This is a genomic window from Acinetobacter sp. SWBY1, from assembly GCF_002946595.1.
Taxonomy (GTDB): Bacteria; Pseudomonadota; Gammaproteobacteria; order Pseudomonadales; family Moraxellaceae; genus Acinetobacter; species Acinetobacter towneri.
Map to the genome: position 1 here is coordinate 57,672 of NZ_CP026616.1, position 115,343 is coordinate 173,014.

The 115,343-nt window shown below is 41.2% G+C and carries 104 protein-coding genes, 1 tRNA gene and 2 pseudogenes (2 of these 107 cut by a window edge); 70 read left to right on the top strand and 37 right to left on the bottom strand.

Going from position 1 to position 115,343, the window contains the following annotated elements:
• From uvrB to C3Y93_RS00325, 5 genes are all read left to right on the top strand, one after another.
• Nucleotides 1-390, top strand: the final stretch of a protein-coding gene (gene uvrB / locus C3Y93_RS00305) for an excinuclease ABC subunit UvrB (protein WP_104851763.1). 1,638 nt of this gene lie to the left of the window's left edge; the window shows 390 of its 2,028 coding nt (coding positions 1,639-2,028); its start codon lies off the left edge, out of view; its stop codon occupies nt 388-390.
• A 170-nt stretch (nt 391-560) separates the two neighbouring features.
• Complete coding sequence (locus C3Y93_RS00310; protein WP_004971700.1) at nt 561-1,160, top strand: lipocalin family protein; 600 nt, start codon at nt 561-563, stop codon at nt 1,158-1,160.
• 177 nt (nt 1,161-1,337) lie between these two features.
• Nucleotides 1,338-2,258, top strand: a complete 921-nt coding sequence (gene rarD, locus C3Y93_RS00315) for an EamA family transporter RarD (protein ID WP_104851764.1) — start codon at nt 1,338-1,340, stop codon at nt 2,256-2,258.
• A 268-nt stretch (nt 2,259-2,526) separates the two neighbouring features.
• Nucleotides 2,527-3,984, top strand: a complete 1,458-nt coding sequence (locus C3Y93_RS00320) for a glyceraldehyde-3-phosphate dehydrogenase (protein ID WP_004971695.1) — start codon at nt 2,527-2,529, stop codon at nt 3,982-3,984.
• Between the two features lie 217 nt (nt 3,985-4,201).
• Nucleotides 4,202-4,564, top strand: a complete 363-nt coding sequence (locus C3Y93_RS00325; RefSeq protein ID WP_004971692.1) for a winged helix-turn-helix transcriptional regulator — start codon at nt 4,202-4,204, stop codon at nt 4,562-4,564.
• Between the two features lie 64 nt (nt 4,565-4,628).
• On the opposite strand, the gene C3Y93_RS00330 is transcribed toward C3Y93_RS00325, so the two are convergent.
• The gene (locus tag C3Y93_RS00330; protein WP_004971691.1) at nt 4,629-5,825 is read right to left on the bottom strand and encodes an MFS transporter; all 1,197 of its coding nucleotides are present in this window, start codon (nt 5,823-5,825) and stop codon (nt 4,629-4,631) included.
• Between C3Y93_RS00330 and C3Y93_RS14240 the strand changes: the two genes are divergently transcribed.
• The 3 genes from C3Y93_RS14240 to proB are packed head-to-tail and all read left to right on the top strand — an operon-like array spanning nt 5,806 to nt 8,417.
• Nucleotides 5,806-5,994, top strand: a complete 189-nt coding sequence (locus C3Y93_RS14240; RefSeq protein ID WP_131261149.1) for a hypothetical protein — start codon at nt 5,806-5,808, stop codon at nt 5,992-5,994. The two genes, C3Y93_RS00330 and C3Y93_RS14240, sit on opposite strands and share 20 nt — an antisense overlap.
• A gap of 47 nt (nt 5,995-6,041) precedes the next feature.
• Complete coding sequence (gene cgtA, locus C3Y93_RS00335; RefSeq protein ID WP_104851765.1) at nt 6,042-7,256, top strand: Obg family GTPase CgtA; 1,215 nt, start codon at nt 6,042-6,044, stop codon at nt 7,254-7,256.
• 27 nt (nt 7,257-7,283) lie between these two features.
• The gene (gene proB / locus C3Y93_RS00340) at nt 7,284-8,417 is read left to right on the top strand and encodes a glutamate 5-kinase (protein WP_004971685.1); all 1,134 of its coding nucleotides are present in this window, start codon (nt 7,284-7,286) and stop codon (nt 8,415-8,417) included.
• Nucleotides 8,418-8,476: 59 nt separating this feature from the next.
• Here proB and C3Y93_RS00345 read toward each other — a convergent pair whose 3' ends face one another.
• The gene (locus C3Y93_RS00345; protein ID WP_096901090.1) at nt 8,477-9,181 is read right to left on the bottom strand and encodes an SIMPL domain-containing protein; all 705 of its coding nucleotides are present in this window, start codon (nt 9,179-9,181) and stop codon (nt 8,477-8,479) included.
• A 494-nt stretch (nt 9,182-9,675) separates the two neighbouring features.
• On the opposite strand from C3Y93_RS00345, the gene C3Y93_RS00355 reads away from it, so the two are divergent.
• The 9 genes from C3Y93_RS00355 (at nt 9,676) to C3Y93_RS00395 (ending at nt 20,465) form a co-directional block, all read left to right on the top strand.
• Nucleotides 9,676-11,049 (top strand): diaminobutyrate--2-oxoglutarate transaminase, encoded by a 1,374-nt coding sequence (locus tag C3Y93_RS00355; protein ID WP_004971681.1) that lies wholly within the window; start codon nt 9,676-9,678, stop codon nt 11,047-11,049.
• A 4-nt stretch (nt 11,050-11,053) separates the two neighbouring features.
• A complete protein-coding gene (locus C3Y93_RS00360; protein ID WP_104851766.1) occupies nt 11,054-12,586 on the top strand; it encodes a pyridoxal phosphate-dependent decarboxylase family protein in 1,533 nt (510 codons plus the stop codon).
• Nucleotides 12,587-13,060: 474 nt separating this feature from the next.
• Nucleotides 13,061-14,083, top strand: a complete 1,023-nt coding sequence (locus C3Y93_RS00365) for a substrate-binding domain-containing protein (protein WP_104851767.1) — start codon at nt 13,061-13,063, stop codon at nt 14,081-14,083.
• 100 nt (nt 14,084-14,183) lie between these two features.
• A complete protein-coding gene (gene pstC / locus C3Y93_RS00370; RefSeq protein WP_004971674.1) occupies nt 14,184-15,563 on the top strand; it encodes a phosphate ABC transporter permease subunit PstC in 1,380 nt (459 codons plus the stop codon).
• A complete protein-coding gene (pstA, locus tag C3Y93_RS00375) occupies nt 15,563-16,951 on the top strand; it encodes a phosphate ABC transporter permease PstA (RefSeq protein ID WP_104851768.1) in 1,389 nt (462 codons plus the stop codon). Before pstC ends, pstA begins: the two co-directional genes overlap by 1 nt.
• Nucleotides 16,952-16,966: 15 nt before the next feature.
• Complete coding sequence (gene pstB, locus C3Y93_RS00380) at nt 16,967-17,893, top strand: phosphate ABC transporter ATP-binding protein PstB (RefSeq protein ID WP_004971671.1); 927 nt, start codon at nt 16,967-16,969, stop codon at nt 17,891-17,893.
• Between the two features lie 95 nt (nt 17,894-17,988).
• Nucleotides 17,989-18,633 (top strand): hypothetical protein, encoded by a 645-nt coding sequence (locus tag C3Y93_RS00385; protein ID WP_104851769.1) that lies wholly within the window; start codon nt 17,989-17,991, stop codon nt 18,631-18,633.
• A gap of 73 nt (nt 18,634-18,706) precedes the next feature.
• Nucleotides 18,707-19,669: a protease SohB gene (gene sohB / locus C3Y93_RS00390; RefSeq protein ID WP_004971667.1), complete on the top strand. Its 963-nt coding sequence runs from the start codon at nt 18,707-18,709 to the stop codon at nt 19,667-19,669.
• Between the two features lie 169 nt (nt 19,670-19,838).
• Entirely contained in the window at nt 19,839-20,465 is a 627-nt protein-coding gene (locus C3Y93_RS00395; protein WP_104851770.1) for a cytochrome b/b6 domain-containing protein, read from the top strand.
• A gap of 30 nt (nt 20,466-20,495) precedes the next feature.
• Here the strand turns inward: C3Y93_RS00395 and C3Y93_RS00400 are convergent, their stop codons facing one another.
• From C3Y93_RS00400 to C3Y93_RS00420, 5 genes are all read right to left on the bottom strand, one after another.
• Nucleotides 20,496-21,116, bottom strand: coding sequence for a DUF2238 domain-containing protein (locus C3Y93_RS00400; protein WP_004971662.1), 621 nt, complete (start codon nt 21,114-21,116; stop codon nt 20,496-20,498).
• Between the two features lie 91 nt (nt 21,117-21,207).
• Nucleotides 21,208-22,596: an adenylosuccinate lyase gene (gene purB / locus C3Y93_RS00405; RefSeq protein WP_004971661.1), complete on the bottom strand. Its 1,389-nt coding sequence runs from the start codon at nt 22,594-22,596 to the stop codon at nt 21,208-21,210.
• A gap of 55 nt (nt 22,597-22,651) precedes the next feature.
• Entirely contained in the window at nt 22,652-23,383 is a 732-nt protein-coding gene (gene hflD, locus C3Y93_RS00410) for a high frequency lysogenization protein HflD (RefSeq protein WP_004971659.1), read from the bottom strand.
• A gap of 12 nt (nt 23,384-23,395) precedes the next feature.
• The gene (mnmA, locus tag C3Y93_RS00415; protein ID WP_104851771.1) at nt 23,396-24,529 is read right to left on the bottom strand and encodes a tRNA 2-thiouridine(34) synthase MnmA; all 1,134 of its coding nucleotides are present in this window, start codon (nt 24,527-24,529) and stop codon (nt 23,396-23,398) included.
• Between the two features lie 4 nt (nt 24,530-24,533).
• Nucleotides 24,534-25,019, bottom strand: coding sequence for an NUDIX hydrolase (locus C3Y93_RS00420; protein ID WP_104851772.1), 486 nt, complete (start codon nt 25,017-25,019; stop codon nt 24,534-24,536).
• Nucleotides 25,020-25,152: 133 nt separating this feature from the next.
• Here C3Y93_RS00420 and C3Y93_RS00425 point away from each other — a divergent pair, with 133 nt between their 5' ends.
• Nucleotides 25,153-25,359 carry a DNA-binding protein gene (locus C3Y93_RS00425; protein ID WP_104851773.1) on the top strand — a complete coding sequence of 69 codons (207 nt, stop codon included), beginning with the start codon at nt 25,153-25,155 and terminating at the stop codon, nt 25,357-25,359.
• A 42-nt stretch (nt 25,360-25,401) separates the two neighbouring features.
• Here the strand turns inward: C3Y93_RS00425 and C3Y93_RS00430 are convergent, their stop codons facing one another.
• From C3Y93_RS00430 to C3Y93_RS00445, 4 genes are all read right to left on the bottom strand, one after another.
• Nucleotides 25,402-25,932, bottom strand: a complete 531-nt coding sequence (locus C3Y93_RS00430) for a gamma carbonic anhydrase family protein (protein ID WP_004971648.1) — start codon at nt 25,930-25,932, stop codon at nt 25,402-25,404.
• Between the two features lie 106 nt (nt 25,933-26,038).
• Nucleotides 26,039-27,187 carry a D-alanyl-D-alanine carboxypeptidase PBP5/6 gene (dacC, locus tag C3Y93_RS00435; protein ID WP_004971646.1) on the bottom strand — a complete coding sequence of 383 codons (1,149 nt, stop codon included), beginning with the start codon at nt 27,185-27,187 and terminating at the stop codon, nt 26,039-26,041.
• Nucleotides 27,188-27,304: 117 nt separating this feature from the next.
• Nucleotides 27,305-27,697: an MCR_0457 family protein gene (locus C3Y93_RS00440; RefSeq protein WP_004971644.1), complete on the bottom strand. Its 393-nt coding sequence runs from the start codon at nt 27,695-27,697 to the stop codon at nt 27,305-27,307.
• A 317-nt stretch (nt 27,698-28,014) separates the two neighbouring features.
• The gene (locus C3Y93_RS00445; RefSeq protein ID WP_026438310.1) at nt 28,015-28,386 is read right to left on the bottom strand and encodes an MCR_0457 family protein; all 372 of its coding nucleotides are present in this window, start codon (nt 28,384-28,386) and stop codon (nt 28,015-28,017) included.
• 211 nt (nt 28,387-28,597) lie between these two features.
• Here C3Y93_RS00445 and surE point away from each other — a divergent pair, with 211 nt between their 5' ends.
• The 3 genes from surE to C3Y93_RS00460 all read left to right on the top strand — a co-directional run bounded on the left by surE (nt 28,598) and on the right by C3Y93_RS00460 (nt 31,323).
• Nucleotides 28,598-29,374, top strand: coding sequence for a 5'/3'-nucleotidase SurE (surE, locus tag C3Y93_RS00450; protein ID WP_096901077.1), 777 nt, complete (start codon nt 28,598-28,600; stop codon nt 29,372-29,374).
• 106 nt (nt 29,375-29,480) lie between these two features.
• Nucleotides 29,481-30,299, top strand: a complete 819-nt coding sequence (locus C3Y93_RS00455; RefSeq protein WP_104851774.1) for a peptidoglycan DD-metalloendopeptidase family protein — start codon at nt 29,481-29,483, stop codon at nt 30,297-30,299.
• Between the two features lie 94 nt (nt 30,300-30,393).
• Complete coding sequence (locus C3Y93_RS00460; RefSeq protein WP_104851775.1) at nt 30,394-31,323, top strand: LysR family transcriptional regulator; 930 nt, start codon at nt 30,394-30,396, stop codon at nt 31,321-31,323.
• 82 nt (nt 31,324-31,405) lie between these two features.
• Here C3Y93_RS00460 and C3Y93_RS00465 read toward each other — a convergent pair whose 3' ends face one another.
• The gene (locus C3Y93_RS00465; RefSeq protein ID WP_104851776.1) at nt 31,406-32,617 is read right to left on the bottom strand and encodes an aspartate aminotransferase family protein; all 1,212 of its coding nucleotides are present in this window, start codon (nt 32,615-32,617) and stop codon (nt 31,406-31,408) included.
• 161 nt (nt 32,618-32,778) lie between these two features.
• On the opposite strand from C3Y93_RS00465, the gene grxD reads away from it, so the two are divergent.
• Nucleotides 32,779-33,120, top strand: a complete 342-nt coding sequence (gene grxD / locus C3Y93_RS00470) for a Grx4 family monothiol glutaredoxin (protein ID WP_019837647.1) — start codon at nt 32,779-32,781, stop codon at nt 33,118-33,120.
• A 123-nt stretch (nt 33,121-33,243) separates the two neighbouring features.
• Here the strand turns inward: grxD and C3Y93_RS00475 are convergent, their stop codons facing one another.
• Nucleotides 33,244-35,937: a Lon protease family protein gene (locus C3Y93_RS00475; protein ID WP_004971630.1), complete on the bottom strand. Its 2,694-nt coding sequence runs from the start codon at nt 35,935-35,937 to the stop codon at nt 33,244-33,246.
• Nucleotides 35,938-36,131: 194 nt separating this feature from the next.
• Here C3Y93_RS00475 and C3Y93_RS00480 point away from each other — a divergent pair, with 194 nt between their 5' ends.
• From C3Y93_RS00480 to rpmE, 4 genes are all read left to right on the top strand, one after another.
• Nucleotides 36,132-38,330, top strand: coding sequence for an AmpG family muropeptide MFS transporter (locus tag C3Y93_RS00480; RefSeq protein ID WP_096901072.1), 2,199 nt, complete (start codon nt 36,132-36,134; stop codon nt 38,328-38,330).
• Between the two features lies 1 nt (nt 38,331).
• The gene (gene gloA, locus C3Y93_RS00485) at nt 38,332-38,733 is read left to right on the top strand and encodes a lactoylglutathione lyase (RefSeq protein ID WP_213064880.1); all 402 of its coding nucleotides are present in this window, start codon (nt 38,332-38,334) and stop codon (nt 38,731-38,733) included.
• Between the two features lie 190 nt (nt 38,734-38,923).
• Nucleotides 38,924-39,922, top strand: coding sequence for a bile acid:sodium symporter family protein (locus C3Y93_RS00490; RefSeq protein ID WP_171062555.1), 999 nt, complete (start codon nt 38,924-38,926; stop codon nt 39,920-39,922).
• A 203-nt stretch (nt 39,923-40,125) separates the two neighbouring features.
• Complete coding sequence (gene rpmE, locus C3Y93_RS00495; protein ID WP_004971624.1) at nt 40,126-40,350, top strand: 50S ribosomal protein L31; 225 nt, start codon at nt 40,126-40,128, stop codon at nt 40,348-40,350.
• 86 nt (nt 40,351-40,436) lie between these two features.
• Here rpmE and C3Y93_RS00500 read toward each other — a convergent pair whose 3' ends face one another.
• From C3Y93_RS00500 to epmB, 3 genes are read right to left on the bottom strand one after another with little or no spacing between them, the layout of a single operon-like run.
• Nucleotides 40,437-42,560 (bottom strand): EAL domain-containing protein, encoded by a 2,124-nt coding sequence (locus tag C3Y93_RS00500; RefSeq protein WP_104851778.1) that lies wholly within the window; start codon nt 42,558-42,560, stop codon nt 40,437-40,439.
• The gene (locus tag C3Y93_RS00505) at nt 42,542-44,287 is read right to left on the bottom strand and encodes a hypothetical protein (protein ID WP_004971620.1); all 1,746 of its coding nucleotides are present in this window, start codon (nt 44,285-44,287) and stop codon (nt 42,542-42,544) included. Before C3Y93_RS00505 ends, C3Y93_RS00500 begins: the two co-directional genes overlap by 19 nt.
• A 14-nt stretch (nt 44,288-44,301) precedes the next feature.
• Nucleotides 44,302-45,318, bottom strand: coding sequence for an EF-P beta-lysylation protein EpmB (gene epmB, locus C3Y93_RS00510; protein ID WP_104851779.1), 1,017 nt, complete (start codon nt 45,316-45,318; stop codon nt 44,302-44,304).
• 312 nt (nt 45,319-45,630) lie between these two features.
• Between epmB and efp the strand changes: the two genes are divergently transcribed.
• The 13 genes and pseudogenes from efp (at nt 45,631) to rnhB (ending at nt 58,867) form a co-directional block, all read left to right on the top strand.
• Nucleotides 45,631-46,200 (top strand): elongation factor P, encoded by a 570-nt coding sequence (gene efp, locus C3Y93_RS00515; RefSeq protein WP_004971615.1) that lies wholly within the window; start codon nt 45,631-45,633, stop codon nt 46,198-46,200.
• A 577-nt stretch (nt 46,201-46,777) separates the two neighbouring features.
• A complete protein-coding gene (locus C3Y93_RS00520) occupies nt 46,778-48,877 on the top strand; it encodes a carbon starvation CstA family protein (RefSeq protein ID WP_104851780.1) in 2,100 nt (699 codons plus the stop codon).
• 13 nt (nt 48,878-48,890) lie between these two features.
• Nucleotides 48,891-49,193, top strand: coding sequence for a YbdD/YjiX family protein (locus tag C3Y93_RS00525; RefSeq protein WP_104853218.1), 303 nt, complete (start codon nt 48,891-48,893; stop codon nt 49,191-49,193).
• Nucleotides 49,194-49,350: 157 nt separating this feature from the next.
• On the top strand, nt 49,351-50,310 hold the full coding sequence (locus C3Y93_RS00530; RefSeq protein ID WP_104853219.1) for an AAA family ATPase: 960 nt from the start codon (nt 49,351-49,353) through the stop codon (nt 50,308-50,310).
• Between the two features lie 7 nt (nt 50,311-50,317).
• Entirely contained in the window at nt 50,318-51,226 is a 909-nt protein-coding gene (locus C3Y93_RS00535; protein WP_104851781.1) for a DUF58 domain-containing protein, read from the top strand.
• A gap of 5 nt (nt 51,227-51,231) precedes the next feature.
• Entirely contained in the window at nt 51,232-53,256 is a 2,025-nt protein-coding gene (locus tag C3Y93_RS00540) for a transglutaminaseTgpA domain-containing protein (RefSeq protein WP_104853220.1), read from the top strand.
• Nucleotides 53,257-53,288: 32 nt separating this feature from the next.
• Nucleotides 53,289-53,365: transfer RNA gene (locus tag C3Y93_RS00545), tRNA-Val, on the top strand.
• 225 nt (nt 53,366-53,590) lie between these two features.
• Nucleotides 53,591-54,162: pseudogene (locus C3Y93_RS00550) on the top strand (ABC transporter permease); the annotation flags it as partial.
• Nucleotides 54,163-54,238: 76 nt separating this feature from the next.
• Complete coding sequence (locus tag C3Y93_RS00555) at nt 54,239-54,418, top strand: hypothetical protein (RefSeq protein WP_104851782.1); 180 nt, start codon at nt 54,239-54,241, stop codon at nt 54,416-54,418.
• Nucleotides 54,419-54,834: 416 nt separating this feature from the next.
• Entirely contained in the window at nt 54,835-56,157 is a 1,323-nt protein-coding gene (locus tag C3Y93_RS00560; protein WP_026438181.1) for an NCS2 family permease, read from the top strand.
• A 97-nt stretch (nt 56,158-56,254) separates the two neighbouring features.
• Entirely contained in the window at nt 56,255-57,268 is a 1,014-nt protein-coding gene (locus tag C3Y93_RS00565; protein WP_104851783.1) for an adenosine deaminase, read from the top strand.
• Between the two features lie 538 nt (nt 57,269-57,806).
• Nucleotides 57,807-58,193, top strand: a complete 387-nt coding sequence (locus C3Y93_RS00575) for a hypothetical protein (protein WP_104851785.1) — start codon at nt 57,807-57,809, stop codon at nt 58,191-58,193.
• A 92-nt stretch (nt 58,194-58,285) separates the two neighbouring features.
• Nucleotides 58,286-58,867 carry a ribonuclease HII gene (gene rnhB / locus C3Y93_RS00580; RefSeq protein WP_104851786.1) on the top strand — a complete coding sequence of 194 codons (582 nt, stop codon included), beginning with the start codon at nt 58,286-58,288 and terminating at the stop codon, nt 58,865-58,867.
• A gap of 138 nt (nt 58,868-59,005) precedes the next feature.
• Here rnhB and csrA read toward each other — a convergent pair whose 3' ends face one another.
• The 3 genes from csrA to alaS form a co-directional block, all read right to left on the bottom strand.
• On the bottom strand, nt 59,006-59,260 hold the full coding sequence (gene csrA / locus C3Y93_RS00585; RefSeq protein WP_004971589.1) for a carbon storage regulator CsrA: 255 nt from the start codon (nt 59,258-59,260) through the stop codon (nt 59,006-59,008).
• 252 nt (nt 59,261-59,512) lie between these two features.
• Nucleotides 59,513-60,793, bottom strand: a complete 1,281-nt coding sequence (locus tag C3Y93_RS00590; protein ID WP_104851787.1) for an aspartate kinase — start codon at nt 60,791-60,793, stop codon at nt 59,513-59,515.
• A 64-nt stretch (nt 60,794-60,857) separates the two neighbouring features.
• Nucleotides 60,858-63,551: an alanine--tRNA ligase gene (alaS, locus tag C3Y93_RS00595; RefSeq protein ID WP_171287371.1), complete on the bottom strand. Its 2,694-nt coding sequence runs from the start codon at nt 63,549-63,551 to the stop codon at nt 60,858-60,860.
• A 451-nt stretch (nt 63,552-64,002) separates the two neighbouring features.
• On the opposite strand from alaS, the gene C3Y93_RS00600 reads away from it, so the two are divergent.
• The 6 genes from C3Y93_RS00600 to C3Y93_RS00625 all read left to right on the top strand — a co-directional run bounded on the left by C3Y93_RS00600 (nt 64,003) and on the right by C3Y93_RS00625 (nt 69,694).
• Nucleotides 64,003-65,037: a type I glyceraldehyde-3-phosphate dehydrogenase gene (locus tag C3Y93_RS00600; RefSeq protein WP_096901062.1), complete on the top strand. Its 1,035-nt coding sequence runs from the start codon at nt 64,003-64,005 to the stop codon at nt 65,035-65,037.
• Between the two features lie 135 nt (nt 65,038-65,172).
• Nucleotides 65,173-65,487 carry a hypothetical protein gene (locus C3Y93_RS00605; protein ID WP_004971580.1) on the top strand — a complete coding sequence of 105 codons (315 nt, stop codon included), beginning with the start codon at nt 65,173-65,175 and terminating at the stop codon, nt 65,485-65,487.
• Between the two features lie 165 nt (nt 65,488-65,652).
• Entirely contained in the window at nt 65,653-66,819 is a 1,167-nt protein-coding gene (locus C3Y93_RS00610) for an ATP phosphoribosyltransferase regulatory subunit (protein WP_096901061.1), read from the top strand.
• A 69-nt stretch (nt 66,820-66,888) separates the two neighbouring features.
• The gene (locus tag C3Y93_RS00615; protein WP_004971574.1) at nt 66,889-68,208 is read left to right on the top strand and encodes an adenylosuccinate synthase; all 1,320 of its coding nucleotides are present in this window, start codon (nt 66,889-66,891) and stop codon (nt 68,206-68,208) included.
• 238 nt (nt 68,209-68,446) lie between these two features.
• A complete protein-coding gene (locus tag C3Y93_RS00620; protein ID WP_004971573.1) occupies nt 68,447-68,755 on the top strand; it encodes a hypothetical protein in 309 nt (102 codons plus the stop codon).
• Between the two features lie 156 nt (nt 68,756-68,911).
• Nucleotides 68,912-69,694, top strand: coding sequence for a M48 family metallopeptidase (locus tag C3Y93_RS00625; RefSeq protein ID WP_004971571.1), 783 nt, complete (start codon nt 68,912-68,914; stop codon nt 69,692-69,694).
• Nucleotides 69,695-69,862: 168 nt separating this feature from the next.
• Here C3Y93_RS00625 and C3Y93_RS00630 read toward each other — a convergent pair whose 3' ends face one another.
• On the bottom strand, nt 69,863-70,912 hold the full coding sequence (locus C3Y93_RS00630) for an NADP(H)-dependent aldo-keto reductase (RefSeq protein WP_104851789.1): 1,050 nt from the start codon (nt 70,910-70,912) through the stop codon (nt 69,863-69,865).
• A 206-nt stretch (nt 70,913-71,118) separates the two neighbouring features.
• Entirely contained in the window at nt 71,119-71,823 is a 705-nt protein-coding gene (crp, locus tag C3Y93_RS00635) for a cAMP-activated global transcriptional regulator CRP (RefSeq protein ID WP_004971566.1), read from the bottom strand.
• A gap of 148 nt (nt 71,824-71,971) precedes the next feature.
• On the opposite strand from crp, the gene C3Y93_RS00640 reads away from it, so the two are divergent.
• The 3 genes from C3Y93_RS00640 to C3Y93_RS00650 all read left to right on the top strand — a co-directional run bounded on the left by C3Y93_RS00640 (nt 71,972) and on the right by C3Y93_RS00650 (nt 76,797).
• Complete coding sequence (locus tag C3Y93_RS00640) at nt 71,972-72,394, top strand: OsmC family protein (protein WP_070156041.1); 423 nt, start codon at nt 71,972-71,974, stop codon at nt 72,392-72,394.
• Between the two features lie 311 nt (nt 72,395-72,705).
• On the top strand, nt 72,706-75,285 hold the full coding sequence (clpB, locus tag C3Y93_RS00645; protein WP_104851790.1) for an ATP-dependent chaperone ClpB: 2,580 nt from the start codon (nt 72,706-72,708) through the stop codon (nt 75,283-75,285).
• Between the two features lie 228 nt (nt 75,286-75,513).
• A complete protein-coding gene (locus C3Y93_RS00650) occupies nt 75,514-76,797 on the top strand; it encodes a DUF945 family protein (RefSeq protein WP_104851791.1) in 1,284 nt (427 codons plus the stop codon).
• 69 nt (nt 76,798-76,866) lie between these two features.
• Here C3Y93_RS00650 and rlmKL read toward each other — a convergent pair whose 3' ends face one another.
• Nucleotides 76,867-79,071, bottom strand: a complete 2,205-nt coding sequence (rlmKL, locus tag C3Y93_RS00655; RefSeq protein WP_104851792.1) for a bifunctional 23S rRNA (guanine(2069)-N(7))-methyltransferase RlmK/23S rRNA (guanine(2445)-N(2))-methyltransferase RlmL — start codon at nt 79,069-79,071, stop codon at nt 76,867-76,869.
• A gap of 326 nt (nt 79,072-79,397) precedes the next feature.
• Between rlmKL and C3Y93_RS00660 the strand changes: the two genes are divergently transcribed.
• From C3Y93_RS00660 to C3Y93_RS00685, 6 genes are all read left to right on the top strand, one after another.
• On the top strand, nt 79,398-79,787 hold the full coding sequence (locus tag C3Y93_RS00660; protein WP_104851793.1) for a hypothetical protein: 390 nt from the start codon (nt 79,398-79,400) through the stop codon (nt 79,785-79,787).
• A 305-nt stretch (nt 79,788-80,092) separates the two neighbouring features.
• Nucleotides 80,093-81,109, top strand: coding sequence for an aspartate carbamoyltransferase catalytic subunit (locus C3Y93_RS00665; RefSeq protein WP_004971550.1), 1,017 nt, complete (start codon nt 80,093-80,095; stop codon nt 81,107-81,109).
• Nucleotides 81,110-81,119: 10 nt separating this feature from the next.
• On the top strand, nt 81,120-82,355 hold the full coding sequence (locus C3Y93_RS00670; RefSeq protein ID WP_104851794.1) for a dihydroorotase: 1,236 nt from the start codon (nt 81,120-81,122) through the stop codon (nt 82,353-82,355).
• Nucleotides 82,356-82,481: 126 nt separating this feature from the next.
• Nucleotides 82,482-83,198 carry a hypothetical protein gene (locus tag C3Y93_RS00675; protein WP_104851795.1) on the top strand — a complete coding sequence of 239 codons (717 nt, stop codon included), beginning with the start codon at nt 82,482-82,484 and terminating at the stop codon, nt 83,196-83,198.
• A gap of 43 nt (nt 83,199-83,241) precedes the next feature.
• Nucleotides 83,242-84,144, top strand: coding sequence for a lysozyme inhibitor LprI family protein (locus C3Y93_RS00680; protein ID WP_228153771.1), 903 nt, complete (start codon nt 83,242-83,244; stop codon nt 84,142-84,144).
• A 214-nt stretch (nt 84,145-84,358) separates the two neighbouring features.
• Nucleotides 84,359-85,843 (top strand): OmpA family protein, encoded by a 1,485-nt coding sequence (locus C3Y93_RS00685; protein ID WP_104851796.1) that lies wholly within the window; start codon nt 84,359-84,361, stop codon nt 85,841-85,843.
• A 270-nt stretch (nt 85,844-86,113) separates the two neighbouring features.
• Here C3Y93_RS00685 and C3Y93_RS00690 read toward each other — a convergent pair whose 3' ends face one another.
• The 7 genes from C3Y93_RS00690 to C3Y93_RS00720 all read right to left on the bottom strand — a co-directional run bounded on the left by C3Y93_RS00690 (nt 86,114) and on the right by C3Y93_RS00720 (nt 94,087).
• Nucleotides 86,114-86,752 (bottom strand): CoA transferase subunit B, encoded by a 639-nt coding sequence (locus C3Y93_RS00690; RefSeq protein ID WP_104851797.1) that lies wholly within the window; start codon nt 86,750-86,752, stop codon nt 86,114-86,116.
• Between the two features lie 3 nt (nt 86,753-86,755).
• Nucleotides 86,756-87,460 (bottom strand): CoA transferase subunit A, encoded by a 705-nt coding sequence (locus C3Y93_RS00695; RefSeq protein WP_004971542.1) that lies wholly within the window; start codon nt 87,458-87,460, stop codon nt 86,756-86,758.
• 101 nt (nt 87,461-87,561) lie between these two features.
• Nucleotides 87,562-88,464, bottom strand: a complete 903-nt coding sequence (locus tag C3Y93_RS00700; protein ID WP_104851798.1) for a hydroxymethylglutaryl-CoA lyase — start codon at nt 88,462-88,464, stop codon at nt 87,562-87,564.
• Nucleotides 88,461-90,455, bottom strand: a complete 1,995-nt coding sequence (locus tag C3Y93_RS00705; RefSeq protein WP_104851799.1) for an acetyl/propionyl/methylcrotonyl-CoA carboxylase subunit alpha — start codon at nt 90,453-90,455, stop codon at nt 88,461-88,463. Before C3Y93_RS00705 ends, C3Y93_RS00700 begins: the two co-directional genes overlap by 4 nt.
• Before the next feature lie 15 nt (nt 90,456-90,470).
• Nucleotides 90,471-91,268 carry an enoyl-CoA hydratase/isomerase family protein gene (locus tag C3Y93_RS00710; protein WP_004971533.1) on the bottom strand — a complete coding sequence of 266 codons (798 nt, stop codon included), beginning with the start codon at nt 91,266-91,268 and terminating at the stop codon, nt 90,471-90,473.
• An 11-nt stretch (nt 91,269-91,279) separates the two neighbouring features.
• Nucleotides 91,280-92,881 carry a carboxyl transferase domain-containing protein gene (locus C3Y93_RS00715; RefSeq protein WP_104851800.1) on the bottom strand — a complete coding sequence of 534 codons (1,602 nt, stop codon included), beginning with the start codon at nt 92,879-92,881 and terminating at the stop codon, nt 91,280-91,282.
• A 33-nt stretch (nt 92,882-92,914) separates the two neighbouring features.
• Complete coding sequence (locus C3Y93_RS00720) at nt 92,915-94,087, bottom strand: isovaleryl-CoA dehydrogenase (protein WP_004971528.1); 1,173 nt, start codon at nt 94,085-94,087, stop codon at nt 92,915-92,917.
• 148 nt (nt 94,088-94,235) lie between these two features.
• On the opposite strand from C3Y93_RS00720, the gene C3Y93_RS00725 reads away from it, so the two are divergent.
• The 6 genes from C3Y93_RS00725 to C3Y93_RS00750 all read left to right on the top strand — a co-directional run bounded on the left by C3Y93_RS00725 (nt 94,236) and on the right by C3Y93_RS00750 (nt 100,326).
• Nucleotides 94,236-94,862: a TetR/AcrR family transcriptional regulator gene (locus C3Y93_RS00725; RefSeq protein WP_004971526.1), complete on the top strand. Its 627-nt coding sequence runs from the start codon at nt 94,236-94,238 to the stop codon at nt 94,860-94,862.
• An 83-nt stretch (nt 94,863-94,945) separates the two neighbouring features.
• Nucleotides 94,946-96,634, top strand: a complete 1,689-nt coding sequence (locus C3Y93_RS00730) for an AMP-binding protein (protein WP_104851801.1) — start codon at nt 94,946-94,948, stop codon at nt 96,632-96,634.
• A 191-nt stretch (nt 96,635-96,825) separates the two neighbouring features.
• Nucleotides 96,826-97,818: a biotin synthase BioB gene (gene bioB, locus C3Y93_RS00735; protein WP_026438316.1), complete on the top strand. Its 993-nt coding sequence runs from the start codon at nt 96,826-96,828 to the stop codon at nt 97,816-97,818.
• Between the two features lie 60 nt (nt 97,819-97,878).
• Nucleotides 97,879-98,565 (top strand): class I SAM-dependent methyltransferase, encoded by a 687-nt coding sequence (locus C3Y93_RS00740; protein ID WP_004971520.1) that lies wholly within the window; start codon nt 97,879-97,881, stop codon nt 98,563-98,565.
• Nucleotides 98,566-98,647: 82 nt separating this feature from the next.
• Entirely contained in the window at nt 98,648-99,445 is a 798-nt protein-coding gene (locus C3Y93_RS00745) for a thioesterase family protein (protein ID WP_104851802.1), read from the top strand.
• 104 nt (nt 99,446-99,549) lie between these two features.
• Nucleotides 99,550-100,326, top strand: a complete 777-nt coding sequence (locus tag C3Y93_RS00750; RefSeq protein WP_104851803.1) for a Rossmann-like and DUF2520 domain-containing protein — start codon at nt 99,550-99,552, stop codon at nt 100,324-100,326.
• Nucleotides 100,327-100,396: 70 nt separating this feature from the next.
• Here C3Y93_RS00750 and trmB read toward each other — a convergent pair whose 3' ends face one another.
• Together trmB and C3Y93_RS00760 are read right to left on the bottom strand one after the other, a co-directional pair.
• On the bottom strand, nt 100,397-101,113 hold the full coding sequence (gene trmB / locus C3Y93_RS00755) for a tRNA (guanosine(46)-N7)-methyltransferase TrmB (protein WP_004971514.1): 717 nt from the start codon (nt 101,111-101,113) through the stop codon (nt 100,397-100,399).
• A 185-nt stretch (nt 101,114-101,298) separates the two neighbouring features.
• Nucleotides 101,299-102,750: a SulP family inorganic anion transporter gene (locus C3Y93_RS00760; RefSeq protein ID WP_104851804.1), complete on the bottom strand. Its 1,452-nt coding sequence runs from the start codon at nt 102,748-102,750 to the stop codon at nt 101,299-101,301.
• Between the two features lie 217 nt (nt 102,751-102,967).
• Here C3Y93_RS00760 and C3Y93_RS00765 point away from each other — a divergent pair, with 217 nt between their 5' ends.
• Nucleotides 102,968-103,579 carry a glutathione binding-like protein gene (locus C3Y93_RS00765; RefSeq protein WP_096902535.1) on the top strand — a complete coding sequence of 204 codons (612 nt, stop codon included), beginning with the start codon at nt 102,968-102,970 and terminating at the stop codon, nt 103,577-103,579.
• A gap of 100 nt (nt 103,580-103,679) precedes the next feature.
• On the opposite strand, the gene C3Y93_RS00770 is transcribed toward C3Y93_RS00765, so the two are convergent.
• The 5 genes from C3Y93_RS00770 to C3Y93_RS00790 form a co-directional block, all read right to left on the bottom strand.
• Complete coding sequence (locus C3Y93_RS00770) at nt 103,680-104,462, bottom strand: thiazole synthase (protein WP_004971502.1); 783 nt, start codon at nt 104,460-104,462, stop codon at nt 103,680-103,682.
• Between the two features lie 13 nt (nt 104,463-104,475).
• Nucleotides 104,476-104,673: a sulfur carrier protein ThiS gene (gene thiS / locus C3Y93_RS00775; protein WP_104851805.1), complete on the bottom strand. Its 198-nt coding sequence runs from the start codon at nt 104,671-104,673 to the stop codon at nt 104,476-104,478.
• A gap of 42 nt (nt 104,674-104,715) precedes the next feature.
• Nucleotides 104,716-105,081: a DUF423 domain-containing protein gene (locus tag C3Y93_RS00780; RefSeq protein ID WP_104851806.1), complete on the bottom strand. Its 366-nt coding sequence runs from the start codon at nt 105,079-105,081 to the stop codon at nt 104,716-104,718.
• Between the two features lie 170 nt (nt 105,082-105,251).
• Entirely contained in the window at nt 105,252-106,121 is an 870-nt protein-coding gene (rpoH, locus tag C3Y93_RS00785) for an RNA polymerase sigma factor RpoH (RefSeq protein WP_004971496.1), read from the bottom strand.
• A gap of 162 nt (nt 106,122-106,283) precedes the next feature.
• On the bottom strand, nt 106,284-106,541 hold the full coding sequence (locus tag C3Y93_RS00790) for a sulfurtransferase TusA family protein (protein ID WP_004971495.1): 258 nt from the start codon (nt 106,539-106,541) through the stop codon (nt 106,284-106,286).
• 477 nt (nt 106,542-107,018) lie between these two features.
• On the opposite strand from C3Y93_RS00790, the gene C3Y93_RS00795 reads away from it, so the two are divergent.
• The 3 genes and pseudogenes from C3Y93_RS00795 to C3Y93_RS00805 all read left to right on the top strand — a co-directional run bounded on the left by C3Y93_RS00795 (nt 107,019) and on the right by C3Y93_RS00805 (nt 109,826).
• Nucleotides 107,019-107,231, top strand: coding sequence for a cold-shock protein (locus C3Y93_RS00795; protein WP_004648643.1), 213 nt, complete (start codon nt 107,019-107,021; stop codon nt 107,229-107,231).
• Between the two features lie 110 nt (nt 107,232-107,341).
• Nucleotides 107,342-108,493, top strand: a complete 1,152-nt coding sequence (rhlB, locus tag C3Y93_RS00800; protein WP_004971493.1) for an ATP-dependent RNA helicase RhlB — start codon at nt 107,342-107,344, stop codon at nt 108,491-108,493.
• A 113-nt stretch (nt 108,494-108,606) separates the two neighbouring features.
• Nucleotides 108,607-109,826, top strand: a pseudogene (locus tag C3Y93_RS00805) (IS256 family transposase).
• Between the two features lie 97 nt (nt 109,827-109,923).
• Here C3Y93_RS00805 and C3Y93_RS00810 read toward each other — a convergent pair.
• On the bottom strand, nt 109,924-110,301 hold the full coding sequence (locus C3Y93_RS00810; protein ID WP_104851807.1) for a hypothetical protein: 378 nt from the start codon (nt 110,299-110,301) through the stop codon (nt 109,924-109,926).
• A 380-nt stretch (nt 110,302-110,681) separates the two neighbouring features.
• Between C3Y93_RS00810 and C3Y93_RS00815 the strand changes: the two genes are divergently transcribed.
• The 6 genes from C3Y93_RS00815 to C3Y93_RS00840 form a co-directional block, all read left to right on the top strand.
• Complete coding sequence (locus C3Y93_RS00815) at nt 110,682-111,257, top strand: nitroreductase (RefSeq protein ID WP_104851808.1); 576 nt, start codon at nt 110,682-110,684, stop codon at nt 111,255-111,257.
• A 26-nt stretch (nt 111,258-111,283) separates the two neighbouring features.
• Nucleotides 111,284-112,357: an NAD(P)H-dependent glycerol-3-phosphate dehydrogenase gene (locus C3Y93_RS00820; protein ID WP_004971486.1), complete on the top strand. Its 1,074-nt coding sequence runs from the start codon at nt 111,284-111,286 to the stop codon at nt 112,355-112,357.
• Nucleotides 112,358-112,512: 155 nt separating this feature from the next.
• Nucleotides 112,513-112,968, top strand: a complete 456-nt coding sequence (locus tag C3Y93_RS00825; RefSeq protein ID WP_004971483.1) for a SixA phosphatase family protein — start codon at nt 112,513-112,515, stop codon at nt 112,966-112,968.
• A 46-nt stretch (nt 112,969-113,014) separates the two neighbouring features.
• Nucleotides 113,015-114,154 (top strand): type II secretion system protein GspL, encoded by a 1,140-nt coding sequence (gene gspL, locus C3Y93_RS00830; RefSeq protein ID WP_104851809.1) that lies wholly within the window; start codon nt 113,015-113,017, stop codon nt 114,152-114,154.
• Nucleotides 114,154-114,633 carry a type II secretion system protein GspM gene (gene gspM / locus C3Y93_RS00835; RefSeq protein ID WP_104851810.1) on the top strand — a complete coding sequence of 160 codons (480 nt, stop codon included), beginning with the start codon at nt 114,154-114,156 and terminating at the stop codon, nt 114,631-114,633. Before gspL ends, gspM begins: the two co-directional genes overlap by 1 nt.
• Nucleotides 114,634-114,744: 111 nt before the next feature.
• Nucleotides 114,745-115,343: the 5' portion of a quinone-dependent dihydroorotate dehydrogenase gene (locus C3Y93_RS00840; RefSeq protein WP_004971477.1), read on the top strand. Its footprint extends 403 nt past the window's final position; only the first 599 of its 1,002 coding nucleotides appear in the window; it begins with the start codon at nt 114,745-114,747; its stop codon lies beyond the right edge, outside the window.

Here is a 115,343-nt window from a genome sequence, read left to right on the forward strand (position 1 = left end):
TTGAAAGGTAAAGCAATTTTATATGCAGATCGCATTACCGATTCAATGCAAAAGGCGATAGATGAAACAGAGCGTCGTCGTGCCAAACAAATTGAATTTAATGAATTGCACGGCATTACTCCACGTAGTGCAGTGCGTCAGGTGATTAAAGAAATCGACACAGGTGAAGTGCTGAACGATGAGCAAATTGATGAAAAAATCAATGCACAAAGCCGTGCTTTAAGTGACGATGAACAGCACATTTTGGCTGATCCTAAACTGTATGCCAAACATATTGCCAAACTTGAAAAAGAGATGTTGAAAGCATCTAAAGAACTGCAATTTGAACAAGCGGCTCGTTTACGTGATGAAATTTTGCGTTTAAAAGCGCAAATGTTGCAATCTGGCTAAATTGGGGCGAATTGCACTGTCAGTGTAAGTGCGAGTTTGCATACTAAACTTGCTATGTAAAATTTGAGTTGCAAAAATTACATATCCATACAGTAAATTGAAATGCTTGCGGTTATTTTTGAAGAAGATAAACAAAATTGACTGAACATTAGAGTTTAGAGGTTGGGACAATGGCTAAAAAACTTCCGTTTGCAGGTGCGCGACTTGCCAAAATTGCCCTTGGTGGTGTGGTGCTGATTGGTTTGGGTGCTGCGACTATGGCATATTCCAAAACCAATGAACCGATGAAAACGGTAGAAAAAGTCGAATTAGATAAATATTTAGGCGTTTGGTATGAGGTTGCAAGAAAGCCTTTATATTTCCAAAACAAATGCGGTTCAAATGTAACAGCAGCATATACATTGAATGAAAATGGCAATGTGCAGGTGGATAACCGTTGTATTGCAAAAGATGGCAAACAAATGCGTGCTTTGGGCGAAGCTTTTGTACAAAATGCGCCTTTTAACAGCAAACTCAAAGTTAGCTTTTTACCTGAAGTCATTCGTTGGTTGCCTGTAGGGCGTGGTGATTATTGGGTGTTAAAGCTAGATGATGACTATCAAACTGCCTTGGTGGGTGAACCACGCCGTAAATATTTATGGGTACTTTCACGTACGCCGCATCCTGATCAGGCTGTCGTGACTGAATATCTGAACTATGCCAAATCACTCGGTTATGACTTAAGTGATGTGATTTATACCAGACATACGCAAACTAAAAAGTCAGACTAAGTTGCAGCAGCTCCAGAGCTACTTATAGATATAAGCAGACAAACGTATGCAGACCAATTGACCACGCAAAAGCTGCGTGGTTTTTTATATCCTGTCATTTTAAATTTTGAACATTCGATCAATCTCTAAAACAACGTATATATGAGTATAATGCCGACTGATATAGGGGAGAGTCGGATGTATAAAGGCATTGCACTATCGGTTTTAGCATCGGTCACTTTTGGGGTGCTGTATTTTTATACCCAATTACTCAAACCTTTAGACAGCGAAGAAACTTTTGCGTGGCGTATGTTGGCAACTTTGCCACTCCTAACTTTGTTTATGTGGTGGTCGGGAGATTTAAAACATATTTCCGCGATTTTTCAGCGGCTCAAACAACAACCACAATTCATACTTTGGCTGATTTTTAGTTCTTTTTTATGCACTACGCAATTGTGGTTATTTTTGTGGGGGCCGATTAACGGGCGTGGTTTGCAGGTTTCTTTGGGTTATTTCTTATTGCCTTTGATCATGGTTTTGCTTGGCTGTGTGCTATATAAAGAAAAGTTATCGACTTGGCAGATGGCAGCAGTTGCCTTAGCCGTGCTAGGTGTCAGTCATGAAATCTGGCGCATTGGCACGGTGGCGTGGGAAACCTTATATGTGGCATTTGCCTATCCTTTATATTTCTTTTTACGTCGGGTCTTTCAAACCGATCACTTGGGCGGGTTTTGGTGGGATTTACTGCTAGTTATTCCTGTCGCGGTATATTTAGGCTTTTATTATAGTGACAGTGTAAATGTCATCGCAGCTTTTCCATATTTAATTTGGTCGGTACTTGGATTGGGCTTTTTAAGTGCATTGGGACTTGGCAGTTATATTTTGGCCAGCCGCCATTTGCCTTTTGTGATTTTTGGTTTACTGAGTTATTTAGAACCTGTGCTGTTGGCTTTTGTGTCTATGTTGTTAGGTGAACGAGTTGAAGCAGGGGAATGGCTGACTTATATCCCAATTTGGTTGGCAGTTGCATTATTGGTGGTTGAAGGGTGCTTGCATTTAAGAAAGCAAAAAATGAATCAGCAAGATTTACAGCGGAAAATTCAACAGTCATCTGAATAATAAAAGCCGTCGTTATGCTGAGATATTCAAATTTCCAAGAGGATAATGAGGTTTGGCATCATCCTCCTTTTCGTCTAAAAAATTGAACTTTTGTTGAAAAAACTAAAATCACAAAAATAATTACAACTATTTTATGAATTTATAGTGAATATATAGGAAAATATTCGGGTCAGTACCAGCTTTTGATTCAATCTTGACGACAATTCCATTACAATTATCGGGTTTTGAAATTCATGCCTAGATATACAATTAATTAGAGGACGTATCTGTGAGCAAAGAGACTATCATCGCCCTACACGCAGAGCACCAAGGTCGCTGGAAAAACCGTGAAGAAATCGCGGAACGTATGATTGCTTTACTCGGTCAGTTGTACCGTGAAAAAAATATCATGGTTTCAGTTTTTGGTCGTTCTTTAGTTAACCGTTCTGTGATTCAAATTTTGAAAGCACACCGTCGTACTCGTATGATGGACGTAGAACTTTCAGTTGTTCACACTTTCCCATTGCTTGAAGCTTTGGCTAAAGTAGACAACATCGGTTCAGCAGAAATCGACTTAGGTAAACTTGCTGTTGAATATAAAGAAAAAGGCGGCGATGTAAATGCATTTGTTGCAGACGCTGTGAAATCTTTAGCGGGCAATCCAACAACTGTAGAAAGCAAAGATGTTGTACTTTACGGTTTTGGTCGTATTGGTCGTATCCTTGCGCGTTTAATCATTGGTCAATCTGGTCTTGGCCGTGGCTTAAACCTTAAAGCAATTGTGGTACGTAAATCGTCTGATGGTGATTTAGAAAAACGTGCGTCTTTATTGCGTCGTGACTCTATTCACGGTCCATTTGCAGGCACGATTTCTGTAGATGAAGAAAATGAAGCAATTATCGCAAATGGTAACTTCATTAAAGTGATCTATGCGTCTAACCCATCTGAAGTAGACTATACGGCTTATGGCATCAACAATGCATTGGTGATTGACAACACAGGTAAATGGCGTGATGCAGAAGGTCTTGCACAACACCTTCAATGCCCAGGTGCTGCACGCGTAATTTTAACTGCACCTGGTAAAGGTGACATGAAAAACGTGGTGTACGGTGTTAACCAAGCAGACATTCTTGATGAAGATACCATTATTTCTGCAGCAAGCTGTACAACAAACGCAATTACACCAACTTTAAAAGTGTTGCATGACAAGTACACCGTTGTGAATGGTCACGTTGAAACTGTTCACTCATTCACTAACGACCAAAACTTGATTGATAACTATCACAAGGCAGATCGTCGTGGTCGTGCAGCAACATTAAACATGGTTATTACCGAAACAGGTGCAGCAAAAGCAGTGGCGAAAGCATTGCCTGCATTACAAGGTAAATTAACAGGTAACTCTGTACGTGTTCCAACGCCAAACGTATCACTTGCAATCTTGAACTTAACGCTTGAGAAAGAAGTAGATCGCGAAGAAGTGAACGAATACATTCGTCAAATTTCAATTCACTCTAATCTTCAAGGTCAAATTGGTTATACCAACTCGACTGAAGTGGTTTCAAGTGACTTCATTGGTTCGCGTACTGCAGGTGTATTTGATGCGCAAGCAACCATTACTTCAGGCAACCGTTTAACTGCTTACGTTTGGTATGACAACGAAGTGGGTTATAGCTGCCAAGTATTGCGTATTGCTGAACAAATGGGCGGCGTAAGCTATCCTAAAGTTCCTGCTGAAACAAATGCATAATTTGTAGATACAGAATTTAAAATCAAAAAGAGCTTCAAATGAAGCTCTTTTTTTTGCATTTATTTCATTCTTAAATATAAGGATGAGTGTTGAAATTTCCACCTAATACGCTATCCTAAACTTACCAAAATAAAGTCTATGCTAAAAAGTAAGTAGATTTGATTTTGCTTTCAAGCTTTCAAAGCCTGAACAATAGAAATAACAGAAGGATACCGTTATGCAATATGCAACCAGTCACTTACTCGGGCAAGTCCTTGCTAAAGATTGTCCATCACGGATTCGTTTAGAACATTTAGCCAATAAATGGTCAATGTTGGTGTTGCATTGTTTAAGCGAAGGTTTGCACCGCTTTAGTGAGCTAAGACAGCGCATTGAAGGGGTGAGTGAAAAAATGCTGGCGCAAACCCTGAAAACTCTTGAGCAAGATGGGTTAATTTTACGTACAGTTTACCCAACGGTGCCGCCTAAAGTGGAATATCAACTCACTTTTGAAGGCTCACAAATTGCAGCAAGAGTGAATCAACTGATTGAGTATTTAGAACAGCATTTGCCTGAAACTTCACAGCAATCTTCTCACTAATGGATTACTCATCTTTTAGGGAAGTCGCTGTAGATGTTCCTACTCCAAAGCACATTCTGGATGATTAAATAGTGCGTCGATGTGAAAAATCATAACGATCAATCAGCAAAATCCCGATGGCAAATACCAAAATACTGACAACACAACCCATCCAGCCCCGGTGTTGCCATGCGTAGACCGCCGTCAGTGAACCAAGTGCTGCACCTGAAAAATAAATAGTCATATATACCGCATTAATGCGGGAACGTGCGGTGGCATCAATTCGGTACACCAAGTTTTGATTCAATACGTGAAAAGCAGTTAGACCAAAATAACTCATCAATACGCCAACGGCATAAGCCACAATATTCTGCTGTGCAAAAAAGAGTGGAATGCAAGAAAACAACATCAAGCCAATACATAATATTGCGACAAAATTCACACGACCTTTGCCCACCGTTTTACCCGACCAACTTGATGAGAAAATTCCAATCACACCCAATAAACCAAAAAGCCCAACTTGAAAATCACTAAAATGATAAGGCGGATTGGCTAAAACAAAAGTCATGGAAGTAAAAACCAAGGACAAAATGGCAAAGCCCAAAGCGCCTGCGCAGGCTCTACGAATTAAATGTGGCTGGGTTACAGCCAGCTGAATTAAAGAACGATAAATGCCCGCTACAGTTAAATTTTTATTGGCAGCTGTAGAGGGAAGTTTTGTCCACATTAGGCCTGCAAAAAGTAGGGTGATGATGCCGCTGCTGAAATAGACAGCTTCCCAAGACCAATAGGTTGATACAAATCCTGCAAAAGTGCGCGATAAAATAATCCCCATTACCAAGCCACTCATCAATTTTCCGACAATGGCAGCACTCGATTCAGGTGGACTGATGCTAGATGCAAATGGAATAAGCACTTGTGCAGAAATCGCACCAAAAGTGGCACATACGGTAAAGAAATACAGCATGGCTAAATTGCTGCTAAAAGACAGCAAAATTTGCGAACACGCAGCAAAAACCATCAGACTGACAATCAATTTACGCTTATTTAGCAAGTCACCTAAAGGCACGAGTAACATTAAACCTAGTCCATAGCCTATTTGTGCCAAAACCACAGCAAAGCCTGCCTGACTGGTGCTAATTCCTAAACTTTTTTCAATTGAATAAATTAAAGGCTGATTAAAATATGCCGATCCCGCACACAAGCCACAGGCGGTTGCCATGAGTAAAATAAATTTAGGCGATAAAGCAGGCGTGGTTGTGGTGGCAACAGCATTAGACATGGCGGCAGAAAGCAAACAAGGGTTAAAGCACTATAAGAACTTAGATGGCGAAGGAGAAATAAGAAAAAACGATCATATCATTGCTAAAAGAAATGAGTGTTTTGAACAATCAAGGATAAAAAGCATCTACGCATACGATTGCATAAATATAATTCGAGAAATTCTCTAAAATATGGCAGAATATACGGCTTTTAAAGTTTTTAGAGGATTGGCAAGATGCGCTTTGTTGATGAAGCAGTCATTACCGTAGAGGCTGGCGACGGTGGCAATGGCGTAGCCAGTTTTCGCCGAGAGAAATTTGTACCATTTGGTGGGCCAGATGGCGGTGATGGTGGTCGTGGCGGCAGTATTTTTATTCAAGCCGACGACAACGCAAGCACCCTTGTAGATTATCGTTATACCCGTAAATTTCGCGCTGAACGTGGTAAAAACGGGTCGGGCGCAAACTGTGCAGGTCGTGGCGGTGAATCTGTCGTTTTGACCGTTCCAGTGGGCACAACCATTGTAGATACAGACTCTGGTGATATTATTGCAGATTTAGTCGAAAGCGGTCAGAAAGTATTGGTCGCTCAAGGTGGTGATGGTGGTTTAGGGAATACTCACTTTAAATCATCTACCAACCGAACACCGCGTAAATTCACGCATGGTACCAAAGGTGAATTCCGTGAAATCCGTTTGGAGTTGAAAGTCCTTGCCGATGTAGGCTTGCTAGGCATGCCAAACGCGGGTAAATCGACCTTTATTCGTGCCGTGTCTGCGGCAAAACCAAAAGTTGCTGACTATCCATTTACCACCATGGTGCCAAATTTAGGCGTGGTGGATGCAGATCGTCATCGTTCTTTTGTCATGGCAGATATTCCAGGACTAATTGAAGGTGCAGCAGAAGGCGCAGGTTTGGGGATTCGCTTCCTGAAACACTTGGCGCGTACTCGTATTTTACTGCACATTGTGGATGTTCAACCTATTGATGGTTCTGATCCTGCGTACAATGCCAAAGCAATTCTGCAAGAGTTGGAAAAATTCTCTCCAACTTTGGCAAAGTTACCAATCGTGTTGGTGTTGAATAAACTTGATCAACTTCCTGAAGATTCACGTGAAGAATGGTGTAAACACATTCTTGAAGAATTGCAGTGGGATGGTCCTGTGTTCAAAACTTCAGGCTTAATGTTTGAAGGTACACAGCAAGTGGTGTATTACTTGATGGATCAAATTGAGCAACAACGTGAACGCGAAGTTGAAGATCCTGAGTACGCAGCAGAAATGAAAGCATTCCGTGATCAGCTGGAAGCTGAAACACGTGAACAAACCATTGCCGCGAAAGAAGCGTATCGTGAGATGCGCCGTCAGCAACGTCTTGCAGGTATGCTGGGCGATGATGACGAAGACGATGATGGTGAAGATGGCGAAGTAGAAGTGTACTACGTACGCTAAGCGTTACAAAAAGTGACTGAGGACAAGATGATAGAAGTGGTAGATGGGCAACGTCAGCTCAAGGGTTGTAAACGAATCGTTGTTAAAATCGGATCATCTTTACTCACAGCCAATGGGCAAGGTTTAGATTTGGATGCAATCTCGCATTGGGCGGGACAAATTGCAGATCTACACAATGCTGGACACGAAATTATTTTGGTGTCATCGGGAGCTGTGGCTGAAGGTATGGTGCGAATGAAACTTGAGCATCGACCCACTGATCTACCCAGTCTTCAGGCATGCGCTGCCATTGGTCAAATGGGTCTGATTCAGACTTGGTCAAGTGTGCTGGAAAAACACCAGATTCAAACTGCACAAGTCCTATTAACCCATGATGATTTGGCAGATCGTCGTCGTTATTTAAATTCCTGTGATGCATTGCAAAACCTGATTGAATGGCGCGTGATTCCTGTCATCAATGAAAATGACACAGTCTCTACTGATGAAATTCGCTTTGGTGATAATGACACTTTGGCTGCGATGGTAGCAGGGCAGGTACATGCAGATTTGTTGATTATTTTGACCGATCAACAAGGTATGTTTGACTCCGATCCACGTTCTAATCCAAATGCAAAACTGTTCCATACTGTACGTGCTTTGGATGAAAGTCTGTTTGATATGGCGGGTGGTGGCGGCAAGTTTGGGCGCGGTGGCATGCTGACCAAAGTCCGTGCAGCGCGTTTGGCGGCTAAATCGGGTTGTCCAACTTTAATTGCCAGTGGTGAAAGTGACAATGTGCTTGCGCGTTTAATGGCGGGCGAAATGTTGGGTACACTGTTCATTACTGACAATGACCGTATTGCAGCGCATCAACAGTGGTTGGCGGCACATTTACAAACGGCAGGACGTTTGGTGATTGATGATGGCGCAGTCAAAGCCATTAAAGAAAATCATCGCAGTTTATTGCCTGTGGGTGTAAAAGCGGTAGAAGGGCATTTTGAACGTGGCGATGTGGTGGAGTGTGTAGATACACAAGGTCATCGTGTCGCTGTGGGACGTGTTAATTTTAGTTCACGTTCTGCAGATTTGGTCAAAGGCTTGGCTTCTGACAAAGTGCATCAGGTGTTAGGCGAGGCACGTTCGTTGGAGATGATCCATCGCAATCACATAGCGATTTATTGATGATGCTGTAAGTTATCATTCAATTGAAGTTATTAAAAAACGCATGTCATGCTTCAAGTTTATTTAAACTGAATCGTTCCATTTGCATTGACTGTAATTTTAGATTCACCTGCTGCCATATCTTGATCAGCTACAGCCGTTTCTGCGACAGCAAATTTAGCCATACTCGCGCGCATAACAGGTTGCGGAAAATAAGAATTGGTGTTTAGGTTCAAATTAACCAAGTTATAGCCCGATTTATTCCAAGCCTGACTTAACATTTGCGCACGTTGTTGAAAGTTTTTAGACGCTTCGACCATCAACTCGTTTTCAACTTTTTTGCGTTGTGCATCCGACACGCTAAAATTAATTGATTGGGTCTGAAAGTTTTGTTGTAGCTCACTCACCAACTGGCTTGCGGCTTTAAAATCGGTGCTTTGCACACGTACTTCTGCACGACCACGCCATTCTTTTAACTTACGACTGTCATTGTCGTAAATTGGATAGGTGGTTTGTGAGCCCGTTTCAACTTTCACTTGTGGATACTTACGTGCAGTTGCAATGGCTTGGCTCATTAACTGGTTAATTTGTGATGCAAGTTCAGCAGGCTGTTTGTGACTTTTTTCAATATATAACACAGCGTGCATTTGATCATTTGAAACTTCGCGTGTAGCTTCGGCTTGAACATTGACGATATTGTAATTTAAAGATTCATTTTGTTGGGCAAAAGCAGTGCTTGCAGCACCAACAGCCAACAGGGTAGCAGCGAGAGAAAGTAAGCGCATATTTTGACCTATTATTCAGGGGATCAGGATTTATGAAAAGCGTTTGAATTGATTTAAATAGTAACTTTGCTTTGTGAGGATTTTTAGTTGAATTTGTGGTGGCTTTGTAAAATATGCGTTAAAAATTGCAGCAAAAAAGCATTTATAAAATTCAATAAAAATAATGATCTATACTATTTTGAAAATAAATGCTGCATGACTTGAGAGATTGTGCAAAAAAACGTATAAAGGAAGTGGAAAGAGTTAAATTTTCTTTCCTTTGTCACAATGTAAGATGATAATTCAATCGAATCATCTGCAAGATATGTTTTTTCGATGAAATTAGGCAATATTTGGGTTAAACCTGTTTATTTTCTAGAAAAATTAGGTATTATCCCGCTTCCTAGTCTTGAAGAACAAAACTCTATCTCGCTAGATCAAAAAAGCACCGAGTCAAAGGACCGCAAGTCACCAGACTTATTTCTTTCAACCCATATCAGAGATGGTAATTCGATATGAGCGTTACTTCTGTAAACCCTGCCAACCATTCCACAAACGAATACTACTTGACTCGCCAAAGTCAGATGGAATCGAATGTGCGTAGTTATCCTCGTAAATTACCGTTAGCGATAGCGAAAGCACTGGGTTGTTGGGTTACCGATGTTGAAGGTACTGAGTACCTAGATTGTTTGGCTGGGGCAGGAACCTTGGCATTGGGCCATAACCATCCTGCGGTGGTTCAAAGCATCCAAGACACTTTAGCGAGTGGTTTGCCATTACATACCCTAGATTTAACGACACCTTTGAAAGATGCTTTTACTGAAGCGTTACTTTCACACATGCCTGGTGGTCAAGAAGAATACTGCTTGCAGTTCTGTGGTCCTACAGGTGCAGATGGCACAGAAGCGGCAATCAAACTTGCAAAAACCTATACAGGTCGTAGCTCAGTCATCAGCTTCTCAGGTGGCTATCATGGTATGACTCATGGTTCATTGGCGATGACAGGTAACTTGTCTGCAAAAAACGCAGTCAATGGTTTAATGCCTGGTGTTCAATTTATGCCATATCCGCATGAATACCGCTGCCCACTTGGTATTGGCGGTGAAGCGGGTGTAGATGCTTTAACGTATTATTTTGAAAACTTCATTGAAGATGTAGAAAGCGGTGTAACTAAGCCTGCAGCTGTGATTCTTGAAGCAATTCAAGGTGAAGGCGGTGTAGTAACTGCACCAATTAAATGGTTGAAAAAAATCCGCGAAGTGACTGAAAAGCACAACATCGTTTTAATTTTAGACGAAGTTCAAGCGGGCTTTGCACGTTCAGGCAAAATGTTTGCATTTGAACATGCAGGTATTGAGCCAGACGTGATTGTAATGTCTAAAGCTGTTGGTGGTGGTTTGCCATTGGCTGTACTTGCAATTAAACGTAAGTTTGACGCATGGCAGCCTGCAGGTCACACGGGTACTTTCCGTGGTAACCAATTGGCAATGGGTACTGGTCTTGTGGTGCTTAAAACCATTAAAGAACAAAACCTTGCACAAAATGCGCAAGAGCGTGGTGAGTTCTTACAAGCTGAATTGAAAAAATTAGCTGTTGAATTCCCATGTATTGGTAACGTGCGTGGTCGCGGTTTAATGATTGGTATCGAAATTGTAGATGAACGCCAAGAAAAAGACCGTTTAGGTGCTTATCCAGCAGACTCTCAATTGGCTGCTGCTGTTCAAGCTGCATGTTTTGACAACAAATTGTTGCTTGAGAAAGGTGGTCGTGGTGGTACGGTAATCCGTTTACTTTGTCCACTCATCATTACTCAAGAAGAGTGTGTAGAAGTCATCGCTCGCTTCAAGAAAGCAGTTGCTGAAGCGTTAGTCGCAGTTCGAGGCGCATAAGTTTATGGTAGATTTTGCAGAACATCGTAAAGCGTTACTCTGCAATGATGCTCAATCCATTGCTGACTACAGTGCAGCAATGGAACAAGCGACTCAAGCAGTCGCGGCATGGTTGCAAAATGACAAAATGTACACAGGCGGCAGCATTAAAGAATTGCGTGAAGCGATTTCTTTCCAGCCTGCAAAACAAGGTTTGGGTGTACAAAAGTCATTGGAACGCATGGTTGAGCTTTTCTTAAACAAAAGTTTAAAAGTTCATCATCCACATTCTTTGGCACATTTGCATTGTCCAACTATGGTGGCAAGCCAAATTGCAGAAGTTCTCATTAACGCAACCAACCAATCTATGGACTCTTGGGATCAAAGCCCTGCAGGTTCATTGATGGAAGTACAACTAATTGACTGGTTACGTCAAAAAGTTGGCTATGGTGCAGGTCAAGCGGGCGTGTTCACCTCAGGTGGTACGCAGTCTAACTTGATGGGTGTGTTATTGGCGCGTGATGCGTGTATTGCAAAGAACTGGAAAGATGAAAACGGTAATCCGTGGTCTGTTCAGCGCGATGGTATTCCAAGCGATGCAATGCGTAATGTGAAAGTCATTTGTTCTGAAAATGCACACTTCTCTGTGCAAAAGAACATGGCGATGATGGGTATGGGCTTCCAATCGGTTGTTACTGTACCTGTTAATGAAAATGCACAAATGGACGTGGTTGCACTTGAGCAAACCATGGCGCATTTAAAAGCTGAAGGTAAGATTGTTGCATGTGTGGTTGCAACTGCGGGTACAACCGATGCGGGCGCGATTGATCCACTTAAAAAGATTCGTGACATCACCAATCAATATGGCGCGTGGATGCACATTGACGCAGCTTGGGGTGGTGCATTAATTCTTTCTAACAGTCATCGTGACATGCTTGATGGTATTGAGTTGTCTGATTCTGTGACACTGGATTTCCATAAGCATTATTTCCAAACTATTTCGTGCGGTGCGTTCTTACTGAAAGATGAAGCGAACTATCGTTTCATGCACTATGAAGCAGAATATTTGAACTCTGCTTATGATGAAGAACATGGCGTACCAAACTTGGTGTCTAAGTCATTGCAAACAACGCGTCGTTTTGATGCGTTGAAACTTTGGATGACGATTGAAGCATTAGGTGAAGAGCTTTACGGTTCTATGATTGATCATGGTGTGAAGCTAACCCGTGACGTTGCTGATTATATTAAAGCGACTGTAGGTTTAGAATTGTTGGTTGAACCACAATTTGCTTCAGTGTTGTTCCGTGTTGTGCCTGAAGGTTATCCTGCAGAGTTCTTGGATAGCTTGAACCAAAACGTGGCAGATGAATTATTTGCACGTGGTGAGGCCAATATTGGTGTAACTAAAGTCGGTAATGTTCAATCATTGAAGATGACGACTTTAAGTCCAGTGGCAACACTTGAAAACGTGAAAAACTTGTTAGGCCTAGTATTGGCAGAAGCAGATCGCATTAAAGATGCGATTGTCGCGGGTACTTATACGCCACCAATCGACTAATGCTTTCATTATTCAGATTGTTATGAAATACAACAAAAGAAGTCACTACGGTGGCTTTTTTTGTGTCTGATTAAAAATATTGCAGTGAAGTGTTGTACCGTTCTTGCTTGAATTTTGTGATGGATTGGGTGTTTTGGGCTCAAATAATGCACTGCGGATGTCATAAAAATTACGCAATTGGCGAATAAACCATCAATTTTGGTAGAAAAAACCATAAATAATGATGACATTGGCATGAATTATTACAATTTGAAATTTAAATACTGAAAAAAATAAGCACTCTAGTGTTTTATTAGTTATTGATTTTAAATCATTTAAAAATTATTTTAGATACGAAAAGCAAATATAACCAAAGCGTAACAAAGCTGTAACATGGTTGTCATATTATAAAACCACAATGCAGTTATCGAAATAAGTACAAAACTTAATAACAAGTGACGTACTCCGAACTTGCATACTATGAGAGAGAACAGAATGCGCTTTACTAACATCGCCATTGCTTTAGCCGTATCTGCAGCAGCTGTAACAACTGCTAACGCAGCTCGTGACACCATCCAAATCGCGGGTTCTTCAACCGTTCTACCATACGCAAGTATTGTAGCAGAAGAATTTGGTAATACTTTCCCACAATTCAAAACTCCAGTTGTTGGTTCAGGCGGTTCTTCAGGTGGTTTGAAGCAGTTCTGTACAGGTGTGGGTGATAACACAATCGACATCGCGAACTCATCTCGTAAAATTAAAGATTCAGAATTAGCTGCTTGTAAAAAAGCAGGCGTAAACCAAGTTTTAGAAATTAAAATTGGTTACGACGGTATCGTATTTGCTTCTAACGCAAACAAAGCGGCTTACAAATTAAAGCCTTACCATGTATATGCAGCAATTGCAGCTCAATTACCATCTAAAGGTAAAATGGTTGCTAACCCATATACACGTTGGAACCAAATTGACAAAATACTTCCAAACGAGCCTATTACACTTGTAATTCCAGCGTCTAACCACGGTACACGTGAAGTGTTCCAAGAGAAAATGGTTGATGCAGGCTGTGAAGCTTATGCTGCAATCAAAGCATTAGACAAAGATGCGCAAAAGAAAGTGTGTACTACTTTCCGTAAGGATGGTCGTGTAATCGAAATCGCGGGTGACTACACAGAAACACTGGCACGTTTGAAAACTTCTCCAAGCGCAGTAGGTGTATTCGGCTTAGGTTTCTATGACCAAAACCGTGACCGTTTACGTGTTGCAACTGTAAACAACGTAGCGCCATCTGAAAACACAATTTTAAATGGTTCTTACCCTGTATCACGTCCATTGTTCTTCTACGTGAAAGGTGAGCACCTTAAATCAATCAAAGGTTTACCGCAATTTACTGAATACTTCTTGAGCAAGAAAGTATCTGGTAAAGGTTCTAAATTAGACAAAGCAGGTTTGATCTCTATGTCTGACAAAGAGCGTGCACAAGTTCTTGCTAACTTCAAAGCTGGTAAAGCGGTTAAGTAATTTGAGTTAAAGCAGCTGATGGCAGGGAACAACCTGCCATCGGCTTTTTGCTAAGAAATGTTTTTTCAAAAACACAAATTGAAAAAACAGTGGAGAATACATGAATCTGCTACTCATAGGTGTGTTATTGGCGATTATCGCCGTAGCCTATCAAATCGGGTTAAGCAAGAGCCGTAACCTAGCAGGTAAGGGAAATAACTCTGCAATGTTACATTCACGCCCAGGATATTATGGCGCGTTGGTAGCATTATGGTGTGGTATTCCTGCTTTTTTAATTTTGATTGTTTGGAACTTGGTTGAACCAAGTATTCTAGAGCAAGTGGTAATTAATAATGTGCCAGCGCACATTGCTGCAAGCCTAGACCCTGCAAGTACAAGTGTTTTGGTTGATCGCGTACAAGCCATTGCATCTGGTTTTGGTGTAAGTGATACACCTGCTGCATACGAAGTTGCAGCGGCAGAGCAATTAGCGAAAATTGAAACCATTGGTTCTTATGCCAAACTTGCGGTGGTGATCTGTGCGGCCTTATTTGGTTTGCTGTGGGCAAAGAAACGTGTTTCACAACAATTCCGCGCACGTAACCAAGTTGAAAAAATCATCAACATTTCTTTGGCATTATGTTCTGGTGTTGCGATTCTAACTACGGTTGGTATTGTGATGTCCATGTTCAGTGAAGCGATGCGATTCTTTAGTTTCGTTAGCCCACTGGATTTCTTCTTTGGTACAGTCTGGAACCCTGGTTTTAGCACCTCGGGTAGTGCAGATGGCAGTTATGGTTTACTTCCATTACTGTGGGGCACATTGATGGTGAGTGGTATTGCTTTATTAGTTGCAGTACCTATTGGTTTAATGATCGCCATTTACCTTGCAGAATATGCATCGCCTAAATTCCGTGCATGGGCAAAGCCGACCATTGAAGTTTTAGCAGGTATTCCGACCATTGTGTACGGTGTATTTGCCATGATGATCATTGGTCCGTTCCTTAAAACAGCTGGTGCAATCATTGGGCTAGATATTAATGCCACGAGTGCATTAACTGCTGGTTTAGTGATGGGTATTATGATCATTCCTTTTGTATCTTCATTGTCTGATGACATTATTACGCAAGTGCCGCGTGCGCTACGTGATGGTTCTTTAGGCTTAGGTGCAACCAAATCTGAAACCATTCGTCGTGTGGTGATGCCAGCTGCATTACCAGGGGTGATTGGTGCGTTCTTACTTGCTGCGTCACGTGCAATTGGTGAAACCATGATTGTGGTGTTGGCTGCAGGTAATAGTCCTTTACTACACGCAAACCCATTAGAAGCGGTATCTACGGTTACGATTACGATTGTAAACCAATTAACAGGTGATACAGATTTCGCAAGTCCGCAGGCATTGGTTGCTTTCGCACTTGGTTTGACCCTGTTCGTGATTACCTTAGGTTTGAACATTGTTGCACTATACATTGTGCGTAAATATCGTGAGCAATACGACTAATGAGTACTTCAAATACATCGTCTTTGGATCAGTTAGATCCACAAGCTGCTGCCGAATTACGTGAACAACGTAAAAAAACCATCGCCAGTTCATTGGGTAAGCGTCATCGTAAGGAAAAAACCTTCCGTTTGATGGGGTTCTCGGCAGTTATTGCAGGTTTATTCTTTGTCGTATTGTTATTCGGCAGTATCTTATCTAAAGGTTTGCCTGCGTTCTGGCAAAGCAGCATGAGCCTTCCAATTTACTTCGATCCAGCGATTGTCAATGCAGGTCCAAAACCTAAAGCGATTGCAGGCGAGTCACCAGCACAATACGAAGATCGTATGATTGCGTGGCAAACCGAAATGGGTATGGTCGATTGGGATGCTGTAATCGTGAATGGTATTGTGGCGAAAGACAAAGCGCTTGAAGCTCAGCGTGATGATCTTGGTTACTTATATACCAGTTCTGAATCATACCGTGTTCGTGACATGGTCTTGGCTGATCCTTCTTTAATTGGTCAAACCAAAGAAGTGAAAGTGCTTGCAGATGCGAACGTTGATGTATGGTTAGAAGGCAAGATTGACCGTAGTTTGCCAGATGAGCAGCAACAATTAAGCCCTGAAGTACGTCAATTGGCAGATCAGCTCGAATCACAAGGTATTATTGAAAGTACTTTCAATACCAATATTTTTGTTAGCCCAGACTCACGTAGTTCTCCAGCGACTTCTGGTTTGGCAGGTGCATTCATGGGTTCATTATTCATGATGCTGATTGTGATCTTTATTTCGATTCCAATTGGTGTTGCATCAGCAATTTACTTAGAAGAATTTGCGCCAAAAAATGCGATTACTGATATTATTGAAGTGAACATCAATAACTTGGCCGCTGTACCTTCTATTGTATTTGGTTTGTTGGGTGCCGCGATCTTTATTGGTTGGATGCATTTACCATTGTCTGCACCATTGGTCGGTGGTTTGGTACTGAGTTTAATGACTTTACCAACAGTGATTATTACCACGCGTGCATCATTAAAAGCAGTGCCGCCGTCTATTCGTCAAGCTGCTTTAGGTTTGGGTGCTTCTCGTTTACAAACAGTGTTCCACCACGTACTCCCACTTGCATTGCCGGGTATTTTAACGGGTGCAATTATTGGTGTCGCACAAGCTTTAGGTGAAACCGCACCATTGTTATTAATTGGTATGAGTGCTTTCGTTGCCAGTGTACCAGCAACTCCACTTGATCAATCTACTGCGTTACCTGTGCAAATTTTCTTATGGCAGGGTAATGAATTGCGTAACTTCTTCGAGGGACGTACCGCTGCAGCCATTATCGTACTACTTGCGCTAATGATTGGCTTAAACAGCCTTGCAATTTGGTTACGTAAGAAGTTTGAAGTACGCTGGTAATTGAGGGCAGAGAATATGAATGCTGTAGCAAGCACAGAAAAACAGAATTCCTTAGAACAGGATAAGCAAGTGAATCCACAACAAAGCCAATTTACATCTACCGATGTAGAACAGAAGCAATCATCGACTTCGTTTGTTTCACAATTTGATACGCAAACTTCAAGCAAAAAAGAAGCGAAATCATCAAATGTAAAGTTAAGTACCAATGACGTGCATGTGTACTATGGTGAATCTGAAGCGATTAAAGGTATTGATTTAAATATCTATGAAAATGAAGTTATTGCTTTCATTGGTCCATCAGGTTGTGGTAAATCTACGTTCTTGCGTACTTTAAACCGTATGAACGACACGATTGATAGCTGTCGTGTAACGGGTAAAGTAATGTTGGATAACCAAGACATTTATGACCCGAACCTTGACGTGGTGTTATTGCGTGCGCAAGTGGGCATGGTGTTCCAGAAGCCAAACCCATTCCCGAAATCAATTTTTGAAAACGTAGCCTATGGCCCTAAACTGCATGGTTTAGCACGTGATAAGTACGATTTAGAAGAAATTGTAGAAAACAGCTTGCGTAAAGCAGGTTTGTGGGATGAAGTGAAAGATCGTTTGAATCAACCAGGCACAGGTCTTTCTGGTGGTCAGCAACAACGTCTTTGTATTGCGCGTACCATTGCGGTAAGTCCAGAAGTAATTTTGATGGATGAACCATGTTCGGCACTTGACCCAATTGCAACGGCAAAAGTAGAAGAGCTAATTTCTGAACTTTCTACTCAATATACGATTGCGATTGTAACGCACTCAATGCAACAGGCAGCGCGTGTATCTGACCGTACCGCATACTTCCATTTAGGTGATTTGATTGAAGTGAATGCAACTGAAAAAGTATTTACTCAGCCAGACCATCAATTAACAGAAGCATATATTACAGGTCGTTTTGGTTAATCTGCTTAAGTCCTGAAAGCTATTAAAACAGAATCTTAGGATTCTGTTTTTTTGTTATAGTATTGATTGTTTTGTACGCGCAGCGAAAATAAAAAATGCAGTTTCCTTCACAAGAAGAACGACAACAGGCAAAACCAGCACGCCAAGCCACGAAAAAAATAATCGATGCCTTGTTTGGATTTCAACATAGTGCAGAGACGATAGCAGCACTTTTGGTTTTGCTGAGTATTTTATTGGCAACGTTTTTTAACCATGATGGGTGGTTTCCAACTTCTCAAAGCCCCAATATGAGCAATTATCATCGTTGGTTGTATGATCAATTTGTGATAGTTTCAGGTGTGATAGTGCTTGTTGTTTATTTTAGGGTACAGCAGCAAGCAAGTGATCCCCATTTTCGGCAGGCTTGGCGAGACTATATCGATGCCAATGCTAAATTTAAGTTTTATCGCTATGTAAAAGCACAACAAAAAAATAAGTTACCGTTCTTGCACAGTGCAGTAGGTGAATTTCTTTGCGTAATGTGTCTCTGCGTAGGTTTAGTGTGTTTCTATTCAATGCTTACACCTTCAGATCATGAGCGTAGAGGTAGTTTTCTACTGTTTGGTTGGTGGCCGATCAACGCACTTATTATTGGGATTTGCTATCAGGGGCAAATTTGGTTTGCTGTACGTTTAATGGCTGTTCGGCAGATTTCTAAACGATATTTACGATTGATTCAAAAAGAAGCTGCTTTAAGATAGAAAAAGTATTGAAAAAGTCTAAATTGACCTAATGTAGTCCTAATAAACCGAATTAAATTGAGAACTCATTTTTATGTTATTTCATTTACCTAAACTACCTGCCGAAATTCGGATTAGTCATTTGAATGCGCGAATTAATGAACAACGAAAAAAAATTGCGCAAACCACGGCATCTAAACTCGAGCTATTACAACTTTCACAACAAATGGCACGTGAAGCGCGCGCCCGTAAAAAGAACAATCAAAAAATTTATGTGTTGGATTTTAAAGGTGATACTGCTGCGTCTGCTGTAGAGCAATTGCGTGAAGAAATCACCCTAATTTTGGCAACGGCCAAAGCTGGACGTGACCGTGTTGTGGTACGTTTGGAAAGTCCAGGCGGTATGGTGCATGGTTATGGGCTTGCAGCTGCACAATTGGTACGTTTGCGTGATGCAGGTTTCCATCTCACGATTTGCGTCGATAAAGTCGCAGCAAGTGGTGGCTATATGATGGCATGTATTGGTTCAGAAATTGTGTCAGCGCCATTTGCGATTTTGGGTTCTATTGGCGTAGTGGCACAAGTGCCTAACTTTAATCGCTTGCTCAAAGAAAAAAATATAGATTTTGAGATGTACACAGCAGGTCAATACAAACGCACTGTGACCATGTTTGGTGAAAATACCGAAGAAGGCAAGGCTAAGTTTGAAGAAGAATTGCAACAAACTCATGTACTATTTAAACACTTTGTCGAAAAATACCGTCCACAACTGAATGTTGAAAAAGTGGCAACAGGTGAGCATTGGTATGGTCAGGATGCACTGGATTTAAACTTGGTAGATAAGTTACAAACCTCAGATGAATACTTACTAAGTTTGTTGCCACAGCATGATATTTATGTGATTCAAACCCGTAAAAAGCCAACTTTGGGTGAAAAACTGGGTTTGCAAGCTGCACAAATGGCAGACAGTTTGATTCCTGCAGTGATGAATAAACTGGTTGATAGCCTAAGCAAAGCCAACAGCAGTTTGTTGCAAATCCGTGATCCTAAACTGTAATAGTGATGATCTAACTTCTAAAATTTATCTAAAAATTGCGCTCAATTGAGCGCAATTTTTTTATTCACTTTTATTCAAAAATATAGGGTCTTTGATTTAAGCATCTTAATTTTCAATTCAGCTTGATGTTATATCTTTGTGATAAGAAAAAAACCTTGATAGGTTGAATATGCAAACAAATATTGTACCCGCGAAGCAATCAACATCTACAGATTTAATGATTCGCTTTTTGCATGTGGTGATGCAGCTAAGTTTTACAGGGGCTTATTTAACAGGTGATGCGGAAGAATGGCATCAGTTACATATGGCTTTTGGCTATACGTTGGGGATTAGTTTAGCTTTACGAATTTTGTGGCAGGTGTTGAGTATGTTGAACAGCACACAGCCAACAGGAATTTCTAAACGTTTAGGCATGATTCAACAATTTGTAAAACGCTATTGGAAACAGCCTCAGCAGTTTTTTTCATTGCAGTTTTTAAAGTCAAGTAGTTCTAGTGAATTTCAATTCAGTATTTTGTTGATTTGGTTGGCATTGCCTTTAACTGTGTTGGTTGGATTTTTCACCGATTATACCCAAAGTCATACTTTAAAAGAGCTACATGAATTTGCAGCAAATTTATTCTTAGCTGCGGTATTGGTGCATTTAGCGAGCTTAACTTTAAGCAGCGTATTGTTTAAAAAATGGCTTGCCAAAACCATGTTTTGGGGTTCAGGTAAACCTGCAGTATTAACGGTGTTGATCTGGATGATTTCAGTCGCAAGTTTAGCTGGCTTCTGGTGGTGGTATTGGCAATAAATTTGGATTTAGTACGAAAGAGGCATCCTGTTAGGGTTTCTTGATCAAGTAGAAGCATCCCATCAGCATTGCTCCTATCGTTGCTAAAAGCATATCCATGTGTGCATCCCAAATATCACCTTGCTGACCATTATAATTTTCAGCATCTTCTGGCGATAAGCCAAGCGCAATGAGCCATTCCACCCATTCATAAATTAAACTGCTTGCCATGATAAATTGAATGACCAAAAGATATAAAACGATAGGTTTGTTTTTTGGAAACCAGACTTCAAACAAGCGCAATAAAACAGGATAGAGCAAAATACCATAAGCCAAATGCACAAAACGGTCATACATATTGCGTGACCAACCCATGCTCTGATCTAAATTGAAGCCAAAGCTGTGCAAAATCCAATCATTATAGGGCACATAAGAATACAGATAATGTGCTCCGACAATATGAATCAGTAAAAATATTAAATACAGCACAAAGCTAGAAAAACTCAGTCCTACTTTTTTAAACGCAATCAATAAAGCCGCGAGCATAAAAACTGTGCCTGCCTGATGCAGTAGATACGATTCAAATTCCAGTGGTTGAATACTGGCAGCAAGCATGGCGAGTATAACCAAGCCTAAAGCACAGTAATGTTGAATGCGGAATTGATTTTGCATGTGATGTTTAAGTTGGAAGATTTGTTTTATTCTAATAAAAATGCGAAGCCGAAGCTTCGCATTTTTGTATTGTGATGAATGCTTTTACAAATTAGATTTTAGCAATTAAATCTTGAATTTGTTTTGCTTGTTCAGCTGCATTACCTGTGTAAGTTGCAGGCGTCATTGTCGCTAAACGTGCGCGATCTGCTGCAGGAACGCCTTCCAACTCATTACCATTCACGAAATCTAGCATCATGTCACGTGTCATAGCTTGACCACGTGTAAGAGCTTTTAATTTTTCGTATGGTTTTTCGATGTTATAACGACGCATCACAGTTTGAATTGGCTCAGCCAATACTTCTTGAGCATTGTCTAAATCTTCAAGAATACGTTGTGCGTTCAATTCAAGTTTGCCAATACCTTTAGAGCAAGCTTCAAATGCGATCAAGCTTTGTGCAAAACCAACACCCATATTACGCAATACAGTCGAGTCAGTTAAGTCACGTTGCCAGCGAGAGATTGGTAATTTTTCGCCTAAGTGAGCCAAGACTGCATTGGCGATACCCAAGTTACCTTCAGAGTTTTCAAAGTCAATTGGGTTTACTTTGTGCGGCATGGTTGAAGAACCAACTTCACCTTCTTTCAGTTTTTGCTTGAAGAAACCAAGTGAGATGTAGCCCCAAACGTCACGGTTGAAGTCGATTAGAATGGTGTTGAAACGACGTAGCGCATCAAACAATTCTGCCATATAGTCGTGTGGCTCAATTTGAGTCGTGTATGGGTTAAAGCTTAAACCTAAAGATTCTACAAATGCTTGAGAATGTGCAGGCCAGTTGATTTCTGGGTATGCAGAAAGGTGAGCGTTGTAGTTACCTACTGCACCATTGATTTTGCCCAAAAGCTCAACTTGCTTGAACTGTTTGATTTGACGTGCAAGACGATATGCCACGTTTGCCATTTCTTTACCCAAAGTTGTTGGGCTTGCAGTTTGGCCGTGAGTACGTGACAACATTGGTTGATCTGCGTGTTTTTCTGCCAATGCAACAATCGAATCAATGATTTGCTGCATCGCTGCAACCAATACTTCACGACCATTTTTAAGCATTAAAGCATGTGACAAGTTGTTGATGTCTTCTGAAGTACAAGCAAAGTGAATGAACTCACCTGCATTTTTTAACTCATCAATGTTGGCAATTTTTTCTTTTAAGAAATATTCAACTGCTTTTACGTCATGGTTGGTGGTGCGTTCAATTTCTTTAATGCGGTTGGCATCATCTTCAGAGAAATCTGCAACAATTGCATCTAATGCAGCATTCGTTGCAGCACTGAAAGCAGGTACTTCGGTAATTTCAGGACGATTGGCAAGCGCTTGTAACCAACGCACTTCAACAGTCACACGAGCATGGATTAAACCAAACTCAGAGAGGAAAGGGCGGAGTGCATCACATTTGCTTGCATAGCGCCCATCTAATGGAGAAAGTGCGGTTAAAGCGTTCATATCGATTCCTTAAACTTTGGAATTAAACCTAAAACAAAAGCGTGTTCAGCATGGTTTAAACCACCTGATACTGTAAACGCGCCAGATCTTGAATATCACGTAATAATTTACGTTTGCTAAATACCATGCCCCATGAACTGCCACCAAGTTGACGCCAAAGGTGTGCCATTTGTAAGCCTGTAAAAAGCGAAGCTCGAATTCGGTTGGTATGTGCAGAATCCTTAAATGCTTCTGCATTGCCACGTACCATAATGCGCGGGTTAATTTGTCCCGCAGTATCGACATAGGTTTGGGCTAAATTGGCAATAATACTGGGATGCAAATAGTTATGATCAAAAAATGAAAGTTGTTTTAAGATTTTTTGCTGTGACTGCTCAATAATTTCGACGTATTTAGGATTGCTATACACTTTCTTTTCTAATTGTAAGAGTGCCATCGCATACGACATGGGTAGTTTGGTATTGGATAGTTTAGGTAAACGCGATTTAGGAGCAGTATTAAAAGGTTGGTTAATGCTGCTTTCTAGCGTTTTTAAACCCAAAGAAATATCGGCCAAATGATTAAAAAAATCCAAAGTTTGCGAACTGTGATTGCTACTTGGACGGATATTTAAACTGGCTTTAATTAATTGCTCAAAATAAAAGTTACCGCTTTCACCAATACTTTGTCGACCTGTGAGTGCAGTCATGTGCGTGAGCTGGGTGGCTTGAAACACACCCGCTAACGCCAAGGCACGATTTTGGCGAACATTCAGAGTTGGTGACTGTTGAAACGGTAACTCTGTCATCCAAAACAATCCTTAAATAAAATCGGGTTTAGGTGCATTGGTATGGTGAATCACACCACCGCCTAAACACATTTCGCCTGAATAGAATACGACACTTTGACCAGGAGTGACTGCACGTTGTGGTTCATCAAATTCCACACGTACACCGCCAGGCATGCTGTCATCATTGAAAATTACACAGTCCTGATCATCTTGGCGATAGCGAGTGCGACAAGTACAACGGAAGCCTGACGCTGGAATTTCTTGTTCACCTGCCACCCAATCAATTGCTTCGCTCCATAAAATAGTGCTTTGCATGAGTGGATGTTCATGACCTTGACCAATCACTAAACGATTGTTTTCAATATCTTTATGCAGGACAAACCATGCACCTTCAGCAACACCTTTTAAGCCGCCAATACCAATCCCGCCACGCTGACCGAGCGTATAGTACATTAAGCCGTGATGTTCACCAACCTCTTTGCCATCGTCTAAAACAATTTTTCCAGCTTGAGCAGGCAAATATTGTTTTAAGAAATCATTAAAGCGACGTTCACCAATAAAGCAAATCCCTGTCGAGTCTTTTTTCTTGGCAGTGACTAAATCTAGTTCTTCGGCAATTTTTCGGACTTGCGGCTTTTCAATTTCGCCCACAGGGAACAAGGTTTTATTGATTTCACGACCATGCACTGCATGTAAGAAATAGGTCTGATCTTTATTTTTATCTAAACCACGTAACAGTGGAGCGTAGGCTTCACCTTTGGAGTTGTACTGCGTTTCACCACGACGAGCGTAGTGGCCTGTAGCAATAAAATCTGCACCTAAATTCATGGCGTGATCTAAAAAAGCACGGAACTTAATTTCTTTATTACATAAAATATCTGGGTTTGGCGTGCGTCCTGCGGCATATTCGGCAAGAAAATGCTCAAAAACTCGATCCCAATATTCCATCGCAAAGTTGGCTGTATGCAATTTAATGCCTAGCTTGTCGCACACCGCTTGCGCATCGGCAAGATCTTCCATTGCGGTGCAATATTCGGTGCCGTCATCTTCTTCCCAGTTTTTCATGAAAAGCCCTTCAACTTGATAACCTTGTTGAAGTAGAAGTGCAGCAGAAACAGATGAATCTACACCACCTGACATACCGACGATGACACGTTGTTGCATAGGATTAGGCATCCAAACTAGAAATAAGGGGAGAATTTTGGTGCTCGTAAATGAGCGATAAAGGATAAGATTGACCACTGAGCGCATCTTGAACCGCTTTCAGTACCAACGGACTTCGGGCACGTGCCGATTCAGCCAGTTCATCTACAGACATCCACACAGTACCGATAATATCGGGATCGAGCTGGGCTTGCGCATCATGTTGCAGCGATTCGGCTAGAAAGCAGAAGCGATAATAGGTGCGGTCAGGAAACATAGGCGGAGTATAGCTATAAATACCGAGTAAGGCATTAATTTTCACCCGATGCCCAGTTTCTTCCATGGTTTCACGTATTGCTGCTTCAATTAAGCTTTCGCCAGCTTCAACATGCCCTGCAGGCTGATTAAACACGCTATGCGTCACACCTTCTGTATGTTCTTCAACAAACAGGAATTTTCCGTTTTTTTCGATAACGGTGGCGACAGTAACGTGAGCAGTCCAAGCGGTCATTGAAAAGCACCATGGGGTAAAACGCATATTCTACAAAATTTAGGGGGATGTGGCTATGTTGAAAGGGGATTTCTTTAAAACTGTAAATGTAGGTTTGTGTAGTTGTGGGAAGATGTGAGGGGTACTTTGTTCTTTGATTCATTTGGTGATGCTGGATGTGATCTCATTTGCGCTAGGTGTTGTTGCCAAAGTCAAAGCTATTGCACAAATAGAAAAAGAGGCAGATATTGACCGTAAAGCTTTGTATAAAACTCTAAGTCAAGATTCAGCCTCTCGATTTGATAAGATTAATCATGTCATTCATACACTGAGTTTAAAATTAACGGTGCAGAACGTGTAATCCCTCAAATTACAACTATCAAAAAGAACTTTGAGGGGGGGATTATTGATAATTCCCCGCCACTTTTACATAGTGCCGTGCAGAATAAGGCAAAAACTCTTTTTCCTTGTCGGTTAAAGGACGAACTTTTTGCACAGGGCTACCCACGTACAAATAGCCACTTTCCAAACGCTTACGCGGTGGCACTAAAGACCCTGCGCCAATCATTACATCATCTTCAATAATGACATCATCCAAAACAATTGTGTTGATGCCCAATAACACCCGATTGCCAATGGTGCAGCCGTGCAAGGTCACACCATGTCCAACCGTGACATCTTCGCCAATAATCAGCGGTGAACCTTCAGGTTTGTCGGCTTTTTTATGGCTGACATGCAGCATGGCATGATCTTGTACATTGGAATTTTGACCAATCCGAATATGGTTGACATCCCCACGAATCACAGCAAATGGCCAAACCGATACATTTGCGGCCAAATGCACATCACCAATCACCACCGACAATTCATCTACATAGCAGCTAGCGTCAATTTTTGGGGTTTGCTCTAAATAAGCACGCACATTTTTTTTCATGATGGACAAATCTTTAGCTTATAAATTTAGGATTAAACACAGTATAAAATAAAAAAGCACACATGCGGGCATGTGTGCTTTGCGCTTTAGTCTAAGCTTATGAATCTTAGAATAAGTTGCTAAAGAATTGTTTGATATGGTCTAGCATACGTGCAAAGAAACCCGCTTCTTCCACTTCCTGCAACGCCACCAATGGTTTTTCAGCAATCACTTTACCATCTAAGGTTGCGACATATTTACCAATCACCTGACCTTTTTTCAAAGGAGCAGTCAATTTAGGTTGAACCACCAATTGAGTTTTAATTTGGTTGGCTTTGCCTTTTGGCATGGTCACGTTAAAGTTTTCTGGTAAACCAATTTGTGCTTCTTTGCTTTTACCGTACCATACTTTGGCTTTGGCCAAGACTTGGTTGGCAGGCTGTACACGTACAGTTTCGTAGTTTGCATAACCCCAAGCTAACAATTCACGAGTTTGAGTTGCACGAGCTTGCATGGTTGGCGCACCAAAAATCACCGAAATTAAACGCATTGGGCCACGTTTAGATGAAGTGGTTAAGCAGTAACCCGCTTCGTTGGTATGACCTGTTTTTAAACCATCCACGCTTGGGTCGGTATATAACAGGGCATTACGGTTGCCTTGTTTAATTCCATTAAAAGAAAACTCTTTTTCAGAATAAATTGGGTAGTATTTTGAGCTGTCATGGATGATGTGCTGCGCTAAAGTCGCCATATCTTTTGCGGTAGAAAAGTGACCTTCAGCAGGCATACCCGTAGAGTTCATAAACTGGGTATTGCTCATGCCAATACGTTTGGCTTCTTCATTCATCATGTGAACGAATGTGCCTTCATTACCTGCAATGTGCTCTGCCATGGCTTTAGATGCATCGTTGCCCGATTGCACGATAATTCCGCGTAGCATTTCAAGTACGGTTGCTGTGCCATTTAAAGGAACATACATACATGATTCTGTGCTGCTGCCACGACACCATGCAGACTCATTCATGCGGACTTGTTCATCTTCCGTGAGTTCGCCTTTTAATAACTTTTGTTCAATGATGAAACTAGTCATCATTTTGGTCATTGAGGCAGGGGCGAGTTTTTCGTTTTCATTTTTTGAAGCTAAAATTTGTCCCGTCTCATAATCCATCAAAACGTATGATTTGTTATTGAGTTCTGGTGGTGTAGCTAAGACAGTTGCTGCATAAGAAAAGCTTGGTAATAGTAATAATGCAGCAAGGGCGCTTTTTGGGGTCATTCTAAGAGGTTCCAATACTTGAGGTATGCACAAAAGAGCTAGCATTTTAGGGCAAAGCTCAGCCGACTTCTATGGGAGAAATCGGCTTATTGATAAAAGTATTGTAACCAAATTGTATTATCTGCTATATGCTGTCAATTCTTGGCAAATTGCTTGGTTTTTGGCTGTTCCAGCAGCTTTGGCATCGGCACGGGCTTCTTTTAAAATTGGCTGGAAGCTTTTTTGTTTGCTGAGTTTACTTAAGGCAGTAACAGCGTCTTTTTCTTTAGGCATATATTCTTGGGCAAGTTTTGTATAACCCTGATGAAATTGATCTTGTTCTTTGACTAGTGAAGGGCAAACTTCAGATAACACATAAATAGCGGCTAATTCTTGCTGAGTCACTTGTTGTAATGGCGTCACTTCAATATTTTCTTCTTGCGCAATTGCGGCTTGACTTAAACCCAAACTGAGCGCAACTGCGCCAAAAAAATGAACTGCACGTGAATTTTTTAAGCCAGAAAATTGCATATCAAGTACCTTAAATATTGTTTGAACTGAATCTACCGATTCATTTAAGTGCTTATAAGATGAATCATTTATTTGCGAATTGAAAGAGTGAAAATGTATTAAAGCTGTGTGATCTGAGCGCAAATCATGTATAAAAAGTGAAGATTAAAGTCTGAAATTTGAAAATCAGTGGCTTGATATAAAGCGTAAAATAATAGTGGAAAAATACCAGATATAAAAACTAAGCATAAAATTTAAGGCAAACTTTGAAAGTTTGCCTTAAAGGGTGAGTATGCAAAATTATTTACAGGCTCAAAATAGTATTTAAATCATGTGATTTAAAGTGCTAATTCTAAAGCTTCCTGACACACTACTTTTTGCTCTTCTTTGGCTGTATCTTTTGCTGCTTCACGCGCTTCAGCTAAAACGGATTGATATTCTGCGTCGGCTTGTAGTTTGGCAAGCGTCATGTTCGATTCTGAATAATCTTGTAGATAAGTTTGAATCAGTGCTTGAATATTGGCATCTAATTTTGCATTTTTTCCAATCAGTGCAGGGCACATTTCAGTCATGACTTGTGCCGCTGCAACATCTTCTTTCACAATCGTATTGGCTTCTGCTGCAGTCAAATCTTCTGCAATTACAGACTGCGTTAATACAGCAGCAAAACCTAGACCCAATAAACGACGAAATGACAAAGCTAAAATCATGAGAATCACATATATTTTTGGATGGATGTTAAGCGCTAAATATATATAATCTTTTGTATATTTCAATGAAATGTGCTGATCAGTCATTTTGTTGTCGTGTGCTTATTAAATGTGCTTAGGCATGAATCAGGCACAAACAAGTTTAAGATTGAACCGACGTTGCTATATTTTAGTATATAACCTTTATATTTGTTTTATCTGAGATTTTTCTGTGAATATTTTGATAGCCAATGATGATGGCGTGTTTGCACCTGGTATCCAAGCTTTGGCGAAAGCCTTAAAACCTTTGGGTCGCGTGGTGATTGTTGCACCCGAAAGTGAACGCAGTGGTTTTTCGAGTGCGCTGACTTTAGACCGACCATTACGTCCTGTGCAAATTGCTGAAGATGTCTGGGCAGTGAATGGTACACCTGCAGACTGTGTCTATTTGTCGATGAATGGATTGTTCGATTTCGAATTTGATTTGGTGGTCAGCGGCATTAACAGCGGTGCAAATCTAGGGGATGATGTACTGTACTCAGGCACAGTCGGTGCGGCATTTGAAGGACGTTTGATGAAACAGCCTGCGATTGCGGTATCACTTGCAGGGCATAATGTACGTGCTTATCAGCATCCGCAAGATTATATGCAGGCAGCGCAGTGGGTACATGACTTTATTGCTCAAGGTTTACCAAGTTTACCTGCACGACATATTTTTAATGTGAATATTCCAGATGTGCCAGTGTTGCAGGGCACAAAAATTACCTATCAAGGACAGCGTACCCAATCTAAGCCAATTACTAGTCAGGTCGATCCACGAGGGCGTCAAGTGTATTGGATTGGTTTGTCGGGCGAGGCAGTGGCTGCACCGAAAAAAGGCTTAACTGAAATTGAGTCTGATTTTTTTGCGGTAGCAAATGGCTATGTCAGCGTGACACCAATTCAGATGGATGCCACCAATTATGACGTTTTGCAATCATTGCACAGTCAATTTTCCCAAATTGGCTAACTAATGTTATAACTTTGTGAAAAAGTAGCTTGTAAGCCTCATTACAAGGACTTTTTTGCTACTCTTAGCGCAATAGAAAATATTTAGAATTTGTAGAGAGGAAAGAATGCCTGTGGTGTTTCAGTATCGTTTATTTAGCACACCAACAGCATTGTTGAAAACCTTAGTGTTATCAAGTGCTGTTGTGGCTACCGTCGTGTTGAGTGGTTGTGCCTCTAAACCTCAAGTGAATAATTCTGCACGTTATGCAACAGCGCCGAATTTTTATACTGTACGTTCAGGTGATACTTTAAGTGGTATCGCTGCACGTTATGGTTTGAGCTATCTCAGCATTGCAGAAATGAATGATATTGCACCGCCGTATCGTATTTATGTCGGGCAGTCGATTCGTTTGAAAGCGGGCAATGCACCACGTACAACAAGCACTCGCCCTGTAACGCAGGCTGCACCAATTCAACGTCAAACAGTCACTTTACCAACGACACCTGCACCGGTAACATCGACTACAACCACGACCACTAGCTCAACAACACCAAGTACACCGGTGCGTAGCAGCACATTGCGCTGGGTGAAACCATCTCAAGGTGCTGTGATTGCACAGTTTAATTTGGCAAGTAATATCAAAGGAATTCGTTACGGTGGCAATGTAGGTGACCCAATTTATGCCGCAGCAGATGGGCAGGTGGTTTATGCTGCAGATGGCTTAAAAGAATATGGAAACTTGATTTTAATCAAGCATATTGATGGTTATATCACCGCCTATGCACATAACAGTAAGATGAATGTGAGCAGTGGTCAAAACGTAACAGCGGGTCAAAAAATTGCAGAAATGGGCTCTTCGGGTGCTACACGTACCATGTTGGAGTTTCAGGTACGCCTAGATGGTAAGCCAATCAATCCGACTAATGTTTTACCAATAAATTAAATTTTGCAAATACAAAACATAAATTTCACCGTATAATACAATAGGTTGCTTTTATCGAAAGATAAGAGCACCTGTATAATTTCCGAGGGAATTTATGTTAGATCAACTTCGAGCAATGGGTGTATTTGCTTGTGTTGTTGAAAAAAGCTCGTTTAGCGGTGCAGCGCGTGATCTAGGGATCACCACAAGTGCCGTCAGTCAACAAATCCGTTCATTAGAACAAGAAATGGAAGTCACACTTCTGCATCGTTCTACTAGAAAACTGAGTTTGACTGAAGCAGGACAAGCTTTTTTCCACAGCTGTCAAGAAATGCTCGCCGCTGCTGAGCGCGGAAAAATCCGCATTAATGAATTAAGAGATGATCTGGTCGGTGATTTACGAATTGCCACCACTCCTGAGTTAGGTGCGAATCATGTGATTCCTGCTCTTTCACATTGGATGTCGGCCCATCGTGGTTTATCTATCCATCTAGAAACCGACAATCAATACATTGACCTGATTGATGGTCGCATTGATATTGCGCTGCGTATGAGTCCAAAAATTGAAGATCAAAACCAGCATGTGATTCCAATTGCCCATATTGACCAAGTTTTAGTCGCATCACCTAGTTATTTAAATCAAACCGCGCCCATTTCACGTCCTGAAGATTTAAAACATCACGAGTTAATTCCATTAACCATTATGAAGAATTTTCAGCAACTCAATTTTAAGCATATCAGCACTGCTGAAAATGTGGATGTAGAGTTGGGCTCGCGTCTATCGACCAATAATGTGTTGGTGTCTAAATCTTTGTGTATGCAAGGGCATGGGCTTGCGCGAATTTTGCATTTGGATATTCAAAAAGATTTGCTTAATGGCAGTTTGGTTGAAATTTTGCCTGAGTGGAAATTACCCGCATTTACCTTGTATGCAATCATTTCCAAACATGAGCAACAACCGATGAAAGTACATCGTTGTTTGGAAGCCTTAAAACAATATTTTTCTCAATTGCCGGGTGGGCGAGTGTTTCAAGAAGCATCTTAATTGAATGTTGATAATATACTGATCGACCATTTAGTTAGCAAAAAGCCGCAGTTCAAACTGCGGCTTTTTGTTAGGGATTTATTTAACCCAAGAACTTTTTAATCATTGCTACAAGGCGTTCAATCAGTTGATCTGCCTGGGCTTGAGTAATATTTAATGTTGGCAATAAACGCACTACAGAACCTGCAGTTACGTTAATAATCATTTTGTATTCATCGCGGGCAATATCGACCAACTCTGCACATGGTTTTGGTAATTCAATACCAATCATCAAGCCAAAACCACGCACGCTTACATTTTGGTCTGCGAGTTGTTGACGCAATTGTTCCACAATGTAGCCACCCATTTTTGCTGCATTTTCTACCAAGTTTTCTTTCTGGATGGTGTCAATAACAGTGTAAACCACGCGTGAACCTAACGCAGTACCACTGTAGGTTGAGCCATGATTACCAGCAGTAAGAACGCCCACACCACGACCTTGAGTCATGACTGCACCAATTGGGAAGCCATTGCCCAAACCTTTCGCTGTAGTCAATACATCAGGCACAATATTGGTGTGCTGATAAGCAAAGAATTTACCTGTACGACCATTTCCTGTTTGTACTTCATCCAGCATCATCAGCCAGTTGTGTTGATTACAAATACGGCGGATGTCTTCTAGGTAGCTAAAGCCTTGTGGTGCAGTATTCACACCGCCTTCACCCTGAATCGGCTCGACTAAAATAGCCACAATATCAGGATGCTGAGTCGCAGCTTCTTCAATGGCTTCGACATCACCAAAAGGCACACGAATAAAGCCTTCAACCAAAGGTGCAAAACCTTCCTGAACTTTTTTATTGCCAGTTGCAGACAGGGTAGCCAAAGTACGACCGTGGAAAGAGTGATCTGCAACAATAATTTTAGGATTGGCAACGCCTTGCATATGACCAAACTTACGTGCAATTTTAATTGCGCCTTCGTTAGATTCTGCACCACTGTTTGAAAAAAACACTTCTTCCATGCCAGCAACTTGCGCCAATTTTTGTGCAGCAGCAGTCTGCCAAGGCACTTCAAACAAGTTACTGGTGTGAATTAAGGTAGCCGCCTGATCTGCAATGGCTTCGGTAATTGCAGGGTGTGCGTGACCTAAACCACATACGGCAATGCCTGTAAGTGCATCTAAATATTCTGTGCCATCTTCAGTATAAAGATAAGAACCTCGACCGCGGACAAAGCTGATCGGCTGACGGCCAAATACAGGCATCAAATGTGATGGTTGATCAGTTTGCACAGGAGCAAGGGTAATGTTATTCATGACTAACTCTTATCTGTTAGGTTGGAGGGAAAAACTTATATAAGCAAAATCTACTGCAGATGAAAAGCCTAATTGTAAATAAAATTGGATTTATTGCTTTAGACGTACTGTTTTGCTCGGTTTTGGGTATAATGCCACACAGATGAGTTGAGGATTTACCAATGACTGAACAAGTACGCGATACCGAAGCGTTAATTCGTGAACAAATTGCTAAACATGCTGTTCTTCTTTACATGAAAGGCACACCACAATTTCCACAATGCGGTTTTTCTGCGCGCGCAGTAGAAGCACTCAGTCAAATTGGTCGTCCTTTTGCTTATGTGAATATTTTAGAAAATCAGGATATTCGTACCACTTTGCCAAAAATTGCCAACTGGCCAACTTTCCCACAATTGTGGATTAACGGTGAGTTGATTGGTGGTAGCGATATTATGTTGGATATGTTCCAGAAAGGTGAGTTAAAGCCTTTAGTTGAGCAATACAGCCCAGCACCTGAAGCTTAAAGTATTGGACTTGGGTCACACTAGACCAAAGTCATCCATACAAAAAAGTTGATATAAAAAAAGCGCCTTGGCGCTTTTTTTATATCTGGAATTCACTTGAATAGCTGATTTGAATCACTGCACTTAGTTTACCGTAGTACTTTCAGTTGCAAGTTCAGCAGTTTCAGCCGACTCAGCAGTGACTTCATCAGAAGTTGCCGCATCAGATGGTTCAGCCGATTTCTGTTTTTTCTTGGCTTTTTGCGCTTTGTCCTTTTTCTCTGGGTCTTTTTTGTCCTTTTCTTTCTTGGACTTTTTCTTTTTCTTTGGCTCTTCTTCAATTTCAGCACCATCTTCAATGGCTTGCCAATACTCAAGTTGTTCCATCACTGCAGCGTAAATTGAACCTTTACTGTAACGTCCTTTTTTAGTGAGTTTACCCACAGGACGCGCCATTAAAATTTCTAAGGCTTGGTCAATGGTATCAATGGCGTGAATGTGGAACTGACCTTGTTCTACCGCTTCAATCACATCTTTACGCAACATAAGGTGCTGCATATTTTGACGCGGAATAATCACGCCTTGCTTGCCAGTTAAACCTTGCAGTTTGCAGGCATCAAAGAAACCTTCAATTTTTGCATTCACTCCACCAATTGGCTGTACTTGACCAAGTTGGTTCATGGAGCCTGTAATGGCCCAAGATTGGTCAATAGGTAGTTGGCTGATTGCAGAAATCAAAGCAGAAAGCTCTGCCACTGTTGCACTGTCACCATCAACCTGACCATAGCTTTGTTCAAAGGCGAGGGCAGCAGAAAAGTGCAAGATTTGTTCACGACCAAAATGCGCTTTTAAGAAACTGGCCATTAACAACACGCCTTTGGCATGTAATGACCCGCCAAGCTCTACACTGCGTTCAATGTCTAAAATGTCGCCACCGCCTTGGTAGACCGAAGCAGTTAAGCGAGAAGGTAATCCAAATTCGACATCGGCATAGTGAATCACCGACAAGGCATTAATTTGTCCTAAGCGGTGCCCACGTGTTTCGATTAACTGCGTACCACGCGATAAGTCCTGCCAATAGAGTTCACGCAAATAGCCTAAGCGGTATTTACGATGATCGAGCGCCGTATTGATATGCTGTTCGGAAACAGTTTTATCGCCCGCCTGTGCCGCATGGTGATGTGACTCGCGAATTAGATCACCCAAGGTGAGGGCATGTAATGACAAAGAGCTTTGGTCTTCTGCCTGACGGCTTGAGTCGGTCAGCAATGCAGCTAAAGCAGAACGATCAAATGGCAATAATTTGTCAGATTGCACATAATCGGCAATCAGTTGCATATAAGCCTGCTCGTTTTCGTCATTACGTTGTAATGTATCAGTAAAGTCGGCACGGATTTTAAAGACACTGCCTAGTTCAGGTTCTAGCTCTAAAATTTCATAATAAATTTCAGGCTCTGCCAGTAAAATAACTTTAATATTCAGTGGAATGGCTTGAGGCTCAATGGAAATGCTGCCTGTTAAAGTCAGCATGTGCTCTAAAGAAGACAGTTTTAATTGCCCTGATTTTAAAGCACGTTTTAGCCCTTGCCATGCATAAGGCTGCTCGAGCAATTGCTCTGCTTCGAGCATTAGAAAACCGCCGTTAGCTTTGTGTAAGCTACCTGCGCGAATTAAAGTAAAGTCTGTGGTAATGGTGCCGTTTTGCGTGAGTTGTTCCACATGCCCCAATAAATTGTAATGGGTTGGAAAATCTTCAAAAATAACAGGTACACCGCTGTTGGGTTTGTGCGTCACAATAATATTGGCTTGGTAGCGCGCAGGAATACGGCTAAAGGTGCCAGGACGGAAATCATCTTCTTCCTGTTCTAAAACAAACTCGACATTATTAATAATATCTTCGGCATAGTATTGTAAATATTCAGTCAAACCTTCGACACTAGGATATTTATTTTGAATAATATCAATGCGTGGCATTACCACTTGTTTGGCAATATCACGGTTCAGGTCTTGTACTTTGTCACGTGCGTCATCTTCTAAATCGCCTAAATGCAAACCCAAACGCTCCAGTTTTTTATTCATATAACGAATATTGGACGCAATTTCTGCACGGGTTTTGCTGTCCAAGGCGTTAATATCTTCCTTAGACATTTCCTGCATTTTGTCATTTTTCAGATGCACGGGTACAAAGCAATGTTCATCTTCCTGCGCAATCAGTTTTAAATCGAGTTCTTCACCTTCACTGGTCAGCTCAATTAAGGCTTGTTGCTGTTCATCACCCGCTTGCTGACGAATCATTTCAATGCGGTTGTGATAGGTTTCTGCGGTAAAGCGACGTTCGAGTTGCTTTAAAATAGTTTGCCAAGTTTGATGTAACAAACTTTGAAATTTAGGCGCTTGACCTGCAGGCAGTTGCAAGGCAATCGGTTGGCGCGGGTGTTTGAAATTATTGACATAAACCCAGTCATTCGGTGTGGGCATGCTCTTGGCATGTTGCTGCAGCAAACGCTTGACCATGGTACGTTTGCCCAATCCCGCCGTACCCACTGCAAAAATATTGTAGCCAGAATATGGCAGGGAAATACCTGCTTCCACCGAAGCGCGTGCCCGATCTTGTCCTAAAAAATTATTCAGCGGTTTAATGCGTCGGGTCGAAGCGGGAATGTTATCGTAATTTGGAATATGGGTTAGTTGTGTTGCTTTGAGTCGTGTATTTTCTAAAGTCGTTTGTATTTCGCTTTGTTCAAAGGCAGAGCTGAGAAGCGGTTGTTGTTCATCTTGCGCTGCTGTTGTTGTGTTGGTTGTCATTGATGGGGTGATTTGATCAAGTCTTTGGGTCACTGTAGAAATCCAAAACGAAATATTGCAGTTAGAAGTTTAAAGGTATACAGGTTTAAGCGGAAAATTCAAGCTAAGCCGTAATTTTTACTACAAAATGACAAGGCTGTTGTGGATAATTTCATAAATACTGTTGAAACAGAAGCTATTCCGCGATTGAATAACAACAATTTGACTTGATAGAAAATAATAATCGAATGACCACACAACAGACTGGGCAAACTTCAGCACAAAATACAGGGTGGAAAGCTGCATTTACGGCATTTTTAGACCGTCGTGCGCTGATTATGCTGTTTTTGGGCTTCTCTGCAGGTATTCCAATTTTACTGATTTTTTCCAGTCTATCTTTGTGGTTGGGCGAAGCAGGCATTGACAAAAGTGCGGTCACTTTCTTTAGTTGGGCTGCTCTAGGTTATTCCTTTAAATTTGTTTGGGCACCATTGATTGATGAATTACCCGTACCCTATTTAACCAAAAAACTAGGGCGACGTCGGGCATGGCTGCTCATTGCTCAATGTTTAATAGTCTGTGCAATTGCAGTCATGGCATTTTCTGACCCAGCTTTGGGGCAGGCACATTTATATCAAATGGCATTGGGTGCAGTATTACTAGGCTTTTCTGCAGCCACGCAAGACATTGTGATTGATGCTTACCGTATCGAATTGGCTGAAACTCAAATGCAAACCGTGTTGGCATCGACTTATAACGCGGGCTATCGCATTGGGATGATTGTTGCAGGGGCAGGTGCTTTATTTTTGGCTGCATCTTTAGGTACTGCTAAAGGCAACTATATTTATAGTGCATGGAAAATTACTTATTTGGCGATGGCTGCGGTGATGCTGATTGGCATTATCACGACTTTGGTGATTCGTGAACCGCAAGTGAATCGGGTCAGCAAACATTATCAACGACGCGACTATTTTCGTCTGGTTACGGTGTTTTTTGTTGCGGTATTCAGTTTTGTATTGTGCTACGTCTTTTCGGGTAATTTTACCGAAGCCTTAAAACAACAATTCCAACTCAAAGATGCATTTTTATTATTTTCTATAGAAGCTTTACGTTTTATTGCATCGGGTGCGGCTGCTGTAGGCATGGGCACAATTTTGGTCAAATTGGGCGCAGTCAATAAACAGATGGCATTTGAAACATGGGTGCATCCTGTTGCAGATTTCTTTAAACGCTACGGCATGAAACTGGCACTGGTGTTATTACTCTTGATTGGTTTTTATCGAGTTTCAGACATTATTGCAGGTGTAATTTCCAATGTGTTCTATCAGGATTTGAACTTTAGCAAAGAACAAATTGCCGAAGCGGTTAAGGTTTATGGGGTCATTTTCAGTTTAGTGGGTGGCTTCTTGGGCGGTTTACTGGCACAGCGTATGAACATTATGAAATTAATGTTTGTTGGCGCGGTGTTGGCATCATCCACCAATCTTATTTTTATTGGTCTGGTGAAGTCAGGACAGCAACTGAGCGATGTGCAAGTTTCTGTGGGGCAGCAACAATATCAAACCCAGGCCGATGAAGTTGGATATTGGAAAGTGGCTGTGCCTAGTCAGGTTTTAGCAACACAGGATGAAATTCAGGTACGTGCGCAATACCAAACGGGCGATACGCCGTCACGTTTAGTGTCGATGCCGTATTTGCACCAAACTGAGATTGAAACTGCACAACTCCAGTTTTTACCACTGACTTCGGATAATCGTATTAGCGAAAATGAAGCCAGCAACAGTATTGTCGTACGTGGGCAATATGCAGGGCCTGCCTTAACCGAACAGCAAAAAATTGTACTGCAGCTAGATGGTCAAAATTTTGATGCAAAACTAGATGCACAAGGAATTTTTACGGCAGCGATTGCAGGGCAGCTTTTGGCAGACTCACCAAGTAAACAACTGCAAGCTGTATTATTAAATGGACAGCAAACTGTACAACAACACAGCCAAACCTATCAGGTCGATTTAAACACACATGAAGGCAATGCTTTGGATGTAGATATACAACCTTTGCCGATCGTTCAATCATCTTCAAACAATATGGTTGAAATTCAGGGCAAGGTGATTAAGCCATATAGCACAGCATGGTTATATTTTGCGATTATTGTCGATAACTTGGCTTCAGGTTTAGCGGGCGCGGCTTTTATCGCATTTTTATCCAGTTTAACCAGTGTGTCATTTACTGCTGTGCAATATGCAATTTTTAGCTCACTCATGACCTTGACTCCTAAGATTTTAGGTGGTTATTCAGGTACTATAGTGACCAATATTGGTTATCCAAACTTTTTCCTCATGACCACATTAATTGGAATCCCTATTTTAATTTTAGTGGTGTGGGTGGCGAAATTGTTACGTGACCATCAACACATACAAGCAAAACCGATTGAACAAAAGGATGAATGACATGCGCATGCTGCATACCATGTTACGTGTAGGTAATTTAGAGCAATCATTAAAATTTTATACAGAAGTTTTAGGCATGACTTTGCTGCGTAAGCGTGATTATGAAGAAGGTCGTTTTACCCTTGCTTTTGTAGGCTATGGCGATGAAGAAAATCACACCGTTTTAGAGTTGACGCATAACTGGGATACAGACAGCTATGATTTGGGCAATGGCTATGGTCATATCGCAATTGCGGTAGAAGATGCCTACAAAGCATGTGAAGAAATTAAAGCGCGTGGTGGCAATGTGGTACGTGAAGCAGGGCCAATGAAAGGTGGCGTGACTGTCATTGCTTTTGTTGAAGACCCAGATGGTTATAAAGTTGAATTGATTCAGCAAGATCAGAACGCACGTAATAACTAAGTCTTCATCAGTGAAGCAGTAAAAACCAAACCTTTATGGCGCAATAAACTGAATGTTGTTCAGTATTCATTTTGAAAATATTGAACATCACCTGAAAATGCTCGCTTTTTGAATATTGCTCAGTAATATACCTTTATCGAAAGGTAAAAATTGCTGGGCTTTTTTGCAACAGTAAAAGAATATACAGGATGTGTTTATGTTGAAGTTATTGGCATTGGATCGCTTTACCATTCTTTTGTTTGTGATGGTCATCCTCGCCAGTGTCGTGCCTGTGTCAGGGCAAGCAGCCGAAGTTTTTAGTGTGATTACGACAGTTGCCATTGCAATCTTATTCTTTTTGCATGGGGCGAAATTATCACGTGAAGCTGTCATTCAGGGCATGATGCATTGGAAATTGCATGCGTTGGTATTTACTTTTACCTTTGCGTTATTCCCAATTTTAGGTTTGCTGGCAAAGCCAATTCTAGTGCCAATGCTCGGGCAGGAGCTGTATTGGGGCTTTTTGTTCATGTGCTTTTTGCCTTCAACCGTGCAATCTTCAATTGCCTTTACGTCAGTGGCAAAAGGCAATGTTGCCAGCGCAGTCTGCAGTGCGTCATTCTCTAATTTAATTGGGATGTTTATTACCCCAGTTTTAGTAGGCATCTTTATTTTAGGGCAGTCTGAACACGGTTTTGACCCGACAAATTCGATTATTCAAATTACTTTATTGTTATTGGTGCCATTTATTTTGGGGCAGTTATTACGTCCTTATGTTTTTCCTCAGATGTTGAAATTACCAAAGCTGGTCAAGGTATTTGATCAGGGTTCGATTTTGATGGTGGTTTATGGTGCATTTAGTGGGGCAGTGGTAGCAGGATTGTGGCATCAAGTTAGTGGTATGACTTTATTGCTGTTGATTATTGCTTGTTCCGTGTTATTGACCCTTGTGATGTGGTTGGCGTGGGTTGTGCCGCAATGGTTGGGTTTTGCACGTGAAGACCAAATTGCCGCATTTTTTTGTAGCTCCAAAAAAACCTTAGCCAGTGGTGTACCGATGGCGCAAATTTTATTTATTGGGCAGCCGTTGGGGATGATTGTTTTACCGATCATGATTTTCCATCAAATTCAGTTGATGGTGTGCGGTGTGATAGCCAATTATCTCGAAAAGCAGCCCGATTCGACTGAACCTCAGGAATTAAATTCCTAAGAATAATTAGCTTTAAAATATTTTATTCCGTATAATATTGCCCAACTTGTTGTGCTTAGCTCTGACGGTATCCGTCTCGGTGGGCCAAAAGAATGGTCTGTTGTGGTGTTGGTCTGCTTTTAAAGCATGTCCTCATTTTTTTAATGAGAGTGACCAATTGCGATGACAGCTTAAGCCTTCTTAAATCTTAGGAGTAATCGACGATGCGCGCCGATATTCACCCAAAATATGAAAAATTAGTTGCAACTTGTTCTTGCGGTAACGTAATCGAAACTCGTTCAGCAGTTGGTAAAGAAACTCTTTATCTTGACGTATGTTCTGCATGCCACCCGTTCTACACTGGTAAGCAAAAGAACGTTGACACTGGCGGTCGTATCGACAAGTTCAAACAACGTTTTGCTGGTATGTCACGTTCTATCAAACGTTAATATCCAGTACGAAAAAAACGGGCAATTGCCCGTTTTTTTGTGCCTTAAATTTTAGGGTCTACAAATAGACCCTAATGCACAAGACCTTATTGGTCTTGCACATCAATTAAATGATCGAGTTTTTTCTGGAAATAATCACCCTGAATAAAGCGCGCATCGACATTCCACGCATTCGCAAACAGGTTCATATCATTTAAGTCACGCAATAGCACTTCTACAGGTTTAATTTCACTATAAATGCTCAATTGTTCCTGTAATTCTTGCGTTGAGTTATCAGCAGCCAGTTTTTCAGTCAGTGCACTGTGCAAGGTCAAGTAGTGAATATCGACTTGTTTCAAGATAGATTCACTATAAATCGAATGACCAAAATCACGCAGAGAAATTTCAGCGCCGTGCTGACGTAATAAACTGATTTGTTTCTGCGCATCACCTAAGTTTTGGCTGATGTCTTCTTCAGAGAATTGCAAAATTAATGGATGGCTGAGGCGGCTACCAATAATCGTTATCAGTTTAGACACAAACTCAGGGAAGCTGCGGTCTTGTAATAAAACAAATTTGTTTAAATTGATAATCAGCTTCGCTTCAGGATATTGGGTGATGAAGTTGTGCAATTGTTTACAAGCTTCGACCAAAATCCAACGATCCAGTTTAATGGATAATTCTGGGTCTTCAGCCAAATCTATTAAGCCTGTCAGTGATTTCCATTCACTATTGAAAATAAAGCCACTAGTTACTTCATAGGTATATAAATTGGTGTCTTGCTTATCATAAAGTTGTTGATACTTCAGATGAATTTCACCACGATCAAGACTTTGACGTATCGCTGCAATAATCGCAGATTCACTATACGATTGTGGTACAGCTGCAGCAGATTCAATTACATTTAAGTTAGATTCACCAAAGGACAAGTCTAAGGTTAAACCTGAGTTATGTTGTTCTTGCTGTTGTGGTAATGCGTTGGCAAAACCTTGGCTAATCAGTTGCTCAAAACTGCTTTCATTTTGAATGTCTGGAGTGAATGGCACATAACCAATACGCAAATTAAGTGGGTAAGTATGTTGATCTACCGTAAGTAATTGCGGTTTCGTGAGTGAATTTAAGCCAATCAGTTTCGATTCTAAAATTGCAGGCGATTCTGCTTGGAACAAACCAACCACTAAACCATTACTCACATTAAATAATGGTACATTGGTCTGTTCTTTTAAAAAATTTTGAATGTTGGTAAAGTAATTTTTTGTGGTTTGCCAGTCGGCTTGGAAAATTGATTCAGGACAGTTCGCCAAAGAAAACACCACCAAAGCATTGGCACTAGAAGGCTGTTTGGCTAAAGTGCGATTTACCAATTGGTATGTGCTTGGTTTTGCCGCTGCTTTGTCTGCTGTCGTTTGAGCAGGGACAGTATTTTGCGCCGTATTTTCAATATCTATGGTGATTTGTATGGCGTCGTCAGCTGCTCCAACAAATTCAATTTTGAGCGGGTTTTGTTTTGCCAGAAGCGGGTTTTGGCTATGAATATCAAAACGGCCGTGTTCAAATTGTCCTTGACTGACTTTCTTAAAGCGGAATTTAAAATCTGTAATATCTTGCGGTTGCAATAAATCCAATAATGGCAAGCCAATAAGGTCATCTTCACTTTTTAAACCAAATAGCTGTAAATATTCAGCATTGGCTTGTGCATGAATTCCTTCCTGAATAATGGCTACTGCTTTGCTACTGTCTTCGACCAACGCCTGAGCTTGTGATTGTGCATTTTCCAGTTCAGTCATAAGTTGTTCTTGTGACTGCTGTAAGCGACTAAAAGACAGTGCGCGAATTAAGCCAAAATAGAAGCGTTCGGGGTAATCTAAATTGATAATGTCATAGATGCCTTTGCGCACATAACTGGTGTATTGCGTGGCATCGTAATCGTCTGGTTTGAGCAAAAGTAGCGGTAAATTTGGTTGCTGTGATGCACGAATTAAAGTGAGTGCCTGATCGACTTTTAGGTCATAAGCACGACCAAAGATCACCAAATCCCAAGTTAAATGTAATTGTTTTTCAAAGTTTTTAATGTCATCTAATAGATAAGCCTGAACACGGTGCTCATTTGCAGTGAGTTGTTCACAAATTTGATTAAAACGTATTTGGTTGTCATCGATTATGAGTAAACGTGTTTCGGTACGTTTGAGCTTTTTAGACAATAATGGATTTCTCACTTTAATGCTTCCCATAAATCGTGATTTTTAACTTCATTCACTTGTTTCTGAATAAAACCATCAAGTAAAGGCTGTTGTTGGTCATTCAACAACTCAAAATCAAAGCGCATAAAGCTTTGGGTAATCAATAACGGCTTAATTAAGAACACTTTTAGTTCTTCTTCACCTAAACGTAGCTGTACGGTTTGTTTGTCACGTAATAATTGCAGACTTGGCAAAATCAATGAGGTATTGACTTCATTGACCTGCGTACTTTGTACCAATAATGCTGGATGATAATGTCCTGTATGCCGATCTGTTTTAACAAAAACAGCACAAGGGTAAATATCTTGGGTTAAAATTTCCAAGCCAAGTTCTAAGCTTTTTTCAGCAGATTGTTTAATCCAGCGAATGACACCACCACGCCACGGACTTTGGCTATTTTCCTGAACCAGAATAAATTCACCTGTTTTAAGGTTTTTCGGTGTTTCACCCGTCCATTTAATACGATAGCCATTGACACTAATATCTAAAACATCGGCATTGTAAATTTGTTTGGCTTCACGGTCTAAGGTTTTAACAGCGCTAATATCTACCGTAGAGTTGGTATGCATGGCATTGATAAACTGGCTTTCATTCTGGAATTGGTAGTTATCGCCCAAAGCCAGCGTTTCATTGAAGTTTTTACCATTAGACAGATAAAAATGTGCCACAGTCAAACCAAAGCAAATTTTAATCCGTGCCGAATATTCATAACGCTCATGCACACGTTCTGCTGTATTGGTCAAAATATTGTGCAAATGGAAATGCAAAGCAGGGGTTAAGAATAGCTTTTCATTACGTGATAAATGTTCACCTTTACGACCTTGAACTTCATTTAAATGATCGAGTAGGGGTTGAGTTGCAATAAAAATATTGGCATGAAAACCTTGGCTTTGGTGCGTATTGTAAATAGGTGGATGATCTTTGCTTGCATCGACCACATAACGTGAAAGCGTCGTTTCTTTGGGTAAAACTTGAATCAGTTTTGCCCAATCAAAGCTACAGAGATATAAGCCTTGAATTTCTGCAGGTCGAATTTGATGGGTATTGAAAATTTCCAATAAAATCAGCTGTGCATAGGCTTGAGCAATATTAATCAGTTGATGTTGTGTGCCTTGTAACTGATTAATATTATTTAAATAATAATGTTGTTGAATGGCTGTATCTAAAAGTTGGTGTGCAATTAACCACTGATTTGGCAAGGCGTGGCTATAAAGCATGTGTTGTTGATAGCGCAGTAGAGCTAATTGTTGTAAAGCATAATAGCTAGATAGAACTCGTGCAGTTTGTAAGTTCTTTTTTAAATTAAAGGCAAATAAAGAAAATTTTTGTTGGGTGAGTTGTTGGTGGCTACGTCGGGAAATATTAATATAGACTTTGGCGAAATGACTGCGTAATAACAGCGCGAGTTCAATAATATGATCGTTGCGGTCATTACTAATCAAAGCCTGGTTGAAAAAATGCTTTTCCAGACTGGTAAGCACATTTTCAAGTGTCGGATGAATAGCTTGAATTAAGTCAAAACGTAATGTTTCCTGACATTTCAGTTCTGAAATTTCTAAAAGTGCATTAAATAGAGCTTGGGAAGAATCACCCAATTGTAAAATGGATAAATCCGCTGCCCATGCCTGAATGCTTTTAACCGTATTTTGACAAAAACTCAATTGCTCCAGCTTTAGTTCGCTGGGAACTAGAAAAAGATCTGAAGTATTCATATTCATGATTGTTATTTAACTCAATAAGTTGAAACCCCAAAAAGCGGTGTCTTGTTTTTTTCGCCCGCAATTTCCCTAACGAGTTTAGGAACTAAATAGCCGGGTAAGTTCGCTAAAAGCTCTTTATAGATGTGATCAATGTCTTGCGGCATTAAATCAAAATGATGCGCTCCTTTTACTTTATCTAACACATGTAAATAGTAAGGCATCACCCCTGCATCAAAAAGACGATAGCTTAAATCGACCAAGACCTGAGCAGAATTATTGACCCCATTTAATAAGACTGCTTGATTCAGAACGGTGATGTTTTGTTCGACTAACTTGGCAAGTTGCGAACAGGTAAAGTCATCTAATTCTGATGCGTGGTTCGAGTGTACCACTAGAATAATACGCAGCCTACTATTTTTTAGTAAGGAAATCAGCGATTCATCGATACGGTTGGGAATAACAATCGGAACTCGTGAATGAATTCTCAAAAATTTTATTTGCGGAATAGACGCCAATCGCTCAATCCAGATATTTAATTTACGATTTGACAAAGTGAGCGGGTCGCCACCACTTAAAATCACTTCATTAATATCGGGCTGACTTTCAATGTAATTACGGATATTGTCCCAGTCTTCAGTTTTTGGCAGATTTTCCTGATAAGGAAAGTGCCTGCGGAAACAATAACGACAATGTACTGCGCAAGCACCAGTCAAGGTCAGCAAAAAGCGTGATTTATATTTGTGTAAGACTCCAGGTTGTTGATTGGCTTGTTCCTCACCCAAAGGGTCGGTCACAAATCCAGGATGATCTTCCAGTTCTAAATGATGCGGCAGAACCTGTAACAGTAAAGGATCGAGTGGATTGCCTTTTTGCATTTTGGCCACAAATGCACGCGGGATACGCAATTTAAACTGATTGGATGCCAGTAAAGCACCTGACAGCAATTGCTGTTCAGACAGCTCTAAAATATTTAACAATTCGCGTGGGTCGGTGATCAAGTCACTGAGTTGAGATTGCCAGTTTTGTTCTTGGTACAGGTAGTTGATCATGCCAGAAAAGATTTAAATATGAGGTGAAAGGAACCAAGTACACATCTATTTAGCGTAGATGAATTCTTTGTTCATTGAGCGTGAATGCCGCGAATGATTAATCGCTTTGAATCAGAATCATTACAAAACAGCTGATTTTACCGATATCTTGAGGTGATCGGTAGTGGATTTTCATTGCTTCGTTATGGCTTGCTCATTTACAATACGTCCGATGAAAAAAGATGTTGCAAGATGGCGAGCATCGCAAAGCTGCGTTGGTCATTTGCTTTGTAACATAAATAGTTAAGTTAGTCAGTTTGGAGTGTGCCAGTCATGGCCTATTATTCTACGAATGATTTCAAGTCAGGCCTTAAGGTTATGCTTGATGGTAACCCATGTTCAATCATGGAAAATGAATATGTAAAGCCAGGTAAAGGTCAAGCGTTTAACCGCGTAAAACTTCGTAACCTTCGTTCTGGTAAAGTTTTAGAAAAAACATTTAAGTCTGGTGATTCACTAGAAGCAGCTGACATTGTAGAAGTAGAAATGGAATACCTCTACAACGATGGCGAAATGTGGAACTTCATGGATCCTGTATCTTTTGAGCAAATTGCTGCTGACAAAACCGCAATGGGCGATGCTGCAAAATGGTTAAAAGATGATTCAAACGAAAAATGTACCATTATGTTGTTTAACGGTGTGCCTTTAACTGTAAACGCACCAAACTTCGTGGTATTAAAAATTGTTGAAACTGATCCAGGTGTACGTGGCGATACTTCTGGTGGTGGCGGTAAACCAGCGAAATTAGAAACAGGTGCAGTGGTACGTGTTCCTTTATTCGTACAGCAAGAAGAAAGCGTTCGTGTAGATACACGTACAGGTGAATACCTAGAACGCGCATAATGATTTATTGATAAATCATAAGTAAAAGAGGGGGATGATTCGCGTCATCCCCCTTTTTTGTTGATTTGATTATGTGGTAAAAGAATAGGTGAAAAGTATAGGAAACTGTTGGTGCTCCATTTAAGTGTACGGTAGCGCACACTATGGATGTAAGGGCAGCAGACATCAAAATAAAAGGAGCAGGATCAACCAAGGATTTAGGAATTAAAGCAAGGGTCTGTAGACATTTCATAAATGGCTTGCGCTGTAGGCTAAAACTGAGCAGATCAGGCATGAAACGCAGGGAATAGCGAGACTATTGCCAAGTTTCATAACGCAATCTGAGAAAGTTTTAGCCACAGCCTTAGCAAAAACAAGCACTGCTTTGTTTGCAGTGCAAGGCGCAGCGAAGGACAAGCATATTTTTTTGCTGCTATTTCGTTATGAGTCAGTCATTTAGAATGACTAAATTTCCTGCCTCATGCCTTATATCAGTTAAAAAATATGCGTAGTCGCAAACATAGACGAAGTGTCTACAGCCCCTAAATCTCGACAATAAAAGTAACGCTTAAAAAATGTAACAAGAAGAGAGATTGACATGGAAACAGTTCAACCGAAGTCAGGTCTGACTTCAAAAATTATATGGCTTTTGGTCGCTATATTGGGTGCAGTATCTTTTGGGATATTGGCAGTCAGTAGAGGCGAACACGTCAATGCAGTCTGGTTAGTTTTAGCTGCGGTCTGTGTCTATAGCATTGCATACCGCTTCTACAGTTTATTTATTGCCACCAAAGTATTTGAGTTAAATGAGCGACGCTTAACGCCCGCACATCGTTTGGCTGACGGTTTAGATTATGTGCCCACCAATAAAAGTGTGTTATTTGGTCACCACTTTGCCGCGATTGCAGGTGCAGGCCCTTTAGTTGGGCCTATTCTTGCAGCACAAATGGGTTATTTACCCGGCACGATCTGGCTTTTAGTCGGGGTGGTGTTGGCAGGTGCAGTCCAAGACTTTTTGGTTTTGTTTATTTCTACACGTCGTGATGGGCGTTCTTTGGGAGAAATGGCAAAACAAGAGTTGGGTTCATTTGCTGGTGTGATTGTCATGCTGGGTGCGCTGGGCGTGATGGTGATTATTCTTGCCGTACTCGCTTTGGTTGTCGTGAAAGCTTTAACCAATAGTCCGTGGGGCGTATTTAGTATTGCAGCCACCATCCCAATTGCGATTTTCATGGGCATTTATATGCGTTTTATTCGCCCGGGGAAAATTGCTGAGGTTTCCATCATTGGTTTTGTCCTGATGATGATGGGTATTATTTATGGTGAAAATGTTGCACAGCATCCATTCTGGGGGCCTTTATTTACTTTAAGTGGCACAGAATTAACGTGGTGTTTAATTGCCTACGGTTTTATTGCTTCAGTTTTGCCAGTGTGGTTGTTATTGGCGCCACGTGATTATTTATCGACGTTCTTAAAAATTGGTGTTATTGCGGGTTTGGCTGTCGGGATTGTGTTTGCAATGCCTGAAATGAAGATGCCTGCGGTGACCCATTTTATTGATGGTACAGGGCCAGTATTTGCGGGTTCATTGTTCCCATTCTTATTTATTACCATTGCCTGTGGTGCGATTTCAGGTTTCCACGCCTTAGTGTCTTCAGGTACGACGCCAAAACTAGTCAATAACGAAAAAGACATTCGGATGATTGGTTATGGCGGCATGTTGATGGAGTCTTTCGTGGCAATCATGGCAATGATTTGTGCCACGGTGCTAGACCCAGGCGTGTACTTTGCCATTAATGCACCCACTGCAGTTTTAGGTACAACGGTGGAAAGTGCAGCAGAAGCGGTACGAAATTTAGGCTTTGTAGTGACTCCTGAGGCTTTAACCATTTTGGCAAAAGAAGTCGGTGAAAGCTCGATTCTGTCACGTACGGGTGGTGCGCCAACGTTTGCAATTGGTATGGCACATATCATCACCGAGATTTTTAATAACCGCTCAATGATGGCATTCTGGTATCACTTTGCCATTTTATTTGAAGCCTTATTTATTTTAACTGCAGTAGATGCAGGCACACGTGCTTGCCGTTTTATGGTGCAAGATACTGTAGGTATTGTTATTCCTGCAGTGAAAAATTCACATAACTTCTTTGGTAACTTGCTTGGCACAGCAGTTGCGGTGGCTGGTTGGGGCTTCTTCGTCTATCAAGGCGTGGTCGATCCTTTAGGCGGTATTAATAGCTTATGGCCTCTATTTGGTATTGGTAACCAAATTTTGGCAGCGATGGCGCTCATTTTAGGTACAGTGATTCTGTTTAAAATGAAAAAAGAAAAATATGTTTGGGTGACGATTATCCCTACAGTTTTCTTGTTCATTACTTCAATGACTGCAGGTTGGCAAAAGATTTTCCACGACAATCCCAAAATTGGTTTCTTGGCGCAAGCAGATCGTTTCAATGCTGCAATTCAACGCAATGAAATTTTAGCACCTGCAAAAACAGTGACTGAAATGCAAACCATTGTCATGTCCAATCAAATTAATGCCGTGTTATGTGGTTTCTTTATGATTGTGGCATTTGTGATGTTGTTCGCTGCCATTGGGGTGATTCGTCGTGCATTGGCAAATCCAACGCCAACCGTACATGAAGCCGAAGCGATTTATCGCGATCCTGAAACGATTCAGCCGAATAGCGGTCATTAGGAGTGAGCACATGATTAAGCTTAAATTTGCCCAACAAGGTAAAACGGTGATTTACAACATCATTAAAATGACCATCATGTCGCAAAAGGATTTGATTCTGAATCCGAAAAACTGGTCGCGTATCGCTACTTTATGGCAGCGTTTGCAACAAAGTTTTCGTTTAATGGTCGGTGTACCCGATTATCAGAATTATTTGGAACACATGCGTAAGCATCATCCAGATTTAGAAGCCATGGATCCGAAGACTTTTTATCGCTACTGTGTCGATGTGCGTTATCCATCGGCAAAAGGTGGTTTGAAAAAGTGTCCGTGTTAATCCCGTATCACGATGGAAATGTATAGAGATACGAGCTGTTTAAAACTTACTTTTTTAGGCAGTTTAGAATATCTCGAGGATTTCTTTGGAAATTTAGCAAAACGGTGTATGTTTAAACATGCGCCGTTTTTTATTGGGGATAAGGGGATTTACTGTGATTTGGGGTACAGAAAAAGTTCAAAAACAACAACTGACGCAAGCGCAGCAACAGCTCAATGCACAGATTGAATCTTATGCTGGAAAAATTCAGGCTTTTTTGACTGAAATTAATACCATTATTTTAGATAAAGAACAGCAGACCAAATTGGCGTTAAGTTGTTTGTTGGCGGGCGGGCATGTGCTTTTTGAAGATTTACCCGGATTAGGTAAAACGACTTTATCGAGTGCCTTATCGCACTTGGCGGGTCTGCAATTTCAGCGTATTCAGTTTACCAATGACATGCTGGCCAGTGATGTGATTGGCGTGAATATGTTTAATCAAAAAGAACATCAATTTGAGTTTAAGCAAGGCCCTATTTTTACCCAAATTTTATTGGCAGATGAAATTAACCGTTGTTCGCCTAAAACCCAAAGTGCCTTGTTGGAAGCGATGGAAGAAGGCGCGGTTACGGTGGATGGTGTGCGTTATAGCTTGCCGCAACCTTTTTGGGTGATTGCCACACAAAATCCACTGTTTCAAAGTGGTACTTATGCGCTGCCAGAATCACAGCTCGATCGTTTTTTAATGCGTCTGTCTTTGGGTTATCCATCGCGTTTTGCTGAAAAAATGCTGTTGCAACAAAACTCCAGACATGCGCTGATTGCCAGTTTGGCCCATATTTTTACTGAAACAGAAATTTTAAATTTACAGCAATTGGTCACAGAAATTTATGTGTCAGATACCGCGCTAGACTACTTACTCGACTTAGCCGCAGAAACCCGTAAAGCGCGTCACGGATTATCTACCCGTGGTGTTTTGGCACTTAAAAAAGCAGCGCAAGCACATGCCTTAATTGAGCAACGCAGTTTTGTCACTGCCGATGATATTCAAGCGGTATTTGTGGCAGTTGCCGCACATCGTATTGGATTGAGTGAGGCAGAAACTTTGCATGTGATGCAACAGGTTAAAGTGAGTTAGTACACGCATGTTTAAGCAGGCATGGCAAAACTGGATCAAGACACGTTTTAAGTTTGATCGACACAAAACCTTAAAACAAAAAGATATTTTGGTTTTTATTTACCAACAGGGTTATCTGTATTTAGTGCTGATTTTAATCACGTTTATTGCGGGTGTGAATTATGGCAATAACCTGATTTTAGGCTTTTGCTTTTTGATCAGCGCCATTTTATGTATCAGCTTTTATTTGACCTTTAAGCAGTTGCATGAATTAGAGATAGAAATTGTGACTACTGAAGTTGGGCAAGTGGGCGAAGTATTGCAATTACAATTGCATTTCAAACAAGAGGTCGCGCAGGCACGTTATTTATGGATTAAAGCCAATCATCAATTAGAAAAGGTTCTTATTCAAGACACCCAGCAGCAGTATGTATTGACATTTTTTGCGGAGCAACGTGGGCAGTTTAATTTCCCTCATTTACACATTTATTCGGTTTATCCTTTTGGCTTGGTACGTGCGTGGACTTATTTGAATTTGACACGTACCGCGTGGGTTGCGCCCAAAGCCGCCATGTATAGCGCAGAGAATAAACAGCATCAACACAGCTTTCAACCCGATTTAGACGAGTTTCGTGAGCTGCGTGATTTTCAATTGGGCGATTCCTTACAAGCCGTGTCGTGGAAGCAAGCGGCACGCGGTCAGGGCTTATATGTGAAAGTTTTTGAACAATATCAGGATCAACAGAGTATCGACATTCACTATGAACACATGCCTGCACCGACCCACGAAGAAAAACTAAGTTTGATGATGGGCTTAGTTGAACAATGTGAACAACAACAGTTGAATTATGCGATGTTTTTGCCGCATGCGACCCTTGAAAAAGGCGTAGGCGAGCGACAGTTGAAACAGGCAAAAATTCTTTTGGCACAGGCTTAATGACGATGCATACATCAATTCAGCAATCGATTTTACTCAGTTTATTTCTGATTTTAATCGCACATCTGCAGTTTAGTCCGTTGGCATTGAGTGTAATTTTTGCCCTCATGTGGCTGATATTGTTTGTGCATTATCGAAAAAAAACAGCACGTATTTCTAAAACCTTAACCTTTGCTTTGACGATTGCTGCTTTAATCAGTATTTTTCTCAGTTATAAAACGCTGATTGGGGTAGAGGCTGGAGTGGCATTATTAAGTACATTCTTATTTGCCAAAGCCTTAGAAAGTCACAATAAACGCGACCTGATTATTTTATTTAACTTTGCCTTATTCGTAAGTGCGAGTTCCTTTTTATATAGCCAAAGTATGTGGATGACGGCAATCGTCATTTTATGTTTATTGAGCTGTTTGATTGGATTGTATCGGATTCAGAAAAGTGAATTTGCTGATCACTTACGCAATACGGCTAAGCAAGATGCCAAAAATGATTTAAAGCATGTCGCTAAATTTATTGCATACGCTTTACCATTTTTTCTGTTGCTGTTTTTGTTTTTTCCACGCTTACCACCCTTGTGGCACGTACCTATACCGGATGCCAAAGGCGTGACAGGTATTAGTGACACGATGTCACCGGGCGATATTGCCGAATTATCACAATCTTCTGCTTTGGCATTTCGTATTGTGGGGAATATGCAGCAACTGCCGCCACGTTCAAAACTATATTGGCGGGCGATGGTACTTGATCAATATGATGGTCGCACATGGACAAGCAATTTTAGCAATCAACAACCCGTTCAGGCAGCACAATTACAGCCAGAGCAAGTCGATTTTCAGTATCAATATATTGCCGCAGACCCACGTGCACAGTGGATTATGGCGCTGGAAAAATCTGTACCGAATCAACACGGTTATGTATTACGCCGTGATTGGAGTATGGTGCCACAGCGTCAAAATGGTCGGATTCAACCGATTGCTTTGCAGTGGGTTGGGGAATCCGCACGTATTCAAGGGGATGATGCACAGAACGAGCGTTATCGACGCTTTAGCCAGCGTTTAAATGTTCAGGTACAGACGCAATCTGACCCAAAAGCTCAGCAATTTGCCCTGCAGATGTTTGCTCAAAGTCAGCAACAACCTGAACGCTACGTGCAGAATGTATTGCAGTGGTATCGCAATAATGGTTTTAGTTATACCTTAAAACCCGGAACACTCGGACAAAATCGGGTCGATGAATTTTTATTTCAGAGCAAGCAAGGCTTTTGTGAGCATTATGCCTCAAGTTTTGCCTTGCTGATGCGCTATGTCGGAGTCCCTGCACGTGTAGTCGTGGGCTATCAGGGCGGGGAACTTGCACCCGATGGACAAAGCTGGGAAGTACGACAGCAAGATGCACATGCTTGGACAGAAGTGTTGCTCAATCAACAATGGGTACGCATAGATCCGACAGCCATCATTGCACCTCAACGTATAGATGATGGTATGCAAAACCTAATGGCAGATGATCGGGCCGTTTTGGGTGCTGACACACAAATGTGGCAATACCAACATTCTAATTTTATTCGTTCTTTACGGGTGTGGAGTGATTATGCAAGTTATCAATGGCAAAGCAAGGTCGTGGGTTATGATGCCGAGTCACAGCGTCACTGGTTTGGACGCTTAGGGCTGCACTCAAACTATGCTTTGGCAGCGGTGTTGGTTTCAAGTATTCTCATGATCTTAGCAGGGTATTTTGGCTGGATTTTTTGGAAAAAACGTCAGCAAGGTTCTCGCATAAATCGTGCCTTAGACAAATTTTCTAAAAGATTGCCCGCTCAGTTGCAAAAACAGGATGCAGAAACAGTGAGTGTGTGGATGCAGCGTTTAGCAGCGCAGGTAGATGCAAATGAACAAGAGGCATTTAAGCGTTTAGGCGTGTGCTATCAACAATATTCTTATGCGCCTGAACATGACCGTGTTTCAGAGCAGGTGTTTTTTGATTTGCTTAAAACTTGCTCGGATGTGTTGAAAAAACACAGAAAGGACTTGTCTTAAAAATCAAAACTGAATATGATGCCAAACACTTTAGGCGTATAGCTCAGTTGGTTAGAGCGCTACGTTGACATCGTAGAGGTCTCCAGTTCGAGTCTGGATATGCCTACCAATACATTAAAATTATATGTTGTTACATAACTTCATATAAGTAATAAAGCTCTGAATTATAACGATTTAGGGCTTTTTTATTGCTTTTCTTAAAGATACATAAATTCGCTTATAGTTTAAAAATATGTACACAGTGGTGTACACATGTAAGTTTTCGGCTTATTTTGCACTAATTGGTTTTTATTTTGCACTAGAGCTTTGAAGCCTCTTTCCACATTTCATTTGTGCACTGATTCGTGAGCGAGAACATGGCACCATTAAGCATTTAATGGTTATGCTAGTCACGGTTTTTGAAATTATGCTGGCAAAGGTTTTATCGATGAGCCTTGTGGTGCTTTTAGCAGCTTTTTTAGGCTTAAAAGTAGTGGTGCAGGGGGCATTACAGGTACCCATAGAAGGAAGTTTGCTGTTATTTTTCTTTGGAGCCTTGCTGACCTTATTTGCAACAACCTCAATGGGTATATATATGGCAACCGTGTCTAAATCGATGCCGCAATTCGGTTTGCTGATGATGCTTATTCTGATTCCCTTGCAAATGTTGTCTGGGGCAAGTACACCACGAGAAAGCATGCCAGAAATTATTCAAAATATCATGTTGATTGCAACGACAATGCATTTTGTAACATTGGCGCAAGCAATTTTATACCGAAATGCAGGATTGGATGTGGTCTGGCCTTCCTTTCTATGGTTAATCACCATTGCAACAACATTTTTCTATGTCTCTTGAAACACTTTAAAAACATCAATCAGACAATGGCGCAATGGGGGCTAAGTGAATGGCTTATGAGCGAATTTTGATGTAAGTACATTAAGAGTTACATTGCACATAATTTTTGATACTATGTATTAAAATTGTTCACTAAAAGTAAATGACATGAAACACAATCTTGTACTAATTTTGGTGGTGTTGGTCGTTTTATTAGGTTATCTTGTTTACTTGGAAGAGCAAACGAGAAAGCAGGCAGAACTGAACCAAGTTTTGACTGAATCTGCAAATTTATCGCTAGAAAAAACAGAAGCCGCTACACCTCGCGCTTTGCAAGTCACAGAATAAACGTAGAAATTTCTAACATGCTGTCTGGTAATTGCCTTATTCATCACTCTTTTGTGTGGTTCACTTTATCGTAAAATTTTATCTTTAATTCAAAAAACTAGAATTTAAAAAAAATCCCTATGATATAATTTGCCAATTGAAACTGCTTCATCACAACTCAATTGCATTACTTTTGAGAGTGCCTGAAGTAAAAAAGATGAATAAAGCTGCATAAAATTTATGCGGCTTTTTTATTTAGCATTCCGAAATTTTGATTTTGATAAAATCAAATGCTTGATTGTGAATTAAGTTTATCTTTTTTGTGTAATTTTACATGCTTATTGGGCAAATCCATTGTTGCAACTAACACAGGCTTTTAAGTGCTGACTTAAAATTCAGTCATGCTGCAAATTCAGTTTATTTACAGGGGCTAGGTCATGACGACTCCTAATCCATCCTCAGCGGGAATGCTTGAGCGCTTATTCAAATTAAGCGAAAACAAGACTACATTCCGTACCGAGATTTTGGCGGGTGTAACCACCTTCTTAACTATGTGTTACATCATTATTGTCAATCCAATGATTTTATCTGAAACAGGAATGGATCATGGAGCTGTCTTTGTTGCCACCTGCTTAGCCGCAGCAATTGGCTGTTTGGTGATGGGAATTGTTGCTAACTACCCAATAGCACTGGCACCGGGCATGGGGCTAAATGCCTATTTCACTTACTCGGTGTGTTTAGGCATGGGAGTGCCTTGGCAAACGGCTTTGGCTGCAGTTTTTGTATCAGGGATTATCTTCATTGCCATTAGCATGTTTAAAATCCGTGAAGCAATTGTCAATGCCATTCCTATGTCATTAAAATTAGCCATTGGCGGTGGTATTGGTTTATTCCTTGCTTTAATCGCACTTAAAAATGCTGGTGTTATTGTCGATAATCCTGCGACTTTGGTGGGCTTAGGTGACTTAAAACAACCCACTGTACTTTTAGCGCTATTGGGGTTTTTAATGGTGGTGGTGATGCATCACTTTAAAGTGCGTGGTGCAATTATCATCAGTATTTTGGTGCTAACTGCGATTTCAACAGCTTTAGGTCTAAGCGAATTTAAAGGAGTGGTTGGTGAAATTCCATCTATTGCACCTACTTTTATGCAGATGGACTTTGAAGGTCTATTTACAGCAAGTTTAATTGGTGTAATTTTCGTATTTTTCTTGGTCGATTTATTTGACTCCACAGGCACTTTAGTGGGTGTTTCACACCGCGCAGGCTTGTTACAAGATGGTAAATTACCTCGTTTGAAAAAAGCGCTTTTTGCCGATTCTTCTGCCATTGTAGCAGGTGCGGCATTGGGTACATCTTCAACAACGCCATATATTGAATCATCTGCAGGTGTTGCAGCGGGTGGTCGTACTGGTTTAACCGCAGTGATTGTTGGCTTGTTGTTTATTGCCTGTTTATTTCTAGCGCCGCTCGCGCAATCGGTACCTGGTTTTGCAACAGCACCTGCCTTGTTATTTGTGGGTGTATTGATGATTCAGGGCATTGTGCATATTGATTGGGATGACATTACCGAAGCAGTACCTGCCTTCTTAACCCTCGTGTTCATGCCATTTACCTATTCCATTGCCGATGGCATCGCCATGGGCTTTATTAGCTATGCGCTGATTAAACTACTCACAGGCAAAGCGAAATCTGTACCTTATATGGTTTGGATTATTGCTGTACTTTGGGCATTAAAATTTGCCATGTTTGGCGGTTAATATTTTAAACGGAAAAGGGGTGTAAACTCAGTTTGCACCCTTTTTTATTTTGATCAGTTTTTAAAACTCTCCCATTCAATAGCAAAAAGGACAGAACATGAATCAACTTGAGCTAATCCGAGCATTACCTAAAGCAGAACTGCATGTGCATATTGAAGGTACTTTTGAACCAGAATTGATGTTTGCTATTGCGCAGCGCAACCAAATTGACATCCCTTATCAGTCTGTAGAAGAAGTCAAACAAGCCTATAATTTTCATAACTTGCAGTCTTTTTTAGATATTTATTATGCAGGCGCACAAGTGTTGGTGCATGAGCAAGATTTTTACGATTTGGCTTGGGCGTATTTTGAAAAATGTGCTGAAGACCGTGTGGTACATACCGAAATGTTTTTTGACCCGCAAACCCATACCGAGCGTGGTGTGGCATTTGCAACCGTGATTAATGGTTTACAACGTGCTTGCGAAGATGCACAAACAAAATTAGGCATCAGTTCACATTTAATTATGTGTTTCTTGCGTCATTTAAGTGAAGATGCTGCATTTGTTACGCTAGAAGAGGCTTTACCTTATAAAGACCAAATTATTGCAGTAGGTTTGGATTCAAGCGAAGTCGGGCATCCACCTTCAAAGTTTGAGCGTGTCTTTGCCAAAGCGCGTGAAGCAGGTTTTTTGGTCGTTGCTCATGCGGGCGAAGAAGGGCCTGCTGAATATGTCTGGGAAGCATTAGATTTACTGAAAGTAAACCGTATTGATCATGGTGTGCGTTCTGAAGAAGACCCTGTGTTAATGCAACGTTTAATTGAAGAAAAAATGCCGCTCACGGTCTGCCCATTGAGTAATTTAAAGTTGTGTGTGGTGGATGATATGGCACAGCACAATATTCGTCGTTTGTTACAGCAGGGTGTTAAAGTGACCGTCAATTCAGATGACCCAGCTTATTTTGGTGGCTATATGAATGATAACTTTGTTGCAATTAGCCAAGCTTTAGATTTAAGCAATGCTGAATTAAAACAATTGGCGATTAACTCTTTTGAAGCATCATTTATTTCGGTTGAAGAAAAGCAAAAAAGGATTGATCAAATTCAGACATTGCAGGGAAGCATCCACTGAACACACCTTAAACACTTGTCTTCTAAGCCTAAATTTAATCCTCACTTAAATACCCAAGTGAGGATTTAAATATATGTCTACAAATAACCAGACAGCTATTATTTCTCATGCGAAAAACGAAGACCATACCCTGCTGAATTTAAATAGCTAATTGTTCAGGCTCGTAAAGCAGTGAACGTTTCAATTGCTTCAGTCGCTTTGCAACATGGATAGAATGCAAATCTTATATATTAATGTAACGTTCAATTGATGCTAAGCCAGAAAATGATCGCTCCCATTACTTGATAAACCTGCATTTATTAGCAAACCTTGCTCTGCATGATTAAATTCTTGTTCTATATGTTTCAACGGCATTCTAAATTTGCCCCCCTTTGATCTTGTTTTAAGTTTCAATTTGGGGCTGAACCCCACTATGACCTTAAGCCTAAGCAGATGAATGTAGAAATTGCAAAAAGATATTCCTTCGCTAAATAAGTTTAGGCACAATAGCGACATTGTTTCATCTAAACGACTTGAATATTAAATACAGGAAATATCCATGAAAAAACTACTCGCTGTATTTGCACCTATCGCTTTGGCTTTATCTGCATGTACCACAACAACAGGTACTACTACAGGAACGACAACTGCACCGACAGCAACTCAACAATTGGGTATGGCGGCGATTAAAATTGCCATCAACGCAAAATGTGTCACTGAACTGAATAACATTCCTGCATGGCACACTGCGACACGTATGATGACAACAACGCAAAAGCAAAATGTTCAAGCTGAAATTTGTGGCTGTGTTAGCGAAAAAGCACCACAAAACGTGACAGCAGTAGATTTAGCCACTGCAGCAATTGACCCTGCTGCACGTGCAACCATTGTGAGCAATGCAGTATCTCGAACCATTAATGCATGTGTGGCAGAAGCAGTAAAATAAGTTTAGTGAATCTGAATAATTAAAAAGGCGGCGTGATGACGCGCATCGTGAGTTAGGCTGAATATTTCAGCCTATTTTTTCTGGAAATAATGATGAAAATTGCAGGTGTAGATGAAGCAGGGCGTGGGCCTTTAGTGGGTTCTGTTGTCGCTGCGGCAGTGATTTTAGATCCGAATAACCTGATTGAAGGTTTAAATGATTCTAAAAAGTTGACTGAAAAAAAACGTGAAAAGTTGTTTGTTGAAATTCAGGAAAAAGCTTTGGCTTGGGCAATTGCAGAAGCCTCTGCAGCCGAAATTGATGAACTGAATATTTTGCAAGCATCGTTATTGGCAATGCGTCGAGCGGTAGAAGCCTTGTCTATTCAACCTGAGCATGTCTTGGTCGATGGCAATAAAATTCCGCAAGGTTTAGCAATGTCGTGTGATGCAGTTATTGGGGGCGATGCATTACATGCAGAGATTTCGGCAGCCAGTATTTTAGCCAAAGTGGCGCGTGATCGTGAAATGGTGTTGCTTGACCAAGCATTTCCGCAATTTGGTTTTGCTCAACACAAAGGGTACCCAACCAAAGCCCATTTTGAAGCAATTGCGCAGCATGGCGTAATTGCGGCACATCGACGAAGTTTTGCACCTGTGCGTAAGGCTTTGGAATTGATGGAAAACTCACAGTAATTTTCATGCAAAACTTGTGCTGAGTTGCCTGTAAAATAGCTTTTACATGATTTGAATCAGGGCAAGTTTTTAAAAAGCATTCAGCAGAAAAATTTAAAGCGGCAAATGAGCCGCTTTATATTCAATTACCTTAATCGTTTAACGATTAAAGTCATTTTGCGAGTAGTTATCTTCTTCAAATGAAGGTTGATAATCTTGATCTAAGTGTTGCAAATGCTCGTGCATGGCACGTTCGTGTTGAATACGTTGATAGATTTCTTCACGATGAACCGATACTTCTTTCGGGGCATTTACACCAATACGAACTTGGTTACCTTTGACACCAAGCACAGTCACGCTGACTTGGTCCCCAATCATTAATGTTTCTCCGACACGTCGGGTCAGAATCAGCATGTTTATCTCCTTGCAAAATGCTAAACCTGCATTGATTTTTAAAGCAATTTAAAAGTCACAACCAAATAAAAAAACCAGTAAATTTTAACGGAACGTATCATTATTTATTTTATAAGATACAGCGCTGCCAAAATTTATGAAAGCATGTTGCTCAATATAACAGAGCCACTATAAAAAAAACTATAGTGGCTCTAATTTTTTGTACTTTTTCGCAAAATTTGTCAGACAATTACATTTTCTGACAGGCGAGTATTAAGCGCGTGCGCTAGACTCACCACTTTCACGATCTAGACCAAATACAGTGTGTAAAGTACGAACTGCAAGCTCTAGGTAGTTTTCTTCAATAATGACTGAAATTTTAATTTCAGAAGTAGAAATCATGAGAATGTTAATGCCTTCATCTGCAAGGGCAGTAAACATTTTGCTTGCAACACCTGCATGTGAACGCATACCTACACCAACGATAGATACTTTCACGATGTCGCCACGTGTAGCCACTTCACGCGCACCAATTTCTTTAGCTGTTGCTTCAAGGATTGATTTTGCTTTGGCAAGTTCGCCACGGTTTACAGTAAAGGTAAAGTCAGTTGTACCATCTTCTTCTACGTTTTGGATGATCATGTCGACTTCAACATTGGCAGCGCCAATAGGTGACAAGATTTTAGATGCAATACCTGGCTCGTCAGGCACACCTAAAATAGTTAATTTTGCTTCGTCACGGTTAAACGCGATACCTGAGATGATAGGTTGTTCCATGTTGTCTTCCAATTCAGTAGTAATGAGTGTGCCGACATTTTGTTTAAAATCTTCGTCGAATGCGCCATCATTGTCATTATCAAAACTTGATAATACACGTAAAGGTACTTGGTATTTACCTGCAAATTCAACCGCACGAATTTGCAATACTTTAGAACCTAAAGAAGCCATTTCTAGCATTTCTTCAAAAGAAATACGATCTACTTTTTTGGCTTTTGGTGCAACGCGTGGGTCTGTGGTGTAAACGCCATCTACGTCAGTGTAAATTTGACATTCATCGGCTTTCAATGCAGCAGCAAGTGCAACGCCAGAAGTATCAGAACCGCCACGACCTAAAGTCGTGGTGTTACCTTCAGCATCAAACCCTTGGAAACCAGCAACCACAATCACACGGCCTGCGTCTAGGTTTTCAGTCAATACATCGGTATTGATTGATTCAATACGTGCTTTGGTAAAAGCGCTGTCAGTTTGAATACCAACTTGGCGACCTGTTAGTGATTTTGCTGCAACGCCAATAGAGTTCAGCGCCATCGCTAACATCGAAATCGTTACCTGTTCGCCTGTAGACACCATTTGGTCTAGTTCGCGCGGGTCAGGGGTTTCGGTAATGGCTTTCGCGAGAGCGAGTAGGCGATTGGTTTCGCCACTCATGGCAGAAACCACAACCACTACTTTGTGGCCATGATCATGCCAGCGCTTCACACGACGAGCAACATTTAAAATGCGCTCGGGGGTACCCATTGAAGTACCGCCATATTTTTGAACGATTAGTGCCATAGTTGTTCCATATAAGCCATGACCCTGAATTACCGGTTCAGGGTCAGTTACACAAAAAGTGAAGTTATTTTGCCGCAAGCCAAGCAGTTAAATCTGCCATTACTGTTGCAAACTTCTCGTTAAGTGGCGCGCCACCTTGTGCCAAATCAGGTTTACCACCACCTTTACCACCTAGCTCTGTAGCCAAGTGTTTAATGATGTCACCTGCTTTAATCGTAGCAGTAAAGTCTTTTGCAACAGAAGCGATTAAGCTGACTTTATCGTCTTCTACACCTGCAAGTACAATCACTGCATTGTCGAGTTTAGATTTTACACCGTCGTGTAAGTTACGCAGTGATTTTGCGTCCATACCTTGAGCCGTTGTAATCAGCGTTTGACGACCCGCAATCTCTTGAACTTGGCTTAGAAGTTCTGTTGCTTGGAAGTTTGCCAATTTTTGATTGAGCTGTTCAATTTGTTTTTGAAGGCTAGAGGCAGTGTCGACCAAACTGGTGACTTTTTCTAAAGTCTGGTCTTTTTGCGCTTTTAATAATGCATTGATGCTGCTGATATCGCGTTCAGTTTTTTGAACGGCTTCAACGGCTTTGCTGCCTGTAATCGCTTCAATACGACGCACGCCAGCTGCAACACCACCTTCAGAGATGATTTTGAATAAGCCAATATCGCCCGTACGTTTTACGTGAATACCACCACACAGTTCAATCGAGAAGTTTTTATCTTCGATCATAGAACCCATAGAAAGTACGCGAACTTCATCACCATACTTTTCGCCAAATAGCATCATCGCACCTTTGGCTTTCGCTGCTTCAATGTCTAATAGTTCAGTAGACACGGCAGTGTTGGCAATCACTTCTGCATTGACCAAGCGCTCAATTTCTTGCAATTGCTCAAATGACACAGGTTGGTCATTGGCAAAGTCAAAACGTAAAATGTCAGAGGCAACCAATGAACCTTTTTGTTGTACATGCGCACCCAAAACTTGACGTAGGGCAGCATGTAACAGGTGTGTTGCAGAGTGATTGCGTGCAGTTGCTTCGCGGATATCTGCTTTTACAATGGCTTCGACCGTTTGCGCAGCTTTTAGGCTGCCCATCGTCACAATACCTTGATGGACAAATGCACCGCCAGATTTTTTGGTGTCTTGAACTTCAAAAATACCTGTTTCGTTTTTGAAGAGTCCTGTGTCGCCAATTTGACCACCGCTTTCTGCATAGAAAGGCGTTTGATTCAGTACGATTAAGGCTTCATCGCCTTCAACGACTTCATCAACTTGCTCACCATCTTTATAGATTGCGATGATTTGACCTTCGCCTGCAGTAGCATCGTAACCATCGAATTGAGTGTCACCTTCAATTTTCACAATCGAGTTGTAGTCAACAGCAAATTTACCTGCGTCACGTGCACGTTGGCGTTGTGCTGCCATTTCAACTTCAAAACCCGCTTCGTCAATGGTCAATTCACGTTCACGCGCAATGTCTGCTGTTAAGTCAGTCGGGAAGCCGTAAGTGTCATACAGTTTAAATACGACTTCGCCTGGAATTACAGAGCCTTTCAGTTGCGCTAATTCACCTTCAAGCAATTTCAAACCTTGCTCAAGTGTTTTGGCGAATTGCTCTTCTTCTTTCAGAAGTTGCGCTTCAATACGTGCTTGTTGTGCTGCAAGTTCAGGATAGGCATCACCCATTACTTCAATGAGTGGCTTCAACATTTTATGGAAGAATGAACCTGTTGCGCCTAATTTGTTGCCGTGACGTACTGCACGACGAATAATACGACGTAAAACATAACCACGACCTTCGTTAGAAGGGTTTACACCATCGGCAATTAGGAAGCAGCAAGAGCGGGCGTGGTCAGCTACTACTTTAAGTGAAGCAGGGTAGTCTACAGGTTTACCAGTTTGCTGTGCAGTTGCCTCAAGCTCAGTTGTGTCTAAACCAATAATTTCTGCTGCATTTTTGAGTAAGTGCTGGAACAGGTCAATTTCGTAGTTTGAATTCACATGTTGCAATACTGCAGAAATACGTTCCAAGCCCATACCTGTATCTACAGAAGGTGCTGGAAGCGGGTGTAATACACTATCTGCAGTGCGGTTGAACTGCATAAATACGTTGTTCCAGATTTCAATGAAACGGTCGCCATCTTCTTCAGGCGTGCCTGGTAAGCCACCCCAGATATGATCGCCATGATCATAGAAAATTTCAGAACAAGGACCGCAAGGACCTGTATCACCCATTGCCCAGAAGTTATCTGAAGCATATTGGCCGCCTTTGTTGTCGCCAATACGGATAATGCGAGATGCATCTAAACCAATTTCTTTGTTCCAGATGTCAAACGCTTCATCATCGGTATGATAAACCGTGGCATATAAACGGTCTTTCGGTAGTGCCAACCATTGTTCGCCTGTTAGAAATTCCCAAGCAAATTTAATCGCATCACGTTTGAAGTAATCACCAAACGAGAAGTTACCTAGCATTTCAAAGAAAGTATGGTGACGTGCGGTATAGCCTACGTTGTCTAAGTCGTTGTGTTTACCGCCTGCGCGCACACATTTTTGAGAAGAGACAGCACGTACATAATCACGTTTTTCTAGCCCAAGGAAACAGTCTTTAAACTGGTTCATACCCGCATTGGTAAATAACAAGGTTGGGTCGTTGGCGGGTACTAGAGAACTCGATGCGACACGTGTATGCCCTTGCGATTCAAAGTAACGCAAAAATGCTTCACGAATTTCAGCTGATGTCATAAAACGAGTACTCACAACCAAGTCACTCCATAATTTCCGATTTGGCTAAACGCAAGACAGTCTGACAAAAATAATTCTTTTGCTGTCATGCAGGCTTAAAATTTTAAAAACGCCAAATTATAACGGAAAAAGCCATTATCACCAATCATTTTAGTGTGAATAGATGACAATTCTGACGCAAACTTTGTTGCGATTACGCAGAATAAATCTTTGCAATAGAAGATGATGGAAAATTGCTGACGAAAGTGGGGCATGATGAGCTGTTGTTGAATGTTTGTGCGTAGGCCAGAGTGTCAAACTAATCAACCACAAGCTGAAATTGTTAGATGGGTATTTTGAGTTTGCCGAATTAATCAGCAAATTAAGTGAAAAATCCCAGAATTGATCTGATTTTTTTCAGTAAGGCCTCAAAATCTATTAACATAGTCTGTGCTTAAATTTTGATTTCATTATGAAAGGATCAGTCATGCAACGAGTGGCAATCAATGGCTTTGGTAGAATCGGGCGCAATGTGCTGCGGGCTTGGTTTGAAAATCCCAAAGACTTTCATTTTGAAATCGTCGCCATAAATGACATTGCCGATGTAGAAACCTTGGTTCATTTATTTAAATATGACAGTACCCATGGTCGTTTTAAAGGACAGGTGGAAATTAGCCTCGAAAATGAACAGATTTTTTTGAATATTTCTGCAGGTTTGGCGCAATTAAAAGTTCAGGTGTTGAATCAGGCTCAACCTGCGCAATTACCGTGGCAAGCCTTAAATGTTGATGTGGTATTGGAATGTACAGGGTTGTTCCGTTCCCGCGAGGCGGCAACGCAGCATATTACTGCGGGCGCCAAACGTGTAATTATTGGTGCTGCACCATTCGATACTGTAGATGCTGCGATTGTTTATGGTGTGAATCATCATGAAGTCAAAAGTACCGACCAAATTATTTCCAGCGTATCTTGTACCACGCAGGCTTTAGTACCATTAGTTAAAATCATTGATGATGCTTTCGGAATTGATACCGCATTAATGACTGAAATTCATGCAGTCACAGCCGATCAAACTGTATTGGATCAAGCACACCGTGATTTACGTCGTGCGCGTGCATCAGGGCAAAATATTATTCCTACAACTTCATCTGCCTTGGGTGCATTAAAACAAGTCATGCCAAAAATGGCAGATCGGATTGATGGTTACTCGATTCGTGTACCGACCATTAATGTTGCAGCTATTGATTTAACTTTTATTTCTCAGTCACCAATTACGGTGCACAAATTGAATCAGGTGTTGTGTGCTTCGGCAGCGCATGATTATGCCGAAATTATGCAAGTGACCGATGAGCCTTTGGTATCGAGCGACTTTAACCATTCACCTTATTCTTTAATTGTCGATTTAAGTCAAACCATGGTCGTGGGTCATCAAGCCAAAGTTTTTGCGTGGTATGACAACGAGTGGGGTTATGCCAACCGTTTACTAGATTTGTGTGAATCTTTTAGTCAGCGGGCGGTGTAAGCGGCTACTTTTTAAGACATATACAAAGTGTGAATAGCGTGTAATAGTGATGACAGATTTTACACTTCGTATTCACGGTTAATTCACTGATTGATATAACAAAGTTTGCATAGAAAATTTGAATAGAGTAGTGGCATGATGATTATTTTATTGTGGGGATTTATTTTTTTGCTGGCACTTGCTGTCATTTTTCTGATTTGGTTGCAATTTAAAAATCAGGCAGACAGCAGCAGCGACGTGCAGCATCAACAGCAAGTCGAGCAAAAAGTATTACATTTAGAAGAGCATCTAAAAAAGACGTTGGAGATTATGCAAGATTTGGCTAAAAAGATGCAGGTTCAGCAAGATGCGCTAGATAAAACCGTGCAAAAAACCGCACAGCTTGAAATGCAAAATGCTGAGTTGGTCAGTTTATTGGCAAAGGCGGTGAAATCAAATCAGGACTTTTAAATGATGGCTTTGAAAGATGTGGTGTATTCATATTTTTTTACCGCATATTTCAGAAAAAGTCAGGTGCATGAGCAAAAGTATCATGCTAAACTAGGAGAAATCGGGTGTGCTCCCGATTTTTTTATGCGGATTCGTTCCGCGCAAACAAGAATTTAGGTTTACAACATGCCCATTTCAGAGACATGGTTATTACCTGATGGTGTAGCTGATGTATTACCAGAACAAGCGCAAGTGATTGAAAGCTTGCGTCGTAAGTCACTGGATTTCCTCGCATCTCGAGGTTATCAGTTGGTGTACACGCCATTCATAGAATACATTGAATCTCTATCTTCTCTTTCAGAATCGAATCAAGATTTAGACCTTGCCACATTTAAAGTGATCGACCAACTTTCAGGTCGTTTGCTGGGTGTTCGTGCCGATATGACACCACAAGTGGCGCGTATTGATGCGCATGTACATCCTGTAGATGGCATTGCACGTTACTGTTATGCAGGTACGGTTTTACATACCAAACCACAAGGTTTTAATACCACACGTGCACCATTACAATTGGGTGCAGAGTTATTTGGTTCAGACAGCATTGATGCCGATGTAGAAATGGTTGATCTGATGCTCAGCTTGCTAAAAGAAGCAGGTTTGGCAGAAGGTGTGCATTTAGACTTGGGTCATGTCGGCTTGTTCCGTAGCTTGGTTAAACAAGCAGAATTAAGCAAAGCCACTGAACGTCAATTGTCAGATTTATATCAGCGTAAAGCATTGCCTGAATTGGCAGAATTTACCCAAGATTTAAATTTCGGTTCAGATTTTTATGCTTTAGGTCGCTATGCCAGTGATTTAACTGCTTTGCAGGCTCATTTAAGTGCTGATGTGTTGGAAAATACCGAATTTAAGCAAGCGTTTGAAGCCGTGAAAGCAACACAAGCTGAAATTCAGGCACGTTGGCCAAACTTGCATATTGGTATTGATGTGGTTGAGCTGCGTTCTTATCACTATCACACAGGTTTAATGTATGCAGTGTATGCGCCAAATCGTGCTGCACCATTGGCACAAGGCGGTCGTTATGATGGCATTGGTCAGCATTTCGGACGTGCGCGCCCTGCAACAGGTTTCTCTTGTGACTTGTTTGTATTAAGTGCAGGTCGTTTTGAATCATCGTCTGTTGTTGTTGCGCCTAAAGGCTCACAACCTGATTTAATCGCGGCTATCCAAAACACACGTGCGCAAGGCTTTAGTGTAATCCAATTGTTGGGTAATGATGATTTAAACTCGGTTCCATACGCAACGCACCAATTGGTTCTTGCAAATGGTGAGTGGACAGTCGAAAAAATTTAATCGCCAAGGCATGTTTCATGTTACAGGTCTTGGTTTTCAATTTTAACAGCATGATGTAATGAGGCTATTATGGGCAAGAATGTTGTGGTACTTGGTACCCAATGGGGCGACGAAGGTAAAGGTAAGATCGTCGACCTGCTCACAGATCAGGCGGCGGCAGTCGTTCGTTATCAAGGCGGACACAACGCAGGCCATACTCTCGTGGTTGGTGGTAAGAAAACTGTATTACACCTCATTCCATCAGGTATTTTACGTGAAAACGTACTGTGCTTAATTGGTAATGGTGTAGTACTTTCTCCTGAAGCACTCATTAAAGAAATGGGTATTTTGGAGCAAGAAGGCGTGCCAGTGAAAGAGCGTTTACGTATTTCACCAAACTGTCCGCTTATTTTGCCGAACCACATTGCACTTGACCAAGCACGTGAGAAAAAACGTGGTAATGCCAAAATTGGTACAACAGGTCGTGGTATTGGCCCAGCTTATGAAGACAAGGTTGCACGTCGTGCGATTCGTGTTGCTGACTTGGTTCGTGGCGGTGAAGCATTACGCGCTCAATTGACTGAATTATTGGACTATCACAACTTCCAGTTGACACAATACTACGGTGTTGAAGCAGTTCAGTTAGATGAAGTTTTAGCGCTATGTGACCAATGGCGTGAAGTGATTGCACCATTAGTGGTTGATGTAACGACTGAAATTCATAATTACCGTAAAAACGGTGACAACATTATGTTTGAAGGTGCGCAAGGCTCATTGCTTGATGTTGACCACGGTACATACCCGTATGTGACTTCATCGAATACAACTGCGGGCGGTGTAAGCTCAGGTTCAGGCTTAGGTCCATTACATTTAGACTACGTTTTAGGGATTACCAAAGCTTATACCACACGTGTTGGTGCAGGCCCATTCCCAACTGAGTTGGTGTATGACGCAGCAAATGACGTAGGTGATGCGATTGGTAAACACTTAGGTACCGTGGGTCACGAGTTTGGTGCTTCTACAGGTCGTCAGCGTCGTTGTGGTTGGTTTGATGCCGAAATTTTACGTCGTTCAGTCGATGTAAACTCACTTTCTGGTATCTGCTTGACCAAGTTAGACGTATTGGACGGTTTAGAAGAAATCAAAATCTGCGTAGGTTATGAAAATACCGATTCAGGTTGCGTAGGTTCTTCTGATGCGCTTGCATACGAAAACTTAAAGCCAATTTATGAAACAATGCCAGGTTGGTCTGAATCAACTGTGGGCGCGACCAGTGTAGAACAATTGCCTGAAAATGCAGTGAACTACATCAAACGTCTTGAGCAGTTAATTGAATGTCCAATCGACATTATTTCTACAGGTCCAGACCGCGCAGAAACTATCGTATTACGTCATCCATTTGATGCTTAAGTCGTTGTGCTTTAGCATAGCATTTAAGCTCTGATGATGTATTCAGCCCTGTCTAAATGATGGGGCTTTTTATTGCTGTTGTTTCAGTTTCAATAGCGACTCATTTTTGGAAACATTATAGATGATGCTGAGTGAGTTGTTTTTTCAAGACTAAAGTTGCAGATGACTGGCGCTGTGCAGAGCAGGGTGGCTTGTTACAATGGCTTTAGAAAATTAAATTTAATTAAGGTTATGCAGGATGCATAAAAATATTACCAGTACGATTTTTTATTCTTTATTGTTTGCGATGGGCGGCGCACCGACCATTGCCATGATGCTGATTTTATCGCAAAAGCATGATCCGAATATTATGTATCAGGCATTTATTGGTTTAAGCGTTATTTTTGCCTGTATTTTGGTGCCACTGATTCTGATTCAAAATGCTTACCTACTCTACAAACGCAAAAATCCAGAAATGGAAGAAAAAGTAGAAGTAGTGTCTAAAATTTACTTGGGTTTAAATGTTTTCTGTTTAGTATTTTGGTTGTGTTATCAATTTCTTTACTAGGGTAGTGATTGATCGCTCAGACATACAATCTGTACACAGCTTAGGCGTTGTTTACATAAATGATATGTTTATGAAGTGATTATAGATTTAAAGCTTTGAATTGATTTCATATAATTGATTGGTATGAAGATAGCTCGCAAGGCGGAGATTATTATAATGAACAAAAAACTGATGTTAAGTTTATGTGCCGCAGGCGCAATCACAGTTTCAGGGTGTACGACTGTTGCAGACATGGCGGGTGCAGATACTGCGACCTTAAATGCAACTGCAACCAAAAGCTATAATGAAATGGTGCAAGACGCACGCAATAAAAATCAGTTAGACACAAGCTCCACCACGTATAAACGTATCAATACTGTGTTTCAGCGTTTGATCCCACATGCCAATCAAATGAACCAAACAGGTCAGCCTTTCCAGTGGCAATTGGCGGTACTTAAGTCTGATCAGGTCAATGCTTTTGTCGCACCTGGTGGTAAAGTGGTGTTCTACACTGGTATTGTGAATAAACTGAATTTAACTGATGCTGAAATTGCCGCAATTATGGGGCATGAAATGGTGCATGCTTTAGAAGAACACGCGAAAAGTAAAATTGGTGCACAGGCTTTAACCAATATTGCCTTGAACGTAGGTTTAAGTGCGGCAGGCAATAACGTTGGTCAATTGGGTGCAGCAGCAGCGCAATTGGGTACCCAAATTGGGATTGGCTTGCCATATTCACGTAATTTGGAAAGTCGTGCCGATCAGGGTGGTTTAATGCTGATGGCGCGTGCAGGTTATAACCCACAAGCTGCAATTACCCTTTGGGAAAAAATGAACAAGCTTGAAGGTGGCGGCGGTGCGTCCTTCTTATCGACTCACCCATCGAACAGTCAGCGTATTGAAGCAATGCGTAAAAACTTGCCAGCAGCACAAGCGCTATATAACCAAAGTCGTCGTTAAGATGACCTCAGCCAGTTCAACTGGTTAAGATAAAACACAAAAAAGATGCGCATGGTTTTATGCGCATCTTTTTTTATGAAGACTTTTTGACTTTAAACAGCATAAAATGATGAATTATTGCTGAGTTCATATTTTTAATTTCATTTTAAAGCAGTGCTTAAAATAAAATTAGGGCGCTGGATTGGGTTGTTGACGATGAATGGCTTCAATGCCTTGTAAAATTTCATCTGATAAGGTGATGTCAAAGGCATCAATATTTTCTTTGAGTTGCGCCATATTCGTCGCGCCAATAATGGTACTTGTCACAAAAAATTGCTGCTTGATAAATGCCAGCGCCAGTTGCGTCAAACTCAAGCCGTGTTGTTCTGCAAGTTGGGCGTATTGCTCGGTTGCCCATTCGCTTTGTGGATTACTGTAACGGCTAAAACGTGAATATAGCGTGACACGTGCATTGGCAGGGCGTGCGCCATGACGGAATTTACCAGTTAAATAACCAAAAGCCAAAGGTGAGTAGGCGAGTAGTCCAACACCTTCATAATGGGCGATTTCAGACATACCAATTTCATAAGTACGATTCAGCAGGTTATATGGATTTTGTACGCTAACAAATTTACTTAATCCTAATTGTTCTGCCAAGTGTAAAAACTTCATGGTGCCCCACGGGGTTTCATTCGACAGCCCAATATAGCGAATCCGTCCTTTTTGAATTTCTTGTTGCAATGCGGTTAAGGTTTCAGCAAGATCGGTTATTTCTTGCGTATTTTGTGCTTCTTGGTTGCCATAACCGAGTTTGCCAAAAAAGTTGGTTGGACGCTGCGGCCAGTGCAGTTGGTATAAGTCGATATAGTCGGTTTGCAGACGTTTTAAATTACCATCTAGCGCAGAATGAATATCCTGCGCATTAAAGCAGGTTTTGCCATCTCGTATATGGCTACCACCTTGTGATGGTCCTGCAATTTTAGAGGCGAGAAATATTTTGTCACGTCCGCCACGTTGGTGCAGCCAGTGACCAATCATGGTTTCAGTTGCCCCTTGGGTTTCTACTTTAGGTGGAACAGGGTACATCTCTGCGGTATCCCAAAAATATAAGCCTCGTTCTAGTGCATAATCGAGTTGTTGAAAGGCTTCTTGCTGGGTATTTTGTTCACCAAATGTCATGGTGCCTAAACAGATTTCTGGAACTAGAATGCCTGTTTTTGCCAAAGGTCTAAATTGCATCTTAGCATCTCGCTTAACATTGTCTTTATGAAGTCATGTCCTAAGAGGCTAAACCATTTTGAGCCGCTTGTGGCAGTTAAAATTGCTGATGCTTTGTAATGGTCGTAAGAATTATATTTTTATAGTTGAAAATGGCTATAAGTTATATACAGGCAATAAAAAAGCAAATCCGAAGATTTGCTTTTTTTTATGAGCATATAGATGGTTTACTCGTCATCAAAGTTGCCATCAGTGGATTCATTTTGCTCCAATGAAGCATCAAAAATAAGAATGGCTTTACCATCAGTTTCAATCATGCCTTGCTCTTCAAGTGTTTTTAGAACACGCCCGACCATTTCACGTGAACAGCCGACAATACGACCAATTTCTTGGCGTGTAATACGAATTTGACGACCGTTTGGCAAAATCATGGCTTCTGGCTGCGCAGAAAGATCAATCAAGCAACGTGCAATACGACCAGACACATCTATAAAGGCAAGGTCAGTCACTTTACGTGTAGTATTTTTTAAACGACGTACCAGCTGTGCAAAAACGGCATAGCTTAAATCGGGATATTGTTTGCTGAGTTCGTGGAAATTTTCATAAGTAATTTCTGCGATTTCACAGACATCACGAGTACGAACCTCTGCAGTACGTTGCGGATTCGATTCAAACAGACCCATTTCCCCAAAAAAGTCGCCTGGATTCAAATATGCCACAACAATTTCGCGATCATCATCTTCGCGAAGAATAATTGATACTGAACCTTTTAGAATCAAATATAATGATTTTGATTCAGTCCCTGCATCAACAATAGTTGTCCGTTTTGGATAACGGTTGATGTATGCACGTTTTAATAATGCTTTGACTGAGTCAGGCAGTTGTCCTGGGGACAATGCATCAGTACTCAGCTGTGAAAAGTTGGAAGTCATGCTAACGGTTCCGAAAATGGATAAATAATAGATCGCACAAGACCTAGTCTGAACTTGTCACACAGTAGAGATGAAATTCCTTATCAACTCAAGTTATGTTAGTGTACAAATACCCGTGTCAATTTATAGCTTTTTTTAGGTAGTTGCAATGCAAACAAGTGTTCAATGGTTAGAGAACGTTGCTTTTGAAGCCAAATCGGAAAGTGGTCATTCTGTAGTGATGGATGGATCTGCAGAATATGGTGGTGAAAACCGTGGTCCACGTCCTATGGAGTTAATCTTAATGGGGCTTGGTGGGTGTGCTTCGTTTGATATTGTGACTATTTTAAAGAAATCACGCCAAGAAGTGACGCATGTTGAATGTCAGTTAACTGCAGAACGTGCCGATAGCATCCCTGCAGTGTTCACCAAAATTCATTTGCATTTTGTGGTCAAAGGCAAGGCTGTCAAGGAAAAGCAGGTCGCGAAGGCGGTTGAACTTTCAGCAGAAAAATACTGTTCTGCCAGTAAAATGCTGTCTGATGGTGGCGTTGAAATTAGCCATGATTTTGAAATTATTGAACAAGATTAAGCGTTGACTGATAGGTCATACAATGATTGGTATATTTGCCAATCATTGTAACTAAATATTTCTATTTGCATGGATAATAATCAAAAACCTTTAATTTATTGATATGCAAGTGTATGTCAATTATTCAACTCACCATAAAAAAATTACCAGAATAAACTTGAAATTTACTTTAATAAGTCCAATATTATAATTGAAATCTAACCGTTAATTTTAATTAAGATTTTGAAAAATATATAAAAATTTAATTGAAATTTACGCCTGCGTTCCCATATATCCATCAAGTACACAATTTGTTGTGAGGAATAACAAGAATGCGTTTTGAAAAGTTTACCAACCGCCTACAGCAAGCTTTATCCGATGCCCAATCTCTCGCGATAGGGAAAGATCATACTGCCATTGAAGGCATTCACTTATTGGCGACTTTGCTCGAAGAAGCCTCCAATGTCAGTTTATTACAACAAGCAGGCGCCAACCTACGTGATTTGCAAAGCAAATTACAGCAAGCAATTGCCGATGCACCGACTTTGGCCAATCCAACAGGCGATATCAACTTAAGTCCAGATGCGGTTAAAGCCTTGAATTTGGCTGACAGTTTTGCCCAAAAAGCAGGTGATGATTTCTTGTCAACCGATTGGTTGATGCTGGGTTTGACCGAAGTGGGCGCGACCAAAACACTACTGAACAGTGTAGGCGTGACTTCAGCCAGTTTGCGTAGCGTGATTGACAAAATTAGAGGGGATGAAAAAGTCATGAGCAATAATCACGAAGATCAACGTGACTCACTCAATAAATATACCATCGATTTAACCGAACGTGCGTTGGCGGGCAAGCTAGACCCTGTAATTGGTCGTGATGATGAAATTCGCCGTACCGTTCAGGTGTTGTCACGCCGTACCAAAAACAACCCAGTACTCATTGGTGAACCTGGTGTGGGTAAAACTGCGATTGTTGAAGGTTTGGCTCAGCGTATTGTGAATGGTGAAGTGCCAGAAAGCTTAAAAGGTAAACGTGTTTTATCTTTAGATTTGGGCTCATTGTTGGCAGGTGCGAAATATCGCGGTGAGTTTGAAGAACGCCTAAAAGCGGTCTTAAAAGACTTGGCGAAACAAGAAGGTGAAGTCATCTTATTTATTGATGAATTACACACACTTGTGGGTGCAGGTAAAGGCGATGGTGCCATGGATGCAGGCAATATGTTGAAACCTGCATTGGCGCGTGGCGAATTGCGCTGCGTCGGTGCCACTACTTTAGATGAGTATCGTCAATATATTGAAAAAGATGCGGCTTTAGAGCGTCGTTTCCAAAAAGTATTGGTCGATGAGCCAAGTGTAGAAGACACCATTGCAATTTTACGAGGTCTGAAAGAACGCTACGAAGTGCACCACGGGGTTAAAATTTTAGATTCGGCGATTATTGCCGCCGCTAAAATGTCGCACCGTTATATCACTGACCGTCAACTTCCCGACAAGGCAATTGATTTGGTGGATGAGGCAGCGTCACGGATTAAAATGGAGCTAGATTCTAAGCCTGAAGCCTTAGATAAATTAGAGCGCCGTTTAATTCAATTAAAACTGCAACTTGAAGCCGTGAAGAAAGATGAAGATGCAGGCAGCCGTGCTGAAGTTGCGCATCTAGAAAAACAAATTATTGAAGTTCAGAATGAATACAATGATTTGGAAGAAGTTTGGAAAGCGGAAAAAACCTTGGTTGAAGGCACTAAGCAAATTCAGACTCAGTTGGATCAGGCACGTATGGCATTGCAAAAAGCGCAGCGTGAAAATGACCTGGCGGAAATGTCACGTTTACAATACGGCGTGATTCCTGAGTTAGAAAAACAACTGGCACAAGATGAGTTGGTTGAAGAGAAAGAAGAGCCGAAATTATTGCGTAACAAAGTTACGGACAATGAAATTGCTGAAGTCGTTAGTGCAGCAACGGGCATTCCTGTATCGAAAATGCTGCAGGGTGAACGTGAAAAACTGCTACACATGGAAGACTTTTTGCATAAACGTGTTGTTGGGCAAGAAGAAGCTGTGGTAGCAGTGTCGAATGCAGTACGTCGTTCACGTGCAGGGCTGTCTGACCCTAATCGCCCAAGTGGTTCGTTCTTGTTCCTAGGCCCGACAGGGGTAGGTAAAACAGAACTGACCAAAGCTTTGGCAAACTTCTTGTTTGACAGCGATGACGCCATGATTCGGATTGATATGTCTGAATTTATGGAAAAACACTCGGTGAGCCGTTTGGTTGGTGCACCTCCAGGCTATGTGGGTTATGAGGAAGGTGGGGTACTCACCGAAGCAGTCCGTCGTAAGCCGTATAGCGTGGTGTTGTTTGATGAGGTGGAAAAAGCCCATCCCGACGTATTTAACATCTTATTGCAAGTGTTGGATGATGGTCGCCTGACCGATTCGCAAGGTCGCGTGGTGGACTTTAAAAACACTGTAATTGTGATGACTTCTAACTTGGGTTCACACGAAGTACGTGAATTGGGTGACAATCCAACACGTGAAGAAGTGCGTACCGTGGTCATGGCCGCAGTTTCACAACATTTCCGCCCTGAGTTTATTAACCGTATTGATGAGTTGGTGGTGTTCCATTCACTGGAAAAAGCACAAATTCGTGGCATTGCCGATATTCAATTGGATCGTTTACGTGCGCGTTTAAGCGAACGCGACTTGAGCTTGTCGATAGACGATACTGCATTTGATCAATTGATTGAAGCAGGTTTTGACCCAGTCTACGGTGCGCGTCCATTGAAACGTGCAATTCAGCAACAAGTGGAAAACACATTGGCGCAAAAAATCCTCGCAGGTGACTTTGTTGCGGGTGATACGATTTTAATTAAAGCTGAAAATGGTCATTTGCTGTTTGAAAAAATGAAACTCAGCTAATTGGCTATGTGTAAGCAACTTTTAAGAAACCCAGCTTCGGCTGGGTTTTTTATGACTGACAATTTAGGTCACATAAGTAAAATTTTTGGTAAAAAATGACAGCTATTTTTAATATTTTGTGATGAATATTATATTTAAGTGATTTATTTGCAAAACAATTATCTTTTTTAAAGAAGATTAATTATAATTTATTGTTCAATAAGAATAGATAAATTCTGAGCAGAATCTATGTCAAAAATAGTATGGGGTGGAATGGGGGTTGCAGTGTTGGCAGGAGCTGTCACTGCAGGAAATTTATATGCAGATAAGAGCCTGCGTGAGCATTATCAACAAAATTTAAATCCTGTACCCAATGTGAGCGTCCAATATACGGACTACGACATGGGGAGTTTAACAGGTACTGCCAAATGGAAAATGACCATTATTGCAGACCCATGTAATGCTAAAGAAAAACTGGTGTTTCACGGACAAGATCAAATTCAGCGGACATGGAAAGGTTACCAAATTGATTCTAAAATGAATCTGGAACAAGGGCAGGGACAATTTTCCGAGTTCTTTCAGCAGCCTCTAAATGTGACAACGCAAGTGAATTGGTTGGGTGTATCGACCACGAAATTGAGCATACCTGCTATAGAGAAAAAAGAAGCAGGACTTGAAGCTAAATTTTCTCCTATGCAGATTGAGTTTCAGGCGAAACAAAGTCAGGGGCAGCAGAAAATTGTAAATATGAGTTTTGATGTGCCTCAATTGACGGTGCTGGATCAATTTGGACATCTTCAAGTAAAAGGCATGCAGTTTAAAACCAATCAGGCTTTGAATGTGCAGTCTTTAGAGCCGGGCTATTTCCAATTCAGTATTGCAGAAATGCAGCGTCAAGACCCAAAAGCAGTGGGTTCAGGCAAAATGAAAGACTTCAGTTGGCGTATGGATACTCAACTGCATGAGCGCACGGTAGATATTCAATCGAAATTTAAAATTGCCGAGTTAGGTTTGAATAATGTGCCTGCCATGCAAGACCTGCAAGTGAATTGGGATGTTAAAAACTTGCAGCGCAGTAAAATGCAGACGTTTCTTGATATTGTGCAAAAACAAAACAACTCATGCCTAGAAGCGGAAAACTTTGAGAAAGAAGTTCAACAAGCCTTGTTGGCTGTGATTAATGAAGGCTTTCAGTTCGAATCCAAGAAGAATCAGTTGAAATTAGGCACAGGCAGTATTCGGGCAGATTTGGTTGGTAAAGTGATGCCAGGGCATCAGACCACCTTAGAAGGTTTGGCAAAAATGTTCCCAAGCTTATTAGAGGCACAAACCGATGTAAGCTTTAATAAGCAAGTGGTTAAAACCATGATGAATAACTATATGCGTGCAGCAGGTAAAAGCATGTCAGATCAGGAGTTGGAGCAAATGCTGAGTGCGATGCAAAGCAGCCAGCAAATTCATCGCGATGGTGATGAGTTTAAATTGTCTATGCATTATCAATATGGTGAAAAGAAGTTTTTAACACCGCAATAAATTTATCTATTCCTTAAAAACAAAGCCTGTTCAATTGAACAGGCTTTGTTTTATCAGCAATCGTTTTGCTTAAACAGGTGGATGTTGGATTTTCCAAGCACGGTGGATTTTAGTGTTACGTTTGAAATCTGGACCAATGGTTTCATGGCTAATTTCTTGCACATCAAACATAGCTTCAATTTCTTCATCCATTTCAAAGCCACGGTAATTGTTAGAGAAGTACAGCGTGCCGCCTGTGGTTAGACGGTTCATGGCACGCTTAATTAAAGATACGTGGTCACGCTGTACATCAAAGGTTCCATAGAATTTTTTGGAATTCGAGAAGGTTGGCGGGTCAATGAAAATTAGTTCATATTGCTCATGGCCTTCCTTGAGCCATTCAAAACAGTCGCTAGCAAAGAATTGATGCTGTTCATCTGCATGGTCTACAGTCAAACCGTTCAGTACGAAGTTTTCTTTAGACCAGTTTAAATAGGTGTTAGATAAATCGACACTGGTGGTGCTTGCAGCCCCGCCAAGTGCAGCATGCAAACTTGCAGTTGAGGTGTAACTGTATAAATTTAGGAAGTGCTTACCACGTGCTTCTTTGGCAATGCGTAAACGCATTTGACGGTGGTCTAGGAATAAACCTGTATCTAAATAATCCGTCAGGTTGACCAAAATTTTCGCTTGACCTTCTTGCACGATAAAACGCTTAGAAGCAGTACTTTGTTTGGTGTACTGATTTTTACCTTCTTGGCGGGCACGTGTCTTAATGAATACCGCATCACGGCCTAAGCCTGTTACAGCACGAATTGCTTGTAATGCAAGATTAAAACGCTTTTTGGCTTTTTCAGGATCAATTTTTTTCGGTGGTGCATATTCTTGTACGTGCAAACGATCGCCGTATAAATCGACTGCGACATTAAAATCAGGCAAGTCTGCATCGTATAAACGTAAGCAATAGACATTATCTTTCACAGCCCATTTTTTCAGGCTTTGCATATTTTTCTGTAAGCGGTTGGTGAAGTCTTCTGCACCTTCAATCGGTTCAAATTGCTGAGGTTGCCAGTCAGCTAAGAATGGACGTGCTACTGTTGCAGGTTTGATCGTGCCAAAACGTACGTAAATTGGTAGTTTACCGTTCATCAAACGTAGAATTTGAGGGTCATTAAATGCCAGTACATCGGCTTGTTCGACCTGTGCGGCAATTACAGCTGCTTTTTGATTTGGGAAATGTTTTTGCAATAGGGCAGATAAACCCAAATATAAGGCACGGTTCGAGGCTTTATCGCCTAAACGCTCACCATAAGGTGGGTTGGTGACAATAAAGGCTTGTTTGCCTTCAGCCTGAAAATCTGGCCAGTCAGCTAAAGTACGTTCTTCAATTTGAATCTGATCGAGCAAGTGTTCAAAACCGGCAGCAATAATATTTTGCTTGGTGGCTTTGACTGCTTGCCAGTCTGCATCAAAAGCATAGAATTTAGGCAGCGGTTGTTGTAATGCTGTTTGATGGCGTTCAGCCGCTTCTGCTTTAATGCTCATCCATAATTCATGGTCGTGACCTTGCCAACCGTTAAAACCGAAACGACGTACCAAACCCGGTGCACGGTCAGTCAGCATCATCAATGCTTCAATAATAAACGTACCCGAACCACACATTGGGTCTAAAATAATGTCGGGTTGAATTTGTTGTAATTGACCTTTTTGCAGAATCGCTGCGGCAAGGTTTTCTTTAATTGGGGCATCGGTCATAAAACGACGATAGCCGCGTTTATGCAGTGAATCGCCAGATAAATCTAGGCAGTATGTATGTTCTTTTTTACCTGCCAACACGTATAAGGTAATTTCAGGCTGTTTGATGTCAATGCTTGGACGTTTGCCCACTGCATCCATAAATGAATCGACCACACCATCTTTAACGCGCAAGGTCGCAAATTGGCTGTTCACTTTAATGTCACGCTCTATATGCAAACGCACTGCAAAAGTACTTTGTGGCGCAAAAATCAGTGACCAGTCAAAGCTCAGCGCACCTTCATAAAGCTCTTCGGCTACATCGCGCGCGTCGTGACTAAATTCAATTTCGTGTGTGTGAATTGGTGTAAGGACACGTGAGGCTAAACGTGACCACATGCAGACACGATAGGCATTTTCGAGTGTGCCTTTGAAAATTAAACGACCCGGTAAACGTTCGATATTTTGAATACCTAAACCTTGCATTTCTTCTTGCAATAAGGTTTCAAGTCCATCTGCACAGGTGACCCAATATGTAGAAAGACGGGGTTTCGAATTCATGAAAATTTCCAAAAGCAATTCAGCAATCGGCTATTTTACCGTATTTTGTGCTAGAAAACTTAGTGATTTAGCGTGAATCGTGCAGAATTTTAAAGGTCTAGGTTTGAAGAGCTTCAGGGCATTTTTTACTGTTTTTTTCTAAAAAGGCAATGAGGATGTAATGACATCTCTAAAAAATTTTGAGTGATTGTATTGCGGAAAATAAAAACCTGAATATTCACATGATTGGTATGTATTTTGCTCATACATTGTTGTGATGGTGAACATTTTGCAGATGAGCATCAAACACTGCAAAACAACAATGAAGCGATAAGGGGAATATTTAAATGACCACGGCTACTTTAAACACGGCACAGGCTTTAACAGCAAATAACGAGATTTTTTCAGTTGCCACTTTAATTTATACGCGATTAAGACGGGTCAGTGGACGTGTGATTGATGTCATGTATCTGGTTGAAAATTCAGACTATGCACGTGCTGTGCTGCAATTGGCGCTCGCTACACACGATGAGGAATTGTGCCGTTATGCGCTGCGCTTAAACAGTATATTGGCTAACTTAATGGATGCTGATGCAGAAATAACGTCGCCACAGACTGAAGCGCAGCAATTAGATGCAGTAGAAAATATAGAAAATATAGATGACTTGACTGAACCTACAGCTGAAGAAATTTATCGGGCGCAGGTGTCCCATCATTATATAGGGGCATTGCGTTAAACGGTGAATTGTACAGACTATGCCTACATAGCCTGAAGGTTGCGTAGGCAGTTGTAGGCGAAGATTGACCCACCAGATGTTCATCAAGCTCATATAAAAATAATTGGCTAGCAGAGCAGTTAAATATAAATGCCATCCTTTCACATCGCTTTGTAGAGTATTAAGCATGAAAGAAAGTGTAGATGAGTCTGCATGACTTAATTTTTAAAATCATAAGTTTCTTTTGACTAAATCACGCCAAGTTACACTGCTTTGCCAAATCAATTTCTGTATAATGCGTTAACTTAACGTATAAGGAATCTCTCATGCATTTGGCGGCATTGCATACTCCGAGCCAGATTCAATTGAATAAAGATGGGCATTTAAAACACTTTTTAACCATCGAAGGTCTTTCCAAAGAAACCCTCACCCAAATTCTGGACACAGCACAGTCCTTTTTCAATGAACAAAACCAACTGATCACCAATAATTTGCTCGAAGGGCGCACGGTGATGAATTTGTTCTTCGAAAACTCTACTCGTACCCGCACCACATTTGAAGCCGCAGCCAAGCGTCTTTCTGCCAATGTACTCAATATTGATATTGCCCGTTCAAGTACCTCTAAAGGTGAAACTTTGCGTGACACTTTGTGGAACTTAGAGGCGATGGCTGCTGACATTTTTGTGGTGCGTCATTCATCTTCAGGTGCAGCACATTTTATTGCTAAAACGGTTTGCCCAAAGGTTGCCATTATTAATGCGGGTGATGGCCGTCATGCACATCCAACGCAAGCGATGTTGGATATGCTGACCATTCGCCGTGAAACCCAACGACCTTATGAAGAATTAAGTGTTGCGATTATTGGTGATATCAAACATTCACGCGTGGCGCGTTCCGATGTGGCTGCCTTGCAAACACTGGGCTGTAAAGACATTCGCGTGATTGCACCGAACACCTTGTTGCCCTACGGTTTTGATGAATATGGCGCAGGCGTGCGTTTATTTAACAAAATGGAAGAAGGCATTAAAGATTGCGACGTGATTATCACCCTGCGTATTCAAAATGAACGTATTGATTCGCCAGCACTTGCCTCACAAGCCGAATTCTACAAAATGTACGGTTTAAACAAAGAGCGTTTGGCGCTTGCAAAACCAAACTGTATTGTGATGCATCCTGGTCCAATGAACCGTGGTGTCGAAATTGATTCAAGCATTGCCGATGGGCCTCAATCGGTGATTTTAAATCAAGTAACCAACGGTATTGCGGTACGTATGGCGGTATTGGCCTTGGCGATGCAAGGTCAATTGCAAGAACAAGGTTTGATTGACGCGATTGCGGTATAAGGAAAAAGTCATGGCGATTGTAAAAATTGAAAATGTACGTGTGCTTGACCCAATCCAGCAAATTGACCGCGTACAAACGGTATATCTTGAAAATGGCAAGTTGGTTGCAGAAAGTGCAGATATTAGCGAAAGCATAGATGCCCAAGGTCAATGGCTCATGCCAACTATGGTCGATTTATGCGCACGTTTACGTGAACCTGGTCAGCAACAACATGGCACGCTCAAATCTGAAGGCAAGGCCGCACGTGAAAACGGAATTCTGCACTTATTTACGCCACCCGATTCTAAACCAATCGTGCAAGACAACGGTGCACTCATTCATGGTTTGGTCGAAAAAGCCATGTTGGATGGTGGCATTTATTTAGAAGTGATTGGTGCACAAACTCAAGGTTTAAACGGCAAGCAGCCTGCCAATATGGCGGGACTGAAAAAAGGCGGCTGTAGTGCAGTGTCCAATGCCAATGCACCTTTTGAAGATGATGATGTCGTGATTCGCACACTGGAATATGCTGCAGGTTTGGACATGACCGTGGTGTTCTATGCCGAAGAACCGCAAATTGCTAAAGATGGCTGTGTGCATGAAGGTTTTATTGCATCGCGTCAGGGCTTGCCTATGATTCCAACTTTGGCAGAAACCGTAGCGATTGCCAAATATTTGCTGATGATTGAAGCCATAGGTGTACGTGCGCATTTTGGCTTATTGTCTTGTGGTGCATCAGTTGAATTGATTCAACAAGCTAAAGCCAAAGGTTTACCTGTCACTTGTGATGTTGCGATGCATCAACTGCATTTAACCGATCAAATTATTGATGGTTTTAACTCGTTAGCGCATGTACGTCCGCCACTGCGCTCAGAGCAAGACAAAGCATTACTGCGTCAAGGTGTAAAAGATGGTGTGATTGATGCGATTTGTACTCATCATGAGCCGTTAAATAGCTCTGCAAAAATGGCACCATTTGCAGATACTTTGTCAGGTTTTACTGCATTTGATACTTATATTCCATTTGGGATTCAACTGATTCAGGAAGGTCTGTTCAGTCCATTGGAATGGGTAGAAAAAGTGACACTTGCACCTGCGCGTGTGGCAAAAATGCAAAGTCGTTGGGAACAGGAAGCGGGTTGGGTCTTGGTTGATCCAGAAGTGGAATGGACACTGAACAAAGAAACGATTGTGTCACAAGGCAAAAATACGCCTTTGATTAATCAAGTTGTAAAAGGCAAAGCAGTACGCGTCTTTACTGCTTAATATACTCTGATTGATATTTTATTTTCAAGTTTAAATAAGAGTCAGCTTCGGCTGGCTTTTTTGTGACTCAATTGTTATTAATTGTTAATTTAGTTTATAATTATTTAAACAAAAGAGGGGTTATTAATGAAACTTAACAATAAAATACTTATTGCTTTTACATCCAGTTTGGCATTAACAGGTTGTGATAAACTTTTTTCAAATCATGTTCAATGTGATGATGAGTCTGCTACATCATTGGTAACACAGGTGTTAAATGATAATTTGGAAAAATCTTTAGAACGCGAACTGAAATTGTTAATCAAAGATGGTTCGATTAAAGATTTAGATCCTGCAAAACTTAAATTATCTGCAAAAAATATCCAATTTAGTTTGGCAGATAGCAGAACGGATTTTATTGATCCGAATAGTCCTAAAACTTCATGCTCAATTGATTTAACAGTTACAGTTCCATCGGATTTAATAAAAAAATCTGATGAAGCAAGATCTAAAGTTGATGCTCTAAGTGTTGAAGCACAAGCAAATAATTTAGGTGTGAATTATGAAAATAATAAAATTAATTTAACTTTAGAATATGTTTTACAACCAACTGATAAAGGTGACAAGGTTTTAGCACAAATAAAAAATTCATCTGACATGCAAACTTTAGTTTCAGATACTTTGACTTATGCTTTCTTAAAACCACAAATTGAAAAGAATCAGGTCCAAAATTTGGAAACTACCAAAGCTAATATGCGAAGAAATAATACTGATTATTTAGCAAACGAAGCTGCTTTAGAAGCTGCAGAAGCCGCTAATGCAGCAGCGGATGAAGTGCTCGCAGAAAGTTATGAAGAATATTAATAATCTGTTTCTGTAATAAAGATAAATTGATAATAGGGTAATTATGAAATTTAAATTATTAGCACTAATCGGTAGTATGTTCTTTATATCTGGCTGTGATAAAGTACAATCAATTACAGGTAGCTCAGTTAAATGTGATAATGAAACTGCCAAACAGTTGGTTGTTGAAAGTTTTAGTAAAACAGTAGGTGATGTTGCAGCATTGCGTGTGAAAGAGTTAGTTGATAGTGAAAATATCACAATTGATATGGGTAAATTAAGAAGCACCCTTCAGCAAATTACATTTAATGTGAATGACGTTCGTACAAATAACTCTGATCCAAATAGTAATAAGCAGTATTGTGTAACGGAATTTGTCGTTAAAATCCCGGATCAAATGATTAAAGATGCAGATGCAGCCCGAGCTATTTATGATGAAAATAATATTGCTCAGTCTGCGATTTTGTCTGATTTATCCTTTGAATCAAATCAATTGAAAAAAGAAATTGAATACTTAGTGCAACCAACAGATGACGGTAAAAAAGTTTATGTGACTTTAGAAAATCCAGATGCTCTTGCATATTTTGTCAGAGATATTGCTGTTGATTCTTTAGTCAAAACTGCACGACAAAATGCGGCTGAGGTTGCTAAACAAGAAGAAATAAAAAGGATAGCTGAAGAGTCAGCTGTCGCTGAAGAGTATCAATCAGTTTTATTGTCAGAAGCTCAATCAAATTTAGATAAAGCTAATGCGAATTTGAATTTAGTATGGAATGCTACCACCAAAGACGTACGTGATCAGCTGCTTGCTGAACAAAAAATTTGGTTAAAGAAGCGTGATTTAGAGTGCAAATTGGAAAGTTCAAATACAGAAAATCCAGAAGTTTTTCGTTTAAACTGTGAAACAAGTATGACCAACGAACGTACCAATGAATTACGCCAAAAAATTTATTATTTAGAACCTTGATTTCAAGTTTAAATAAAAGTCAGCTTCGGCTGGCTTTTTTATTGAATTCTTAAAAAAAATCAAAAATAGAAAACCGAAGAATAGAAAACTCTACATTTCGTTGACTCAAATTTCACAACAAAATCAAAACACCACAATTTATTACATTTGTTTAAATTTTAAGCATATATATTAAAAAACAACATGAAAACAAAGACAAAAAAAGAGGACATATATGCAAACAGATTTGATAGACTTGCTCAAACAAAGTGTGTCATCAATTGTATTGGAAGGGGAAACTCAGCATTTGCTTGAAAAAAATCAGGCATTGAGTAGTTTTTATCCCATTTTATTGTCTATTTTAAATTCACGACCTGAACTGATTGACAATCTGCTGCGACAACTGAATCCACGTGTGGGCGATGTATTTGGTTCAAACTTGTCTTTAAAACAGCAGTTTATGGATATGGTGAGTGGCACAGCACCGCAAACCGAAATTGAAAACACCCTGAATCGTTCAATTGCACCAAGTTTAAACTTTTTGGAAAATCAGGCAGGTTCATCTGACCCAGTTGCAATTCAGCATTTACTGCAAAACAATTTAGATTCAATTCAGGCGGCTTTACCGCAGTGGGCAACAGCATTATTGGCTGCTTTGGGGGTAAATAATGCTGCGGGCCAAACCGTACATCAAGCACCTGAAGTCATTGTGACTGAGCCAGTAGAAGAACGCCGTTCGTGGTTATTGCCAATTTTAGCTTTAATTATTTTAATTGGTTTATTGGCATTTTTATTCCGTGCATGTAGTGACCGCAACCAAGCGCCTGCAACCACACAGACCCAAGTGGCAGCAAATCAGGCTGCAATGTTGCAAGTCAGTACAGGCAGTGATGGTAATTTGGTGACCTGTCAAATTTTGCTGAATAATCCAAGCTATATGGAAATTCTGCAGAATGAAGTGAAGCAAATTTTCAATCATCCAACAGGTTGTGGTGCAGAAAATTTTGCCAACTATCATTCGGAATTTATTGATCAGGACGTGATTCCAAGCGTTTTAAAAATGCTGAAAGGTGTACCGAATGTCAATTTAAACTGGGTGGGTAATCAACTGTCTATTCAAGCCGCGAACCCTGCCGATGCAGAGCGTTTAGCCAGTCAAATTCGTCCATTGGCTAAAAACATGACTGTAGTGACTCAGCAACCTGCAGAAACTACAGTAACCGATGTTAATCAGGCTGTAACCAGCAGTATTAGCAATGCCGAGCAGGCTTTGGCTGCAATTAATCCTGACAATATTCAAGCTTTGGATATTGCGACGGCACTCAATATGCAAATCATTAATTTTGATTCTGCATCGACTGAAATTCCAGCAGCCAATAAGTCTATTTTAGATCAGGCTGCGGTATTGATGCAGCGCGCGCCACAAGTGCAATTAACCGTGAAAGGGCATACCGATGCCGTAGGTGATGCCAATGCCAACAAAACTTTGTCACAACAACGTGCGCAAGCAGTGGTCGATTATTTAGTATCACGTGGTGTAAATCCGGGTCAATTGCAAGCCATTGGTTTTGGTTCAGAGCAGCCGATTGCGGCAAATGCAACGCCAGAAGGTCAATTTAAAAACCGCCGTATTGAGTTTGAAGTCTTGAATGTAGATACAGGCACGGTGCGTAGTGTGGAAGATGCTGGCGTGGTAGAGCAAAAGGCGCCTCAATCTTAAAATAGGTCTATTTTCTTGTAAGCCTTCACTTTGCAAAGTGAAGGCTTTTTTATTGTGGATCAATCCCGAAGTATTGTGCAAATATCGAAATTGAAAGTGATTTTTTAAATGATTTTTGGTTTAGTGGAATCGTTTTATAAATCAGTGATTTATTGGTTTTGTTGAGTGGAAAAGTATAGGAGTCAAAATAAACTCTCTCCCTTGTATTAAGTTTTAAAGCAGTGCATCAAAACTTGCAAAGGAGAGGGTTATTCACTCGAGATAAATTCATCAAGCTGCGACTTTTTGTAAGGCAACACCTGTGACTTTTTGAATTTCATCAAAACTGACATCGGGTGCAAGTTCAATCAACTTTACGCCTTGTGGAGTAATATCAAGCACGCCTAAGTCGGTAATGATACGATGCACCACCGCTTTACCTGTGAGTGGCAAACTGCACTGCGATACAATTTTAGGCGTACCATCTTTGGCACAATGTTCCATCAGCACTACAACTTTTTGTACGCCTGCAACCAAATCCATTGCACCGCCCATACCTTTAACTTTCTTGCCGGGAATCATCCAGTTGGCAAGATCGCCTTGTTCAGAAACTTCCATTGCCCCTAAAATAGCGATATTGACATGCCCGCCACGAATCATGGCAAAGGAATTTGCGCTAGAGAAAAAAGCCGCACCTTTACGCGCTGTCACAGTTTGTTTACCTGCATTGATCAGGTCGGCATCTACAGTTTCGGCAGTTGGGAACTCACCAATGCCAAGCAAGCCATTTTCGGACTGTAACCAGACATTGATATGTTCAGGAATATAATTGGCGACCAGTGTGGGTAAGCCAATGCCTAAATTGACATAAAAACCATCTTCTAATTCTTGTGCAGCGCGCTGCGCCATTTGATTACGCGTCCAAGCCATGTCTTAAGCCTCCGCCTTTAAAGTCATTTGTTCAATCCGTTTTTCTGGGCTTGCATTGAGGACAATGCGGTTCACATAAATACCAGCTAAGTGGATTTCGTCGGGGTCTAAATCGCCAATTTCAACGATTTGTTCAACTTCGGCAATGGTGATTTTGCCTGCCATAGCACAAACAGGATTAAAGTTTTGTGCTGTTTTACGGAAAATAAGATTACCCGCTTTATCTGCTTTGTAGGCTTTGACCAAAGCGACATCTGCAGTCAAAGATTCTTCTAAAATATAATCTTTGCCGTTAAATTCACGGACTTCTTTGCCTTCTGCAATGACAGTGCCTACACCTGTTGGGGTGAAAAATGCAGGAATACCTGCACCGCCTGCGCGTAGTTTTTCTGCCAGTGTGCCTTGCGGGGTGAGTTCAACTTCCAATTCACCGCTTAAAAACTGGCGTTCAAATTCTTTATTTTCGCCGACATAAGATGAAATCATTTTTTTGATTTGTTTGGTTTCAAGCAATAAGCCTAAACCAAAACCATCGACGCCAGCGTTATTAGAAATACAAGTCAGTTGTTTGACGCCTGTATCTTTTAACGCAGCAATCAAGGCTTCAGGAATACCGCATAAACCAAAACCGCCCACCGCCAAGGTATGCCCATCTTGAACCACGCCATTTAATGCAGCTTGTGCGCTGTCATATACTTTATTGGACATTTGTCACCTCTATTTATTCTCTGCACGGCATTCACTTGCCATGTTGTGTTGTTGCCATCCTTATTGCTTATGTTCCAATGCTATTGAGGATGAAATAGGTTTTAAGCACAAACCTTTTGCCAGTAGGCATTGGCATAGTGAGATGGATTATTGCGCTGTAAGATATTGCTGATGTTACGACTAGCTGTCATCAGCGGCTCTAACCGCACACCTGTTTCAAAACCCATCTTGGACAGTAAATAGTACAAGTCTTCGGTAGACACATTGCCCGATGCACCTTTGGCATACGGACAGCCACCCAAACCAGCAATGGATGAATCAAATACACGAATGCCTTGTAAGAGCGATTGATAAATATTGGCAATCGCCATGCCGTAAGTATTGTGAAAATGACCTGCTAAAACTTTGGCATCGACCTCTGCCAAACATGCATCCCAGACTTTTTGCACACGGTCAGGGGTTGCTGTACCAATGGTTTCACCCAAAGACACTTCATAGCAGCCCATGTCCAATAATTGCTGTGTGACTTTTGCGACTTGTTTCGGGTCAATTGCGCCTTCATAAGGACAGTCCACCATACAAGATACATAACCACGCACGCGAATGTTGTGCGCTTTGGCTTGACGCATGACATCGCTAAATTTTTCCAAACTTTCTTCAATTGAACAGTTGATATTTTTTCGGGTAAAGCTTTCAGAAGCTGCGGTAAACACGGCAACTTCTTTGCAACCCACCGCCAAAGCCGACTCAAAACCTTTTGAGTTTGGGGTCAGTAAACTGAATTGAATGTTTGGGTTTTGTGGCAGGCTGGCAAACAGCACATCGCTGTCTGCCATTTGCGGTACCCATTTGGCCGATACGCAAGAACCGACCTCAATGCTGCTTAAACCTGTTTGCATTAAATCCAAAATCAGGTTTTTACGGTCTGCCAAAGTGAGTGGCGTTTTCTCATTTTGCAGACCATCTCGTGGGCCAACCTCTACAATTTTGACAAATTCAGTCATGCAACTTCCTCCGTCAAGGCTTCAAATTCAACCAGTTCATCGCCTGCTTTGACCTGATCGCCCGCTTGGAAGTACGAACTTGCCACAATGCCATCGAAAGGCGCACGAATTGAATATTCAATTTTCATGGCTTCCAGTGTCATCAGTACATCATCTTTTTTCACACGGGCATTGGCTGCCACCAAAACTTGGGTGATTACACCCGGCATTGGTGCAGTCAGATTGTTGGCATTGTCTTGTTGATCATCGCTGTTAAAGTTTGCTTGTACATAGCTAAACACATGACGCTGACCGTTTTGGAACAGGGTGATGCCTTGCGCATGTTGGTTAAATGCCAGTTTTTGCTGCTGACCATTGATGCAAAGCTGTAGACGATGTGCATCCAAAAGCTCGCCTTGAACGCTCAGCGTTTGCCCATTGTAGTGAGCCTCAAAAACAGAAGTGCATGGTTTTAACTGGATTTTGAGTGTTTGGTCATTGCACTGTAATTGCACTGTGTGGGCGCTTTGCTGATTTAAGCGCCAGAAGTGGTCTTTTTGCCAAACCGCGTTGTTTGCCGCTTTGTTGTTTTGAATACGAGAAAGTACATCAATTAACGCAGCTGCAACGACAGTTTCTGTAGCGACTTCAGGTTTTGCGTTAAGTAAAAATGCTTCCTCACGTTGAATAAGCCCTGTATCCAAATTGGCATGTTTAAAGGAATCACACAGCACCAAACGATCCAAGAATGCAATGTTGTTGCCTAAACCATCGACGTGGAACTGACCTAAAGCATGGTGCATTTGCGTTAATGCTGCTTCACGGTTTTTACCCCAAACAATCAGTTTGGCAATCATTGGGTCGTAGTAAGTGCTGATTTCATCACCTTCGACAATCCCGCTATCGACACGTACGGCATCATTTTGCTCTGGATAATGCAGATAGCTGATTTGACCAATGGCAGGAATAAAGCCTTTTTCTGGTTCTTCGGCATACACACGCGCTTCAAGGGCATGACCATGAATTTGCAATTCATGTTGCTGTTTTGGCAATGGCTCACCAAAAGCAACTCGCAATTGCCACTCAACCAAGTCTTGCCCTGTAATCATTTCTGTGACGGGGTGTTCGACCTGCAAGCGGGTATTCATTTCCATGAAATAAGCAGTACCGTCTTGCTCGACAATAAACTCTACCGTACCTGCGCCCACGTAATTTACAGCACGTGCGGCATCAATTGCGGCTTGGCGCATAGTTTCGAGTTTATCTTCTGGCATTTTTGGTGCAGGTGCTTCTTCAAGCACTTTTTGGTGGCGACGTTGTACCGAGCAATCACGTTCAAACAAATGCACGTAGTTGCCGTGAGTATCGCCAAAAACCTGTACTTCAATATGACGTGGTTGAATCACATAGCGTTCAATCAGCACATCTTCATTACCAAAGCTAGAACGTGCTTCACTTTTACATGAAGCGAGTGAGCTGAGAAAGTCTTCACTGCGTTCTACTAAACGCATGCCTTTACCGCCACCGCCTGCACTGGCTTTAATGAGCACAGGATAACCAATGCTGTCGGCTTGTTGCTTTAAAAATGCCGCATCTTGATTGCTGCCGTGGTAGCCCGGAGTTAGTGGCACACCTGCTTTTTCCATCAAGGCTTTAGAGGTTGCTTTTAGACCCATCGCCAAAATGGCTTCAACTGGCGGGCCAATAAAAACAATATTGTTGTCTTTACAGGCAAGTGCGAATTGGTCATTTTCAGATAAGAAACCATAACCCGGGTGAATCGCTTGTGCACCTGTGCTTTTGGCTGCCTGAATAATACGTTCAACTTGCAAATAACTTTGTGCCGCAGGCGATTCACCAATATAAATGGCTTCGTCTGCCAGTTTAACGTGTTGTGATTGCGCATCGGCATCTGAATACACCGCGACAGTCGCAATCCCAAGTTTTTTTGCGGTACGAATTACACGGCAGGCAATTTCACCACGGTTGGCAATTAAAATCTTTTCAAACATCGTGCGATCCTTCTTTTATTCTGCCGTGGTCTTGATCCAAGCCGGGCTTTGTTTATTTAAAAAAGCATTTAAGCCATTTTTCGCCTCAGTTCCTTGGCGAACATGTGCAATATGCTGTGCAGTTTGTTGGAGTAAATCTTCGGTCAAAACTTGATGATTAACCATCTGAATCAGTTGTTTAGAAGCATGTTGTGCTTCTGGGCCACCAAGCAATAAGGCTTGCACAATTTCATCAATTTTGCTGTCTAAGTCTTCGGCTGAAGTGACTTCATGCGCTAAACCAATTTGCTGTGCCTGTTCTGCAGAAATACGCTCTGCCGTTAAAAAGTAACGTGATGCCTGACGTGCGCCAATCGCACGAATGACGTAAGGGCTAATGGTAGATGGTGCTAAACCTAAACGTACTTCAGAGGTCGCAAACTTGGCATCGGTGCTGGCAACGCAAATATCACAGGCAGCTGCCAAACCCATACCACCACCAAAGGCAATACCATGCACACGGGCAATAGTCGGTTGTTTTAACGTCGCTAAACTTTGCAGCATTTTTGCCAGTTTTAGGGCATCGGCTTGATTTTCTGCTGTAGAAGCTTGACCTGCCTGTTTCATCCAGTTCAAATCTGCACCTGCAGAAAAGCTTTTGCCGCGTCCTGCCAAAATCACCACTCGAATATCATCACGGCTATTCAGTGCCTGAAAGCAGGCGTGTAATTCTTCAATCACCTCTGTATTGAAAGCGTTATGCAATTCCGCACGATTAATCCAAACCGTAGCCACTTGGTTGTTCTGTTCGAGCTGTAAAAACTGATAATCCATTTTGTCACCTCTTACATGCGGAACACGCCAAACTTGGTCGGTTGGATTGGGGCATTTAGAGCAGCAGCCAAACTTAAAGCCAACACTTCACGCGACTGAGCAGGATCAATCACACCGTCATCCCATAAACGTGCAGAAGCATAATATGGATGACCCTGACGCTCGTATTGATCACGAATTGGCTGTTTAAATTGGTCTTCTTCTTCTGCCGACCAGCTACCACCTTTGGCTTCAATCTGGTCGCGTTTTAATGTTGAAAGAACACTCGATGCCTGTTCACCACCCATTACCGAAATACGGGAGTTTGGCCATGTCCACATAAAGCGTGGCGAGTAGGCACGACCACACATGCCATAGTTACCTGCACCAAAAGAACCACCAATCACTAAAGTCAGTTTAGGTACATTGGCTGTCGCCACCGCCATCACCAGTTTGGCACCATTTTTGGCAATGCCTTCATTTTCGTATTGGCGGCCAACCATAAAGCCTGTGATATTTTGAATAAATAGCAGGGGAATGTTGCGTTGGGTACACAGTTCAATAAAGTGTGCACCTTTTTGTGCTGACTCGGAAAATAAAATACCGTTGTTGGCGATAATTCCGACAGGCATACCATAGAGTCTGGCAAAACCCGTAATCAGTGTCGTACCAAAGCGCGCTTTAAATTCATCAAAACGTGAACCATCGACAATACGGGCAATCACTTCACGTACATCAAACGGTTTACGCGCGTCAGTCGGAACAATGCCATACAGTTCAGAGGCATCGAATAATGGTGCTTCTATATGCTCAGGCTGCGGGTTTGGCTTTTTATTTAAATTGGCAACGATGTTGCGGGCAATTGCCAAGGCATGTTCATCATTTTCTGCCAAATGATCGGCTACACCTGAAAGGCGAGTGTGTACATCGCCACCACCCAAGTCTTCGCTGCTAACCACTTCACCTGTTGCGGCTTTAACCAGCGGTGGGCCGCCCAAGAAAATTGTCCCCTGATTACGCACAATGATGGTTTCATCTGACATGGCAGGGACATACGCACCGCCTGCGGTACAACTTCCCATCACAACGGCAATTTGGGCAATGCCCATGCTCGACATACGCGCTTGGTTATAGAAAATGCGTCCGAAATGATCACGGTCTGGAAAGACTTCATCTTGTAGCGGCAAATATGCACCGCCAGAATCGACCAAATAAATACAAGTCAGGTGATTCTGTTCGGCAATTTCCTGTGCGCGTAAATGCTTTTTCACAGTCAGTGGATAGTACGTTCCACCTTTTACTGTGGCATCGTTGGCAATGATCATGCAGGTCACGCCATTCACTTGACCGACACCCGCCACTACACCCGCAGCAGGGACATCATCCTGATAGACCTGATAAGCGGCCAACTGACCAATTTCAATAAATGCAGTACCCGGATCGATCAGGTGGTCAATCCGTTCACGTGGCAGTAATTTGCCACGGTCTAAATGTTTTTGGCGTGCAGTTTCGCCACCACCCAAAGCAATTTTTTGGACTTTTTCTCTGAGGTCATCGACTAGGCTTTGCATCGCAGCTTGGTTGTTTTTAAACTCGTCGCTGCGAATATTAATTTTGCTCTGTAATTGATTCATGCCAACATCCTTGTCTATTCTTGTGATTTATTTTTAGGCAGTTTCGTTAAACAATTCACGGCCAATCAACATACGGCGAATTTCTGAAGTACCCGCACCAATTTCATAGAGTTTGGCATCACGCCATAAACGTCCTGCAGAGAACTCATTGATATAGCCATTACCGCCCAAGGTTTGAATGGTTTCACCTGCCATCCATGTGGCTTTTTCGGCAGCGTATAAAATGGCACTGGCTGCATCTTTACGTAAACTACGGCTGTGTTCAGCTTTGTCACATTCTGCGCCAACGGCATAGACCAGTGCTTTACATGCCAACCAAGTCGAATACATATCGGCAATTTTGCCTTGCATAAGCTGGAATTCACCCAATGCCTGACCAAACTGTTTACGCTCATGAATATAAGGAATCACGGTATCCATGCAGGCATCCATAATGCCTAGCGGCCCTGCACTTAAAACTGCACGTTCATAGTCCAGTCCACTCATTAGTACTTTTGTACCATTGCCCACACCGCCCAAGACGTTTTCTTTTGGTACTTCAACATTGTCAAAGAACAATGGATAGGTATTTGAGCCGCGCATCCCGAGTTTGTCTAAATGGCTGCCGTGGCTAAAACCTGACATGGTTTTTTCAATTAAGAAAGCAGTCATACCTTTGGCGCCTGCCTGTAAGTCAGTTTTGGCATACACCACCAAAACATCGGCATCACCGCCATTGGTAATCCACATTTTTGAGCCGTTGAGCAAGTAATGATCGCCTTTATCTTCAGCTTTCAGTTTCATGCTAACCACGTCTGAGCCTGCATTTGGTTCAGACATTGCCAAAGCGCCGACGTAATCGCCTGAAATCAGTTTTGGTAAATAGCGTTGCTTCTGTTCTTCTGTCCCATTTCGCTTAATTTGGTTCACACATAGGTTAGAATGAGCACCGTAAGACAAACCAATGGATGCTGATGCACGAGAAATTTCTTGCATGGCAATGATGTGAGCTAAATAGCCTAAGTTAGTGCCGCCGTATTCTTCACTCACGGTTAAGCCAAGTAAGCCCATATCGCCAAATTTTTTCCAAAGCTGGGCAGGGAATTCGTTATCACGATCAACCTGTTGAGCAATGGGTGCAATTTCCTTTGCACAAAAAGCAGCGATTGAATCGCGCAGGGCGATTAAGGTTTCATCTAAGCCGAAGTCTAAGCTTTGTAAAATCATGTGTTCATCCATCCTGTGGTTATATTTGTTGTTCCTAAAACAAGCATTGTTGTTGTGCTTAGGTTCTAACATACATCGAAAATTTAAAAAAGTGAACTAAAATTCACAAAATGATTTACAATTCATTTTATCTGGTTGAGAATAAGATATGAGTTATAAAAGATCATCATTGATGCAGGAACGTATGGAACAAAATCGCATGGCGATTTTAGATTCTGCTCGTGAACTTATTGCTCATGGGGGCTTTAAAGAAGCGTCTATCCAAGCCATTGCAGAACGCGCAGGCGTATCTACAGGTTTGGTGTATCGCTACTTTGAAAATAAAAGTCAGATTTTGATTGAAGTTTTATCGGATGCGATTCGTCGTGAGGTCGAAATTTTGGACCACATTGCGAAGTCAGATTTAAGTGCAAAACAAAAATTGCAAAAATCTGTCACCACTTTTGTGAAGCGTGCGATGAACAGCCCTCAATTGGCGTATTCGTTAATGTTCGAGCCTGTAGACCCAGAAATGGAACATGAGCGTTTTCGCAGTAAACAACTGATCAAACAGAGCATCAAGGAAATTTTGGCTGAAGGAAAAGTCAATGGTGAGTTTGATTTTGAAGATTTGAACACTGCTGCTTTAGGTGTGGTTGGCTCCATGACCTTTGTAGTGATTGAACCTTTAAACCCATCTCGCAATGTGATGTTTGATCAAAATTATAAAGATTACTTTGTCAAACAAATTGCCGACTTTTGTGTAAATGCAGTGCGAAAACAGCAGGGAGGGTAGTAAAAACAACGCACAAAACAGGCAAAAAGTAATCGTCGTCATAATGGAAAACAGAATTACAAAGAATCAAGGAGATCGATTCAATGACACAAGTACGGTTAAGTTATGCCTATGGCACCAGTAATCAGCCTTTGTTAGGCATGACCATTGGTGAAAAGTTTGATCAGGCTTGCCAGCAATATGCAGATCAGGATGCTTTGGTAAGCGTGCATCAAAATGTGCGTCTGACCTATAAGCAACTACAGCAACAGGTCAATGCCTTTGCCTGTAGTTTGTTAAAACTCGGTTTTAAAAAAGGTGACCGCCTTGCCATTTGGTCTCCGAATTGTGTGGAATGGATGATCACTCAATTCGCAGCCTTTAAGGCAGGGGTGATTTTGGTGAATTTAAACCCAGCCTATAAAAGCAATGAACTGGAATTTGTGCTCAACAAAGTTTCCTGTAAAGGTTTGGTAATTGCATCGCAGTTTAAAAGTACCAACTATCAGGACATCTTAACGAAAATTGCCCCAGAGCTGTGTCAGGCAGACAATAAAGTCCTCAACGCCAAGCGTTTACCGCATTTAAAGCATGTGATTAAAATTGATGATCAAGCACATACAGGAATGCATCGTTTTCAGGATTTATTGACAGCTCCAACCACACACATGCTGAAAAAACTGCAACACATTGCCAGTGAGTTGCAGTTCGATGAAACCATTAACATTCAATTTACCTCAGGCACGACGGGCAATCCGAAAGGCACTATGCTGACCCACAACAACATTTTAAATAATGGTTACTTTGTAGGAGAAGCAATTCATTTAAGTCCACAAGACCGTGTTTGTATTTCCGTACCGCTGTTTCACTGCTTTGGTATGGTGATGGGCAATTTAGCGTGTATCACACATGGTTCAACCATGGTCTATCCATCGGCAGTGTTTAACCCGCTCGATACCTTAAAAGCCATTCAGCAAGAAAAATGTACAGCTGCTTACGGCGTACCGACCATGTTTATTGCCATTTTAGAGCATGAACAGTTTGATGAATTTAATTTATCTAGCTTGCGCACAGGCATTATGGCAGGCAGTCCGTGTCCGCAGGAAATTATGCAACGCGTCATCGACCGTATGCACATGGCGCAAATCACCATTTGTTATGGCATGACCGAAACAGCACCTGTGAGCGCACAAAGTTCGACTGAAGATTCTGTGGAGCGTCGTGTCAGTACGGTGGGGCGTGTACATCCACATCTGGAAGTAAAAATTGTCGATGAAGAAGGCAAAGTCGTGCCGCGCGGACAGTTAGGAGAATTGTGTGTGCGTGGTTATTCAGTCATGCTGGGTTACTGGGATGAACATGACAAAACCCAAGAAGTCATTGATGTTGCACGTTGGATGCACACAGGCGACATTGCAGAAATGGATGATGAAGGCTTTGTAAAAATCAAAGGTCGCATTAAAGATGTGGTGATTCGTGGCGGTGAAAACCTGTTCCCGAAAGAAATTGAAGATTTCTTATATACTCACGATGCGGTCTGCGATGTGCAAGTAATTGGTGTGCCAGATCATCGTTATGGTGAAGAACTATGTGCCTGTATTATTTTGCATGAACACCATGAATGTACCGAAGAGGCAATTCGCCAATACTGTGCAGAACACATTTCACACAATAAAGTCCCACGTTATGTGCGCTTCTTTAGTGAATTTCCAATGACCGCTTCAGGCAAGGCACAGAAATTTAAATTACGTGAATTTATGCGTGAAGAATTAAATTTAAAGGAAATTGCTTAAGGCATTATTTCAGCTATTTACTGCTGCAAGATCGACCTTTTAATTTTGTCAGCACACACCCTTTATTTCTCACGCAGAGATAAAGGGATACTCTATACAGGAATAATCACACTAAAAATATATCGCATGCTCGGCTTAATAAAAGATGGCACAAGTTTAAGCATGATGCGTGATAATCAAGGATGAAAATAATGACCGTACGCAATGATTGGACTCGAGAAGAAATTCAGCAGTTATATGAACAACCTTTTCTGGATTTAGTCTTTGAAGCACAGCGTGTGCATCGCCAACATTTTGCTGCCAATACCGTACAAGTCAGTACCTTATTGTCTATTAAAACAGGCAAATGCCCTGAGGACTGCAAATATTGCTCGCAGTCTGCGCATTATGATTCACAGCTTGAAGCTGAAAAACGTATTGCAGTGGATAAAGTCATTCAAGAAGCTAAAGAAGCCTTAGCATCAGGTTCTTCACGCTTTTGTATGGGTGCTGCATGGCGTAATCCGCATGAACGCGATATGCCGTATGTTTTAGAAATGGTACGTGAAGTCAAAGCATTGGGCTTAGAAACTTGCATGACTTTAGGGATGTTGAATCAATCTCAAGCAGAACGCTTAAAAGATGCAGGTTTGGATTATTACAACCACAACCTAGACACATCGCGTGAGTATTATCCCAATGTGATTAGTACTCGCAGCTTTGATGACCGCTTAAATACTTTAGATATTGTGCGTCAAACAGGTATGAAAGTGTGTAGTGGCGGTATTGTCGGTTTAGGTGAAGATACCCAAGACCGTATTGGTTTGTTACATGAATTGGCGACTTTACCGTTACACCCTGAATCTGTGCCAATCAATATGTTAGTTCCGATTGAAGGTACACCACTGGCTGAAGTCGAAAAGCTAGATGTGATTGAATGGATTCGTACTATTGCAGTTGCACGTATTATCATGCCAAACAGCTACATTCGTTTATCTGCAGGGCGTGAATCATTATCTGATTCAGATCAGGCGTTGGCATTTATGGCAGGTGCGAACTCGTTATTCTCAGGTGAAAAGCTTTTGACCACACCAAACGCAGGCGAAGGCAAAGACAAACAATTGTTCCAAAAATTAGGCTTAGTGCCTGAACGTGCCAAGCCAACCGTTTCGGAATTGTCGGTAGATGCAATGGCTGTGGCTTAAGCAGATCTTGAAAAAGACTCAGATATTTAATGTCAGTAAATTAAAGAAGAATCATGTGATATGGCAAAAGATTTTCACAGTGCAACTGTGGTTGCAGGCTATGACAGTCATATTCGGAAACTCATTCCCGGATATGAATTGGTACATCAACACATCAATGCAATTTTAAGTAGTCATTTGCCCGAAACAGCACAAGTTTTAGTGGTGGGGTGTGGCACAGGCTATGAGTTGCAGTATTTACTGCAGCAACATCCACAGTGGCAATTTACGGCCATCGACCCATCTTTAAGCATGTTACAGCAGGCAGAAAAAAACATTCAGTCTGTGGCAGGGCATGAGCGAGTACGTTTTATACAGGCAGATACCCACCAATTTGCCCAACAAGCGCAGGTTGAAAATTTGCAGTTTGATGCGGCATTGGCGATTTTGGTGGCGCATTTTGTGCCAGTCGCAGAAAAAACATTATTTTTTCAAGATATTTACCAAACATTAAAACCTACAGCGATTTTATTAAGCTATGATCTGATGCAGCAGACTGAAAATATAGAACTACGCTGGATGCAGAATTTGGCTTTGGATTGTGGTTTAACTACGACTCAAGCGGAAAAAATGCTTGCACGACTGGCCGATGATTTTCATTTAATTATGGCAGATGCGCAGGCAGCATTGCTTACTCAAGTGGGTTTTCGTCAGTGTAAAACATATTGTCAACTTATGAATTATTATGGTTTTTTTGCAGAGAAATAGTTGATAAATAACATTATTTAGTCAGTAATCTTTGTAGTAAAAGTATCCGCACAAGAAAAGTTAGATCAGGGAAAGAGAAAAAATGTCAGCATATTACACTTTACTCAAACGTGAACAACATGCCGATGGTGGCTGTACTGCGCACTATCGTTGCAACATTCATGCACAAGGCGCGTGGAATCCGCATGAACAACACATGGCACCTGCAACGGGTATTTTGTGTGCAGAACTTGAGCAATTTATGCCGCGTGATGATATGCGAATTGGTCGGGTCGGTTTAGATATTTTTGGCTTAATTGCCTTTGGTGAATTTAGTATCACCACCCGTATGATTCGACCGGGTAAAACCATTGAGCTGATTGAAGCGGAAATGTGTGCTGAAGGAAAAACCTGTATTGTGGCGCGTGCATGGAAAATGAAAACCTCAGATACACGCGCAATTGCAGGATTGGAAGATTTACCGATAGAAAACCCTGAATATTTGCCCGATTGGGATGGCATGCGTTGTTGGCCGGGCGGCTATATTCAAAGCATTGAAACCCGTGCGCATTTAGATCGTCGTGCAGGTAAGGGCATCGTTTGGTTAAGAAACCAATTGGATATGGTTGAAAATCAAAGCACATCTAGTTTTGTGCGTTTATTGGGGATGGTGGATACCGCCAATGGCGTAGTGCCACGTTTAGACCCGAATGCGGGTTGGGGTTTTCCAAATTTAGATTTGCAAATGCATTTACACCGTTTACCGCAAGGCGAATGGCTAGGCTTGGAAGTAACACAACAATATGGTGAAGATGGTATTGGCTTAACGAGTGCAGTTTTGCATGATACTCAAGGGCCATTTGGACGTAGTGAGCAGATTTTAACTTTGCGTCAATTCTAAATCTATTCGATATCAAACAAAAAACATCAGGACGAATTGCTTCGTCCTTTTTTTATTGGCATGCTGTGTGCAGATTATTTCATCTTATTTTATCTGAAAATATTATGCGAATTAGTTTGATTGGTGCAGGGCGCGTTGCACATCATTTGGCTCATGTTTTAAACGCACAGCATCAAATTGTGCAAATTTATAGCCGTAGTCTGGACAAGGCGCAGCATTTGGCTGCGCAGGTTGGCGCAGAAGCGATTGCTGAAGTAGAAAAACTTCATTCAGATCTAGATTTAGTGATTATTGCAGTGAGTGATCAGGGCATTGCACAGGTGATTCAGGAAGTTCATCGTGATTTAAATCATGTGTTGATTGTGCATACCTCTGGCAGTACTAAACTAGATATATTGCAACAGCATCATGCGCGTTCAGGGGTATTTTATCCCTTACAAACCTTTAGTTTAGAGCGTGAAATTGATTGGTCAGAAACGCCTTTATTTATAGAAGCTGCATTTGCTGAAGATCAACAGCTTTTAATGACTTTGGCAAATAGCCTAAGCAAAAGGGTTTATGCCTATACTTCAGCACAGCGTTTGAGTTTGCATTTGGCTGCGGTATTTGCCTGTAATTTTAGTAATTATTGTTATGACATGGCTAAGCAAGTGGTCGATGCTCAGCAAGTAGATTTTAGTTTGCTGTATCCTCTTATTTTGGAAACTGCGCATAAAGCAACCCAAAATGATCCGCGTCAAATGCAAACAGGGCCTGCCATGCGGGGCGATTACAATATTTTAAAAATGCATCAGGACTTATTGGCAGTAGGGCAGCAACATGAACTTGCCAAAGTTTATGCGATGATGAGCCAACAGATTTTAAAGCGGCATCAATCTTAGCCATTTGATGAGATAAAACGAGTTCACATAAAAAATGCTTCCCAGTGGAAGCATTCTTTTCTAGCAGAAATTAGTTAATTTTCTTGAAGATAAAATCATTAATCTTATGACCTGCTTCAATTCCGCGACGTTCAAACTTAGTTTGTGGACGCCATTCAGGGCGAGGGTAGCTATTGCCTTTACCCGCCAAGTTTTCTAAACGTGGACGGTTGTCCAATACATCCAGCATCCATTCTGCATACGGTTCCCAGTCGGTTGCTGCATGGAACGTACCACCTAACACTAATTTTTGCTCTACCAATTCCATGCGTTCATGAGCAACAAAACGGCGTTTGAAGTGACGTTTTTTCTGCCATGGGTCTGGGAAATATAACTGCACCGTATCAATGCTATTGTCTGGCATTTCACGCAGTACTTGAATTGCATCGGCATCTAAGACACGTAAGTTGCTTAAACCTGCTGTACCTGCTTCATAAACGCACTGTGCAATCCCTGGAATATGGACTTCAATCCCGACAAAGTTACGTTCAGGATTGGCCTGCGCCATAAGTACCAAAGAACGCCCCATCCCAAAACCAATTTCTACTGTAAGCGGGCGTTCAGGGTGTTCAAAATGTTGACGTAAATCGCCAACAGGATATTCCAAAATTAAGTCGCCGTATTGTTCCAAGGCGCTACGTTGTGACGTATTCAATGGTGAAGAACGGCGCATGAACGTTACAATTTCACGATGCTCGTTGAGGTTGTCCAGCTCGACAACGTGCTGGTCTAATTGATCGTTCGACATAATTTTGGCAAATCTAATAAATTCGAATGCGGTATTTTAAGTCCTGAGCCATTGAAGTCAAATTTTTTCGCTCTTTTTCGCAGCGCCGTGCAAGATTGCGATACATCTGCATCTTTTGAGCATAAAAAATGCCGAATCATTAAGATTCAGCATTTAACATCATCAACGGTATTTTAATACAATAATTACGAATGGGTACTGTATTGATCAATTAAGGTATGACTGGCCTCATTCAATCCAATAATATGCACTTTAATTTGTTGGGCTTTAAATTTGTTCACCACGCTATTCAGCATATTTACAGAGGTAATATCCCAAATATGCGCATGCGTTAAGTCGATGGTGACATTGCTAATATCTTCTGAAAAATCAAAAAACTGATAAAACTTTTCTGAACTGCTAAAGAAAATTTGCCCTGAAATCACATATTGGCGGGTATGTTCGCCTAATAAAAATGAGCTGACTTTAACTTCACTTTCCAGTTTATTCACCAAAAATAAAGCAGAAAGCAGTACGCCAACAAAAACACCCAAAGCAAGGTTATGGGTAGCTAACACCACAATCACCACAGCTAACATGACTATATTGCTTTGTTTCGGATGCTTTTTAAAATTACGGATGGAATCCCAGTTAAAAGTCGTGAATGACACCATAATCATAATCGCAACCAAGGCTGCTATAGGAATATATGCCAACCAATCTTTGAGAAAAACCACCAAGCACAGCAAAAATACGCCTGCTGTAAGTGTAGATAGCCGTGTACGCGCCCCAGAACTGACGTTGATAATAGATTGCCCAATCATGGCACAGCCTGCCATACCGCCCATAAAGCCACTCACAATATTGGCATAACCCTGACCACGACATTCCTGATGCCGATCTGCTTCAGTGCCTGTGGCTTCATTGACAATCGTAGTAGTCATCATAGTTTCGAGTAAACCGACTGTAGCTAAGGTCATGGCATAAGGAAAAATAATCGATAAAGTTTCAAAATTGAGCGGAATCTCAGGCACTAAAAATATAGGTAAGGTATCTGGAAATTGTCCTAAATCATTGACGGTTCGCATATCTGCACCAAGCAATAATGCAACAACGCTTAGCACAATAATGCAGACCAAAGGAGAGGGGATGCTTTTACCAATTTTAGGGATATACGGAAACAGATACACGACCGCCAAACCCAAACCTACAAATAAATAGCCTAAGCTATCCATTTGTGATAATTCAGGCAGTTGTGCCACAAAAATTAAAATAGCCAGTGCATTTACAAAGCCATATACCACCGACTGTGATACAAAACGCATGAGTTTAGCGACTTTGAAGTAACCTGCGATTACCTGAATAATGCCTGTAAGTACTGTCGCAGCCAGTAAATATTGCAAGCCGTGCTCTTTTACCAAGGTAATCATCAGTAAAGCCATTGCCCCAGTTGCTGCGGAAATCATGGCAGTACGACCACCTAAGAAAGCAATCGTAACCGCAATACAAAATGAGGCATATAAACCGACTTGCGGGTCGACACCTGCAATTGCAGAAAAAGCAATTGATTCAGGTATCAGCGCCAAGCCAACCACTAATCCTGCCAATACATCGGTACGGATATTGGAAAACCATTCTTCTTTTTTCAGGCTAATCACAATCTAAATTTCATGAAACTTTAAAGGGCTGTATGTTAAAACATCTTTAGATAAAAAGCAGGTTAAACAGACTTGAAAAAGACTTTCATTTGCAGGATAGTCAAAGCGTAAGGACTTTTTAAGACATTTACGCTTTTTTGCAATTTATAGGTTCAATCACTTGCAAGTTTGTGACAAGCGATTTACAACAGAGATAGTTATATAACAAGGATCAAATATGAAGCTTTATTATTCACCAGGCGCATGCTCTTTGGCAGCACATATTATTTTAAATGAAGTGAATGTCGATTTTGATATTGAGCGTGTAGATTTAAAAACCCATAAAACAGAAAAGGGTGCCGATTATTATGAAATTAACCCTAAAGGTTATGTACCTGCTTTAGAAATTAACCCAGGTTTAATTTTGACGGAAAACGTAGCGCTATTGCCATTTTTAGCGCAGCAAGACCCTAAACAGGATTTAATTCCGCCATCTGGTTTAGGTCGTGCTAAAGTTTTGGAATGGTTGGGTTATTTAAACTCTGAATTACATGACGCTTACGCAGTATTTTTTGGCGCGCCTTTAGATGCAGAAGCCAAAGAAAAAGCCTATGCAGAAATTGATCGTTTGTTGACTTATATTGATCAAGCGATTGCATCATCAGACCATGAATATTTGGTGGATGATAACTTTGGTCCAGCCGATGCGTATTTGTTTGTTATCACTAATTGGTCAAACTATATTGAGCATGATTTAACTCCGTATAGCCATGTGGTTGAAATCCGTAATAAAGTTGCTGCGCGTCAGTCGGTACAAATTGCTATGCGTGATGAAGGCTTGATTCCTTAATCGGCTTTTATTTGCCCAAATCGCATAATAAAAAAAGACGTTGAGTTAACACTTAACGTCTTTTTATTTGTGCTGTCGGACTTGGAAAAGACCCTAATGATTATTTAAAGAAATAACCCGTTTCAGGTGAGCTGGCATTCGCCATACGCTTACGTGGCATACGTCCTGCCAAATAAGCTTCACGTCCTGCTTCTACTGCTTTACGCATCGCAGATGCCATTAGCACTGGGTTTTGTGCTGCTGCAATTGCAGTATTCATCAGCACACCATCGCAACCTAATTCCATTGCAATCGCAGCATCACTGGCAGTACCCACACCTGCATCTACCAATACAGGTACTTTGGCATTTTCTTTAATAATCGAAATGGTATGCGGGTTAAGAATACCTAAGCCTGAACCAATTAAACTACCTAATGGCATAATTGCCACGCAGCCCATACTTTCCAATTCTTGCGCCACAATCGGGTCATCGGAAGTGTAGACCATGATCTCAAAACCATCGTCAATTAGCGTGCGTGCAGCTTTTAAAGTTTCGGTGATATTTGGGTAAAGGGTTTTTTCATCGCCCAAAACTTCCAGTTTGACAAGGTTGTGACCATCTAGCAATTCACGTGCCAGCATGCAGGTGCGCACGGCACTGTTGGCATCAAAACATCCTGCTGTATTTGGCAAAATGGTGTATTTTTCTGGTGGAATTACGGAAAGTAAGTTTGGCTGATCTGGATGTTGCCCAATGTTTACACGACGAATGGCAACCGTGACAATTTCTGCGCCACTGGCTTGAATCGCCAAATCTGTTTCGGTTAAATCTTTATATTTGCCCGTACCCACCAATAAACGTGAATTAAAGGTACGTGAACCAATTTTAAAGGTATCTTGCATGGGTGCTCCGAGTTTAGCCGCCACCAACGGCATGAATAATTTCAATGCGGTCTTGATCGCAAATAGGGGTTTCGGCAAGTTTGCTTTTGGCAATAATTTTTTCGTTTTGCTCCACAGCAAAACGTTTGCCTTCTAAATCTAATGCCTGAATCAGTTGTAACAGGGTCGTGTGAGAGGTCTGTTGTGTTTCGCCATTCAGATAAATTTGCATGACCGTGAATCCATCTTCAAAATTACAAAATACAATTGAGCTTTATTTAACATATTTCATGGCTTGCCATGCTAAGGTCAGCCAGCCCGCAATCATGAGCACACCACCAATTGGGGTAATCATGCCCAAGCCACGGGCTAAATCCAATGCCATGATATACAGTGAACCGCAGAAAAATAAAATACCCAGTTGGATTAGAATAAAACTGGCTTTAATAGGAAGTTGTGGAATTACTTTGGCCAATATGCCCAATGCTAAAAGTCCAAGGGCATGATAGAAAAAATAATCTGTTGCAGTTTGCCACCAAAGCAATTGCGCTTCAGTTGCACGGGCCTTTAAGCCATGTGCACCAAATGCACCGAGCATGACTGCTATAGCTAAATTCAGGGCAGAAATTGCAATCCACATACGCAAATTGACCTATTTAATTTTGCGCTTAACCTTAGCACATTTTTAGGGGCGGGAAAATCTGAGATTTGCCTGCCTGTATGTAGCTGTACCAATTAAAGACAATAAAAAAGGGCAGTTTGCCCAATTTTATTTTTCGATGTGTCTGCATCAATTTGGAGAATGTCAGTTTAGTTTGATGACATCGCCACTTTAATTTTTTCCATGGCATTTTTTTCGAGCTGACGAATACGTTCTGCCGAAACATTATATTCTGCTGCCAATTCATGCAGGGTCGATTTATCATCATCTAACCAGCGACGCTGCAAAATGTTACGTGAACGATCATCCAACTGCTCCATGGCTTCATGTAGGGCAGAAGTGCTTTGTTCTTCGTAGTCTTCGTTTTCGACCAAACGTGCAGGGTCGTAACGGTTATCTTCCAAATACAATGCAGGTGCAACATAAGTTGAACCTTCATCGTCATCATCGCCCTGTGCTTCAAAAGCTGCGTCATAAGCCGTTAAACGACCTTCCATTTCCAAGACTTGTTCTGCAGTCACATTTAAGTCATTGGCAATAGATTGTGCTTCTTCAAGCGTCAGTTTCTTGCTAGATTTTTTGAGACTACGCAAATTAAAGAACAATTTACGCTGTGCTTTGGTGGTGGCAATTTTAACAATACGCCAGTTACGAATAACATATTCGTGAATTTCAGCTTTAATCCAATGCACGGCAAATGACACCAAACGCACGCCCATATTCGGGTCAAAGCGTTTCACGGCTTTCATTAAGCCCAAGTTGCCTTCCTGAATTAAATCGCCCTGCGGTAAACCATAGCCCGCATAACTTCGTGCAATATGCACCACAAAACGTAAATGCGACATGACCAACATTTTGGCCGCGTCTAAATCTTGATCGTAATAATAACGCTCGGCTAACTCTTTTTCTTGTTCAGCCGTTAAAATAGGAATTTGGTTAACAGTACTAATATAAGCCCCGAGGTTTACCCCTGGTGCAGATAATGACAGGGGCATCAACTGATTGCTGCTGTCACTCATGAGATCTCCTTATAGGATTGGGTAGGTAAAATAACCGATGTCTTTATCTTAATGCCAATATTCTACTTAAATAAGTAAAATTGGTGTAGATATGTAAATCTTTATAGCAATAAGCGGCGAATATTAAGTCATTAAAACAAATGAACAATCAAATAGATGCACTTATTGCGATGATTTTGGCTTGGCAACATCAATCACATAATGAAACTCTGTTGCCGAAATCTGGCTTGCTTCACAGCCGTATTGATGTAACTGACAATAACGCGCCACATCTTGCTGGCTGTGCGGATCAGATGACTTCAATAAAAACCGTGCAGAATCTGAATGTTTAAGGGCACGTTTCAGCATCAATAAAGGCATAGGACAAGGTTGTCCCATAGCATCAATCACTATGATAGGTTGTTCAGCATCACACAGCATTGAAGTAAAATTTCGCCTTAAAAAACAGAATGATCATATTAGCAAATTCGTTCACAAATCCCAAATAAATTTCATCTGAAGCATCCAGACTATTCATTGCGCGGCTTACTGCGCATAAGGGCAAGAGAATTGGCTTATTTTGCGAGATATTTGCAATAAAATTTATAGATCAAAATTGTGCTAAGTCACTTAACAGAAATAAAAATTTTCTATTTGTTCAACTCGTTTCAAACTGAACAAGATAAATCAAAAAAAATCTATTAATTGTCATAAAGCCGTGTTAAGCTCGATGCGTATTTAGGATTTTAGATAGACAATCGTTGTTTGTCGCCCTATTACAAATGGATGTAACCGGGATTTTGTTAATAGTTATACAGAATGATTACAAGCTTAGAAATAAAAATATTTTTAAACTTTGTTTGCTCTGCTGTTTGCAACACCGGGTGGTCCTTCTTTTTAATCAATGAGGATTAACTTATGACAGCTCGTGAACAAGGCGTAGTTAAATGGTTCAACGACACTAAAGGCTTTGGCTTTATCCAACGCAATGGCGGCGACGATGTATTCGTTCACTTCCGTGCGATCCAAGGTGACGGCCACCGTTCACTTCGTGACGGCCAACGTGTTGAATTCAGCGTAGTAAAAGGCCAAAAAGGCTTCCAAGCTGAAGAAGTACAGCCATTAGACTAATCACTCGATTATTCTAAAAAAACGCTCCAATCCTGATTGGGGCGTTTTTTATTTGTATTTCTGTTTATAATAGGTCAGTTTTTTGTCTGTATAAGTTCGAGCACATATTTATGTCATCTGGTTTTGAAACCTTAAATTTACATCCGCAATTGAAACAGGCTATTGATGCTTTGGGTTTCAAGGAAATGACGCCAATTCAGCAAAAGGTTTTAAAATTTACTTTGGCTGGACATGATGCCATTGGTCGTGCGCAAACAGGTACAGGAAAAACTGCTGCCTTTTTAATTAGTGTGATCAACGATTTATTGAATAACCCAATTCAAGGACAGCGTTATCGTGGTGAACCACGTGCATTGGTTTTAGCGCCTACGCGTGAATTGGCTTTGCAAATCGAAAGTGATGCAAAAGACTTAACCAAATTTACCGACTTAAATGTGGTGACTTTGTTGGGTGGTGTAGATTTTGATAAGCAAAAGTCACAACTCAATAAAAACTTTGTCGATATTATTGTTGCGACACCAGGGCGCTTGATTGATTTTGTAGAACAAAAAGAAGTTTGGCTAGATCAGATTGAGTTTTTAGTGATTGATGAAGCAGACCGCTTGCTGGATATGGGCTTTATTCCATCGGTAAAACGTATTGTGCGTTATTCACCGCGTAAGGAACAGCGTCAGACGTTAATGTTCTCGGCAACTTTTAGTTATGATGTGTTGAACTTGGCTCAACAGTGGTTATTTGAACCTGTTACAGTCGAAATTGAACCTGAAAAGAAAACCAATGCCGATGTTGAGCAACGGGTATATATGGTTGCCAAAACCGATAAATACAAATTGCTTGAAGAAATTTTACGTGATGAGCCGATTGAAAAAGTCATGATTTTTGCCAATCGGCGTGATCAGGTGCGTAAGCTTTATGATCATTTAAAGCGTGATGGCTATAAAGTGGTGATGTTGTCAGGTGAAATTGCCCAAGACAAACGCTTAAAAATGCTGGATCAGTTTAAAAATGGCAAACATAACATCATGATTGCAACAGACGTTGCAGGGCGTGGTATTCATGTCGATGGTGTTTCGCATGTGGTGAATTTCACTTTGCCTGAACAGTCAGATGATTATGTGCACCGTATTGGTCGTACAGGTCGTGCAGGTACACGTGGTGTGAGTATTAGCTTCTTGTCGGAAGATGATGCGTTCTATTTACCAGAAATTGAAAAAGCCATTGGTCAAAAATTGCCATTAACACGTTTAGATGGTTATTGCTAATTACTCATTTAAGCTATTTTTTAGTTTAAATCCTGCTGTTCTTAGTTTAAAAGTGGTAGTGTTCAAAAAACTGTGTCATTTCCTTAAACTGTTAAAAACAGGAATGATGCATTATGGCAACTACATTTGATTTTGAAACAGCCTTAAAACAACTCCAGTCAGGACAAGCACTGACTGGAGAAAATGGCATACTCACCCCTTTAATTAAACAGCTGACCGAAGCTGCTCTTGAAGCAGAAATCGAGAATTACATTGAAGCGAATCCGAAACAAGGTAATCGCCGCAATGGCTATACTCGCAAACAGTAAAATCTACATCAGGTTCATTTGAGCTTGAAACCCCTAGAGATCGAAATGGTGAATTTGAGCCACAGTTAGTTAAAAAGAACCAGACCAAATTATCAGAAGAAATTGACAATAAAATCATATCACTCTATGCACTTGGTATGAGCTATCGTGATATTCAAAAGCATGTTGCTGATATGTATGGATTGGAGATTTCAGATGGTGCTATCACCAATATTACAGATAAGCTCCTCCCTCAGTTACAAGCATGGAAACAACGCCCACTCGATACAATTTATCCCTTTGTTTGGTTAGATGCCATACATTACAAAGTGAAGGATAAAGGTGTTTATGTGAGCAAAGCGATCTATACCATTTTAGCTTTAAATGTTGAAGGTAAGAAGGAACTACTCGGCTTGCATTTGTCGGAAAGCGAAGGGGCGAACCATTGGCTTAGTGTACTGACAGACCTACAAAATCGTGGTGTTCAGGATATTCTGATTGCCTGCCTTGCGAAGCAGCGCTTCTCAGGACTAAAAGGTTTCCCCGAAGCCATAGCAGCGATTTACCCTCAAACAGAAATACAACTGTGTATCGTTCATCAAATCCGTAATTCTTTACGCTATGTTGCCAGTAAAGATCAGAAGGCATTTATGGCTGATTTAAAGCCAATTTACCGTGCTGTTACCAAAGGGGCGGCAGAAGTAGCACTGGATGAGCTAGAAGAAAAATGGGGCGAAAAATATGGTGTGGTCATTCAGTCATGGCGTACCAAATGGCATCTACTATCCGCCTATTTCAAATACCCTAAAGCGATTAGGAAGCCGATTTACACCACCAATGCCGTTGAAGCCGTACATCGTCAATTCCGCAAACTAACCAAAACCAAAGGAGCTTTCCCCAATGAGGATAGTCTGATGAAATTGCTGTATATTGGTATTCAACAGGCATCAGAAAAATGGACAATGCCTATTCAGGAATGGGGACAAACGATTACTCAATTATCCATTTACTTTGAAGGTCGATTAGATGATATAATTAAAATCTAGTCAAATTTACTGACACAGAATTTTGAACGCCCTCTTAAAAGTCGCTCTCAGTGGAGCGACTTTTTTGTATTTGCTTCTTATGTCGTGCTGTAATAATTTACTTTGCCTGACATCTAAAGGTCAGCACAGTTTGATAATCATCATCACGGGTAATATCAGTATTACGTCCCGCAATTGTACCTAAAACAGTTGCTGCCGCCTGAATCATTTGTCCCGTTTGCTCATCGACTACACCTTTGAGTGCGCCGTTATAAGATGTTTTTTCATCAACCAAGACTGGAGCGGCACGAGTACCACAGGTTTTATTGGCAGCTGTAATTGCATTATTTTTGGCAATAATATTACTTTTACCTAAACCTGTGACTTCATATAGGTTGTTTTCTTTTTGAATGGCAAGAGAATTATTTGGCGTGGTGGCACATGCGGTTAAAAGTGCAAAAACGGCAAGGCTAGAAAAGGCGACTATTTTTTTCATATCTACCTCGGGGCTAAAACGCTGTAGCGCGTATTGTTTGTTGATGATATTTCAATTCAAATGTGTAGAGATTGAAAATAACAATTTGATCTAGTTGAACATAATCTGGATGGTTTTAGATGTAGACACTGTATAGGCTGTGTTGATAATTCGTCATTCATTTATACACATCAAACCCAATCCATAATGTATTTTCATGCTCTTAAACTATAGATGAATGCGTCAAAGCATCATTGTTTAGATGTGCTGAGCAGGTTCATCTTAAAAGTGCAGACATATAGACCCTAATCAGAATCTTGCAAATAAGCATACGGAAATAGCGCAATTTTTTGAGTTTATGCTAATCTTAACCGAGCTTTTTGAAATAGTTATATAAGTCAATGACGGATACAGCGGTAGAAATCGTTCATCAAAATATTCATCAACGTCAGTCTACGGGGCAGTTAGTTGAACCTGCACCAAATACTGAGCAGCTAGAAATGGCTTTTCAGGCAGCTTTAACCGCACCAGATCATCATCGTTTAAAACCTACGCGCTTTGTGGTGATTACTGCCGAGCAACGTGCAGCATTTGGTGAGTTACTTTCTCAAGCCTTGGCAGACATGGGCGAAACCGATGCGGTTCAGTTGGAGCGAGTGAAACAGCATCCATTTCGTGCGCCACTTTTAGTGTTGGCGTTAACACAATTTCAGGATCATCCAAAAGTGCCATGTTTTGAGCAGACTTTAAGTACAGGTGCTGCGGTACAGAACTTTTTATTGTCTTTGCAGGCGCAGGGTTTTGCCAGTATGTGGCGCAGTGGTGCAGTCGTTGAGTCAAACTTGCTGAAACAAGCTTTAAACTTAAATGCAGATGATTTAATTTCAGGCATTATTTATGTGGGAACAGCAGCCAAAGCCATTCCTGCCCGCACTGAGTTGAATACGCAAGCTTATGTTCGTTATTGGAACGCATAAGTCTTTATTTTTAGGATATAACAATAATGTCAGAGTTAAATTTTGCCGATTTGGTTGAACCTGTTGCAATAGATCGAAAAACTGCGTTACGCATTACAGTGCTAGGTGGTGGCAGTTTTGGTACAGCAATGGCCAATACAGCAGTGCGTAATGGCTGCGACACGATGATTTGGATTCGTGATGAAGCGACTGCCAAAGAAATTAATGAAACGCATATTAATCGACGTTATTTGCCAGATTTTCAGTTGGAGCAGGGTTTAAGAGCCGTTTCAGATTTGGAAACTGCAGTTCGTGACCGTGACATTATTTTAGTGGCTATTCCAAGTCATTCTTTCCGTGATGTGTTGCGTCAAATTAAACCTTTTATTAGTGCGCAAGCAGTGGTGTCTTTAACCAAGGGTATTGAAGCCAAAACCTTTAGTTTTATGAGCGATATTATCCGCGAAGAATTGCCTGAAGTGCCGTATGGCGTATTGTCTGGCCCAAACCTTGCTAAAGAAATTGTGGCGGGGCAGCCTGCAGGTACGGTCATTGCCAGTCATTCTGAATTGGTGCGTTATGCGGTGCAGCAAGCTTTACACAGTGCGTTATTCCGTGTTTTTGCCAGCGATGATGTGAATGGTGTGGAATTAGGCGGTGCGCTGAAAAATATTTATGCTGTGGCAATGGGCATGGCAGCCGCTTATAACGTGGGTGAAAATACCAAGAGTATGATTTTAACCCGTGCATTGGCAGAAATGAGTCGTTTTGCGGTTAAGCTTGGTGCAAATCCATTGACCTTTTTGGGTTTGTCGGGTGTCGGTGACTTGTTTGCAACATGTAGCAGTCCATTGAGTCGTAACTATCAAGTGGGTTATGCATTGGGCAAAGGTAAAACTTTGGAACAAGCCACAGAAGAATTGGGGCAAACAGCCGAAGGGATTAATACCATTGTACAAGTGCGGGCGCGCTCGAATGAATTAGATGTGTATATGCCAATTACTTGTGCGCTTTATGAAGTGATTTTTGAAGGTGCGCCACCCATGAACATTGCGCTGTCTTTAATGAAGAATGGACATCGTAGTGATGTGGAATTTGTCTTGCCGCATCATCAAGTTTAGTTTTACATCCATAAAAACAGCGCCACAGTAGGTAAAAACTTGCATGGAATATGACAGTTTGGTGAACTGAATTGTCATATTCTCAGGTTATACTGAGCGCATAATTTGAGTTAAATTGACACAACTTAATGTGTATCATCCTATAAGGAAATTCTATGCAACTGACTCTTGTTCGTCATGGTGAAGCCGCTCCTGCGATTATGGGCAATGATCATCAGCGTCCTTTGACTGAGCGTGGTCATATACAAGCACAAGAAACGGCAGACTATTTAAAAAATATCATTCAGCCCGATGTGTTTGTGGTTAGTCCTTTATTGCGTGCACAAGAAACCTTGGCACATTTGCAGCAATATTTTAAAGATGTGCCTGTGGTGGTCTGCAATACGATTAAACCTGAAGATGATGCAAAAGTTGCGGTGGAATGGTTGTCACAATTGCCGTATGAGTCAATTGCGGTGGTGTGTCACATGAATGTGGTGGCACACATGGCAGAAATTTTGACTTCAGAATCTTTCCATCCCTATCATTTGGCAGAAGCACGTATTTATGAGCAGGCAGTAATTGCTGCGGGACTTTCAACCCAAATCAAAAGTTTTATTCCAAACGCATAAAATAAATGTATAAAGTTAAATACAATTCAACGGTAGAACGATAATAATGCTGTATTTATGGATGCCAGAAGCCAATGGGGTTTGGCAATGGTCAAATGGGGAACACTGGACACAGGCAGATAATCTTGATGCCTTGATTCAGGCATTGCAATCTTTTCAAGGAAAAGATGCTGTGGTGTTTTTCCCAAGCCGTGATGTGCAAATTATGCAACAAACTTTACCTAAAGCCCAATATAAACAATTGGGTACCGATGGTGTGAAGTATTTATTAGAAGAATATACCGTATTGCCAATTGATGCGATGCAGGTGGCTCATCATTTTCAGCCACCTGAGCTAATAACCGTGCTGGGAGTTGCCAAGCATAGTATTGAAACCTATTTGCATGTATTAAGTTTGTTGCCAGTTAAAATCAGTGCATTGTTACCTGATTTTTTAATTTTGCCGCAACCTGAACCAGGGCAAACGGTGATTGGAAATATTTGCGGACGCTTGTTGGTACGTGAAAGTGAATTTTTAGGTTATTCAGTTGATGATCTGGCACTTTATCTAGATTATCAAACTGCAGAACGAAACTATAAAATCACCAACTTTAGTGCAGAACAAATGCAAAGTATTGAAGCATTTGCAACACAAGAACAATTAGAAAGCTTTCATTATGTAGTACCTGCATTAGTGAAAGCCAAACAGCATCCATTCAATATGCTGCCAAAATCCAAGCAAGACACGGGTGTTTCAGGTTATTGGAAAGCCTGTGCAGCAGTATTTCTTGGGATTTTAATTGTACAGTTTAGCTATGATGCACTGCGTTGGAGCAAACTTAAAAAAGTAGCAGATCAAACAGCGGTTCAAGCCATAGAACAATATCAATATTGGTTTGGTGCAAATAGTCGTATTACCGAACAAAATATTCAAAGCCAGTTTGAAAGTCAGGTACGCATGAGTAAAAATGCAGATACTCAAGCGCTGCAATTGCTCAGTCGTGTTGGCCCTGTGTTGATGCAAAATCAAATTGTGGCCAATCGTGTGAGTTTTGATGCCAATATGTTGAACATGGAATTGAATGCCAACTCGGCAGCGACCTTACAAGCGCTCACTCAGCAATTGAATCAGCAGGGTTTTAAGGTCGAGCTGGGTAATATTCAGCCGAGCGCGTCAGGTGCAGTAGGATTGGTGAAAATACAATAATGAAAGCCATGGAAAAAATGTCAACTTGGTTCGATCAACGTATTGAACTGATACAAGATTATCTAGATCGTTTAAATACACGTGAACGTGTTTTGGTGGTATTTACCACAATCTTTGTGATCGTTGCTGCTGTGGGTTCTGCGTTGTGGTATATGCATGCCGCAGCCGAAAAACAGCAAAAACGGGTAAATGATCTTAAAGATTTGGTGGTGGTGATGCAAACTCATGCAGTCACCATGAAACCAGCTAATGATGCTCAACTCAGTGCAGCCGATAAAATTCAGCGTGTGGCTCAGCAACAGGGTTTATCGGTTGCTTCGCAGCAAAGTGGTGACAAGATGCTACTGGTGGCGAGTCATGCCAATTATGCTGTGTTGGCAAATTTTTTAACCCAATTGGCGCAAATGGGTTTAAGTATCGAAAAAATGGAATTAATTTCTGAAGCAGGGCAGATTAAATTAACAGCGACAGTCCAGTAAAGGTTAAAAATAAAGTCCGAAACTCGGAAAATAAACCCATGTCAAGCATAGCGTTTTGACTGGGCTAAGCCTATAATATGGCGACTTAGAAAGCAGTAGACTTTTGCAGATATGTTGTATTCTCTAGCCCGCCCGTTGTTATTTTCTTTAGCACCAGAGCGTGCACATGAGCTGACACTATCACTATTGAAATCGAGCCATAAAATGGGCTTGATGCGTCAAAAGACTGTAGCGAAACCTGTGACTTGTATGGGAATTGAATTCCCTAATCCAGTAGGTTTGGCAGCAGGTCTAGACAAAAATGGTGCATATATTGATGCCTTGGCTGGTTTAGGCTTTGGGTTTATTGAAATTGGTACCATTACGCCACGTCCTCAAGCGGGCAATCCGCATCCACGTTTATTCCGTATTCCACAGGCCAAAGCCATTATTAACCGTATGGGTTTTAATAATGATGGGGTCGATCAGCTGATTGAAAACGTCAAAGCGGCAAAATTTAAAGGTATTTTAGGGATTAATATTGGTAAAAATGCCGATACGCCTGTTGAAAATGCGGTAGATGATTATCTGATTTGTCTAGAAAAAGTCTATAACTATGCCTCTTATATCACCGTAAACATTTCATCACCGAATACCAAAAACTTGCGCAGTTTGCAAAGTGGTGATGCGCTGACTGAGTTATTGCAAACCCTCAAACAGCGTCAGTTGGA

What these genes read in the sequence shown, in the direction of transcription:
- C3Y93_RS00310 (WP_004971700.1), top strand. Translation starts at nt 561, where the DNA reads ATGGCTAAAAAACTTCCGTTTGCAGGTGCGCGACTTGCCAAAATTGCC.
- rarD (WP_104851764.1), top strand. Translation starts at nt 1,338, where the DNA reads ATGTATAAAGGCATTGCACTATCGGTTTTAGCATCGGTCACTTTTGGG.
- C3Y93_RS00325 (WP_004971692.1), top strand. Translation starts at nt 4,202, where the DNA reads ATGCAATATGCAACCAGTCACTTACTCGGGCAAGTCCTTGCTAAAGAT.
- C3Y93_RS00330 (WP_004971691.1), bottom strand. Translation starts at nt 5,825, where the DNA reads ATGTCTAATGCTGTTGCCACCACAACCACGCCTGCTTTATCGCCTAAA.
- cgtA (WP_104851765.1), top strand. Translation starts at nt 6,042, where the DNA reads ATGCGCTTTGTTGATGAAGCAGTCATTACCGTAGAGGCTGGCGACGGT.
- proB (WP_004971685.1), top strand. Translation starts at nt 7,284, where the DNA reads ATGATAGAAGTGGTAGATGGGCAACGTCAGCTCAAGGGTTGTAAACGA.
- C3Y93_RS00345 (WP_096901090.1), bottom strand. Translation starts at nt 9,181, where the DNA reads ATGCGCTTACTTTCTCTCGCTGCTACCCTGTTGGCTGTTGGTGCTGCA.
- C3Y93_RS00355 (WP_004971681.1), top strand. Translation starts at nt 9,676, where the DNA reads ATGAGCGTTACTTCTGTAAACCCTGCCAACCATTCCACAAACGAATAC.
- C3Y93_RS00360 (WP_104851766.1), top strand. Translation starts at nt 11,054, where the DNA reads ATGGTAGATTTTGCAGAACATCGTAAAGCGTTACTCTGCAATGATGCT.
- C3Y93_RS00365 (WP_104851767.1), top strand. Translation starts at nt 13,061, where the DNA reads ATGCGCTTTACTAACATCGCCATTGCTTTAGCCGTATCTGCAGCAGCT.
- pstC (WP_004971674.1), top strand. Translation starts at nt 14,184, where the DNA reads ATGAATCTGCTACTCATAGGTGTGTTATTGGCGATTATCGCCGTAGCC.
- pstA (WP_104851768.1), top strand. Translation starts at nt 15,563, where the DNA reads ATGAGTACTTCAAATACATCGTCTTTGGATCAGTTAGATCCACAAGCT.
- pstB (WP_004971671.1), top strand. Translation starts at nt 16,967, where the DNA reads ATGAATGCTGTAGCAAGCACAGAAAAACAGAATTCCTTAGAACAGGAT.
- C3Y93_RS00385 (WP_104851769.1), top strand. Translation starts at nt 17,989, where the DNA reads ATGCAGTTTCCTTCACAAGAAGAACGACAACAGGCAAAACCAGCACGC.
- sohB (WP_004971667.1), top strand. Translation starts at nt 18,707, where the DNA reads ATGTTATTTCATTTACCTAAACTACCTGCCGAAATTCGGATTAGTCAT.
- C3Y93_RS00395 (WP_104851770.1), top strand. Translation starts at nt 19,839, where the DNA reads ATGCAAACAAATATTGTACCCGCGAAGCAATCAACATCTACAGATTTA.
- C3Y93_RS00400 (WP_004971662.1), bottom strand. Translation starts at nt 21,116, where the DNA reads ATGCAAAATCAATTCCGCATTCAACATTACTGTGCTTTAGGCTTGGTT.
- purB (WP_004971661.1), bottom strand. Translation starts at nt 22,596, where the DNA reads ATGAACGCTTTAACCGCACTTTCTCCATTAGATGGGCGCTATGCAAGC.
- hflD (WP_004971659.1), bottom strand. Translation starts at nt 23,383, where the DNA reads ATGACAGAGTTACCGTTTCAACAGTCACCAACTCTGAATGTTCGCCAA.
- mnmA (WP_104851771.1), bottom strand. Translation starts at nt 24,529, where the DNA reads ATGCAACAACGTGTCATCGTCGGTATGTCAGGTGGTGTAGATTCATCT.
- C3Y93_RS00420 (WP_104851772.1), bottom strand. Translation starts at nt 25,019, where the DNA reads ATGACCGCTTGGACTGCTCACGTTACTGTCGCCACCGTTATCGAAAAA.
- C3Y93_RS00430 (WP_004971648.1), bottom strand. Translation starts at nt 25,932, where the DNA reads ATGAAAAAAAATGTGCGTGCTTATTTAGAGCAAACCCCAAAAATTGAC.
- dacC (WP_004971646.1), bottom strand. Translation starts at nt 27,187, where the DNA reads ATGACCCCAAAAAGCGCCCTTGCTGCATTATTACTATTACCAAGCTTT.
- C3Y93_RS00440 (WP_004971644.1), bottom strand. Translation starts at nt 27,697, where the DNA reads ATGCAATTTTCTGGCTTAAAAAATTCACGTGCAGTTCATTTTTTTGGC.
- C3Y93_RS00445 (WP_026438310.1), bottom strand. Translation starts at nt 28,386, where the DNA reads ATGATTTTAGCTTTGTCATTTCGTCGTTTATTGGGTCTAGGTTTTGCT.
- C3Y93_RS00455 (WP_104851774.1), top strand. Translation starts at nt 29,481, where the DNA reads ATGCCTGTGGTGTTTCAGTATCGTTTATTTAGCACACCAACAGCATTG.
- C3Y93_RS00460 (WP_104851775.1), top strand. Translation starts at nt 30,394, where the DNA reads ATGTTAGATCAACTTCGAGCAATGGGTGTATTTGCTTGTGTTGTTGAA.
- C3Y93_RS00465 (WP_104851776.1), bottom strand. Translation starts at nt 32,617, where the DNA reads ATGAATAACATTACCCTTGCTCCTGTGCAAACTGATCAACCATCACAT.
- grxD (WP_019837647.1), top strand. Translation starts at nt 32,779, where the DNA reads ATGACTGAACAAGTACGCGATACCGAAGCGTTAATTCGTGAACAAATT.
- C3Y93_RS00480 (WP_096901072.1), top strand. Translation starts at nt 36,132, where the DNA reads ATGACCACACAACAGACTGGGCAAACTTCAGCACAAAATACAGGGTGG.
- gloA (WP_213064880.1), top strand. Translation starts at nt 38,332, where the DNA reads ATGCGCATGCTGCATACCATGTTACGTGTAGGTAATTTAGAGCAATCA.
- rpmE (WP_004971624.1), top strand. Translation starts at nt 40,126, where the DNA reads ATGCGCGCCGATATTCACCCAAAATATGAAAAATTAGTTGCAACTTGT.
- C3Y93_RS00500 (WP_104851778.1), bottom strand. Translation starts at nt 42,560, where the DNA reads ATGGGAAGCATTAAAGTGAGAAATCCATTATTGTCTAAAAAGCTCAAA.
- C3Y93_RS00505 (WP_004971620.1), bottom strand. Translation starts at nt 44,287, where the DNA reads ATGAATATGAATACTTCAGATCTTTTTCTAGTTCCCAGCGAACTAAAG.
- epmB (WP_104851779.1), bottom strand. Translation starts at nt 45,318, where the DNA reads ATGATCAACTACCTGTACCAAGAACAAAACTGGCAATCTCAACTCAGT.
- efp (WP_004971615.1), top strand. Translation starts at nt 45,631, where the DNA reads ATGGCCTATTATTCTACGAATGATTTCAAGTCAGGCCTTAAGGTTATG.
- C3Y93_RS00520 (WP_104851780.1), top strand. Translation starts at nt 46,778, where the DNA reads ATGGAAACAGTTCAACCGAAGTCAGGTCTGACTTCAAAAATTATATGG.
- C3Y93_RS00535 (WP_104851781.1), top strand. Translation starts at nt 50,318, where the DNA reads ATGTTTAAGCAGGCATGGCAAAACTGGATCAAGACACGTTTTAAGTTT.
- C3Y93_RS00540 (WP_104853220.1), top strand. Translation starts at nt 51,232, where the DNA reads ATGCATACATCAATTCAGCAATCGATTTTACTCAGTTTATTTCTGATT.
- C3Y93_RS00555 (WP_104851782.1), top strand. Translation starts at nt 54,239, where the DNA reads ATGAAACACAATCTTGTACTAATTTTGGTGGTGTTGGTCGTTTTATTA.
- C3Y93_RS00560 (WP_026438181.1), top strand. Translation starts at nt 54,835, where the DNA reads ATGACGACTCCTAATCCATCCTCAGCGGGAATGCTTGAGCGCTTATTC.
- C3Y93_RS00565 (WP_104851783.1), top strand. Translation starts at nt 56,255, where the DNA reads ATGAATCAACTTGAGCTAATCCGAGCATTACCTAAAGCAGAACTGCAT.
- C3Y93_RS00575 (WP_104851785.1), top strand. Translation starts at nt 57,807, where the DNA reads ATGAAAAAACTACTCGCTGTATTTGCACCTATCGCTTTGGCTTTATCT.
- rnhB (WP_104851786.1), top strand. Translation starts at nt 58,286, where the DNA reads ATGAAAATTGCAGGTGTAGATGAAGCAGGGCGTGGGCCTTTAGTGGGT.
- csrA (WP_004971589.1), bottom strand. Translation starts at nt 59,260, where the DNA reads ATGCTGATTCTGACCCGACGTGTCGGAGAAACATTAATGATTGGGGAC.
- C3Y93_RS00590 (WP_104851787.1), bottom strand. Translation starts at nt 60,793, where the DNA reads ATGGCACTAATCGTTCAAAAATATGGCGGTACTTCAATGGGTACCCCC.
- C3Y93_RS00600 (WP_096901062.1), top strand. Translation starts at nt 64,003, where the DNA reads ATGCAACGAGTGGCAATCAATGGCTTTGGTAGAATCGGGCGCAATGTG.
- C3Y93_RS00605 (WP_004971580.1), top strand. Translation starts at nt 65,173, where the DNA reads ATGATGATTATTTTATTGTGGGGATTTATTTTTTTGCTGGCACTTGCT.
- C3Y93_RS00610 (WP_096901061.1), top strand. Translation starts at nt 65,653, where the DNA reads ATGCCCATTTCAGAGACATGGTTATTACCTGATGGTGTAGCTGATGTA.
- C3Y93_RS00615 (WP_004971574.1), top strand. Translation starts at nt 66,889, where the DNA reads ATGGGCAAGAATGTTGTGGTACTTGGTACCCAATGGGGCGACGAAGGT.
- C3Y93_RS00620 (WP_004971573.1), top strand. Translation starts at nt 68,447, where the DNA reads ATGCATAAAAATATTACCAGTACGATTTTTTATTCTTTATTGTTTGCG.
- C3Y93_RS00625 (WP_004971571.1), top strand. Translation starts at nt 68,912, where the DNA reads ATGAACAAAAAACTGATGTTAAGTTTATGTGCCGCAGGCGCAATCACA.
- C3Y93_RS00630 (WP_104851789.1), bottom strand. Translation starts at nt 70,912, where the DNA reads ATGCAATTTAGACCTTTGGCAAAAACAGGCATTCTAGTTCCAGAAATC.
- crp (WP_004971566.1), bottom strand. Translation starts at nt 71,823, where the DNA reads ATGACTTCCAACTTTTCACAGCTGAGTACTGATGCATTGTCCCCAGGA.
- C3Y93_RS00640 (WP_070156041.1), top strand. Translation starts at nt 71,972, where the DNA reads ATGCAAACAAGTGTTCAATGGTTAGAGAACGTTGCTTTTGAAGCCAAA.
- clpB (WP_104851790.1), top strand. Translation starts at nt 72,706, where the DNA reads ATGCGTTTTGAAAAGTTTACCAACCGCCTACAGCAAGCTTTATCCGAT.
- C3Y93_RS00650 (WP_104851791.1), top strand. Translation starts at nt 75,514, where the DNA reads ATGTCAAAAATAGTATGGGGTGGAATGGGGGTTGCAGTGTTGGCAGGA.
- rlmKL (WP_104851792.1), bottom strand. Translation starts at nt 79,071, where the DNA reads ATGAATTCGAAACCCCGTCTTTCTACATATTGGGTCACCTGTGCAGAT.
- C3Y93_RS00660 (WP_104851793.1), top strand. Translation starts at nt 79,398, where the DNA reads ATGACCACGGCTACTTTAAACACGGCACAGGCTTTAACAGCAAATAAC.
- C3Y93_RS00665 (WP_004971550.1), top strand. Translation starts at nt 80,093, where the DNA reads ATGCATTTGGCGGCATTGCATACTCCGAGCCAGATTCAATTGAATAAA.
- C3Y93_RS00670 (WP_104851794.1), top strand. Translation starts at nt 81,120, where the DNA reads ATGGCGATTGTAAAAATTGAAAATGTACGTGTGCTTGACCCAATCCAG.
- C3Y93_RS00675 (WP_104851795.1), top strand. Translation starts at nt 82,482, where the DNA reads ATGAAACTTAACAATAAAATACTTATTGCTTTTACATCCAGTTTGGCA.
- C3Y93_RS00680 (WP_228153771.1), top strand. Translation starts at nt 83,242, where the DNA reads ATGAAATTTAAATTATTAGCACTAATCGGTAGTATGTTCTTTATATCT.
- C3Y93_RS00685 (WP_104851796.1), top strand. Translation starts at nt 84,359, where the DNA reads ATGCAAACAGATTTGATAGACTTGCTCAAACAAAGTGTGTCATCAATT.
- C3Y93_RS00690 (WP_104851797.1), bottom strand. Translation starts at nt 86,752, where the DNA reads ATGGCTTGGACGCGTAATCAAATGGCGCAGCGCGCTGCACAAGAATTA.
- C3Y93_RS00695 (WP_004971542.1), bottom strand. Translation starts at nt 87,460, where the DNA reads ATGTCCAATAAAGTATATGACAGCGCACAAGCTGCATTAAATGGCGTG.
- C3Y93_RS00700 (WP_104851798.1), bottom strand. Translation starts at nt 88,464, where the DNA reads ATGACTGAATTTGTCAAAATTGTAGAGGTTGGCCCACGAGATGGTCTG.
- C3Y93_RS00705 (WP_104851799.1), bottom strand. Translation starts at nt 90,455, where the DNA reads ATGTTTGAAAAGATTTTAATTGCCAACCGTGGTGAAATTGCCTGCCGT.
- C3Y93_RS00710 (WP_004971533.1), bottom strand. Translation starts at nt 91,268, where the DNA reads ATGGATTATCAGTTTTTACAGCTCGAACAGAACAACCAAGTGGCTACG.
- C3Y93_RS00715 (WP_104851800.1), bottom strand. Translation starts at nt 92,881, where the DNA reads ATGAATCAATTACAGAGCAAAATTAATATTCGCAGCGACGAGTTTAAA.
- C3Y93_RS00720 (WP_004971528.1), bottom strand. Translation starts at nt 94,087, where the DNA reads ATGATTTTACAAAGCTTAGACTTCGGCTTAGATGAAACCTTAATCGCC.
- C3Y93_RS00725 (WP_004971526.1), top strand. Translation starts at nt 94,236, where the DNA reads ATGAGTTATAAAAGATCATCATTGATGCAGGAACGTATGGAACAAAAT.
- C3Y93_RS00730 (WP_104851801.1), top strand. Translation starts at nt 94,946, where the DNA reads ATGACACAAGTACGGTTAAGTTATGCCTATGGCACCAGTAATCAGCCT.
- bioB (WP_026438316.1), top strand. Translation starts at nt 96,826, where the DNA reads ATGACCGTACGCAATGATTGGACTCGAGAAGAAATTCAGCAGTTATAT.
- C3Y93_RS00740 (WP_004971520.1), top strand. Translation starts at nt 97,879, where the DNA reads ATGGCAAAAGATTTTCACAGTGCAACTGTGGTTGCAGGCTATGACAGT.
- C3Y93_RS00745 (WP_104851802.1), top strand. Translation starts at nt 98,648, where the DNA reads ATGTCAGCATATTACACTTTACTCAAACGTGAACAACATGCCGATGGT.
- C3Y93_RS00750 (WP_104851803.1), top strand. Translation starts at nt 99,550, where the DNA reads ATGCGAATTAGTTTGATTGGTGCAGGGCGCGTTGCACATCATTTGGCT.
- trmB (WP_004971514.1), bottom strand. Translation starts at nt 101,113, where the DNA reads ATGTCGAACGATCAATTAGACCAGCACGTTGTCGAGCTGGACAACCTC.
- C3Y93_RS00765 (WP_096902535.1), top strand. Translation starts at nt 102,968, where the DNA reads ATGAAGCTTTATTATTCACCAGGCGCATGCTCTTTGGCAGCACATATT.
- C3Y93_RS00770 (WP_004971502.1), bottom strand. Translation starts at nt 104,462, where the DNA reads ATGCAAGATACCTTTAAAATTGGTTCACGTACCTTTAATTCACGTTTA.
- thiS (WP_104851805.1), bottom strand. Translation starts at nt 104,673, where the DNA reads ATGCAAATTTATCTGAATGGCGAAACACAACAGACCTCTCACACGACC.
- C3Y93_RS00780 (WP_104851806.1), bottom strand. Translation starts at nt 105,081, where the DNA reads ATGTGGATTGCAATTTCTGCCCTGAATTTAGCTATAGCAGTCATGCTC.
- rpoH (WP_004971496.1), bottom strand. Translation starts at nt 106,121, where the DNA reads ATGAGTGACAGCAGCAATCAGTTGATGCCCCTGTCATTATCTGCACCA.
- C3Y93_RS00790 (WP_004971495.1), bottom strand. Translation starts at nt 106,541, where the DNA reads ATGCTGTGTGATGCTGAACAACCTATCATAGTGATTGATGCTATGGGA.
- C3Y93_RS00795 (WP_004648643.1), top strand. Translation starts at nt 107,019, where the DNA reads ATGACAGCTCGTGAACAAGGCGTAGTTAAATGGTTCAACGACACTAAA.
- rhlB (WP_004971493.1), top strand. Translation starts at nt 107,342, where the DNA reads ATGTCATCTGGTTTTGAAACCTTAAATTTACATCCGCAATTGAAACAG.
- C3Y93_RS00810 (WP_104851807.1), bottom strand. Translation starts at nt 110,301, where the DNA reads ATGAAAAAAATAGTCGCCTTTTCTAGCCTTGCCGTTTTTGCACTTTTA.
- C3Y93_RS00815 (WP_104851808.1), top strand. Translation starts at nt 110,682, where the DNA reads ATGACGGATACAGCGGTAGAAATCGTTCATCAAAATATTCATCAACGT.
- C3Y93_RS00820 (WP_004971486.1), top strand. Translation starts at nt 111,284, where the DNA reads ATGTCAGAGTTAAATTTTGCCGATTTGGTTGAACCTGTTGCAATAGAT.
- C3Y93_RS00825 (WP_004971483.1), top strand. Translation starts at nt 112,513, where the DNA reads ATGCAACTGACTCTTGTTCGTCATGGTGAAGCCGCTCCTGCGATTATG.
- gspL (WP_104851809.1), top strand. Translation starts at nt 113,015, where the DNA reads ATGCTGTATTTATGGATGCCAGAAGCCAATGGGGTTTGGCAATGGTCA.
- gspM (WP_104851810.1), top strand. Translation starts at nt 114,154, where the DNA reads ATGAAAGCCATGGAAAAAATGTCAACTTGGTTCGATCAACGTATTGAA.